Origin of the sequence: Bifidobacterium biavatii DSM 23969 (genome assembly GCF_000741165.1) — a bacterium.
In the GTDB taxonomy this organism is placed as follows: Bacteria; Actinomycetota; Actinomycetes; order Actinomycetales; family Bifidobacteriaceae; genus Bifidobacterium; species Bifidobacterium biavatii.
On record NZ_JGYN01000002.1, the window covers coordinates 57,672 to 140,478 of the forward strand.

The 82,807-nt window shown below is 63.5% G+C and carries 63 protein-coding genes and 1 pseudogene; 19 read left to right on the forward strand and 45 right to left on the reverse strand.

Annotation, left to right across the window (positions count from 1 at the left end):
- Positions 1–107: 107 nt before the first annotated feature.
- From BBIA_RS00555 to BBIA_RS00650, 20 genes are all read right to left on the reverse strand, one after another.
- On the reverse strand, positions 108–1,364 hold the full coding sequence (locus tag BBIA_RS00555; protein ID WP_033492463.1) for a trans-sulfuration enzyme family protein: 1,257 nt from the start codon (positions 1,362–1,364) through the stop codon (positions 108–110).
- Between the two features lie 515 nt (positions 1,365–1,879).
- Positions 1,880–2,782, reverse strand: coding sequence for a sulfite exporter TauE/SafE family protein (locus tag BBIA_RS00560; protein ID WP_033492461.1), 903 nt, complete (start codon positions 2,780–2,782; stop codon positions 1,880–1,882).
- Positions 2,783–3,153: 371 nt separating this feature from the next.
- The gene (locus BBIA_RS00565; RefSeq protein WP_033492459.1) at positions 3,154–4,959 is read right to left on the reverse strand and encodes an ABC transporter ATP-binding protein; all 1,806 of its coding nucleotides are present in this window, start codon (positions 4,957–4,959) and stop codon (positions 3,154–3,156) included.
- A gap of 1 nt (position 4,960) precedes the next feature.
- Positions 4,961–6,814, reverse strand: coding sequence for an ABC transporter ATP-binding protein (locus BBIA_RS00570; RefSeq protein ID WP_081891753.1), 1,854 nt, complete (start codon positions 6,812–6,814; stop codon positions 4,961–4,963).
- A 227-nt stretch (positions 6,815–7,041) separates the two neighbouring features.
- Entirely contained in the window at positions 7,042–7,446 is a 405-nt protein-coding gene (locus BBIA_RS00575; RefSeq protein ID WP_238548384.1) for a MarR family winged helix-turn-helix transcriptional regulator, read from the reverse strand.
- Positions 7,447–7,718: 272 nt separating this feature from the next.
- On the reverse strand, positions 7,719–8,567 hold the full coding sequence (locus tag BBIA_RS00580) for a sugar phosphate isomerase/epimerase family protein (protein WP_033492457.1): 849 nt from the start codon (positions 8,565–8,567) through the stop codon (positions 7,719–7,721).
- 93 nt (positions 8,568–8,660) lie between these two features.
- The gene (locus BBIA_RS00585) at positions 8,661–10,733 is read right to left on the reverse strand and encodes an FAD-binding protein (protein ID WP_033492455.1); all 2,073 of its coding nucleotides are present in this window, start codon (positions 10,731–10,733) and stop codon (positions 8,661–8,663) included.
- 77 nt (positions 10,734–10,810) lie between these two features.
- Positions 10,811–11,629, reverse strand: coding sequence for a 3-ketoacyl-ACP reductase (locus BBIA_RS00590; protein ID WP_033492453.1), 819 nt, complete (start codon positions 11,627–11,629; stop codon positions 10,811–10,813).
- 159 nt (positions 11,630–11,788) lie between these two features.
- The gene (locus BBIA_RS00595; protein WP_033492451.1) at positions 11,789–12,940 is read right to left on the reverse strand and encodes a Gfo/Idh/MocA family protein; all 1,152 of its coding nucleotides are present in this window, start codon (positions 12,938–12,940) and stop codon (positions 11,789–11,791) included.
- Positions 12,941–13,192: 252 nt separating this feature from the next.
- Positions 13,193–14,695, reverse strand: a complete 1,503-nt coding sequence (locus BBIA_RS00600) for a glycosyl hydrolase family 28 protein (protein WP_033492449.1) — start codon at positions 14,693–14,695, stop codon at positions 13,193–13,195.
- 576 nt (positions 14,696–15,271) lie between these two features.
- Positions 15,272–16,972 carry an ABC transporter substrate-binding protein gene (locus BBIA_RS00605; protein WP_033492447.1) on the reverse strand — a complete coding sequence of 567 codons (1,701 nt, stop codon included), beginning with the start codon at positions 16,970–16,972 and terminating at the stop codon, positions 15,272–15,274.
- 1,006 nt (positions 16,973–17,978) lie between these two features.
- Positions 17,979–19,061, reverse strand: a complete 1,083-nt coding sequence (locus BBIA_RS00610; protein ID WP_051923597.1) for a hydroxyacid dehydrogenase — start codon at positions 19,059–19,061, stop codon at positions 17,979–17,981.
- Positions 19,062–19,511: 450 nt separating this feature from the next.
- Positions 19,512–20,186 carry a YczE/YyaS/YitT family protein gene (locus BBIA_RS00615; RefSeq protein WP_033492445.1) on the reverse strand — a complete coding sequence of 225 codons (675 nt, stop codon included), beginning with the start codon at positions 20,184–20,186 and terminating at the stop codon, positions 19,512–19,514.
- 512 nt (positions 20,187–20,698) lie between these two features.
- Positions 20,699–24,733 carry a hypothetical protein gene (locus tag BBIA_RS13130; protein WP_051923598.1) on the reverse strand — a complete coding sequence of 1,345 codons (4,035 nt, stop codon included), beginning with the start codon at positions 24,731–24,733 and terminating at the stop codon, positions 20,699–20,701.
- A 312-nt stretch (positions 24,734–25,045) separates the two neighbouring features.
- Positions 25,046–26,179, reverse strand: a complete 1,134-nt coding sequence (locus BBIA_RS00625; protein ID WP_081891755.1) for a LacI family DNA-binding transcriptional regulator — start codon at positions 26,177–26,179, stop codon at positions 25,046–25,048.
- 118 nt (positions 26,180–26,297) lie between these two features.
- Positions 26,298–27,080 carry an alpha/beta fold hydrolase gene (locus BBIA_RS00630; protein ID WP_033492442.1) on the reverse strand — a complete coding sequence of 261 codons (783 nt, stop codon included), beginning with the start codon at positions 27,078–27,080 and terminating at the stop codon, positions 26,298–26,300.
- A 159-nt stretch (positions 27,081–27,239) separates the two neighbouring features.
- A complete protein-coding gene (locus tag BBIA_RS00635) occupies positions 27,240–27,968 on the reverse strand; it encodes a YesL family protein (RefSeq protein ID WP_033492441.1) in 729 nt (242 codons plus the stop codon).
- A gap of 285 nt (positions 27,969–28,253) precedes the next feature.
- Complete coding sequence (locus BBIA_RS00640) at positions 28,254–29,939, reverse strand: extracellular solute-binding protein (RefSeq protein ID WP_033492438.1); 1,686 nt, start codon at positions 29,937–29,939, stop codon at positions 28,254–28,256.
- A gap of 234 nt (positions 29,940–30,173) precedes the next feature.
- On the reverse strand, positions 30,174–31,157 hold the full coding sequence (locus BBIA_RS00645) for a carbohydrate ABC transporter permease (protein WP_236023804.1): 984 nt from the start codon (positions 31,155–31,157) through the stop codon (positions 30,174–30,176).
- A gap of 43 nt (positions 31,158–31,200) precedes the next feature.
- Entirely contained in the window at positions 31,201–32,130 is a 930-nt protein-coding gene (locus BBIA_RS00650; protein ID WP_033492436.1) for an ABC transporter permease, read from the reverse strand.
- Between the two features lie 909 nt (positions 32,131–33,039).
- Here BBIA_RS00650 and BBIA_RS00655 point away from each other — a divergent pair.
- Together BBIA_RS00655 and BBIA_RS00660 are read left to right on the forward strand one after the other, a co-directional pair.
- Entirely contained in the window at positions 33,040–33,324 is a 285-nt protein-coding gene (locus BBIA_RS00655; protein WP_033492434.1) for a type II toxin-antitoxin system Phd/YefM family antitoxin, read from the forward strand.
- A complete protein-coding gene (locus BBIA_RS00660; RefSeq protein WP_033492432.1) occupies positions 33,317–33,628 on the forward strand; it encodes a type II toxin-antitoxin system RelE/ParE family toxin in 312 nt (103 codons plus the stop codon). The genes BBIA_RS00655 and BBIA_RS00660 overlap by 8 nt, the downstream gene beginning before the upstream one ends.
- Positions 33,629–33,728: 100 nt before the next feature.
- On the opposite strand, the gene BBIA_RS00665 is transcribed toward BBIA_RS00660, so the two are convergent.
- The gene (locus BBIA_RS00665; RefSeq protein ID WP_033492430.1) at positions 33,729–35,126 is read right to left on the reverse strand and encodes a glycoside hydrolase family 28 protein; all 1,398 of its coding nucleotides are present in this window, start codon (positions 35,124–35,126) and stop codon (positions 33,729–33,731) included.
- Between the two features lie 445 nt (positions 35,127–35,571).
- Between BBIA_RS00665 and BBIA_RS00670 the strand changes: the two genes are divergently transcribed.
- The 4 genes from BBIA_RS00670 (at position 35,572) to BBIA_RS00685 (ending at position 39,559) form a co-directional block, all read left to right on the forward strand.
- Positions 35,572–35,868 carry a hypothetical protein gene (locus tag BBIA_RS00670; RefSeq protein ID WP_033492428.1) on the forward strand — a complete coding sequence of 99 codons (297 nt, stop codon included), beginning with the start codon at positions 35,572–35,574 and terminating at the stop codon, positions 35,866–35,868.
- Between the two features lie 92 nt (positions 35,869–35,960).
- Positions 35,961–36,791 carry a YdcF family protein gene (locus BBIA_RS00675; protein WP_081891757.1) on the forward strand — a complete coding sequence of 277 codons (831 nt, stop codon included), beginning with the start codon at positions 35,961–35,963 and terminating at the stop codon, positions 36,789–36,791.
- Positions 36,792–37,004: 213 nt separating this feature from the next.
- Positions 37,005–38,093, forward strand: coding sequence for a VanZ family protein (locus BBIA_RS00680; protein WP_033492426.1), 1,089 nt, complete (start codon positions 37,005–37,007; stop codon positions 38,091–38,093).
- Positions 38,094–38,200: 107 nt separating this feature from the next.
- On the forward strand, positions 38,201–39,559 hold the full coding sequence (locus tag BBIA_RS00685; RefSeq protein ID WP_033492424.1) for an ATP-binding protein: 1,359 nt from the start codon (positions 38,201–38,203) through the stop codon (positions 39,557–39,559).
- Between the two features lie 87 nt (positions 39,560–39,646).
- On the opposite strand, the gene BBIA_RS00690 is transcribed toward BBIA_RS00685, so the two are convergent.
- The 4 genes from BBIA_RS00690 to BBIA_RS00705 form a co-directional block, all read right to left on the reverse strand.
- On the reverse strand, positions 39,647–40,534 hold the full coding sequence (locus tag BBIA_RS00690) for a sugar phosphate isomerase/epimerase family protein (RefSeq protein ID WP_051923599.1): 888 nt from the start codon (positions 40,532–40,534) through the stop codon (positions 39,647–39,649).
- 161 nt (positions 40,535–40,695) lie between these two features.
- Entirely contained in the window at positions 40,696–42,363 is a 1,668-nt protein-coding gene (locus BBIA_RS00695) for a glycoside hydrolase family 43 protein (RefSeq protein ID WP_033492422.1), read from the reverse strand.
- Positions 42,364–42,496: 133 nt separating this feature from the next.
- Complete coding sequence (locus tag BBIA_RS00700) at positions 42,497–44,995, reverse strand: alginate lyase family protein (RefSeq protein WP_033492420.1); 2,499 nt, start codon at positions 44,993–44,995, stop codon at positions 42,497–42,499.
- A gap of 84 nt (positions 44,996–45,079) precedes the next feature.
- Positions 45,080–47,275, reverse strand: coding sequence for a glycoside hydrolase family 36 protein (locus BBIA_RS00705; RefSeq protein WP_033492419.1), 2,196 nt, complete (start codon positions 47,273–47,275; stop codon positions 45,080–45,082).
- Between the two features lie 269 nt (positions 47,276–47,544).
- Between BBIA_RS00705 and BBIA_RS00710 the strand changes: the two genes are divergently transcribed.
- On the forward strand, positions 47,545–48,606 hold the full coding sequence (locus BBIA_RS00710; protein ID WP_033492562.1) for a substrate-binding domain-containing protein: 1,062 nt from the start codon (positions 47,545–47,547) through the stop codon (positions 48,604–48,606).
- Positions 48,607–49,115: 509 nt separating this feature from the next.
- Here the strand turns inward: BBIA_RS00710 and eda are convergent.
- From eda to BBIA_RS00725, 3 genes are all read right to left on the reverse strand, one after another.
- A complete protein-coding gene (eda, locus tag BBIA_RS00715) occupies positions 49,116–49,781 on the reverse strand; it encodes a bifunctional 4-hydroxy-2-oxoglutarate aldolase/2-dehydro-3-deoxy-phosphogluconate aldolase (protein ID WP_033492417.1) in 666 nt (221 codons plus the stop codon).
- Positions 49,782–49,836: 55 nt separating this feature from the next.
- A complete protein-coding gene (locus BBIA_RS00720; RefSeq protein WP_051923600.1) occupies positions 49,837–50,838 on the reverse strand; it encodes a sugar kinase in 1,002 nt (333 codons plus the stop codon).
- Positions 50,839–51,071: 233 nt separating this feature from the next.
- Positions 51,072–52,082, reverse strand: a complete 1,011-nt coding sequence (locus tag BBIA_RS00725) for a hydroxyacid dehydrogenase (protein WP_033492415.1) — start codon at positions 52,080–52,082, stop codon at positions 51,072–51,074.
- A gap of 525 nt (positions 52,083–52,607) precedes the next feature.
- Here BBIA_RS00725 and BBIA_RS14035 point away from each other — a divergent pair.
- Positions 52,608–52,763: a hypothetical protein gene (locus tag BBIA_RS14035; RefSeq protein ID WP_156103653.1), complete on the forward strand. Its 156-nt coding sequence runs from the start codon at positions 52,608–52,610 to the stop codon at positions 52,761–52,763.
- A 144-nt stretch (positions 52,764–52,907) separates the two neighbouring features.
- On the opposite strand, the gene BBIA_RS00730 is transcribed toward BBIA_RS14035, so the two are convergent.
- The gene (locus BBIA_RS00730) at positions 52,908–54,038 is read right to left on the reverse strand and encodes an AEC family transporter (protein WP_033492559.1); all 1,131 of its coding nucleotides are present in this window, start codon (positions 54,036–54,038) and stop codon (positions 52,908–52,910) included.
- Between the two features lie 391 nt (positions 54,039–54,429).
- On the opposite strand from BBIA_RS00730, the gene BBIA_RS00735 reads away from it, so the two are divergent.
- Both BBIA_RS00735 and BBIA_RS00740 read left to right on the forward strand, forming a co-directional pair.
- Positions 54,430–55,437, forward strand: coding sequence for an aldo/keto reductase (locus tag BBIA_RS00735; protein WP_033492413.1), 1,008 nt, complete (start codon positions 54,430–54,432; stop codon positions 55,435–55,437).
- Positions 55,438–55,801: 364 nt separating this feature from the next.
- A complete protein-coding gene (locus BBIA_RS00740; protein WP_238548386.1) occupies positions 55,802–56,779 on the forward strand; it encodes a DUF3737 family protein in 978 nt (325 codons plus the stop codon).
- A gap of 159 nt (positions 56,780–56,938) precedes the next feature.
- Here the strand turns inward: BBIA_RS00740 and BBIA_RS00745 are convergent, their stop codons facing one another.
- From BBIA_RS00745 to BBIA_RS00755, 3 genes are all read right to left on the reverse strand, one after another.
- Positions 56,939–57,514: a TetR/AcrR family transcriptional regulator gene (locus BBIA_RS00745; RefSeq protein ID WP_033492411.1), complete on the reverse strand. Its 576-nt coding sequence runs from the start codon at positions 57,512–57,514 to the stop codon at positions 56,939–56,941.
- 68 nt (positions 57,515–57,582) lie between these two features.
- On the reverse strand, positions 57,583–60,546 hold the full coding sequence (locus tag BBIA_RS00750) for an ABC transporter permease (RefSeq protein WP_160268205.1): 2,964 nt from the start codon (positions 60,544–60,546) through the stop codon (positions 57,583–57,585).
- 14 nt (positions 60,547–60,560) lie between these two features.
- Positions 60,561–61,262, reverse strand: a complete 702-nt coding sequence (locus tag BBIA_RS00755; protein ID WP_033492407.1) for an ABC transporter ATP-binding protein — start codon at positions 61,260–61,262, stop codon at positions 60,561–60,563.
- A gap of 247 nt (positions 61,263–61,509) precedes the next feature.
- On the opposite strand from BBIA_RS00755, the gene BBIA_RS00760 reads away from it, so the two are divergent.
- The gene (locus tag BBIA_RS00760) at positions 61,510–62,115 is read left to right on the forward strand and encodes a TetR/AcrR family transcriptional regulator (protein WP_160268204.1); all 606 of its coding nucleotides are present in this window, start codon (positions 61,510–61,512) and stop codon (positions 62,113–62,115) included.
- 47 nt (positions 62,116–62,162) lie between these two features.
- Here BBIA_RS00760 and BBIA_RS00765 read toward each other — a convergent pair whose 3' ends face one another.
- From BBIA_RS00765 to BBIA_RS00780, 4 genes are all read right to left on the reverse strand, one after another.
- Positions 62,163–62,696 carry a hypothetical protein gene (locus BBIA_RS00765; RefSeq protein WP_051923601.1) on the reverse strand — a complete coding sequence of 178 codons (534 nt, stop codon included), beginning with the start codon at positions 62,694–62,696 and terminating at the stop codon, positions 62,163–62,165.
- Positions 62,697–62,809: 113 nt separating this feature from the next.
- On the reverse strand, positions 62,810–63,895 hold the full coding sequence (locus BBIA_RS00770; RefSeq protein ID WP_033492403.1) for a sensor histidine kinase: 1,086 nt from the start codon (positions 63,893–63,895) through the stop codon (positions 62,810–62,812).
- Positions 63,892–64,563 carry a response regulator transcription factor gene (locus BBIA_RS00775; protein ID WP_033492402.1) on the reverse strand — a complete coding sequence of 224 codons (672 nt, stop codon included), beginning with the start codon at positions 64,561–64,563 and terminating at the stop codon, positions 63,892–63,894. The genes BBIA_RS00770 and BBIA_RS00775 overlap by 4 nt, the downstream gene beginning before the upstream one ends.
- 86 nt (positions 64,564–64,649) lie before the next feature.
- Complete coding sequence (locus BBIA_RS00780) at positions 64,650–65,744, reverse strand: aldose 1-epimerase family protein (protein WP_051923602.1); 1,095 nt, start codon at positions 65,742–65,744, stop codon at positions 64,650–64,652.
- Positions 65,745–66,181: 437 nt separating this feature from the next.
- Between BBIA_RS00780 and BBIA_RS00785 the strand changes: the two genes are divergently transcribed.
- The gene (locus BBIA_RS00785; RefSeq protein WP_081891763.1) at positions 66,182–67,678 is read left to right on the forward strand and encodes an MDR family MFS transporter; all 1,497 of its coding nucleotides are present in this window, start codon (positions 66,182–66,184) and stop codon (positions 67,676–67,678) included.
- A 105-nt stretch (positions 67,679–67,783) separates the two neighbouring features.
- On the opposite strand, the gene BBIA_RS00790 is transcribed toward BBIA_RS00785, so the two are convergent.
- Together BBIA_RS00790 and BBIA_RS00795 are read right to left on the reverse strand one after the other, a co-directional pair.
- On the reverse strand, positions 67,784–69,370 hold the full coding sequence (locus BBIA_RS00790; protein WP_238548387.1) for a DHA2 family efflux MFS transporter permease subunit: 1,587 nt from the start codon (positions 69,368–69,370) through the stop codon (positions 67,784–67,786).
- 77 nt (positions 69,371–69,447) lie between these two features.
- Positions 69,448–69,972: a PadR family transcriptional regulator gene (locus BBIA_RS00795; protein ID WP_238548388.1), complete on the reverse strand. Its 525-nt coding sequence runs from the start codon at positions 69,970–69,972 to the stop codon at positions 69,448–69,450.
- 295 nt (positions 69,973–70,267) lie between these two features.
- On the opposite strand from BBIA_RS00795, the gene BBIA_RS00800 reads away from it, so the two are divergent.
- Positions 70,268–70,915, forward strand: a complete 648-nt coding sequence (locus tag BBIA_RS00800) for an NADPH-dependent F420 reductase (RefSeq protein ID WP_081891765.1) — start codon at positions 70,268–70,270, stop codon at positions 70,913–70,915.
- A gap of 234 nt (positions 70,916–71,149) precedes the next feature.
- Positions 71,150–71,677: an NAD(P)H-dependent oxidoreductase gene (locus BBIA_RS00805; RefSeq protein WP_033492400.1), complete on the forward strand. Its 528-nt coding sequence runs from the start codon at positions 71,150–71,152 to the stop codon at positions 71,675–71,677.
- A 228-nt stretch (positions 71,678–71,905) separates the two neighbouring features.
- Here BBIA_RS00805 and BBIA_RS00810 read toward each other — a convergent pair whose 3' ends face one another.
- Positions 71,906–73,324: an MFS transporter gene (locus BBIA_RS00810; RefSeq protein ID WP_081891767.1), complete on the reverse strand. Its 1,419-nt coding sequence runs from the start codon at positions 73,322–73,324 to the stop codon at positions 71,906–71,908.
- Between the two features lie 195 nt (positions 73,325–73,519).
- Here BBIA_RS00810 and BBIA_RS00815 point away from each other — a divergent pair, with 195 nt between their 5' ends.
- Positions 73,520–74,422, forward strand: coding sequence for a LysR family transcriptional regulator (locus BBIA_RS00815; protein WP_033492398.1), 903 nt, complete (start codon positions 73,520–73,522; stop codon positions 74,420–74,422).
- A gap of 82 nt (positions 74,423–74,504) precedes the next feature.
- Here the strand turns inward: BBIA_RS00815 and BBIA_RS14040 are convergent, their stop codons facing one another.
- The gene (locus BBIA_RS14040) at positions 74,505–75,095 is read right to left on the reverse strand and encodes a hypothetical protein (RefSeq protein WP_152600475.1); all 591 of its coding nucleotides are present in this window, start codon (positions 75,093–75,095) and stop codon (positions 74,505–74,507) included.
- Positions 75,085–75,570: a zinc metalloprotease gene (locus BBIA_RS14045; protein WP_152600474.1), complete on the reverse strand. Its 486-nt coding sequence runs from the start codon at positions 75,568–75,570 to the stop codon at positions 75,085–75,087. The genes BBIA_RS14040 and BBIA_RS14045 overlap by 11 nt, the downstream gene beginning before the upstream one ends.
- Positions 75,571–76,098: 528 nt before the next feature.
- On the opposite strand from BBIA_RS14045, the gene BBIA_RS14050 reads away from it, so the two are divergent.
- Together BBIA_RS14050 and BBIA_RS00825 are read left to right on the forward strand one after the other, a co-directional pair.
- Positions 76,099–76,323, forward strand: coding sequence for a hypothetical protein (locus BBIA_RS14050; protein WP_152600473.1), 225 nt, complete (start codon positions 76,099–76,101; stop codon positions 76,321–76,323).
- A 257-nt stretch (positions 76,324–76,580) separates the two neighbouring features.
- Positions 76,581–78,107 (forward strand): hypothetical protein, encoded by a 1,527-nt coding sequence (locus BBIA_RS00825; protein ID WP_051923611.1) that lies wholly within the window; start codon positions 76,581–76,583, stop codon positions 78,105–78,107.
- Positions 78,108–78,133: 26 nt separating this feature from the next.
- On the opposite strand, the gene BBIA_RS00830 is transcribed toward BBIA_RS00825, so the two are convergent.
- The 3 genes from BBIA_RS00830 to BBIA_RS00840 all read right to left on the reverse strand — a co-directional run bounded on the left by BBIA_RS00830 (position 78,134) and on the right by BBIA_RS00840 (position 80,848).
- Positions 78,134–78,814 (reverse strand): DedA family protein, encoded by a 681-nt coding sequence (locus BBIA_RS00830; RefSeq protein WP_051923603.1) that lies wholly within the window; start codon positions 78,812–78,814, stop codon positions 78,134–78,136.
- A gap of 105 nt (positions 78,815–78,919) precedes the next feature.
- Complete coding sequence (locus BBIA_RS00835; protein WP_051923604.1) at positions 78,920–80,032, reverse strand: sensor histidine kinase; 1,113 nt, start codon at positions 80,030–80,032, stop codon at positions 78,920–78,922.
- Positions 80,033–80,128: 96 nt separating this feature from the next.
- On the reverse strand, positions 80,129–80,848 hold the full coding sequence (locus tag BBIA_RS00840; RefSeq protein ID WP_081891769.1) for a response regulator transcription factor: 720 nt from the start codon (positions 80,846–80,848) through the stop codon (positions 80,129–80,131).
- Between the two features lie 240 nt (positions 80,849–81,088).
- On the opposite strand from BBIA_RS00840, the gene BBIA_RS00845 reads away from it, so the two are divergent.
- Positions 81,089–81,877, forward strand: a complete 789-nt coding sequence (locus BBIA_RS00845; protein ID WP_081891778.1) for an ABC transporter ATP-binding protein — start codon at positions 81,089–81,091, stop codon at positions 81,875–81,877.
- Positions 81,874–82,674, forward strand: a complete 801-nt coding sequence (locus BBIA_RS00850) for an ABC transporter permease (protein ID WP_033492394.1) — start codon at positions 81,874–81,876, stop codon at positions 82,672–82,674. Before BBIA_RS00845 ends, BBIA_RS00850 begins: the two co-directional genes overlap by 4 nt.
- A gap of 15 nt (positions 82,675–82,689) precedes the next feature.
- On the opposite strand, the pseudogene BBIA_RS14055 reads toward BBIA_RS00850, so the two are convergent.
- A pseudogene (locus BBIA_RS14055) lies at positions 82,690–82,807 on the reverse strand (6-phosphogluconate dehydrogenase); the annotation flags it as partial.

The following is an 82,807-nucleotide window of genomic DNA, read 5'->3' on the forward strand; positions in this document are numbered from 1 at the left end:
CGCGATCATCGATCACATCCATCGGTCGCGATCACCGGCCACGGCCGCAACGGTCCCCCAACCGTCACGGCCGCAACGTGGCAAACGGCAATATCATGCGGCATCGCTCACGCGAACACGCCGGACGCAAGCTGGCTGAGCGACTCGGCCTCCGCATGGTCGCGCACGTACACCTCGTACGCCTTGTCGAGCGCCTGGCCGAGATCCTCGATCAGGTCGGTCGCATCCTCAATGCCGATGGCAAGACGGATCAGCTCGTCAGTGATGCCGACCTTGAGACGCTCCTCCTTCGGCAGTTCGAAATGCGTCATGCGCGCCGGGAACTCGGCAAGGCTCTCCACCGCGCCAAGGCTGACGGCAAGACGGAAAATGCGCAGATTGTTGAGCACCACGCCCGGGTCGACGCCCGGCACGACCTCGAACGAGAGCACGCCGCCGAAACCGCGCAGACCGTTCTCGGCGAGCACCTTGGCATGATCGCGCTGCACGCCCGGATAGTGCACAGTCTTGACCAGCGGATGCGCGAGCAGGTATTCGGCGATCGCCTGCGCGTTCGCCTGCTGGCGGTCCATGCGCAGGGCGAGCGTTTGGATGCCGCGGCGCACGTCGTTGCATTCGGTCGGCTGCAGCACGCCGCCGAAACGGTTCTGTGCGAAGTAGATCTTGCGGCCAATCTCCTCGTCGAGCACGACGACCAGTCCAGCAGTCACTTCGGAATGACCAGCCAGATACTTGGTGGCCGAATGAATGACCACGTCCGCGCCCAAGTCAAGCGGCTGCTGCAGGTACGGGGTAACGAACGTGTTGTCGACGATCGCGATCGCGCCGTGGCGGTGCGCGACCGCGGCAATGCGGTTCACGTTGTTGACCTGGATGAGCGGGTTGGTGAGGACTTCGAAATACACGGCCTTGGCCGGGATCGTCGCCTCAAGCTCGCGACCGTCGAACGTGACGCGCTTGCGGCCGGCGACCGCGTCGTCGAGCGCCTCGTAGTCGGCGGTGTCCACCGGCTCGAACGTGATGCCGCGTTCGGCGAAGTACTCGTTGAACAGCGAATACGTGCCGCCGTAGATGTTCTTGCCGACGACGATGCGGTCGCCCGGCTTGAAGATGCTCAGCACCGCGTGGATCGCGGCGAGGCCGGATGCGAACGCGAAACCGCGCGTGCCGTGTTCGAGCTGCGCGATCTGGCGCTCGAGGAACTCACGGGTCGGATTGCCGCTGCGCGAATAGTCCCAGCGGGGCATCGTCTCGACCGATTCAAAAGCATACGTGGATGAGTTGTAGATGGGCGGGTTCACGGCACCGGTGTTGTTGTCGTTGACCGGCAGTCCGTGGACCAGCTGAGTGTTGAACCTCGTCATGGCGCACCTCCTTGGGATGTTGTCCGTTGTTCGTTCGTTGCGGAATGACCTGCTTTCGGATGCCTGTCCGGCGCGTGTCCGCGCGTTTCCGCTTGTTTCCCGCAACCGAGCACGACTATACCGGGCGATTCCCGCGCCCTCCCCGGCGTGGTTATACGCGTTGCTTATGGGACGCTACAGCCGCGCTTATGACTCAGTCTTCCAATCCCGCCTTCCAACCCCGCCTTCCGGCCCAGCGAAGCAGATCAGCTAGACCTCCGGCAATCTGCCCCGCTCACACCGCTCCCAGCGCAGCAAAACTTCGAAGATCTAACCATTCCGCCCCGTCAAGCACCCTCAACGCGGCAAAAAAGCTAGACCTTCGACGATTCACCCCGCCAAGGCCACTCCCAGCGCAGCAAAACTTCGAAGGTCTATCCGATATGCCCCGCGCAATGGACCGCCCACAACAAACCGCGGGGGCTGCCTCCTCGTCAAGTGCGACGCAGCGGCGGCCTTCGGAACTCCGATACCGGTCAGAAGTAGGTTTTGGCGGCGAGATCGATGGTGAGCACGATGCCGGCGATGACCGCCGCGGCACGCATCACGTTGGCCGGGATCTTGCGCGTGATCGGCGGGGCGATGTAGCCGCCGATGAAGCAGCCAATGCACAGCATGATCGCGGCCGGCCAGTCGACCACGCCGCGCACGATGAACACGACGGACGCGGTGATGTTCGCGCCCGTGCCGATGAGCGTCTTGAGCGCGTTGATCTTGTGGAACGGGCCGATGTTGGCCGCGTCGAGCACGGCGAGCGCAACCGTGCCGGCTCCCGCGCCGAAGTAGCCGCTGTAGATGGCCACGGCGACCACGCCGAGCCACACCCACCACGAGTCCTGCCGCATGGGCTGCACGAGCCGGTCTTCCGGGCTGATCGTCTTCGCAGCGACCGACGGCTTGCCGTGCGCGCCCGGCTTACCAGCTGTAGCTGGATCCTGCCCAGCCTCCTGCATCAAGGCGAGCTGGGCCTGCGCGTCGGCCGCGGCCTGCTTGGCCTGCATGCGGCCGCGCGGGTTGAATGCGATCATGAGCGCGCTGAACAGGATGAGTGCGGGCGCAAGGAATTCGAACACGCTCGGGTCGAGGCCGAGGAGCAGGAGCGCGCCGAGAATGCCGCCTACCGCGCCGATCGCGATGTAGGTGACGGAGCGCAGCGTTTGTCCGGCGAGTTCCTTCCGCGCGCCCATCAGACCGCCGACGCCGGTGCCGACCACGCCGACCGTGTTGCTGGCATTGGCCAATACCGGCGGAATACCGAGCGCGAGCAGCGCCGGATACGAGACGAGCGACGACGCGCCCACCGCGTATCCGACGAATCCGGCGCCGATGCCGGCCAGCAGAATCAGAAACAGCGTCAGCACCGAAAATCCGGCAATCATGCGCGCATCCTCCCTCGCATTTTCGCGCCCGCATGTCCGCGGCGCGCAACCTCAGCGAGGATACGCCGCCGTCCTCTTCCCCGCCTTCTCCCGCTGCGGTATGTGGACACCTCCGCAGGAGTCATACAAGATATGTGGGGACAAGATGACAGTTAACGGCCCATTTTTGGCCCATTTTCGAGCTCATTTTCAAGCTCATTTTCGAGCCCTTCGCGGTACGGATTTCCCCACATACGGATTTCCCTACATTCCCATCCCTACATTCCCATCAAGAAATGGTACGGATTTCCCCACATTCCCATCAAGAACAGGAATGTGGGCCCGTCGACGACCTTTCTCTCCGACAACCGATAAGAAATTAAGAGGCAGGGTTACGCGAACTGGGAGTTGTACAGCGCGGCGTAGCGGCCGCCGGCGGCAAGGAGGCTGTGGTGGTCGCCCATTTCGACGATGTCGCCGTGCTCCATGTACAGGATCAGGTCCGCGTCGCGAATGGTCGAAAGGCGGTGCGCGATCACGAAGCTCGTGCGTCCGGCCATGAGCCGGGCCATCGCCTTGCCGATCTCCGCCTCGGTGCGCGTGTCGACCGAACTGGTCGCCTCGTCCAGAATCAGGATCGGCGGGTCGACGAGGAACACGCGCGCGATGGTGAGCAGCTGGCGCTGTCCGACGGACAGGTTGCCTGCCTCGTTGTCGAGCATCGTGTCGTAGCCGTGCGGCAACGTGCGGATGAAATAGTCCGCGCGCGCGGCCTTCGCGGCGGCCACGATCTGCTCGCGCGTCGCGTCCGGCCGTCCGTAGGCGAGATTCTCCGCAACCGTGCCGCCGAACAGCCACGTGTCCTGCAGGACCATGCCGAATTCGCGGCGCAGTTCGCCGCGCGTCATGTCCGCCGTATTGACGCCGTCGAGCGTGATCCGTCCGCCGTCGATCTCGTAGAAGCGCATGAGCAGGTTGATGAGCGTGGTCTTGCCCGCGCCCGTCGTGCCGACGATCGCGATCTTGCGTCCGGGTTCGGCGACGAAGCTTACATCCTTCATCAGCGGCTTGTCCGGCTCGTATCCGAAGCGCACGTGGTCGAACACGACGCGGCCGCGCACCGGCTCGGGCACGTGCGCCGCAAGCTCCGGCGCAGGATCGGGCCATTCCTCGTCCTCGTCGAGCAGTGCGAACGTGCGTTCCGCGGAGGCGAGCGCCGACTGCAGCGAGTTGATCATGTAGCTCGCCTCGGTCATCGGCTCGGACACCTGGATCACGTACTGGAAGAACGCCTGCGCGACGCCGACGCTCATGCGCCCGCCGATCACCATCCATCCGGCGAGCACCATCACGAACATCTGCGAGAAACGCGAGATCATGCGGATGAGCGGGTTCACGGACATGGTGATGAAGTCGGCGATCTGCGCGACGCGACGCGTGCGCTCGGCGGCGTCCTCCATCGCGGCGACGCTGTCGGCCTCGCGATTGTATGCCTTGATGATGTTGCGGCCCTTGTAATACTCCTCCGCGAGTCCCGTCAACTCGCCCACCGTCTCCTGGCGCGCGGACGCGACCTCGAGGTTCTTGCGCGCCACGAGCTTGGTGACCCACAGGCTGAACGCCATGAAGCACAGGAACACGAGCGTGAGCAGCCACGAGTACCAGATCATGATCACCAGCGAGCCGGTGATGGTGGTGATCGCGGTGATCAGGCGCAGCAGGCCGGTCTGCATAACCTCGCTGATGCGGTCAAGGTCGTTGGTGACCTTGCTGAGCACTTCGCCCGGCTTGTTGCGGTCGAAGAAGCGCAGCGGCAGGCGCTGGATCTTCGCGCTGATCTGCTTGCGCAGTGACAGGTTGAGGTTTTCCGCCACCGACGCCATCAGATACGACTGCAGGTAGTAGAACGCGGCCTCGCCGGCGTACAGGACGGCGAGCGTCACGATCGGCCAGCCGACGCCGCCCGCGTTCCAGTCGAGCGCGTACGGCGTGCCGGCCTTCCATGCGGCCTGCACGGCGTTCCAGATCGCGTCGACCACGATCGCGCTGTACATGGGCGCGGCGATGTGGAAGAACGTGAACAGTAGGATCGACGCGGCCACGATCGCAAGCCGCACGCGCTGCTCCTTGAGCTGCGCGAAGAGGCGCTTGGCGGTGCCCATCGCGTCCTTGGGCGCTTCGAGTTCGTTCTCTTCCATGTCACGCCTCCTTTCCCAGCGTTGCGTCCGGCGTTGTGTCGGTCGGTTCCGCAATGGCTCGCGCGAGCTCGGCCACGTCCTGCCGTGTCGCCTGTGTCACCTCACCGCCCGTTTCGGCGGCCTCCTTGGTCTGCGATTCGACGATTTCCCGGTACACCGCGCACGTGCGCATCAGCTCGTCGTGCTTGCCCACGCCCGCAACCTCGCCGTCCGACAGGACGACGATCTGGTCCGCGTGCTGGATCGTGCTCACGCGCTGCGCGATGATCAGCACCGCGCGATCGTCGGTCTCTTCGGCAAGTGCGTGCCTGAGCGCCGCGTCCGTGCGGAAGTCGAGCGCGGAGAAGCTGTCGTCGAAGATCACCAGCTGTGCGTCGCCGACCAACGCGCGTGCGATCGACAGTCGCTGCTTCTGTCCGCCGGAAAAGTTCGTGCCGCCCTGCGCGACGCGCGAATCCAGCCCGTCGGGCAGTGAGTCGACGAATTCGCGCGCCTGCGCCACGTCGATTGCATGATCGAGCCGTTCGCGGCTCGCGTTGCGGTCGCCGTAACGCAGATTGTCGGCGATCGTGCCGGAGAACAGCCACGCCTGCTGCTGCACGTACGAGACGCGCGTGCGCAGATCATGCTGCCGCATCCGGCGCACGTCGACGCCGTCGAGCGTGACTTCGCCCCACGTCGCGTCGTGGAAGCGCATCGCGAGCATCGCGATCGTCGACTTGCCCGAACCGGTGCCGCCGATGATCGCCGTCGTCTGGCCGCGCCTGCACGAGAAGCTCACGTGGCGCAGCGCATCCTCCTGCGCGTCGGCGAAGCGGAACGTCACGTCGCGGAACGCGAGCACTTCGCCGTCCGCAAGCGGTCCGCGACCGTTCATGTCGACCGCGTCGGCCGGTGCCGGGTCGAGGATCTGCGGGCTGTGGTCGAGTACGAGGCGCACGCGTTCGCAGCATTCGAGGGCGCGCGGCAGGGTGATGATGACCATCTGGCCCATCATCAGGTAGAACAGCGCCATGACCGAGTATTCGACGATGGCCGTGATGTCGCCGATCTGGAATCCGCCGGCGTCGATGCGCGGGCCGGCCATGAAGTATACGATGACGACGAACACGTTGATGCCCGAGTACGCGAGGCCGTCGAGGTTCGCGAACAGGCGGTTCGCCTTGATGGACGTGACCGCGTAGTCGGTGAACGTGTCGTCCATGCGGTTCCGCTCGTGCCGTTCCTTGCCGAACGCGCGGATGACGCGCACGCCGGTCAGGTTTTCAAGCAGCACAGCGCCGATGCGGTCGAGCAGTTTCTGCAAACGGCGGAACAGCGGGGACGCGCTGCGCATGATGAAGAACGCGACGACGCACACGAACGCGATCACGGCGAGCAGGCCGAACGACATGCCCACGTCGAGGCGGAACGACAGGGTGAGCGCCATGACGAAGATGATCGGCACGGGCAGCAGCATGCCCATGACGTTGGTCATGGCCAGCTGGATGTTGACGATGTCGTTGATGGTGCGTGTGGTGATGGATGCGGTGCCGAAGTTGCGGAAGTCGTAGATCGACAGGTCGAGCGACTTCTTGTACAGGGCCATGCGCATGTCCTTGCCGACCTTGCTGGTCAGCTGCGAGCAGCACCAGCCGCCGGCCACGGCCGCGGATCCGGAGATGAGCGCGGCGGCGCCCATCTGCACGCCGGTCGCGATCATGGTGTCGAGCGTGGCGCCGGACGCGCTTTCGTTGAGCAGTTCGGCCACGAAGGTGGGGATGACGAGCGCGCCAATCACGTCGAAGAACAGCAGTACGAGCGTCAGCGCGAACAGCCCCCAGTATGGTCTCATGAAACGTGCGACCAGCCGCATGTGGTATCCAACTCCCTGTCAGTGTCTCTGTGTCGTTGTCTTCGGCGGCCGACGCCCATCGCCATCCAACCCGTCCGATGGTTCGGCCCGCCATATTCTGTTTGTCTTGTTCATTGCGCCCGCAATCATCCTTGCCACGAGCACACCACCCCATATTGTCCCACTTTGGGACAAAAGTCAACCACGGCGAGTCCCAGGAACCCGAATCGCACCGCGCGCAACGTCGGTCAGACGCGCGCCTCGCGCAGGCGGCGGCGGAATTCGCGGCCGAATATCTCCATGCTCCGCACAAGAGCGTCGCGTTCGGCCGGGTCAAGTTGACTCATCGCCTGGTATTCGACAGCACGTTCGGGGGCGATGAGCGCGTTGCAGTAGCGGCGGCCCGCTTCGGTGAACCGCACCGACTTAACCCGCCTGTCGCCCGCTCCCCCGGCGCCCTCCCCTGCTTCGCCGAGCGTCACGTACCCCTGTTCCACGAACGAGGAGATCACGTTGTTGACGGTCTGCCGCGGCAGCATCGTGTACTCGCGGATGTCCTTCTGCGAGGCGCCGTCGTGGTCGTTGAGATAGTCGAGAACGCACATCACGCTGGTCGCCACGCCCAGCCGCCGGCCGTAATCGGCGAACGCCACGTCGATGCGGCGCAGCTCCTCGAAGAACCGGTCGAGCTGTCGGGAATCGACTCCGCCGCACGCCCGTCGTCGTCACGCAAGTCGTCGCGCGGAACGTCGGCCCGCACATCATCATTCGTCGCGCTCATCCCAGCCTCCGTATCCACGCAAACCCATGCAAACTCGCAACAGTCCCATTGTAGGACAAAAAAGCGATCCCCCGCACGCATCCACGTGCAGGGGACCGCTTATGCAGCTACACAAAAAGAAACTTCAGGCAAGCACCGGCCGCGTCACGCCTGAACCGGCCAGTAAGGCGCGACCTCCTTGTCGAAGGCGTCGGAGACGCGGGCCGCGACCTGGTCGAACGGGGTGTCCCAAACGGCCTGGTTGAAGATCTCGCATTCGATGTCGCCGCGCCAGCCGGTGGCGGCCACGGCCTCGGTGAGGGACTTGAAATCGATCACGCCCTCGCCCATGTAGTGGCGGCTCAGCAGCACGTCCTTCTCGAACGGGGTGCGGTAGTCGCACACCTGATACGTGGCGATGCGGCCCTCTCGTCCGGCGCGCGCGATCGAGTCGAGCACCTGCGGATCCCAGAAGATGTGGAACGTATCGACGGTCACGCCCACGGCCTTCGGGTCGAACGGCGCGGCGATGTCGAGCGCTTGGCCGAGCGTCGAAACGCACGCGCGGTCGGTGCAGTACATCGGGTGCAGCGGTTCAATGGCGAGCGTCACGCCGGCCGCAAGCGCGTCGGATTCCAGTTCGGCGAGCGCGTCGGAGATGCGCGCGCGGGCGCCGATCAGATCCTTGGAACCCGCCGGCAGGCCGCCGACGACGAGCACGAGCACCTTGCAGCCGAATGCGGCGGTTTCCTCGATCAGCTTGCGGTTGTCGTCGATGGAGGCGCGGCGGTCGTCGCCCTCCGGCATGGTGAAGAAGCCGCCGCGGCACATGGTGGACACGCGCAGGCCGGAGTCGGCGACCATCTTCACGGCCTCCTTGACGCCCACGGCCTCGACCGGCTCGCGCCACAGGCCGACGCTCTGGTAGCCGGCGGCGGTCAGCGTGTCGAGGGTCTGGCGCAGGTCGGCGTACTTGATGGTCGCCTGGTTCATCGACAGAATCGGATTGGTCATAATGCATAGCTCCTTTGCAACAAGCCATTGTTCTACGTACATGCGATGCGCGCAGCCCATACGCGAGCTGCGTACGGGTTGGGCGCGAGCCGGTCAATCGACGTTGCCGGTTTCCCGGTAGTCGCGCCACACGTTCTCGAAGAAGTCGTCGTCCTCCGGGATCGGCCGCACGGGCCGCCACGCGCACGTCACCGAACCGCCTTCGCCGGCAACGTCGGCAGCTGCACCGTCAGCGCCGGCCGCGACGAACGTCGTCTCCTGCGTTTCCCCGTCCAGTCGCCCGCCGTCGAGCGTGAACCGGAACCGATCGTCAAGGTCGATCGGCGCGTCCGCGTCCGGGCCGAATCCCTTGACCGGCAGCGTGCCGTTCGGATCGGTCCACAGCACGGATCCGCGCGACGTGTTGTGCGCATGCTCGGCGTACTCGGCCATCGCGCCGAGGTACGTGTACGCGCTGGTGAGAATGTCGCGCACGAGGAACACGCGGTCGATGCTGCGGCGCGACTTGGCCGTGGCACTGACCGCGCGATCGTAGTCGGCGAGCCAGCCGCCGACCGTGTCGCGTGCGGCGCGAACGTCGTCGACGTTGCGCACGGGACCGGCCTTCGCGCTCATCAGCCGGCGCACGTCGTCGAGATAGTCGCCGACGTTGTCGGTCCCGCCCACGGCCTCGGCGCGAGCGCACGCCGAGTCGAGCAGATCGAACGCATGCCCGACCGTCGGCGCGGCGTATTCGGCGAACGCGACGTCGTCCGTCAGCGGCAAATCGGCACGGTAAGCGGCAATCCAGGTCGCCGCGCGCAACGCCGCGACCTGACCCTCGTTCAGCGCCGAACCGCCCGGACGATACACGCCGTGCCCGCCGTCGACTTCGCCGCACGGGAACAGGCCGTCGATGTTGGACCGCCACCAACGGTCGATCGTCAGTCCACCGTTGTTGTGCTGGGCGCACACGTCGACGCGCAGCATCTCCTTCTCGAGGTCGACGCCCGGATTCTTGTCGAGATAGAACTGGTACGCGGGCTCATTCATGTGGCGCAGGCGTTCGATCGGCGTGCCGAACAGCGCGCCGGCCTTGTCGAGGTACTCGCGCGCCTCCGGGGCGAGCGCGTCGGCGTCGAGCTCCGGTCGCATCGGGTTGGAACGGAAGTCGAGATAAACATAGCGGCCGCGCAGCACGGTCTCGCGGTAGACGAGCAGGTCGATGAGCGACGAGCCGTCGCGCGCCTTGCGGATGTCGAACGGCCACTGGTAGCCCTTGAGGAACACGAGCGAGAGCTGCCGACCATAGTCGGGGATCGCCTCGGTCAGGAACTCGCGCTCGTCCGAACCGTCCGGGTTCGTGGAGACGAATCGCGGCAGCACCTGCATGTATGTGCCGGAAACGTTCCAGCGCGGGGTGAGCGAGGCGAGGCCGAATTGCCATTCGGTCAGGTTCTTGCCCTTCGCGCCGGCGCGTAGTGGAGCGCCGGATGCGCCCCACTGGCCGTTCGGGTACACGCTGTTCGCGTACATGCCGGCCGGACCGCCGGTCGCGTACACGATGTTCGGTGTGCGGAACACGGTGAAGCGCGGCTGGTCGGTGCCCGGTTCGGCGCGGCGGTTGAGCACGAGCAGGCCGATCACTTGACCGTCGTGGACGAGCACGTCGACAACGCGGCAGAATTCGAACGTTTCGATGCCCTTCGCCTCGACGGCCTTCTGCAGGTGCTCGACCATCGACTTGGACGTGTACGGGCCGACGGACGTGGCGCGGCGGCGCGGATCATGGTCGGTTTTGTAGCCGATGTATTCGCCGTAGCGGTTGCGCGGGAACGGCACGCCGAGCTCGCACAGGTGCAGGAACGCCTGCGTGGAGCAGGCCGCCTCGGCGAGCGCCACGTCGCCGTCGACCGCGCCGCCGGCGAACAGCGTTTCGGCCATGTCGCGCACGGAGTCGGGGTCGCCGCCGGACAGTGTGAGCTTGTAGTAGGTCTGCTTGTCGGAGCCTGCGTTGCGCGACGTGCCGGCGTCGATGCGGTCGGTGACGATCGCGATGTCGGTGACGCCCATGTCGTACAGCCGTTCGGCCGCGCAATATCCGGCCGATCCAGTGCCGACGACGACGGCCTGACGGTCGACGACTGGGACGTCGTGTCCGGCGATGGTCATGGTGTGCTGTGTCATTGGTGGTCCTTGGTGGTCCTTGTGTTGCGATCCTGCGCGACTCGGCGTTGTTGCGGGATTCCGCGCGTTTTCGCCGGTCAGAGCACCGGAATGTGCATGCCGCCGTCGACGTTGATGATGTCGCCGGTAGCGTACGGCGTGTTGCCGGAGGCGAGGATGGAGACCGCGCCAGCCACGTCGGCGGGCTTGCCCCAGCGGGCGATCGGCGCGCCGCCGTTGGCGAAGAACGCGTCGTACTTGTCCTTGACGCCGGCGGTCATATGCGTGGCGATGATGCCCGGGCGCACTTCGTACACGACGATGCCTTCGGGGGCGAGGCGCACAGCCCACAGTTCGGTGGCCATATGCACGCCGGCCTTGGAGATGCAGTATTCGCCGCGGTTGATCGAGACGGTTTCGGCCGAGGTGGACGACACGTTGACAATGGTGGCGACCGGGCCTTCCGGCGGTTCGGGAAGGTTTTCGATCGGCCCGCGTAGCGCGATGACCTTGTTGGCGAACGCCTGGGTCAGGAAGTACGGTCCACGCAGGTTGATGCCGAGCACGCGGTCGAAGCTTTCCGGCGTGGCCTCGAGCAGGTCCTTGCGTTCGGTGGGCGCGACACCGGCGTTGTTGACGAGCACGTCGAGACGACCCCATGCCTCGACAGCGTCGTTGAGGAAGCGCTGGTGGTCCTCGGCACTGGTGACGTCGCCGCGCACGTAGCGCACACGGGACGGGTCGCCGGCGATCTCGCGCAGTTCGGCCATCACGTCGGCCGGTTCCTCGCGGCGGGCGAGAATGTCGACGGCGAAACCGTCGGCGACGAGCCGCTTGGAGATGCCCAGGCCGATGCCCTGGTTGCCGCCGGTGACGAGCGCAACCTTGACACCGCCGTTGATGTTGTTGTCAGTCATGATTCGCATTCCTTTCCGCCTCCTGGCTCTCCCAGCCGTTTGTCTGTTTCGGGGGAGCCGCCGGCCGTGCCGGCCGAGGGAGTCAAGCGTTTCGTCGCGTCGCGCGGTGCGTTCGCCGCGCGACGCGTCTGCCGGTCGAACGGGCTCAGCAAAACGGGCTCAGTAGCGGCCTTCCGGCACGAGCACCTTGACGCCCTTGGCGGCGGACTCGTAGCCGAGCTCGGCGAGCCTCACGCCGCGCGCGCCGGAGGCGAAGTCGTACGGGTACGGGGTGCCTTCGACGAGCGAGCGGATGTATTCCTCCCACTGGGCCTTGAAGCCGTTTTCGAAGGTTTCGTCGGTGGCGATCTCCTGCCAGTTGTCCATGTAGTGGTGCGGATCCGGGACATCCGGGTTCCAGAACGCCTTCGGGGTGGCGTCGCGCACCTGGATTTCGGCGCCAAACAGGCCGACGACCGCGGAGCCCTTGGTGCCGTCGATCTGGAATTCGAGCAGCTCGTTGCGGTAGACGCGGGTGTTCCACGAGGAGTTCATCTGCACGGTGATGCCGTTTTCGAGCTCGAAGATCGCGTAGGCGGCGTCCTCGGCGGTGGCCTGGTACGTGTTGCCCTGCTCGTCGACGCGCTCGGGGATTTCGGTCTTCGCCTCGGCGTACACGGACTTGACCTTGCCGAACAGACCTTCGATCACGTAGTTCCAGTGCGGGAACATGTCGGAGATCATGCCGCCGCCGAGCTCCTTCTTGTAGTTCCAGCTCGGGCGCTGCGATTCGCGCCAGTCGCCTTCGAACACCCAGTAGCCAAATTCGCCGTGGACCGAGAGGATGCGACCAAAGAAGCCGGACTTGATGAGGCGCTTGAGCTTGAGGAGGCCCGGCAGGAACAGCTTGTCGTGCACGACGCCGGTCTTGACGCCCTTGGCCTCGGCGAGGCGCACGAGCTCGCACGCGTCCTCGTAGGTTTCGGCGAGCGGCTTTTCGGTGTAGATGTCCTTGCCAGCGGCGATGGCCTTCTTGAGGGAGTTGAGGCGGGCGGAGGTGACGAGGAAGTCGGCGTACAGCGGGTAGGCCGGGTCGGCGAGCACCGAGTCAAGGTCGGTGGTGTACTTGAGGCCGCCGTGCTTTTCGGAGGCTTCCTTGAGCTTGGACTCGTGGCGTCCGACGAGGATCGGGTCGAGCTGGACGCGCGATCCGTCGCTCAGCTCCACGCCGCCCTGCTCGATGATCGGCAGGATGGAGCGGCACAGGTGCTGGCGGTAGCCCATGCGGCCGGTTGCGCCGTTGAGAATGACTCCGATGGTCTTGTCTGCCATGATGATGGTTCCTTTCGCTGATTGCGGCTTTGCAGTCACGTTCTTGACTTTTCGTCTTCGTTCGGCACTTGCCGCGTTGCCGCACTGCTTTATCCGGCTTTATTTGGTAAGCGCTTTCCGTTGGTTTTCAATATACACCACTCCCCCAATCAACGCAAATCACAAGAAACGCCGAAAACATGGCCACCCAAAACAAAACAACCGTTTACCAAATTGGTAAACGGTTGCCTATATATGCTCCAAACGCAGCGACTATTCGATCGTCACGTCGGCGGCGTTCGCAAGCACCTGCACGTTCGCATCGGCGAGCGAAACGCAACGCACCCCGTCGCGGCGCATGTTGCGGATATGCACGCCACGCACCGGATGCTCCGCGTCGTAGCCGCCGATCAGTGACGGCTCCTCGTCGCCGGCCGTCACCGCGCCGGTGGTCACATCCACGTCCTCGACGCGCACGTTCTCGATGAGCCGACCCGGCGCCGGATTGTAGTCCTTGTTCCACTTGGTCTCGATGTCAAGCACACGACCGTGGCTGATGCGTTCGATGCGCACGTTCTTCCACAGCACGTCGCGCACCGTGTTCTTGTCGCCCGCGTTGATCGCCATCACGCCCAGATAGTTCGGCTGGTACTCGTTGTGTTCGAGCACGTCCATGTCCTCGAAGCTGATGCGCTCGATCACGTCGCCGTCGTGCTCGTGGTCGCCGTGCGTGCCGATCATCATCGGATGCGCCACGTCGGCCCACAGCGTGCAGCCGTGTGCATGCACGTTGCGCGAGCCGCCGCGGTACTCCCAGCGCGAACCGTACACGGCGATGCAGTCGTCGGACGTGCGCAGGAAGCAGTCGGCGATCTCCACGTCCTCGCACGCCATCATGTCGATGCCGTCCGACCAGCCCTCGCAGCTGAACGACTTGAGGCAACGGATCGTCACGTCCTGCGACTTGCCCATGAACACCGAATAGTGCGGCGGGTTGATGAGGATCAGGTTCTCGAGCGTGACGTGCTTCGAGAACGTGACCATCACGCCGTTCGTGCCGGCCAAGCGCTTGAAGTCGGCCAGATACAGCACGCCGCGGCCGCGCACGCGCACGTCCTCGGCATGGTCGATGATGAGCGATCCCTCGATCACGGCGCCGCCTTCGAGGATCACGTCGACGTGCGACGGCAGCCGCCACTCGCCGTCGAACAGGTAGTAGTAGCCCGGCTTGATGCGCACGACGACGCGCTCGTCGCCGCTGCCGTGCTTGCCGACACGCGCGCGCTCGATCTGGTCGTTGAGTTCGGGGCCGATGGTGAGCACGTGCTCGACGGTCACATCGGCTTGATCGTAGTCGTCGAGCAGACGGCCGGCGAGAACGTGCAGGTTGTGGTGACGTTCGCGGTTGAGCTCGACGCTCAGGTTGGCGGGATGGTCGAGCGTGAACGTGACGCGGTTGGGCTGCACGTGCGGCTCGACACCGACGGACAGCGGGCGCACGTCGGCGCGATATGTGTAGAACCAGCCGTTGACCTTGACTTCGACCTCGACGCGGCCGGAGAAGTCGAAGTAGCACATCGACGACTCTTGCACGTAGTGCGAGTCGATTTTGACGCGGTAGACCGGGACGGACTGCCAGCCTTCAGCGGTCGCGTCGTCGTCGGTCGGGACTTCGCCGGCGGCCAGTGGGCGGACTCGGACGCTGTATTCCTTGCGCAGCGTTGCGCCGGCCGGGGCCGGGTAGACGCGGATGGCGCCGGCGTTGGATGTATTCATGATCGTCACCTTTCGTTGTGATGTCGCCGTTGCGCGCGGTCATCGCCGCGCAACGTGCGTAACTAGTTACCCTTACTGCTGATGTCCAGCATAGTGCATTGCGGCCGATGCCACGACGACACGACAGCATCGTCTGTCCGGCGAGTCCGCGCCGCAGCGCATCGGTCGGCATGTCCGAACACCTGTCCGCCGAACGGATCGTCGGACAGGCGAAGGGGCGGGCGGCGCTTTGCGCGTCGCTCGCCCCTTCCCTGGCTGTTCCCGCTGACACCCCCGTCAGAAGGAAGAATCGATGCCGTTCGGACGATGCGTCAGCCGATACTCGTCGAACGGAAAACAGGTCGTGAAAACGGGTCGTTACGGAATTATCCCGGAATCATTCTTGAATCATCCTCGAATGAGGACTCAACCCTTCGAATCCCGATCCCGATTCCGACCGAGACCTCGGCCGGAATGCCGGTCAGAATCCCGGACGAAACCCGCCCTCCAACGCCGATCGAACCGGTGCCGACGGAACCGGAATGGTCGATATGGCGGGTTCCGCATCCGCGATCAGAGCATCAGAGCATCAGAGCATCAGAGCATCTGGACCTTGTCGAAGAACTTGTCGGCATAACCGGTCTCGAACTTGACGAGCTTGTCGTAGCCGAGCGACTTGGCCTTCTCGACCATGTCCTTCTCGAGGCTGTTGAACTCGGAGTCGGAGTTGGCGTAGATCATCTTCCACGAGTACTGCTTGATCACGTCGCCGACCTGACTCTTGATAACCTTGTCCTGATCGCTGTATTCGATGGACGGCAAGTCCGGGGTCTTGAAGCCCTTGACCTGGCCCTTCTTGATCAGGTATTCCTGCACGTTGAGCGCACCGTCGTGGTCGGCGGTCCACTCCTTGTCGAGGGAGCTGGCGTTGCCCTTGAGGTAGGAGTCCCACTGGTTGTAGACCACCGGGAAGTCGTAGTCCTTGCCGGTCGGGGTGCCAGTGGAGGTGTTCACGCGGGCCTTGAAGGTGTCCTGCACCTTGCCACCGCCGTCCTTCGCGGGCACTTCGGCGCTCCAGTCGCCCTTGCCGAGGTCGGTCAGCTCCGGCTGACCCTGCGCGTTGCGCTTCCACAGCACGCCCTCCGGGCCGTTCTCGAAGCCGAAGGAGCCCTCGTCTCCGTACATGAAGTTGAGGAACTTCACGGCGTTGTCCTTGTTCTTGGAGTTCTTGGCGAGGCCCCAGAACCAGTTGGAGCCGAGCGTGGAGGTGGCCTGATAGCTCATGGCGTCGTCGCTGGGGACGCGCTCGTAGCCCTTGTTCTGCGCGGTCATGTCCTTGTTGACCGGGTTGTAGTTGAGGTTGCCGAGGTAGCCGTACACCCACATCGCGGACTGGCCCTTCTCGGCCTTCTTCATGTAGTCGTCCCACGTCTGGGTGGCGGAATCCGGATCGAGTAGGCCGTCCTGATGGATGGAGTTAGCCCACTTGAGCGCGGTCAGATAGGTGCCTCCGTCGGCGAGGATGTCCTCGACCTTCTTCTCCGCAGGGTTAAGGTTGATGAAGTCGTAGGAGTTCACACCATCGTTGGTAATCCAGCCCAGTTCGGTGGCAATGGAGCGCAGCTGGCCGGCGGAGGTGGTGTCCCAGCCGCCGAACAGGCTCAGCGCGTACATGTTGTCGCCCTTCTCGGTCTTGGAGTGAGCCTTGGCCATCTTTTCGGCGATGTCCTTGTAATCCCAGTAGGTCTTGACTTCCGGGGAGCCGAGCTCCTTGTAGTAGTCGTAGCGGAAGCTCGGCACGTTGACCGGGTCGCCCTTGCCGAGTTCGGCCTTCTGCGCGGCGCCGGCCGGGATGGCGTACACCTTGCCGGAGTCCATCTTGGTCATGCGGTTGATCGCGTCAGTGAAGCGGAACGCGTTCGGCAGCTTGCTCTTGTACGCGCTCAGGTCCTCGACCGCGCCGGCGTCAATGGCCTGCTTGAGCGAGTCGCGGCTGTTGAACGCGATCAGGTCGCCGAGCTGGCCGGTGGTCAGCTTGGTCTGGAAGCGGTCGGTGCCGCCGACGGTGGACGGGGTGACCTTGACGGTCAGGCCGGTCTTGTCCTTGAGCCACTTGCCGACGTAGCCGTCGAGCTGGCCTTCGTACGTGGCGTTCTGCGTGAAGATGGAGATCTCGTTGGAGCTGCTCGCAGTGTTGGTGCCGCCGCATGCGGCCAGCGGGACGATCATGGCGATGCCGGCCACGGCCGCGATGCCGGTAACCGCTTTCTTGCCATTCCAACGTGAAGACTTGGTCATTGTTGCTTCCCTTGCTCGAAACTTCTTCGGTTCAGCACCGCTTTCAAACCATTTCGATATTTCTTTGAATCCATTCAAAAGCGGAACTGGTTACATTAAAGCGCTTTCCTTGAATCGTGTCAAGATATATTCAACTTCGGCGTTTCGGGCCATTTTTCAACAAAAACAGTCATGCAAACAACCGCAACAGTGTGCCTCAAGTTTACGTAACAGGTTACGTAACCATCGCGATGCAGCAATACTCACGATTGCAAATGCACGGCACCCCCGCACGCGCACGCGTGCACATACACCCGCACATCCGCACACGCGCACCCGCACCCGCACATCCACGCCCGCACACACGCACACCCAAATGACAAAACGGATCCAGCTACCTGATGTTCTGAATCCAAATGTCCGATGAGAGTACTCCATAGTCACGCGATGGCAAAATACAACCCGATTCCATCGAGTGACATCAGCTCCAGTCACGCGACGGAATTGACACGCTCCAATCCATCCCGTGACCCCGATGTCAGAGGTTTCGAAGCGATTCCACAGTCACGCGATGGCAAAATGCGCCCAGATTCCATCGCATGACACCAGCTCCAGTCACGCGATGGAATTGACACGCTCCAATCCATCCCGTGACCTCGGCATCAGGGATTTCGAAGCGATTACACGGTCACTCGATGGAAATTGACTCCTCCATGCCATCCCATGATTATCCGTACAATCACGGAATGGAACAACATCCTGATTTTCCATCCTGTGACCTCCATTGCACGGAATTTCGAAGGATTTCGAGGTCACGGGACAGCATTGGACCGTTTCAATCCATCGCGTGAACAGTCGGCCGGTCATGCGATGGAACAATCCCCCGTTTTTCCATCGCATGTCCCTCCCCTGCAATGCAAGCTCCCCCTGCAATGCGGTCTACCCCGCAATGCGCCCTTCGCAACGCTCTTGAAACTTGCCATCCCCACATGTCCCAGCAGCGAAGCGAAGCACTCGGTCACCCCGCTCAGTACTCCTCGCGGTACTTCAGCGGCTTGCCGGCGACGGCGCGGGCGAGCTCCTCGGTCACATTCAGGCCCATCGCATGCAGTTCGGAACCGGTCGAGCCGGCGATGTGCGGCGTGAGGATCACGTTCGGCATGTCCCACAGCGGCGAGTCGCTCGGCAGCGGCTCGGGCCAAGTCACGTCGAGGATCGCGTTGATGCGGCCCGTCTTGAGCTCCGCGATCAGCGCATCGTGGTCGACCACGCGGCCGCGCGCCGAATTGAGCAGCGTTGCGCCGTCCTTCATCAGCGCAAGCTCACGCGCGCCGATCATGCCACGCAGGGGCGGAATGTCGGGAGCGTGCAGCGAGACGATGTCCGACTGCCGCAGCAGCGTGTCGAGATCGGCCTTGGTCGCGCCGTACGACGCGGTCTCGTCGGCGGACATGTCGATCGCGTACGCGAGCACGTCCAGCCGCGTCATCTGCAGCATGGTCATGAGCCGACGGCCGATGCGTGACGACGCACACACCAGTCCGACGGTCTTCTCGTAGTTGCCGACGTTCGCGAACACGCTTTGTACGTCCACCCACGCGCCCCAGCCACGCTGTTCGTGGTACATGCGTTCGGCGCGGAAGAACTGCTTGTTGGCGAGCAGGATGTTCGCGAAGCAGTATTCGGCGACCGGCAGGCCGTTGATGTAGCCGGAGTTCGACAGTTCGATGCCGCGCTTTTTGGCAACGTTTGCAGCCGTGTCGTCCGTAAAGATGCGCGCCGCGGCGCCGCTTGCGGCGAAGATGCCCTTCAGGCGCGGCATGGAGGCGAGCACGGCCTCGTCGATCAGATTTTCGCCGCCCCAGCCGGTGATGATGTAGTCGGCGCGGGCGATGCGTTCGGCGTTCGCCGGGTCGCGGAAGTCCTCGACGACGACCGGGCGACCGTTTTCGTCGCGGTCCCAGTCGGCCACGGACTCGAGCTCACGCCACGCGTCGCGGCCCATGATCTTGTCGACCAGATCGGCCGGACGGAACGAGAATATGACGAACGGCCTGTTTTCGCACTGCGTTTCGACATTGTCCAATGATTGCAATGATTCCTGCGTCATAGGGCGCTCCTTCGATGCTGCTCAAGTTCGGCACAATCTCTTGCCTGATTGATTGTACGGCAGTTGAAAACGCTTTCCGACGATTTGCCATGTCTTGTATGAGGAGCAACCATCAACACCGGCGATCACAACATGTGCCGACGCCACGCATATCCAAGTCAACCCCGACGGCCCCTGACCGGACAGCCACCGGCCCCAATTGGTCTTCACCGACAGCAACCACCGGTCCTCGCACGCAGTCGCATTGCTGGTTCCCGGGATTTTCCGGCAATAATCCCGGGAACCAGCCCATGTTCGTGTGAACATGCTTTTGCCTGAAATTTCAACGATCCACAGCTATGCCGATGTGCGTTATTGTGCGGTTCCTGGTTCCCGGGATTTTGGCGGCCAATCCCGGGAACTGGCTCAGCGCTCTCACCCCATACAAGCCATGCCGGGCATGCCCAAGCATCAGGACCGCACGCCCGCCACGGCAGGGCGGACGCTCACACGCGGCTTTGCCGGAACGAACCGGCAAAAGCGGTTGATCAGGTTGACGATCTGGCCGGTGATAACCGCGGCGACGACCGTGCCGACCCCAAGCCCGTCGACGCGGCCGAAGAAGACAAACGACATGATGCCAGCGATGATGACCAGCGACACGTCGAAGCAGACCTTGACCGTGCCGAAACGCACCTTGGTCACGATCGCGAAGGCGTTCACGACGCCCTCGCCCGGCACCATGATGAGCCCGGGCGCGACCTCCATGCAAATGCCGAGCGCCAGGATCGCACAGCCGAGCAGCAGTCCGGCACCTTGGCTCCACCACGCGTCCGGCACGAACCACGTCAGCAGGCGCATGCTCACGTCAAGCGTGGCCGCGAACCAGAACGTGGCCGCCAACTGCAAGTACTGAACGGGGTGAAAGTCGCGCCGCAGCAGGGCGATCTCGATGAGGAGGAACGCGACGTTGACCGCGAAGGTCGTGACGCCGAAGCTGATCTGGGGGAATCGCAGCGTCGTCACCCATGCGATGCTCGAGATCGGCGAGGTGCCAAGATCGCTTTTCGTGATGAGCGCGATGCCGAACGATTCGACGGCAAGTCCGGCCAGAAAGCAGATGATTCGTTTGACGATGTATGGCATATTTCATTCCTCCCCTTACGTGCGTCCCGCTGCTCCGCCGGCTCGTCGACAACGACCGGGGAGGAACACGGACTCGTTGTGCAACCTGACCCTCACTATACCACATCTCGGTAAGCGCTTACCATAATAAGGACACGCTTAACCAACGATTTACTACACATGCAATGAACTTAACGGCAAACGCTTACCCATGAAAAGCACACAATAGGCCCACAGGAGCCCCTCAACCACACCCGCACCCGGAACCCAAGAGCCGTATTTCGCGCCTGCAAAGAACAATCCGCAAAGAGAGAGGCAGTTTCCACGAATTACAAAGGTCTATCCGCAAACTGAGAGGCAGCCATACATGATATGACCAGCGAACAACGCCATCGTCCAAGCGGACTGCAGCCGTTTTTCGGCCGGCCGCCCGAAGCGATTGCCTCTCAGTTTGCAGATAGACCCGTGCAGAACGCGAAAACTGCCTCTCAAATCGCAGATAGACCCGTCACGATCGATTCATGACCGTCCGGCTACTCCTCACTCAGCGTGATGTTGGCGTTGGCGAGGGTCATGTCGGAAACGGTGATGCGCTGGGTGCGCCCGTCGGCCAGACCGACCTCGATCACGCCGCCGCGACCGTCCGCCGTCGGGGTTTCGCGCACGGAACGCACCTGCGGGGTGCCATCGTGCTGTTCGACGACGGTGACGAAGCTGCCTGTGCGCCCGTGCGCGCGGATGTCGAGCGTGCGACGGCGGTCGCGCTCATCGCCGATCGGATAGTCCGCACCGACCGTCGCCATGAACCGCACCGCACCACCATGCGCCGCAACAAGATCCGCAGTCAGATCAACGCGCACCACGGCCGGAGCACCCGCGTCCGCCGGAGAGGCGGGGATGCTCGTCGCCATGCGCTTCGAGTCGATCTTGACCGGACCGCCCTCGTAGTCGAGGTCATCGGCCGGCACGGGCACCGTGTTCTCCACCGTGTACAGCAGGGAACGGATCGGCACCTTCATCCCGTCCGCGCACTCGACCATGCCATTGCCCCAGAACAGGCTCGGGACCGGCGGCCAATGCTCGTTCTCCTCCGCCACGAACGACTCATCGCTCACCGCCTGCAACGTCAACGACTTCGCATCCTCCGGAACCGCCACGTCCACGTCGCCCGCACCGAAGATCCACGCGCCGAACTTGCCCGATGCGAGCGGCTGCGCGCCCACGTACCGGTCCGGCGTGAACGCGTCATCAGCCAGCACCAGCGCCGACGCGCCTGCCGCAACGGTCTCGGAAGCGCCCGCGGCCGCCACGCTCAGCTCGGCCACGGACGCCGGCTTGACGAACGAACCCGCCACGGGACCCGCGAACACCGCGTAGTGCAGTTTCTGCTGGATCTGGTAGTACTCCGGGTCGCAGCCGACGACGATCTGACGCGAAGCCGGCGCGACCGACCACACGTCCATGTGCATGATGCCGGGCGCGTTGTGGTTGGAGCGCGTGTTCGTCATCCACTTGCCGCCGTTGAACTGGCTCATGTCCACGTCGAACGACGTCTTGACCGTGCCGCGCGCATCGAACACATGGCAGTCGGTGATGAACTGTCCGCTGGACAGCGGCGACGGGTCAAGCTTCGGTTCGACGCCGCGATACGTCAGATCAGGCGTCAGATCAGGCATCAGATCAGGCGTCACGTCGACCGTCATGCCGGCGGCTGCCGTGTCGGCAGCCACACCGTCATCCGACCCGTGTTCGCCGGCGTTCGCCGACACGACACCCGCGACGACCGAATCGACGATCGTCCCGTCCGACGCAACACCGCCGGTTGAATACGCGAAGTGGTCACGGTCCGCGGGATCGTCGCACGGATACGCCAACGCTCCCCCGTGCTCGCCGACGATCGAACGCAAACCATTCACGTGCATCAACACGTCATACTGATGTTCCGCAGAACCGGACAGGTAGTCGACGAGCACGATGTAGTCGTCGGTCACGAGCGTGGCGCGACGCTGCGTGATCGGCTCGGTGTAGCCGCTGCGCGACGCGTACTTCGGCGCGTCTCCCGACTCGGGCAGCGCAACAAACCGTCCCTCGATCCACGCCTGTTCGGCGAAATCCGCACCGGAAGTCACGACCCAGCCGCCGTACGGCGGGTTGCACCAGCGCGTGACGATCTCCTGCACCACCACCTGCAAATCGGGATCGGAGCGGAACTGCAACGTCTTCGCACCCGTCGGATCCTGTTGCTTCAGGTCCACGAGCGCCATGTTGTGCGTGACCGAGTTCTGCACGTAGAACTTGTACATGAACGTGTGGTACGAGTACCAGACGTTCTCCGGATTGTAGAAGTTCTTGCCGAACCGGCGGATCGAGTTCAAAGCCAGACGATCATAATGCCCGTGCGCACCGCCGAGCACGCCGGTCTTGACCGTCACCTGATACTGCTCGCCCAGATCACGGCCCGGCTTCTGCGAACGCAGCATCGTGATGCCGCCCACGGGCGAGGTCACGGAGCGGCCGAACGCCGACAGCGCAGCCGCGTCGACCGCCGGCAGCTCGTCCACGCCGTACCACAGGTCGCGCTTCTCCGGCGGCACGGTGGCGAGCAGCGGCAGCAGCGACGGCTCACGGTAAATGCGGTATGCGAGATCGTAGCGCGGGTCCATGAGCTGGTAGGCGGGGGCACGGTCCTCGCTCGAATCGTTCATGCCGAAGATCACGCCGTCGTGGCTGAAGAACGGGGTTAAAGAATCCACGAGCTGCTTGACGGAACGCGTGTTGTGTTCGAACTTGCCCCAGATTTCGGTGGTGAGTCCGTCGATGCGGTCGGCGGCGGGCAGCATCGGGTCGTCGTACGCGCTGAATCGGCCGTAGCTGGCGGGCACTTGGATGTCGCGCAGGTTGAAACCCCACTTGTCGACCGTGGTGATGAGCTGCAGGAACGTGCCCATGGCGAGATAGTTGTAGCCGATCGCGGACTCGTACCACCAGCCGTCGTCGAGCACGCCGCGCGACAGGTGGTCGAGGATGCCGCCGTCGCAGTGCATGAAGTAGTCCATCTCCTCGATGTCCTGCATTTCGGCCGCGCATTCGATGCAGCCCTGCAGTTCGCACAGCTGCCAGTTGGACAGCTTGCCCTTCATCATCTCGCAGCGGATGATCTCCATAAACGTGCGGAAACACTCGTGCACGCGCGCCACCTCGGCGTCCGTCAGCAGGTCGAGTCCGCGCATGTGGTCGACGGTGAACGCGATGAACTTGAAGAACTCGCCTTCGTGCACGAGCTCCTGGCTGCCGCCCTTGATGGTGCGGAAGTAGCCGTCAGGCGCGATCATTTCGCGCAGGAATCGCGCGGATTTTTCGGCAAACCGGCGCTCGCCGCTCAGGAGCGTGATGAGCACGCAGTTGTACGCTTCGTCCGAATTGCGCGTCTGGAAGAGGTGGTCGGCGGCCGGGTCGACGGCGGGCACCTGCCAGCGTTCGGCCTGCTCGTAGCGCTGCCGATAGGCGGCCTTGGCCCAGTCCTGCGTCGCGATCTTGTGCTTGATGCCGTCGATGTCCGCTTTGGTGAGCGTGGTGCGGTAGTCGTCGGAGTGGTTGACGGTGACGAACCGCATGGTCTGCGACGCGCCGCTTGCGGACGTGACGACGAGCAGCTGGTCCTCGTGCCCGTACGGCGCGAGACGTTCGGACGAGTGCACGGTCAGACGCACGACGCGGCGTTCGCGCGGCTGGAGCGTGACGACGAGCGGGCCGGACGCCGACTGTTGCGACGACGATTGTCCGGCCGACGACTTCGATGCGACGACCGACGCCGTCGTGGCCGCGGCCGTTGCCGAAGCCGGTTCGTCGGCCGCAGCAGCCGACGCGTCCGATTCGACGGTATATTGCGACCCGCCGCTGACGGACGGCAGCACGGACCGGTCGTTTTCGCCGATCGTCGTCGCATCGGTCACGTCGGCGAGTTCGGTCGCGAGGACTTCCTTGCCGTGACGCCTAACGCTTGCGGTGACGGTCTGTGGCGCGTCGAGCATGTTCACCAGCGTCACGTCATACGAGGCCGTCGACGCGGGATCGGCCGCGACGAGCGCGCGACCGCGCACCGCGCAGCCGAGCAGCAGCTCGCGCGCGGCGATGAAGCGCACGACGGTCGGCTCGACCTCGTTCTCGGCGTCACCGTCATCGGCCGCGACGGTCACGGCGACCACGCCCTTGGGCAGCACGCCCATGCCCTCGTCGAACGAGAACTGCGCGAACGGCACGAACGTGGGCGCGCCCGGCACCAGCACCGCCGCGGCCGTCACCTCCGGCAACGCCTCCTCGCGCGGATTGCGGCACAGCGAACAGGTGAGCGTCACCGTCACCCGCGTCGGAACCGTCACGTCCGCGGCCAGCTCGAGACCGTACCAGTCAAGCACGTCGGCCGCGTGATCGTTCGACTCCCAGAACCCGTGCACATCCCACAGTTTCTTGTCATTCGGATTCGGATGCGTGAACCGCACCCCGCCGGGCACGCCTGCGCGCTCCCACCGCGTCACGTCGACCACGGTCTGTTCCGGAAGATATCGCATGAGACTACTCCTTGGATTGCGGACGGCCATCGCGGCCGACCATGAATAACCATGATTTAAGGGAATGGTGAAGGTTCGAAGAGCCGAGCGTTGCCCGATCACGCGCCGGCTGCGTGACGGCCGCGTGACATTCACGCCACCACGGCACCGTTACCAGCATGAATGTCACGCGCATCACGCCATGAGCGTGACATTCACGCTGGTAACCGATCCACACCCTCACCGATGTCACGCCAACAGCGCCCGTTCCGTGACATCGGCGAGAGCAACCGCCCGCAGCCCACGCCAACGCCACGAACATCACGACGAACATCACGCCCGCGGCGGCATGACCGACTCGCGCACCACCAGCTGGGTCGGCAGGATGATGTCCCGCTCCCCCGCCAACGGCAGCTTCACCGCCATCTCGCCCATTTCGGCGAACGGCGCGCGCACCGTGGTCAATGGCACGATCAAACCCTCCGCATACGGCATGTCGTCGAACCCGGCGACCGAATAGTCGTACGGCACGCGCTTGCCCATCTTCTTGAGCGTGAGGATCACGTCGAGCGCGACCTCATCGGTCACGCCCACGATCGCCGTGCAATCCAACCCCGCACGACAAGCCGTACGGAAATTGCCCGCCGACTCCACACGGTTGCGACTGTACGCCACGTCACGCGACGGATCGTGTGGAATACCCGCATCCGCGAGTGCGCCCAAGAACCCTTGATAGCGCGCGGTGAACACCGGCTCGCCCTCACGCACGCCCACGAACAGGAACCTGCGATGACCGAGCGAGATCATGTAGTTGGTCAGCTCGCGCATGCCGGCCTCGTTGTCATAGTCGACCACGGCGACGGACTCGGGCAAGTCAAGCCGCGGCCGCGCAAGCGCGACGAGCGACGTGTCCGGCTGTTGGTCGAACTGGTCGATGATGCCGGAGAACGTGTCGTCCGACATGGATCCTTCCATCACGACGACGATGCGCGAGCGCTGCGCGAGCAGCTGGCTGGCCATCTCGTCGCCGCTCATGCCCTTGAACCGGGTGGAGAACAGGCGGAAGTTCAGATGCTGGCGGTACGCTTCCTCGTCCACGGCGGCCATCATGTCGGCGTAGGTGCCGCCGGAGATGCCGGAGGCGACGAGTGTGACCGCGTTGGGCGGCGTGGTCAGCGCCTTGGCATGAACGTTCGGTACATAGCCGAGTTCTTTGGCCACAGCCTGCACGCGTTCGCGGGTCGCTTCGGAGATGCCCGGCTGCCCGTTGAGCGCGCGCGACACGGACGCGACGGACACGCCCGCCGCCTTCGCGATGTCGCGGATGTTGAGATTGCCGGTTTTCGCCGGACCGGACTTGGATTTGCCGTTGTCGATGGTCTGATGTTGGCTGCTTCCGCCTTGGATCTGATCGGCCACGATTCGTCTCCCATTGCCTCGCGTGGTGTGCGTAACTGGTTTCGACATGGTAATCGCCTCGTTGGTCAATCAGGTGAACGGTTTGGGGATGGGGAACGCGCGCAAGGCGCGTCTGCGGGCCGCGTCCGATCGGGACTTCGGGCGACGGCTCCCCCGCCGGGCCGTCCTATGCCGCGATCGCAGTCAGATGCGCGGGACTCGGCACGTACAGCTTGCGCGAGAGCGCCCAGCCGACGACCTCGTCGCGGAAACGGCGCGGATCCTCGAGGAAGAGGAAATGGCGGTGGCCGCCGCTCCACACGGTCACGTCGAACGTGCCGCAGGACTGTTCGAACCGCGCGCGTTCGACGCCCGGGTAGATGCCGAACGTCGGCTTGGTGCGCCGACGCGCGACCGGGACTGTCTTGTCGCAGATGCCGAACGCGCCGGGCGCGAGGTATTCGGACACGTAGTAGTCGACGAGCGCCTGCGGGTTGGTACGTCTGATGTCGTCGAGCACGCCGTTCCACACATCGTCGGGAATGCTCGGCGAGTGGGCGCCTTCGATGAAGTCGAGCACGGCCTTGGTCGGATCGTTGCCCATGCGCTCGAGGAAGCGCTCGTGGAATGCGCAGGTCGCCTCCTCGCCCATTGCGCCGTACGCGGGGTCGATGACGACTTCGCCGGCGACGAGTTCGGGATGGTTCGCGTGCACGGCGAGCGAGAGCTGTCCGCCCATCGAATGCGCGATGAGCAGCGCCTGCTTGCCAGCCGGAACCGTGTTGCGAATATAGTCGGCGAGGTCTTCGGCGGCGGACGGGATCGTCCACGGGCCGTCGTCGCGGCGTTCGCCGTGGCCGGGCAGCGTGTAGGCGTGCACGTTCCAGTCGTCGGGCCAGTCGACGCTGTCCCAGACGCGCGGAGAGCCTGCCCAGCCGTGCACGAGCACCGCGTATGTGGTGTCAGTCATGGTCCTCTCTTCTTTCGGTTGCGTGAATGATTGCGTACGTATCGTGCGAAATATGGTTGAAGCGCGGTTTGCGATGATCGCCGTCGCATGGTGCGTGCGATCGTCGCGGCCGTGGCGATGCTGTCGCTGCGATCATTGCGGCCGTCTCGCGTTCGCCGGTCAGATCGTCGGCGTCGCGACCGCGGTCATCGACGCGCGTCCGTCGCCGGGCTGATTTGCCGCATCGGACTGTCCGGACGCGCCGGCCGGACGCTGTTCGTCGGCGATCGGCAGCTCATCCTTGCCGAGCAGTCGCAGCTGCTTGTTCCAGCGCGCGGTGATGAGCGCGGAGACGACGAACAGCGGCACGCTCGCGCACATGACCGGGATCAGGCCGGGCAGCAGCGCGCACAGCACGACGGTGATCGCCTCCACGGCAAGGATCTTGATCGACGTGAGCGTCCACATGGCCGGCAGCAGCAGCGAGTTCTTGACCAGCGCCGGGATCGTCAGCTCGAAGTTCGCCTCGTTCGCGGCCAGATACGGCAGCGCGAGCGCGACGACGTAGACGAGCACGACCAGCGGCACAAGCCACGGGCCGTTCTGGTACTTGAGCACCCACAGGCTGAGCGTGAGGCTGGCGCAGACGGCGACGAACAGGAACGAGACGAACCAAAAGCGACGGAACGCGGCCTTGTACAGCTGCCATGCACGGGCGGACCAGCGGAATGCGTCGCCTTCGCGCTCGTAGGAGCGGAAGACGCCGACAATGGCGACGGTGGCCGGCACGAGGCCGAACACGCCAAGGCCCATGATTGTGAACGCGATCCACATGAGGTTCATCAGGGCGAGACGCGAGATCAGCAGCGTGATCTCGTAGACCTTCTGGGCGACTGCCTGCTTGTTCATGATGATGCTCCTTGGTGTGCTGCCTGCCGTCGGCGGTGCTTGTGATGTCCGTGCGTGTTGTCCGTATTGTCCGTGCGATACGGGGAAGGCTCCCCTTCCCCGTGAAGCGGGAACGGGGAGCCGTTCTGTGATGCGGGCGAAGTGCCGTGTTGCATTTCCGTGTGGTCCTTCCAATCCACCTCGGCTCCCCTTGTCAGGGGAGCTGTCACGCAGTGACTGAGGGGTAGTCAGAACCTCCACATTGCATCCCGTAAAGCGCTCGCCCAGTTGTTTAATCAGTCAAGATCACTCGGCGTCGAAGTATTCCTGCGCGAACTTGGTTTCGAACTTGACAAGCTTGTCGTAGCCGAGGGCCTTGGCCTTCTTGACCATGTCCTTCTCGAGGCTGTTGAACTCGGCGTTGTCCTTGGTGTAGATCATCTTCCAGGAGTACTGCTTGATGACGTCGCCGACCTGGCTGACGACCACCTGGTCCTCCTTGCTCCACTCCATCTGGGAAACGTCCTTGGCCGGGAAGGCGGTGACCGTCTTGTCCTTGACCATGGCGGCCTTCATGTTCAGGGCGCCGTCGTGGTCGGCGGACCATTCCTTGTCAAGCTCGCTGGCGTTGTCGGTCAGGTAGGTGTCCCACTGGTTGTAGACGGACACGGAGTTGTACTTCGGGTTGACGGCGTTGACGTTCACGGTCGGGCCGTTGACGCGGGCCTTGAAGGTCTCGTTGACGTGGCCGCCGCCGAGCTTCTCCGGCACGTTGGCGGACCAGTCGCCCTTGCCGAGGTCGGTGAGCTCCGGCTTGCCGTCGGCGTTCATCTTCCACAGCACGCCCTCCGGGCCGTTCTCGAAGGTGAAGGAGCCCTCGTCGCCGTACATGTAGTTGAGGAACTTGAGCGCGCCGGCCTGGTTCTTGGCGTTCTTGGCCACGCCCCAGAACCAGCCCTCGGTGCCGCCGATGGTGGACACGTTCTCGACGACGTTCATGGAGTCGTTGGAAATGCGCTCATAGCCCTTCTTCTGGGCGGTGAGGTCCTTGTTGACCGGGTTGAAGTTCAGGTTGCCCATGTAGCCGTAGATCCACATGGCGGACTGGCCCTTCTCAGCTTTCTTCAGGTAGTCGTCCCAGGTCTGCGTGGCGGAATCCGGGTCGAGCATGCCGTCCTGGTAGATGGAGTTGGCCCACTTGAGGCCCTGCAGGTAGAGGCTGTCGTCCTCGAGCAGGTCCTGGACCTTCTTGTTGATCGGGTCCATGTTGATGAACGTGTAGCCGTTGATGCCGTCGTTGTTGGTCCAGCCGTTCGCGTAGGCGATGGAGCGGATCTGCTCGGCGGAGGTGCCGTCCCAACCGCCGAAGAGGCTCAGCGCGTAGAAGTTGTCGCCCTTCTCGGTCTTGGGGTGGGCCTTGACCATGGCCTCGGCCACGTCCTTGTAGGACCAGTAGTCCTTGATCTCCGGGGAGCCGAGTTCCTTGTAGTAGTCGTAGCGCATGGCCGGCACGTTGACCGGGTCGCCCTTGGACAGCTCGGCCTTCTCGGCCACGCCGGACGGGATGGCGTACACCTTGCCGGAGTCGAGCTTCTCCATGCGCTTCACGCCGTCCTTGAAGCGGAACACGTTGGGCAGCTTATCCTTGACGGTGTTCAGGTCGAGCACTTGGCCGGCGTCGATGGCCTGCTTCAAGGCGTCTCGGCTGCCGAACAGGACGAGGTCGCCGAGGTTGCCGGTGGTCAGCTTGGTCTGGAAACGGTCGGTGCCGCCAACGGAGGACGGGGTGACCTTGACGGTGAGTCCGGTCGCGTCCTTGATGCCCTTGCCGACGTAGCCGTCGAGGGTGCCTTCGTAGGTGGCGCCCTGCGAGAAGATCGAGATCTCGTTCGGGTTGCCGGCCGCGGTGGATCCGCCGCAGGCCGCCAGCGGGACGACCATGGCCGCGGCCGCAGCAGCGGCGCTCATGCGGGCGATGTACTTCTTGTTCATGGGTTTCTCCTTCTTTGGGGGTGTCAGGCGCGGGACCTGCCGTGGTCTCGCGACGTGTGATGTTGTTCGGGGTTGCGGTAGCCGGCCGTGTCCCCCCGGGGAACCAGTTGCTCGGCAATGAGCGATTGAGTAACTAGTTACGATTTTGGGTGCGCAGGATTGCTACGGATTGTTTGGTTATGGGGGTATCAACTTCGCCGGCCGGGCGTAAAGCCGGCGAAGTCAAGACTCATATCAGCCTTTGACGGCGCCGATCGTGATGCCCTTGACAAAGTACTTCTGCATGAACGGGTAGACGATGAAGATCGGCAGGACGGTGACCATCGTGACGGTCAGCTTGATCGACTGCGTGGTCACGCCGGTCGCGGCCATGTCGGCGCCACCGCCGTTCTGCGCCATGATGTTCGCCATGGCCTGCGCCTGCGACAGGTAGCGGTACAGCACGTACTGCAGGGTCTGCAGCTTGTCGTTGGTGATGTACAGGACGGTGTCCATGAAGCTGTTCCACTGGCCAACGGCGGAGAAGATCGCCAGCGTGGCCAGGATCGGGCCCATCAGCGGCAGTGCGATCTTGAAGAACACGGTCCACGTGCCGGCGCCGTCGATCTCAGCGGCCTCCTGCAGCGACTGCGGGATGGACGATTCGACGTACGTCTTGACAAGCACGATGTTGAACGCGGAGACCGCACCCGGAATCACGTACACGAGGAAGTTGTCCAGGAGGCCAAGGTAGTTGAACAGGATGTAGCCCGGGATCAGGCCGGCGTTCACGTACATCGTGGCCACGAAGAAGCGGTAGATGAACTGGCGGTGGGCCATCTTCGTCTGCGTCATCATGAAGCCGAGGAACGCGGAGACCGCCACGCACAGCACAGTGCCGATCACGGTGCGCAGCACGGACACGACGGTCGCATTCGCGATGCCGGGCAGCTCGAAAATCGTCTTATAGTTGTCGAAGTGGATGCCCTGCGGCCAGAACAGGACCTTGCCGTCGGCACTGAGCTTGTTGTTCGAGATGGTGTTAATGAAGATATACCAGAACGGGTAGAAGCAGATGAACGCCATGAACACCATGAAGATGGTGTTGCACACGTTGAACACCTTCTCGCCGGTCGACAGCTGGTCCATCGGGTTGCGCGAATCCTTCTTGGCCTTCACGGCCTTGGCCGGCTTGGCGGCCCTGGCGGGCTTGACGGCCGAAATCGCCTGTGCGGACATGATCAATGCTCCTTTGCTTATCGAATGAGGCTATGCGGCCGGACTAGAAGATCGAGTTGCCGCGGACCTTCTTGGAGATGCCGTTCACGGAGAACAGCAGCGCCAGGGAGACGACGGTCTTGAGGATGGAGATCACGGTGGCGAACGAGAAGTTGCCCTGCGAAATACCGATGTTGTACGTGTACAGGTCAAGCACTTCCAAGGAATCCTTGTTCATCGCGTTGGAGAACACGAAGTACTGGTCCATGCCCGTGTTGATGATGTTCGCCACGCTCATCAGCAGCAGCACGAAGAACGTCGGCAACAGGCCCGGCACGGTGATGTGGATCGCGCGCTGGAAGCGGTTCGCGCCGTCGATCGACGCGGCTTCGTACAGCTCCTGGTCGATGCCGTTGATCGCGGCCAGATACATGATCGCGGACCAGCCGATGGACTTCCAGATGCCCAAGGCGGTCATCTTGAGCCACATGTGGTCGGAGCTCAGCAGGAAGTTGATCGGCTGCTTGATGACGCCCCAGTCGACGAGCAGGTTGTTGACCACGCCGTTGTCGACGGACAGGAACGCAAACACGAGCGCGTACACCAGCACCCAGCTGACAAAGTTCGGCGCGGTGGTCAGGGTCTGCACCACGCGGCGCAGCTTGCTGGAGCGCAGCTCATACAGCAGGATCGCGAAGATCAGCGGCAGGACGCTGCAGGCAAGTCCCAGGAAGCTCATGCCGAGCGTGTTCACCAGCACACGGCCGATGGTGTGCATCTGCTCGGGCGAGGAGACGATCGACTGGAACCACTTGAGTCCCACGAACGGCATCTCCCACGGGGCCACGCCCGGCTGGTAGTCCACGAACGCGAAATACCAACCCAGCAGCGGCAGATAGTTGAAGACCAGCACGAACGCCGCGAACGGCAGCACCATGTACAGCAGGCGCCAGCTATGCGACAAAAGCCTTGGGGTCTTTTTGACCTGTTCCATCAATCCTCCTCACCGAGAACCCCGATCCGCGCGGACATCGCGCCAACCGGCCGGAATGCGGGAACGTCACAGACCTCGTGTCCATTTCCGCTCTGTTGTTCTGTTGGTTATCACCATATCACGTAACCAGTTACGCAACAAATCATCTCTTGCGCGACACGCCGGTAAGCGCTTACCGCGTTTGCGTCACCATCGTTGAAAAAACTGGCAAATCAGCATCATTCCGACATTTTCAAAAACTTTAATTGTGTCATTTCACCGTGTGTCGCACGCGCAGCAACATCATCGACACCAACCGATTCCCCGCCATCACCTCGCCAAAACGTAACCTATTACGCAACAATCCACGTAACATCACGCACAATTTCCCCCCGTCGTATCACAACTCGCTTCGTCCAAACGGACTTCTCGATGCACGCTCGACACGCATCTCATCGAATGATGGGCGCCAACCATCCTCAAGCCATGCGGCGGACCATCCATTCGACCATCCACTCGGACCGGATGTTCGAATGCCTGCATCATCCTTCCAGTGTCATGGCATTGTGGGCATAGACGGGTACGTCGCCACGGGATCGTGGGCATGAACGGTACGCAAACAGGCCCATTCCCGCCCATTCATATACCGTTCATACCCACGTTTTCGCACATAGTCAGTTCATGCCCACGACCGTGGACAAAAAGGACCGGGTTATACCCACGATTGGAATTCCTCCATCACCACGGCAAGCACAAAACACGGTATTGTCCCGGTTATACCCACAACCCATGCCCCACAGCCGGCATAGCGACAACATCGCGTGCCCCCGTTTCTCGCAGGCGCTTCCATCATCAGACGGACGCATTACGCCGCTCACCGAAGCAGATTTTAGCATAATTATGCTAAAATCCACCGTGGAGGTGATTCCAATGACCGATCAGATGATCCGCCCGGTATCGGACCTGCGCAATAATTTCGCGGACGTCTCCCGCATCGTACATGAGACCGGACAACCCGTGTTCCTTACCAAAAACGGATTCGGAGACATGGTGGTGCTCAGCATGGAGGCATACGAGCAGCTGCAGTTCGACAGTCAGGTATATAACATGCTGGTCGAAGGCGAACGCGAAGCCGAAACCACCGGCAAACGATTCAGCCCGAAAGAGGCACTGGCTTCCATGCGCGCCGCGATTGACGGAGCCGCGCGTGTATAAGGTGGAGATTCTGCCGAAAGCCGTTTCGGACATGAACGAGGCCGTCTCTTATATCGTGCGCGAATTAGAAAGCCCGCAAGCGGCGGAAACCCTCGCCGTCAATCTGAACGCGGCGATCGAGGAACTCGCCGAATATCCGTATGCGCGTCCCGCATACATTCCGATACGGCCGCTGCGGCACGAGTATCGGCGCGTGATCGTAGGCAATCACGCCGTGTTCTACTGGGTCGACGAGGCGACGTCCACAGTCACCGTCGCCCGAGTCATCTACGCCAGACGCGATCTGATTCGGCACCTGCGATAGCCGAACGTATGGCAATGGGCTCTCCACCGTGCAGAGGAGAGCCCATTGCCATGTCACAGCGCCGTATCGCGCAATCATATCGTGACTTTAATCACGCCGCTCAGTCCATTCGCTTGCCGTCGACGGTGACGTCGGGATCGGCGACCATGGCGCAGCCGTCGAGCAGGACGGCGGGGCGTTCGTCGGGGCGGATCGAACGCAGGCGGATGCGGTTGAGCTCAAGGCCGTGCACGTTGCGCAGGTCCATGAACGCGGTGCGAGACCAGTCCGGCCAGTAGTTTTCGCTGGACTTGACGTCCGGCTCGGCGAGCTTGTCGACAAGCCGCGGATACTCGTCCAGCGGCGGGATGTCGGCGAGCTTCACGCCCCCGATAAACGTGTAGCGCACGTTGTCGAGCGTCACGTCTTCGATCGGGTGCCCGTCGGCCGCATCGAAGCGGATGCCGGCGAAGCGCGGCTCGCCCATCACGTCGTCGGTGAAGCGGCGGTGCACGTGCTCCATTTCCCCGTCGTCGGTCGCGATCAGGTTGCTGATCGAGATGCGCGCCATTGTGCCGATTTCGGGCATGCGGTCGAGTTCGACGGACGTGCCGTAGTCGTCGAGTTCGAAGCGGTTGTTGAGTACGGCGAAGATCGGACGGGTCACGTCGCGCATGACGATGTTGCTGATGGAAATGTCGCTGATCGAGCCGCCTTCGGTGCATTCGAGCTTGATGCCCTCGCGCCAGACGCGGTTGAGCGTGCAGTTCGAGATGCTCACGTTGTAGATGTCGCCGATGGATTTCAGGCCGATGCGGATGCCCGCGCACACGCCGGAGAATTCGCAGTTGGTGACGTGCACGTCGTGCACCGGATAGTCCTTGCTGCTGGACTGCAGGCAGAAGTTGTCGTCGGTGCCGCGCACGTAGCAGTCGGAGATGAAGACGTGCGCGCTGCCGTCGAAGTCGAGGCCGTCGCCGTTGTAGCGCTTGTCGTTCTTGATGTCGAGGCCGTGGATCCACAGGTATTCGCTGTCAAGGAACGCGGTCGTCCACGCGGCGGCCTCGTACAGGCGCAGGTTTTCGACGTGCACGTTGCGGCAGCGCAGCATGCGGATCATCATCGGGCGATAGATCGAGCCCTCGTTCGGGAACGCGGACGCGTTGCCGTCGATCATGCCGCGGCCGACGAGCGCGAAGTCGTGCTGGTCCTCGGCGTAGATGAAGCAACGGTCGAGCGCCTTTTCGTTGCGATAGCGGTTGTGGTGCACGTCGGCCGCGTAGTCGTTGATGTCGGGGCTCGCGAGCAGGGTCGCCGACTCGCTGACTTCCAGCGTGACGTTCGACTTGAGCTTGATCGTGCCGGCGAGGAACGTGCCGCCGGCGAGCACGACGCGGCCGCCGCCGTTCGCCGTGGCCTCGTCGATCGCGGTTTGGATGGCCGGGCCGTCGTTGGTCGTGCCGTCAGCGACGGCGCCGTAATCGCGCACGTCGTAGGTGAGTTTGGTGTTGATCGTCATTGTTCAGTCCTTTGCGAATATGAATGCTTGTCGTCTGTCATGCAGGAGGATCGCCAGCGTATTTGTTTCCGTCGATTCCGCTTATCCCGCATCATTTCGGTAAACGCTTTCCATTATATACGCCGACACGACCATATGCGAACCGTCGCAAAAAACTCGGCGCAGCCTCGGACCATACCGACGAACGAAGGATAAAAGTTTCAATATTCCAGATACTTCGCCTAATCAAAGGCACCACCGACCAAGACAACGCACATCGCCCCGCCCTGGTCGGCGCCAGACAGAACCATATGATCACGATACACCAAAAATGGAAAGCGCTTGCAAATGGGGTGCTTTGACGTTACGTTATGACATCGGTTACACCGCAACGGCGGCATAGCGCCGCCGCGCCACGACGGCAAAGACGGCCCAACACCGCCAACGCATCCGGCAAAGGAGCAGCATGAGCATGAGTATTTCTGCCGAAGGCCCTGCGGTCTTCGCGCCCAAGGACACCGGCAGATTCCCCTGGCGCGCGTCCATTGGACAGTTTTTCGGCACCATCGGCTGGTATGCGCCGTTCTTCGGCATAAGCGCGATCCTGCTTCCCGCCAAGATCGAGATGATCGACCCGGCACAGAAGGTGAGTTTGGTCGCCAGCGCCACGACGGTCACCATGATCATCGCGATCTTCGCGGGCGTCATCTTCGGCGCCCTGTCCGACATGACCCGCTCCCGCCGCCATATCGTCAACACCTGACCGCGATCTCGGCAGGCACCTTGTGCCGCGAGCGAGATCAACGAAGTCCAACAGGCCCGCCGTCCGCCACCCGACGCGTAGAATGGTCGAATATGCACGACGACATCACCGGCATGGCAGCCGGCCCAACGGAGCACGCGACAACCACCGCCGCCGACATCAACCGACTGGCGGCGTTCTGCGGACCGCGCGACATCACGCGACTGAATCGACCCAGCCTGATCAAGGCGACCGGACTTGAACGTGCCGACGTCATGGTCCTGTTCGGCGGCAGCATCATCGCCGGCGGCGACGTGCTGGCCGAAGGCATTCGCAACAACGTCGCGCGACGGACCATGATCGTCGGCGGAGCCGGCCACACCACGCAGACGCTGCGCGACATGATGCACGAACGCTTCCCCGACATCGTCACCGACGGCCGCTGCGAGGCGGACATCTTCGCCGACTATCTGCGCACACGGCACGGACTGGAACCGGACTATCTCGAACGCGAGTCGACGAACTGCGGCAACAACATCACCAACATGCTCGACCTGCTGCGCGCGCACGGCGAACCGTGCCGCAGTGTCATCCTCATCCAGGACGCCACGATGCAGCGGCGCATGGCCGCCGGACTGCGCAAGCACGCGCCCGACACGCGCATCGTCAACTACGCGGCATACCGCACGACCGTCATTCCCCATGCCGCCGCGCTGCGATATCTCGATCCGCCCGTCGGCATGTGGAACATGGACCGGTACGTCACGCTGCTCATGGGCGAGATTCCGCGGCTGCGCGACGACGCGAACGGATACGGCCCGGCCGGGCGCGGCTACATCGCGCACGAGGACATCCCCGACGACGTCGAACGGGCGTACGGACAGCTGAGTCGCGTTTTTGGGCTGTCCACGCGCGAGGCCAATCCGGCGTTCGCCTCGCGCTGACCCCGAGCGCGCCGGCCGTACCCGCACTCACTCCTCGGAACGATGCGGTCGCATCCGCCACCCCCGTCATTTCATCCCCGCGCATGAACACGACTGCGCGGACAGTCAACTACAGTGAGTGGCAGAGAGACGACGCATCGTGCACGTCGCGGCATCACACGCGCGGTGACATCGCGTGCCGCTCGCGAAAGACGAGAGAGACGAGGGAACATCATGGGATACATCGCTTATTTCAGCCGTCCGTTCATGCTGGCGGTCGCGCTGTGGCCGTTCGTGTCGGCCGTGCTCACGGTGCCGGTGCTGGCGCTGCTGTACCACCGCTACAATCGCATCCGGTTTTCGCAGGCGCTCGTCGCGTACGGCACGGTGCTGTACGCGATCGGCCTGCTGTGCTTCACGCTCTACCCGATGCCCGAGGACCCGGTCGCCTACTGCGCGGCGCATCATCTGACTCCGCAGCTCAACCCGCTGCAGTTCATCGGCGACATCCGCACCGACGGCCTGTCCGCGATCATGCAGCTCGCACTGAACGTCGTGTTCTTCCTGCCGCTCGGCTTCATCATGGGCCGCGTCTTCCGCTGGCCGCTTGCCGCGGCGCTGCCAGTCGGCTTCGCAACGAGCCTGATGATCGAAACGCTGCAGCTGACCGGATTCCTTGGCTTCTACCCGTGCTCGTACCGGCTGTTCGACGTGGACGATCTCATCACGAACACGCTGGGCGCGCTGCTTGGTTTTGCCGGCGCTCGGCTGTTCGACCGGCTCGTGCCGCCGCGCGCGCACGATCTGACGACGGTGACGCAGCCGGGATTCCTGCGCCGCTGCATCGCGTACATCATCGATCTGACGGTGATCACGGCCGTGGCGATGCCGACGACCATGCTCGTCACGGTGCTGTACGACATGTTCGCACTGCGCGACATCGCGACATGGCAGTCGATCCCGGTCATCGGCCACGTGTTCGGCAACGACGTCACGTTCTCCGATATGGTGACGCTGATCACGCTGCTCGTCTTCGAGCTGCTGGTGCCGTGGCTGCGCGGCGGGCGCACGCTCGGCGGCGGGTTCACGCACATGACCTGCGAGACGCGACCACGGTCCGGTTGGCGGCGCGTGCTGTTCTACACGGCACGCACGGCCGTGTTCGTGATCGTCGTGTTCGCGCGGCTGATCCCGCGTTCTGGCCTGCTCGTGTTCGTACTGCTCGTCTTCTACTGGGCCAAGAAGCAGATGCCCTACGACCTGCTGCCGGCCGATGACGAAACAGCGCTGGCTCCTCCCACACCTGCCGTCGCAACCATGTGACATCACCACGTCAGGGCAAAACGTGACAATTCATCTATAAAAACTAAGAAAAACGTGATAAAGAAGCTGATAGAATTGAGAAAAATGTGACAAACTAAGGATTTGCAATGCTGGAACGCAAAGTATGGCATGTACTCGAAGCATGGAAGCGCGGTCAAAGGCACAAGGCGCTGATGCTGACCGGCGCACGACAGATCGGCAAAACCACCTTGGTCCGCGAGTTCGCCAAACAACACTACGCTCGATTTGCGGAACTCAACTTCCTCACCGACGAGCATGCAGCCGATATCTTCTCGGGACCATTGAACGCCGCAACAATCATCACCAATCTGACCGCCTATCTGCGTACGCCGTTGGAGCCCGGCAGCACGCTGATCCTGCTCGATGAAATACAGGAATGTCCCCGCGCACGCACCGCCATCAAATTCCTTGTCGAAGACGGACGCTTCGACTACATCGAAACCGGATCGCTACTCGGCGTACGCGTCCGCGATGTACCGTCCTATCCCGTCGGCTTTGAAGAGCAATGCCGGATGTATCCGATGGACTTCGAGGAATTCTGCCGTGCAAACGGCGTACAGGACAGCACGTTTGACATGCTGCGGGAGCATTTCACTGCGCGACGTCCGGTCAGCGACTCCGTACATCGCACCATGCTCCAGCTTTTTCAGGTGTACATGATCGTAGGAGGCATGCCCGAAGTCGTGCAGCGCTACGTGGACACGCACGATGTCGCCCAAGTCGTCGCATTGCAGAACGACATCCTCGACCTGTATCGTCTGGACATCGCCAAATATGCGGAACGGTCGGACCGTACGAAAATTCGTGCGATATTCGACGCGATTCCGTCGCAGTTGGACGACCACAATCGCCGGTTCATCCTGACCAGCATCAATGCGAACGCACGGCAGAACAGGTACGCCAATAGTTTCATGTGGTTGGCCGATGCCGGCGTGGCGTTGCCGTGCTACAACGTGCAGTCGCCGGCCACTCCGCTTACCGCCAACGAGAAAAGAAGCCTGTTTAAACTCTTCATGGGAGACACCGGGCTGTTGTGCGCGGAGACGATGGACAACGCGCAATTCGCGCTGCTGCAAGGCAACCTCGAAACGAACATGGGCAGCATCACCGAAAACGTCATATCCCAGGAACTGACCGCGCAAGGATTCACACCCCACTATTTCGACTCGAAGCAGTACGGCGAAGTCGATTTCCTCGTGCAGTCGGGCACACGGGTCATCCCCGTGGAGGTCAAATCAGGCAACGACTGGACCAAACACAAGGCGCTCGACAACGTGCTTCACGTACAGGAATGGGGACTCAACGAAGCGTATGTCCTGTGCAAGGGCAACATCGTCCAAGACGGCTCGATTATCTATCTGCCGTTATACATGACCATGTTCCTGCAACCGGAGCGACTGCCCGATTCCATGCCGTTCACTGTGGATTTGAGCGCTTTGGAATAACAAGCGATGATGGGCGTGACCGGCTTGGGTTCCGGTCACGCCCATCATCGTCACATAGGTCACCTAGTCAGAACAATGCGATCCTGCTCACAGCTGGGATTCGGCGGGCAGGGCCTCGATGGCCTTGCGGGCAGCGACGAGGGCCTCCTCGAGCGGCTCGACCTGCGGGTACCAGCGGCGCTCCCATTCAAGCGACAGCGGGCCGGTGTAGCCACCGTCCTTGAGCAGCTTGCAGCATTCGGCCAGCGGCACGCGGCCGGTGCCCTGCAATACCGGGGTCTGGTCGCCCGGGAACGCGCAGTCCTTGATCTGCACGACGCCGCGGCCGTTCACCAGATACGGCTTCAGGTACTCGAACGTAGTGGCCGGCGCCTCGCCGACGCGCCACGGGTGGGCGAGATCCCAGATGGAACCGGCCTGGTTGCCCGGCGCGATCTTATCGAGATAGTAGTGGATGATCGCGTTGCGCTCGCCGTTGGTGTGGCTGTCGTGCGTTTCGATGAGCGGCTGCACGCCGAGCTTGTCGGCGGTCGGCAGGGCGCGGGCGATGATCTCGGCGCCGCGCTTGGACACGCCAGCGAGGTTCATGCCCTTGGGCAGCACCATGCCGGGCAGACGGTCCGGATCCCAGCTCGGCTCGAGCGGCGCGGTCGGGAAGACGCGCACGTACTTGGCGCCCAGCACGGACGCCATGTGCAGGCAGTGTTCGAGGCTTTCGACCAGTTCGTCGTCCTCGCGGTCGGTGTTGCATACCTGCACGCGCGAGTCGACACCGAAGATCGAGACGCCGGCCTTGTCGGCGAGTTCGTCGCGCATGGCCTTGAGCTCGTCGTCGGTGGAAGCCATCGTGAACTTCATCTCGTCGCCGACGGCGACCTCGATCTGCTTGACGCCGGTGTTCCTGAACGTGCGGGCGAGTTCGTCCATCGTGTCGTACGGTGCGCCGAGGGTCGACGCGGCCAGTTCCCATGTCATGATTGTTTCCTTTCGATTGTGTCGTTGCTCGGCTTCTCTTGCTCAACGAGCTGTCAAGTGCAGCGGACAAGTGGGCGTCACAAGCTCTGAAATGTTGTGGCTTCTACGCTCCCCCAGTCAGCTTCGCTGACAGCCCCCTCAGCCGAGGGAGCCGAGAAAAACTACTGTTCCTGATAGTCGAAGTACTTGAAGTCGGCGTGCGACTGCTTGGCGTCCATATCCTGCGCGCAGATGCCGACCATGCCGCCGGTGAACGCGCAGCCCTTGATGGTGCGTTCCACGTAGTCGTCACTGATGTGGTCGGCGGGCTGGTCGCCGCCGAGCGGCTTCCAACCCGGTTCGGCGGAGCCGGACGCATCCGCCACGCCGTCACCCTGCGCGTAATAGAAGTTCGCCACGGCGTGACGCACCTCGACCTTGACGCGCACCGGACCGTCATCCAGCGCCACCGCGTCGGAGCCGTACGTCAGCTCCTCGTGATCGCAGCGCAGCACCTGCAGGATGCGCCGGTCCGTACCTTCCGAATCAAACGACACGTACGCATAGATCCAGTTCTGCGTGTCGTAGTAGAGGATCAGTCCGGCCACCTGCTGGTAGTTCGCGGGGTCGAAGTCGATCACCGTGTCCGCATCGAAATCGTACGCCTCCCAGCGCCGCGCGAACAGCACCTGATGATGCTGCGAGCGCAGCGACTGGTCGCCGTACAGGCGCAGCCAGCCCGGGCGCGCGGTGAGCGAATAGTCCTTCTCGGCCGAAAGCGCGCAGCGCAGCGTCTTAAAGCTCGGCGGAATGGCTGGGTCGGTCACGGACGTGAGCGGCGCGCACGCCTGCGCGGCCGCGTCCGGCGCGAAGTCGATGCGTTCGGAACGGTCGGTCTTCTGCACGACGCCCTGCGACACGGCCGGCGCGGGCACGAGCAGGTCCGGGCTGATCGTGTCGTTGATGAGCCGCGGCCAGCCGTCTTCGGTCCAGTAGATCTTCTGGATGGCGGTTTCGCGGCCGAGCGTGCAGTTGCCGCGTTCGGTCAAGGGACGCCCGCAGATCTGCGTGACGTACCATTCGTCGCCGATTTGCAGGAAGCAGCAGTGTCCGGACTTCTGCAGCGGGTTGGTCGGCTCGTCGCGCGTGGTCATCAATGGCGTGTACGGCGAATCCTCGAACGGTCCTTCGAGCGAACGGGCGCGGGCCACGGTGGCGGCGTGCATGTAGCCTGTGCCGCCGGCCGCGCACAGCAGGTAGTACCAGCCGTTGCGCTTGAGGATTTGCGGACCTTCGCATACGCCGAGCTTGGTGCCCTTGTAGAAGTGCTTGCGTTCGCCGATGAGCTTCATGGTCGTCGGGTCGAATTCCTGGATGACGGTGCCGGCGAACATCTGATGGCCCGGACGGTAGTCGTAGAGCATGTTGAGGAACCATTTGCGACCGTCGTCGTGGAAGATGGCCGGGTCGAAGCCGGAGGCGGTCAGGAAGTGCGGTTCGCTCCACGGTCCGGTGATGCTCGGCGCGGTGATGACGTAGTTGAGCGTGTCCTTGAACGGTGCGTACGTTTTCACGTCGGTGTAGACGAGCCAGAACTTGCCGTCCGCGTAGCTCAGGTGCGGCGCCCACAGGGAGCCGGAATCGTAGTTGCCGCGCAGGTCGACCTGCGATTCGCGGTTGACGGGCGAGGCGACCCACTCCCAGTTGACGAGGTCGCGCGAATGGTAGATATCGATGCCCGGCCACCATTCGAATGTGGATGTTGCGATGTAGTAGTCGTCGCCGACGCGCAGCGCGCTCGAGTCGGGGTGGAAGCCCGGCAGGATCGGGTTGGTGATCATCGTAGTCATTGGTGTCAGCTCCTTTGGTGTGACGTGGGGTGCTTTTCATTTCGAGCGGAGCGAAGCGGGGTCGAGAAATCTTTCCAGAGGGTTGCTCTCCGAAAGATTTCTCCGCTCGCTGACGCTCGGTCGAAATGACACATCAGTCGGATTCGTAGATGAAGGTGAGCCAGTTGGCGGGGGTGGTGTCGATGTTGCGGCCGTCCAGCTTGGTGCCGAGTCGCAGCCGCAGCGTGCGATGCGCGGGGTCGTGCGGGTCGTCACCGTCGCCTTCAGAGACGATCTCGACGAGTCGTCCGTCCCATGCGAGGTACATCGGCCCGATGCCCCAGCTGCGCAGCGCGAACCGTGCGGCCCGTGGCATGTCATCATCCGCCGGCGGCGAGGTCATGTGCAGTTCGCGTCCGCCGTCCGGCAGCTCGTCGCCGACGGTCAGCGCACGACCGTCGGCCGCATCGATCAGCGACACCGCGCCGGCGCCGTGATCGACGACGCGTAGCACGGCCGCATCGAGTCTCTTGGCCGTCACGGCGAGCGTGCCGTCCGGCTGCACGGCGAAGTACGACGGCATCGTTTCGGTCGTCAGTCCGCTCGGCACCACGCCGCCGATCAGCGCGTTGGACGGCACCGCGCCGGCGCCGCGGATCGCGTCCCACGTCCGCTGGTACCACGGTTCGATCATTGTGCGCAGGCGGACGCGCGGCGTTGTATCAGTCGTCTCGGCCGGCCCGTTGTAGCAGGTGAGCGTGGAGAAGTTGAGATTGTCGAAGTGGACGAGTCCCTCCGGCCGCATCACACGGGCCGCGCGCTCCGTCCACACGGTCGAAACGCCGGGCACGCCGCGGTAGTGCGCGAGCGCGGTCTCGTAGATCGGCCGCAGCTGGCCGCGGTAGACGCCCTGCTCCTCCATGTGGTCCCAGTAGGAGATGTCGTCGAAGTAGCCGAAGATACCGGCGAGCGGCACGGCGCGAAGCTCGCCGTCGCCGGAGTACAGGTTGTACTGCGCGCACCATTCGACGGCTTTGGCGAGCCGGTTGCCGTACAGGCTCCACAGGTCGACGCCCTGATGTTCGGCGATCGCGCACGTGTCGATCATCGCACCGATGCCGAGCTGGCCGTGCGCCTGGTCGCGCGCGGATTCGACGCTCTGCCCCCAGTCGGTCAGATAGTTGACGATCGAGCCGTTGCAGTAGGGGCTCACGTACATGGCCGCGCCGCGCGCGAAGATGCGCGGGTCGTCGGTGGCGACGCCGATGGCGAGCAGCGTGGTCATGGGGGCCACGTCCCAGTTGCCGTTGGCGTTCATGGGCGCGCCGCCGTCGCGCACGACCGGGTAGACGACGTTGCGCAGCATGGTCTGGTATGCCGCGAAGATGTCGTCGGTCATGCTCGGGTGGCCGCCGTCGAAGTAGCGGACGATTTCGGCCGCGTTGATGAGTTTGATCGTGGCGAGCGACGCGCCGAGGATGCGGTCGCGTCCGTCGATCACGTGCAGCGTGCGCGCCCAGCCGTCGACGATGCGCGTGACGGTTTCCGCGTACTTGCCGTCGCCGGTGACCGCCCAGCGCAGCGCGTTGAAGTAGGCGGCCGCGCACGACATCTCCCAGTCGCCGATGTGCCCGGAGCCGGTCGGGTTGCCGCGGCCGACGCCTTCGCGGAAGGTCGGCTGGTAGCGTTCGCAGGCCATGTCGTTCGGCACGGTGGTCGTGAGCCGCAGCCAGTCGGCGTACCACGGCTGCTCGTGCCGGCGCACGTGGTCGCGCATGGCCTCAAGCTGCGCGGCGGACAGGTTCACGCCGGGATGCGCGAACGTTCGCGGCACGGCGATCGTCGTCCCGTCGCCGGCGTTGATCTCGGAAACAGACTCACTGTCATCTCGAACAGCCACGAGCTCCTCACTGTCATCTCGAACAGCAGCGAGCTCCTCACTGTCATCTCGACCGAGCGAAGCGAGTGGAGAGATCTTATCCCCCGTATTGTCGTGAGCGGAAGAGATTTCTCCGCTCCGCTGCGCTCCGGTCGAAATGACAGGGAAAGAACATGACGGGCAGTCGTCGGCGTCCTCAAGATACAGCCGCTGCACGGCGACGTTGCCGTAGTCGACATACGCGCCGGACAGCGTGACGCGCATGGGGAACGCAGCGCAGTCCGGCTCGTCGCGCAGGTCGTCGGCGTGGCTGCCGATGATGACGGAGCCGTCCGGCTGCGGCATGAGCGTGAACCGTTCGTTCCAGTACGCGTCCGGCGCGGTCACGGTGACGACGAACGTGAGCCCGCGCTTGACGTAGTATGGCGGCTGCTTGTCGAAGTCCGCGGCGACGATCGCGCCCGTGCGCGCGAGCGGCTTGCCCGACTCGGCGTAGTAGTTCTGGATCGTCAGATACTTGCCGTTTGTGACGCTCCGGATCGCAACCCACGTCGCCTGCGCGCCGTCGAGCGCAAGGGTCGGGTCGTGCGGTCGGGGCAGGTACGCGGAGCAGTAAAGCGCGAACCGTTCGGCGAGCGCGCGGTCGGCGGTGACGGTCAGCGTGCCGTCGGCGTTGAGCGCGACCCAGTCGCCCTCCCCGGTGCGGATGCGCACGATGCGCTCGACGGCCCGCTCCCGTGTCGGATAGTCGTTCTCGGCTGTGCGATCGGCCATGTCAGATCCTTTCCTTGGCGTCCGGCCACCGCGGGCGGCGGCGGGGCGTTGCGATGCGTCCCCTTGCGGGGAACGGTCGCGCGATTAGCGTTCGAGCAGTACGGCGACGCCGTCGAAGTCGGCGAGGCCGGAGACGGTGAGCATGTCGTCGTCCAACGTGACGGTGACGCCGTCGCGGTGGAACGTGCGGGCGATGCGCGCGGTGGCCGGTTCGTCCGTCGCCGTTGCGATGCGGGTCGCGTTCGTGCCGGACGCGCCCGCCTCGACGTCGCCGGACGGGCCGTCGACCGGCACGGTGATCGTCGCCGGCGCGTCGTGGAACGTGTGCAGCACGACGAGCGTGCGACCGTCGGCCGTGGTGCCGGTTTCGCCGTCGCGCACGATGCCCTGCCAGCCGGTCGGTCGGTTGTAGCTGCCGAGTCGCGGCCCGTACCAGTGCGTCTCGCCATGGTCGATGACGGGTGCGGCCTCGTGGTAAAACGCGACGCCGTCGCGGATGATCTCGTTCTTGCGCCCGGCGAACGCGGTCGCGTCGCCGCTGAAGCACAAGCGGCCGAGCAGGCCGGAGTTGATCTGGTAGTAGAGCTTGTCGTCCGGCTCCTCGTCGCGCACGACGGCCCAGATCTGCGACTGGCGCGGCAGGATCATGCGGTGCATGTTCGCGGCGACGACGGGGATGTAGTCGCATTCGTGCGCGTCGGAGAAGCTGGCCATCGCGCCGATCGTCATGAAACTCTGGACGAGACGGTGGCCGCCGGACGCGCAGATTTCGATCATCAGGTCGGGCAGTTCCTCACGGATGCGGCGGAAGAACGTCTGCGACGCTTGGATCTGGTCGTAGAGTCCCTCCCCCAGCGACGCAGCAGCGTTATCCGGCGTTTCGCATCCGATGCCGATGGTGTCGTTGTAGTCGACCTTCATGTAGTCGAAGCCGTTGTCCTTGAGGAAGTCAATGACCTTGTGTGCAAGGTACCCCTGCACATCGGGGTTGCGCATGTCCCACCAGCGGCGGTTGCCGGAGGTGATCGGCAGGCCGTCGCGCGTGAGCAGCCATTCGGTCTTGTTGAAGCAGTCGGGTTCTTCGCGGCCGGCGATTTCGAATTCGAACCAGATGCCGGCCTTGAGACCGGCCTCGTGGATTTTGTCGACGACCGGCTTCATGCCGTTGGGGAACGCCTTCTTGCTGACCTCCCACTTGCCGAACCGGCTGGCCGACTCGAACGCCTGATCGTCGAACCAGCCGGCGTCGATCACGAAGTACTCCACGCCGAGCGCCTTGACCGCGTCGAGCTGTTCGGTCACGCTCCGCTCGCTCGGGCAGCCCCACGTCGAGCAGAATTCGTTGAAGATCACCGGCAGGTGATTCTCGCATGCGGGCACGCGCAGATCCTTGCGCACGTTGCCGGCCACGGCCTGCGCGGCCTCATCCACGCCGCCCGCAACGGCCGCGACAACCGAGTACGGCGCGTCGAACCGTTCGCCGGGGCGCACGACGTGCGTCCACTGTCCGAATTCGCGATCGGCGATGCCGCCGGACAGGCTGAGACCCTCGTCGCGACGGTACGCTTCGATCTGCCAGCTGGAAGCGTGCGTAGTCGCCGCCGTCCACGTCACGTTGGCGCGACGGTCGGTCACGGCGACGAACGGCGCCCATTCGCGCACAGGGAAGCTGCCGATCGAGCCGAAGCGCACGGAGTTCGCGCTGTACTTCTGCCAGCTCGGTTCGAGTTCGAGGTCTTCGAGCGGCTGGGAGAGCACGCGTCCCTCGGCGCTCCAAGTGCTGCGCAGGCGGTGCAGGGTCAGGTTTTCCGGGTCGAGTCCGGTCTGGTACGGCGAGATGGAGCCGAGCGTGAAGCTGGAGAGCATTTCGAACGTGACGGCACGCGCGGAGTCGTTGACGACGGACGTACGGATTTCCGCGGCGCGGCTCGCCGGCGTCATCGTGAGCACGTGCTCGTAGTACCAGCCGCGATCGTCGTCGACGATCGTCGTGACGCGCACGGTGCCGTCCGGCATGGAGTCGACGTGCGGCTCGCCGTACGTCATGTGCTGCGTGACGGTCGTCGCGTTCCGCATCGTGCGTCCTTGGCTGAAGCCGAACGGATAGTCGTCGCCGACGATCTTGGCCTGCACGAGCGGCTCGGCCGCGCAGTCGTCGCGCACGATCGCGTCCGCACGATCGGTCGGCGTCAGCACGAGCTCGACGACGCCACTGTCCGCGTCGCGGCGGTAGACGGCGGTCAGATCACCGCAGCTTACGCTGTTCAGTACGGTTCGCATGATGTCCTTTCCGCTCCCGTCGTCGGGGGCTCCCGGTCGCGGCCGCGGGCGTTCCGTGCCTGCCGGCTGTGTTCCACTGCGATACAGCTTACCGCGCGACACGCCGGATTGGAAAGCGCTTACCGATAACTTTTCCGCGCAACTCGCGCAACAACATACAACAGAAAGCCGCTATACTGGTAAGCGTTTCATGCTGTTTTCCAGATGTGCGAAGAAGGACGGCAACTACGATGGCTGAGAACGACAAGAATCCCTCCCCCGCGACGCTGATGGACGTCGCCAATCAGGCCGGCGTGTCCATCGCGACCGCGTCCCGCGTGCTCAACGGCAGCGCGCGCAAGGTGCGCAACGAATCGTACGTGAAAGTCATGGAGGCCGCCACCAAGCTCAACTATCGGCCAAACGCCTACGCGCAGGCCGTCGCCAAGGGCACCGCGCCGAACATCGTGCTGCTCGTCTCCGACATCTCCGATCCGTACTTCGCGGCCGTCTCGCAAGGCGTTGTCAAGGCCGCCGGCGAGCAGGGCGTGTCCGTGACCATCGGCGTCGCGCCGGACGCCAAATCCGAGCTCGAGGCCGTGCGCAAGGCGACAGCAACCCGGCCGCGCGGCATCATCATCTCCGAGAGCGAACGCATCGACTCGCCCGAACGCGCCCAGCTCGAAGCCGAACTCAAGCGCTACGAGGCGGCCGGAGGACGGGCCGTGTTCATTCTCAACCGCAACCTGCCGTTCCCCGCGGTCGATGTGGCGAACGAAGTCGGCGCGCGCGCCATCGCCAAGCTCATCGTCGACTCGGGCTACCGACGCCCCGCCATTTTGAAGGGCGACGACAACTACCGCTCGTCCAAGGAGCGCCTCGCCGGCGTGATGGCCGTGTTTGACAAGGCCGGCATCACGGTCGACCCGAAGGCCGTGGCGAACGGCCGGTTCAGCCGCACCGAAGGCTACGCGGCGATCATGCAGCTGGCACGGCTCGGCCGACTCACAGCGGCAGGCGGCGCGAACGCAGCCTATGACGGCACCGGCGTGGACTGCGTGGTCGCGCTCAACGACGTGATGGCAATCGGCGCGATGAGCGCGCTGCGCGCCAACGGCATCGAACCAGGCGCGGACATGGGCGTCACCGGCTTCGGCGACATCCCCTATTCGGCCGACGTGCACCCGTCGCTGACCACTGTGCACCTGCCGCTGACCGAAATGGGCCAGGCCGCCGTCGACCGCGTGCTGTCCCCTGCCGAGGGCGATTCCTCGTCCGACGACAACAACCGCCTCATCTTCGTGCAGAGTGCGCCCGACATCGTCCTGCGTGAATCCCTCCCCCGCCGATAGGATGCCGACTCCGACGGTCACGCGATGGCAAAATGACCGGATTTGCCATCGCGTTTTTCGCGCGGCATCTTGATTTCACGATTTCTCCATGCTTTTCGCGCTTTTCACGGTCACGGGATGGCTCCTGATGCGATAACTGCCATTGCGTGACCTCGCAGCCAGTCACGCAATGGAAATAACGGGGATTATGCCATCGCGTGACCAGGCATCACCCGGTGCTGATTCGACGCGCGGCATAACACGCGCCTGCAGCCATGTCGCACGCACTTGCAGCACGCACTTGCCGGTCATGCGTCATAAAACCGGTCATGCATCATAAAAAAAAAAATGAGGGGGCTGCCCGCTATTGGCGAACGGGCAGCCCCCTCATGCAGGAGGAAGGAGTTCAGGGGTAAGTATTGTTTGGGCCGATGAGCCAATCACCCGCGCATTAGTGCCGGGCAATCCGCAGGATCAGCCGTATCAGTGGCCGGTCATTGACAGTCGGCCACCGGGATCCGCCTGTGGAATCAGGCGTTGGCCTTGGCGGCGATGATCGGCTCGACGATGGCGCGCGCGTCCTTGCAGGCCTGCGCGACGGCATCCCAGTCGTGCGCCTTCTGCGCGGCGGACGGCACCGGGAACGAGCCGCCGATGGCGAACACGTTCTTGAGCGCGATGTAGTCGGCCGCGTTCTTCAGGCTCACGCCGCCGGTCGGCAGGAACTTCATCTCGGCGAACGGTCCGTTGAGCGCCTTGAGGGTCTTCACGCCGCCGTAGGCCTCGGCCGGGAAGAACTTCACGTAGCGCAGGCCCTTCTGATACGCCTTGTCCACGTCGGACGGGACGGCGGTGCCGGGCAGGATGAGGATGTCGTTCTCGAGCGCGTAGTCGACGATCGCCTCGGTGAACGCCGGGGTGACCAGGCCCTTGCAGCCGGCCTCGATCGACGCCTTGGCCTGCTCGACCGTGTGCACGGTGCCGGCCACGAGCGTGACACCCGGAACCTCGTCGCGGATGCGCTTCATGCCTTCGATCGCGTACGGGGAACGGAAGGTGACCTCGGCAACCGGCACGCCGCCGCGCTCGAGGGCCTGTGCCAGCGGCACGGCCTCCTCGACGGAGTGCAGGGTGACCAGCGGGACGACGCCCAGCTGCTCGAGGTAGTGAAGCTCCTGATCGTTCTTGTCGCTCATAATCATGGTTCCTTTCTGAAAGTCTTCAATCGGTTTTCCGCAGCGATCTCGCGGGTCACTCGGCGCGCTTGTGCGACGCGGTGAACTCGGCCAGTTCGGCCGGCGTCGGCAGGCCTTCGTTGTCGGACACGAACTGCGTCTGGATCGCGCCGAGCGCGCAGCCGCGTTCGCACGCTTCAGCCACGTTCTTGCCCTCCAGCAACGCGGAGAGCACGCCGGCGGCAAATCCGTCGCCAGCGCCGACCGTATCGACCACGTGGTCGACGACGAATCCAGGCACGCGCGCCGCATTGCCGTTGCAGTCGGCCGCATACGCACCGCGCGGGCCGTCCTTGACGACCACGGCCTTCGCGCCGTTGTCGAGGAACGCCTTGGCGATGTCCTCGACTTTCTCCACGCCGAACAGTTCGCGGCCCTCGCCGATGCCGGGCAGCACGAGGTCGGACTGGGCGGCCAGGCGGCGCAGCGTGTCGCGCATCACGTCGGCGCTCTTCCACAGCGCCGGGCGCAGGTTCGGATCGAAGCTGACGAACATGCCGTGGCGGCGGGCCAGCTTGACGAGCTCGTGGCTGGCTTCCAGCGTGGCCTCGGACAACGGCGGCAGGATGCCGGTTAGGTGCAGCACGGTCACGTCGGCGAGCTTGCCGCTCGATTCGAGCGATTTGATGTCGTCGGCGCTGATCGTGGACGCGGCGGAATCCTTGCGGAAATAGTAGGTTTTCGGATCGCCGTGCGATTCCTTCGACTTGAACATGAAGCCGGTGTGATGGTCGGTGTCGTACGAGACCAGCGATTCGTCAAGCTGGTTGTCGTCCATGAAGTACTTGATGCGCTCGCCGAGCACGTCGTCGCCCAACTTGGTCAGGTAAAGCGGCTCGACGCCGAGACGCTTGAGACCGATCGCCACGTTCAGTTCGGCGCCGGCCACGGACGCCTGGAACACGCCCACGCGGCTGCACGGACCCTCCGTGCCGGCGGTGAACAGGCCCATCGCCTCGCCGGAAAGCAGCACCTTGCCCGGGCGAATGCCGGGAACCTTGAAATCGTCATTGGTCATACTCGTGAACCTATCCCATTTGCACGCGGGCGGACAGTTTTTTGCCGTTTGTTGCATCGGATTGCGGAAACCGCTTAACGTCGGTGCACGACGCAAACCGCGCCGCCGCCCGTCCGACCGCGATACGGCGGCATGTCGATACGAAGTCGATATGAATGAAGATAACGACGTGGCGACTCCCCTCCCCCTTCTCGCGGGGAACCGCCACGCGATTATTTGGCGGACGAGCGGACTCAGCGCTCGCCGTAGTCGAGCGGCTCGCCCTTGATCATGTGGGTGAGCTCGTTGACGACGTTCTCACCCATGGCCTGCAGCTCGCCGCCTTCGGAGCCGGCGATGTGCGGGGTGAGGATCACGTTCGGCATGTCCCACAGCGGCGAGTCCGGGCTGAGCGGCTCGTCCGGGTCTGTCACGTCGAGGATCGCGTTGATGCGGCCGGTCTTGAGCTCAGCAATCATGTCGTCGGCGTTCACCACGCCGCCTCGGGCCGAGTTGAGGAACCACGCGCCGTCCTTCATCATCTTGAAGTACTTCGCGTCGATCATGCCGTGCGTGGCGGGCAGGTTCGGCGTATGCAGCGAAACGATGTCGGACTCGCGGAACACGGTTTCCAGATCGGCCTTGATCGCACCGTAGGAGGCGGTTTCAGCCTCGTCCATCGAACGGGATTCGGCGAGCACGCGCAGACGGTAGCTCTTGAGCAGGCCCATGAGGTGGCGGCCGATGCGCGAGGACGCGGTGACGAGGCCCACGGTCTTGTGGTAGTTGCCGGCGGTCGGGAATTCGACCTCGCGGTTGATGTATTCGCGGCGATCGCGGTAGATGCGCTCGGCACGGAAGAAGTCCTTGTCGGCCATGAGGATCATAGCCATGCAGAATTCGGCGACCGGGATGCCGTTGACGTAGCCGGAGTTGGCGCGCAGGATGCCGCGCTTCTTGGCCTCTTCGAGCGCGTCGGGGGTGAACAGCGGCCACACGTTGCCGGCCGCGGCGGCCACGCCCTTGAGGTTGGGCATCGCGGCGAGCACTTCGGCATCGATGCGGCCGTTGGGGCCCCAGCCGGAGAACACGTAGTCGGCGTCCTTGATGCGCTCGGCCACGCCCTCGGCGTGGAAGTCGGGGATGACCTCGCGGTCGACGTCGGCGACGGCTTCGAGGCGGGCCCACTGCTCGTCGTTCATGAGCTTGTTCACGAGCTCCGGGGGCTGCATGGTGAGAATGACCTTCGGCTTTGATTCGGCCATGATATTCGTTCCTTCCTTTGGAAAACGCTTACCGCTGGTTTCAGTATATTACCACGCCAGCATGCGACACACGAGAACTCTTGCAAAAATAGGAATCTTCCCCAACTTACCCCGCGCAGACATGCTCGGCCATTGCAACTAATCCCGCAAATACAGCAAACCCTTACCGCAAGCAATCAGCGTTTACTACACCAGCTTGCCCGTTTCTTCGTATTTTGGCGCATGCGCAGAGAATGATGCCCCTCTCCGCACCGCAGCCCGCATTGGTGGTCACGCGATGGCAAATCACTCGATTTTTCCATCGCGTTATGGACACATCAATAGCAGAATCGCATTCCTCGCATATGAACGGTCACACGATGGTATTCGTGTGGCGATTTTCCGTCACGTGCCCGCGCGCGGAGGTCACGCGATGGAAAATCGATTGGTCGTGCCATCGCGTGACCGGGCGCACGCTCACGCGATGGCAAAGAAGATCGTTTTGCCATCTCGTGCCCTGTGAATAGGCGAAAACAGGGTCACGCGATGGAAAACAACACGATTACGCCATCGCATGACCAGTCAGATTCGGCACGCGTGGTCACGCAATGGAAACGCCTGCAGCCATGCCATCACGTGACCGGCAAACCAGCAAAAACAGGGTCACGCGATGGAAAACAGCACGATTATGCCATCGCATGAACAGCACGACCCGAAACGCATGGGCACGCGATGGAGAAAACCCGTATTTTGCCATCCTGTGACCGAATTATGGATGGGAAAACGCCCATGACCACACAGTCGGTTTCACTCCCTATGGGGCACGGACTCGAGCGAATGCCTCGATCAGAAGATGATCGCGGAGACGACGGCCAGCGAGACGAGCGAGAACAGGGTGCTGACCAGCACGAATCCGACCGCGTATTCGGGCATGTTGTTGCGCCGCGCGGTGAACATGGCGATCGTGGTCATGGTCGGCAGACCGGCGATCACGCTGATCGTCAGGATCATGTCGTGCGTGAACGGCAGCGGCGCGACACCAGCAAGCGCACCGGACGCGGCGTTCAGCAGCGCGTACAGGGCCAGCGGGAACGCGATCATCTTCGCGAACAGGCCGACGTACAGTTCGTAGCGTCGCAGCACGGTCCACCAGCGGGTGAGCGCGAACAGGCCGCCGAGATAGATGAGCGACATCGGCGTGGCCATGTTGCCGATCGTATGCAGCGGCTTGAGGATGATGCCGGGCACGCGCACGCCGGCGAGAATGAGCGCGAGCGCGATCATCACGCCGATGAACGCGGGGTTGACGAACCGGCGCAGCAGGCCGAGCGCATGTTCTCCGAACGTGCGCGTCGCGGGTGAGCCGGCCGCGCGACGACCGTCTGCGGACGGTGAGCGTCGCGGCGATGTGCCGGACTGATCGGAAGTAGTGGATGGCACTGCCGTCGATTCGCCGTACGAGCCGGACGCGTCAACAGAACCGGCCGCACCAGCCCCGGCGACCGCTGCGGCAACGTTGACCGGCTCGCACAGCCAGACGCCGTACGTCCACAGCAGTGTTTGGTCGACGATCGACATGAGCGCCACGTAGATCGCGCCCTCCTTGGGGAAGAGCGCCATGATGAGCGGAATGCCGATGAATCCGGCGTTGCCGAACACGAGCGAGGCCTGGAAGACGCGCGAACGCGAGCCGGTGAGCCGCAACGCCCATGCGAGCAGACGGAAGACGACGACCAGCAGCACGTACATGACGGCAGTCAGGAGCATCACGCCCCAGTTGGCGGCGAGCTGCGCGCGGGTGGCGCCGTCGACGGCGTTGGCGAACACGAGCACAGGGATGAGCACGTTGAGCAGCAGCGCGCACATGCCGTCGAGCGCGGTTTTGCCGTAGAACCGCAGCCGCACGCATCCGTAGCCGACCAGCAGCATGATCAGGAATCCGACCAGCTGGCCCACCATCACTCCGAACTGTCCCAACATCCGCTCCTTTCCGTCCGCCGCGAACCATCGCAGGCCCTGCGGTATATCCGTTCCGCACATACCCGCGTACACACGCATCGCACGCACCAGCATGCGGCGACACGCACCGCCCATCGACACGCATCATGCGCAGCTCACGCCAATCCAACCGACCATGATATGCCCGCCGCGACACGCGGACGCGACACGCCGGCTTGCGCTCAAGTGCGCTTGAGGAACGATGATGGAATCGACAACGGATGATAACGAAAACATCCGCGTGGGCCAGCACATCGGCCACCGATATCGGCGGAGTGCGGAACCCGCACGGAAGCCCGCCCCGACGCCCGCGAACGATCCGGGCTGACGGACGGCAACGCATACGCGACCAACAGACAAAGGAGCACCCATGTTCGAACCCACCAACGACTACGCGCCGGCCACCACGCGCTACAACGAGATGCGCTACAACCACTGCGGCACGAGCGGCCTCAAGCTGCCAGCGATCTCGCTCGGCTTCTGGCACAACTTCGGCGACATCACGCCGTACGAGCAGATGAAGTCGCTCGTCTTCACCGCGTTCGACCACGGCATCACGCACTTCGACCTGGCCAACAACTACGGCCCGGAGCCGGGCGCTGCCGAGAAGAGCGCCGGCCGCCTCATCCACCAGTACTTCGCCAAGCACCGCGACGAGCTGATCGTCTCCACCAAGGCCGGCTACGAGATGTGGGCCGGACCGTACGGCGACGGCGGCAGCCGCAAGTACCTGATCTCCAGCCTCGACCAGAGCCTCGAACGGCTCGGCCTCGACTACGTGGATATCTTCTACCATCACCGCCCCGACAACGAGACCCCGCTCGAGGAGACCATGGGCGCGCTCGCGCAGATCGTCGCCAGCGGCAAGGCGCTGTACGTCGGCCTGTCCAACTACGACGGCGAGCGTCTCGCCAAGGCGTCCGCGATCCTCGACGAGCTGCACGTGCCGTTCGTCATCAACCAGAACAAGTACAACATCCTCGACCGTACGGTCGAGCGCAACGGCCTCAAGGACACGGCCAAGAAGCTCGGCAAGGGCTTGATCACGTTCTGCCCGCTCGAGCAGGGCCTGCTCACCGACCGCTATCTCAACGGCATCCCGGCCGACTCGCGCGTGGCGCACGATCCTCGCTTCCTACACGAGGACAGCGTCGAACGCGTGCACAACAAGATCGTCGCGCTCAACGACATCGCGTACCAGCGCGGCCAGACGCTCGCCGAGATGTCGCTCGCATGGCTGCTGCGCGACGACACGGTGACCAGCGTGCTCGCCGGCGCGTCCAAGCCGCAGCAGATCCTCGACAACATCGGCGCGCTCAAGAACACGACATTCAGCGACGACGAGCTGGCCGCGATCGACAAGATCGCGCTCGGCTGAGACCGATACGCAACGATGGCAATGACGAGACGGCGGCACGGCATGATTCGCATGTGCCGCCGTCTCGTCGTCGTGTCGCCGCGCGGACCGCGCATGTCGGACGACATGACGTGGCGATGCCGCAATCGTCGTCCCGCCAGCAGCGAGTTGACGATGACCGCCGTTGTGTGGCCACGTCACCGCCGTGCGCATGGTCCAGTCCCGAACCGTGCGCCGAGAGCGGAACGGCGGCCTATCGTTTTGACTTCAAGTGCTCGAAGTTCCTATCGTCGTTCCCGTACGGCAACCACGGCAGCGCGGCCGGCCCGAAAAACGGTCGGCCCCGTATGGTCGCAGAGAGATTCCACGAGGAGATCAGATCACAGTGAACGCTTTTGCAGAGGAAACGCACGCCGAACCGTCCGGCATGAACGGCACGACCGCCACGACCGATACGCCCGGCCTGCCCCGCACTGAGGCCGAATCCGGCAGTCTGACCCAGCCGACCGGCCATGACGCCGACGGCATGGCGGAGGTGCGCCAGCGGCGGCTGGTCGGCGAGCGCGCGGAGTTCTTCGCGCACGACCGTCGCTATGTGGACTGCCTGTTCGCGGAGGGCGAGTCGCCGCTCAAGCACGCGCACGACGTGGAGGTCGTCTCGAGCTCGTTCCAGTGGAAGTATCCGCTGTGGTACGCGAACAACGTGACCGTGCGCGATTCGACGTGGTTCGAGATGGCGCGCGCGGGCGTGTGGTACACGCATCACCTGCTCGTGGAGGACTGCACGGTCGAAGGACCGAAGAACTTCCGCCGAGCCTCGGACGTGACGCTGCGCAACGTTGATCTGACGCACGCGGAGGAGACGCTGTGGAACTGCACCGGCGTCACGCTGGAGAACGTCGTCGCGCGCGGCGACTATCTGGCGATGAACTGCGAGGACGTGACGGCGACCAACCTGCGTCTGGTCGGCAACTATCCGTTCGACGGCGCGCGCAACGTCACCGTGCGCGATTCGCGTCTGATTTCCAAGGACGCGTTCTGGAACTGCGAAAACGTGACGATCGAGCACTCGTACATCTCCGGCGAGTATCTCGGCTGGAACTCGCGCAACGTCACGCTCGTCGACTGCACGATCGAAAGCCTGCAGGGACTGTGCTATATCGACAACCTTGTCATGAAGAACTGCCGGTTCGTCAACACGACGCTCGCGTTCGAGTATTCGACAGTGGACGTGGACGCGACCGGCACGATCGACAGCGTGATCAACCCGACGTCCGGCGTGATCCGCGCCGACCACATCGGCGAACTCACGCTTGACGCGGACCGCATCGATCCGGCGAAGACGACGATCATCACGCGCTGACGCGACAAGACAGCCGACCAGTCACCGCATAACCGCAGCCGGTCCGATCGGCATGTCTGTCAACCGACCTACGACCATGCAAGTCGCCATTGTCAGCCGTCACCCGGCTCACCGTTCGCACACCGCAGCGGCTGATTCCAGTCACCCCGCCGCGCCGCGTCACAGTCCGGCCACGCGGCGGATCCCCTCTCGGATGACCTGCGGGTCGTGCGCTTCGGCGTGCGTGCCGAGCGCGCGGTGCAGCGTGAGTCCTTCGATCATCGCGTCGAGCAGCGCGGCCGTCGGCTTGTCGAAGAAACGCTCGAGCTGCGCGCGGCTTGCGGCCATCCACCGTTCGGCGATGTCGCGGTAGGCGGTGTCGCGCGCGGCGAGCGTGTAGAACTCGAGATTGATGTCCAGGTCGCGTTGCGTGCCGAGCAGATCGCCTTCGACGTGGCGGGCGATCGCCTCGCACGCGGCCGCCCTGTCGCCGGCGGGCACGGCGGCCATGCGTTCGGCGAACAGGTCGATGCAATGCTGCGCGTACCGGTCGAACGCCTGATGCAGCAGGTCGGCCATGCCGCGGAAATGGTAGGTCATCGAGCCGAGCGGCACGCCGGCCTTGGCGGCGACCACGCGGTGCGACGTGCCGGCGACGCCGCGTTCGGCGATCACGTCGAGGCATGCGTCGACGATGCGGCTTTTGCGGTCCGGGTCAGCACGGCGGGCGGCGGCCTGCGATTGCGTTTCGTTCATGGTTCACGACCATACCCGTCGCGACGTACGAACGTACATCGAACGCCGCGACGAGCACCATCCTCGCGTCACTCGGGGCTCTTGAGCGCGCCGACCATGTCGATGCGATCAAGCGACCGGTTCGTCGCCGCCTCGACCAGCACCGTGAACGCGAGTGCGAGCAGGGCGGCGGCCGCATAGCAGAACCACGCCACGTTCGGCACAATGGTCATGCCCGGCAGATCGAGCTTGCCGAGCAGAAAGCCCAGCAAACCGCGCCCGCACGGCAGGCCGAGCGCGATGCCGAAGCAGGCCAGCAGCAGCATTTCCTTGTTCACGTAACCGTGCACCTCGCGCTTGCGGAAGCCCAACACCTTGATGGTGGCCAGTTCGCGCTCGCGTTCGGAAATGTTCGTGGAGGCGAGCGTGTAGAGCACCACGATCGCGAGCACCGCCGCCATGACGACAATGAACCCGATCATCACGAAGAAGGTGAGGAAGCTCTTCGCGAAGTCGCGTTCCTGCTTGGCGGTGCTCGTCACGGACAGGTACGCGTCGTTTTCGGCAAGATCGTCGGCGAACGCGATCTTCGCATCCGCGTCGTCGGCCTTCACGTTGATCAGGTCGGCGTTCGCGGCGAAGTCCGTGTCGAACGTGCGCTCGTACGCGGATTGTGTCATAACGACGACGTTGCCGGTGTAGTACTGCGCGACCGCGAGGACCGTGACGGTCGCGCTGTTGGCCATCGCGTCGGTCAGGTCGACCGTGTCGCCGTCGGCAAGCGTGAGCTTGTTCGCCGCATTGGTCGTGACGATCACGTCGGCGGACGGATCGTCGCCATTTTTGTCGCGGCTTGAGCCGTTGCCCGACTCGTCGTTTGACCCGTCGTTTCCGGAGCGGGACGAACCGTCGTCGGACGCGTCCGACAGCGCGATCGTCGTGCCGGCCGCGGCATGCAGGTCGAGGTAACCGTCGAGCGATTTGCCGTCGGGCACGACGAGCAGCTGCGCGGTGATCTGTTCGTCGTCGGCCCGATCGTGCGTCGATGTCGCATTCGTCGACGCGTCGGACGAATCGGCGCCGGTGTTCGCATCGTCATGCGCCGCACTCAGTGTCACGCTGCCGACCTGCAGCGGCAGCGTCGATCTGACGCGCGCGTCGTCGTCCAGCGAGCGCTGCGCGTCGGCGTGATCGGCGGCGGACGTGACGGCCATGACGTCGTACGTCGCGATCTCGCGATGCTGACGCGGCATGAGCATCATCGCGGACGATCCCATGCCGAAGCCGGCGGTCATGAGCGCGGTGCAGCCGAGCACGCCGACGATGACCATGAGCGCGCGCGACTTGTAGCGGAACAGGTTGCGCGCGGTCACCTTGCCGAGGAAGCTCAGATGATTCCAAATGAAACCGACGCGCTGCAGGAAGATCACACGACCGGCTTTCGGGGCTTTCGGGCGCATGAGTTCGGCGGGCGTGAGTCTCAATGATCCGACGGTTGCCGCCGCGGCCGCACCGGTGATCGCGACCACAAACAGCAGCACGCCGCCGACCGCAATCCGCCAGTCAACGATCAGCGGATAGCCGGGCAGCACGTAGATGCGCGAAATCAGGCGACGCGTGAACACGAACGGCAGGCCGATCAGGCCAAGCACGTCACCGAGCAGCCCGCCGAACAGGCAGGCTGCGCCGGCGTAGACGAGGTACTTGAGCATCGTCTCGCCGCGCGCGTATCCGAGCGCCTTGTACGTGCCGATGAGCTGGCGGTCCTCCTCCACCATGCGTGTGACGGCGGTCAGGCTCACGAGCAGTGCGATGACGAGGAACAGCACGGGGAACAGCGTGCCGAGGCGCGTGACCATGTCGCTTTGGGTCTTCACGTCCTCGTAGCTGGTGACCGAGCTGCGGTCGCGGATGATCCACTTGGCGCTCGGCAAGGCGGCGATCTTGTCCTGGATGGCTTGTTCGGCGGCGGCGATCTTCTGCTCGGCGGCCGTTTTGGCCGGCAGTCCGTCCGGCAGCGCGTCGATCTTGGCCTTTTGCGCGTTGAGTTGGCTCATGGCCTTGTCGAGCGCGGCCTGATGCACGGCGTCGGTGCGCGCCTGCTCGCGGGTCTGTTGTATGGCCTCGATCGCGGCGCGTGCGTCGGCGACCGTGTTCAGATAATTGTCGTCGTACGTGTTCATCGCGGCCGCGCCGGCAACGGCGATCACGGCGGACGTGTACGGCGGATCGGTTGCGGTTCCGTCGCCATCATCATTGCCGCCGCCGGCGAGCGAGTCAGACGAGACGACCATCGGATACACGGTTTTGCCACCGGAGACGAGCGCGAGCGGACCAGTCGGGTTCACAATGTCGTTCGGGTCGATGATCGTGCCGACGATCGCGTACTTGCCGTCCGCGAACGTGCCGGTCGAGTCGTCGGCGTCGGTCGTGTCGTCGCCTTTTCCGTTTGCGGTTTCGTCAGACGAATCGGATGCGCCGTCCGGCGAATCCGCGCCGGCACTGTCAGCAGTCGTCGCAGCAACGGACGCAACATTTGTCATGACCGAGTCGTCCGGCCTGAACTCAAGCGTGTCGCCGATCGACTTGCCGGCGTCGTCCAAATACTGTTGCGTGACGGCGATTTCGCGTGCCGCGTTCGGCAACCGACCGTCGGTCACATACGGGCTGTCGATGCCGCGGTCGTTGAGTTCGGTGACGGTGGCGGACGCCTGCTTGCCGTCGACCGTCGTGGTGACGGATGCGACGCGTTCGCCGGCCGCGTCCTTGACGCCGCTCACCTTGCGCAAAGCGGCGATGTCGTCGTCATCGAGGCCGAGCGTGGAGACGATCGCGATGTCGTGCATATTCGTGTCATCGAAAAACGTGTCGAGTCCGGCGCGGATGTCGCGGCCGACCGAGTTGAGCCCGCCGAGCATCATCACGCCGACCGCGACGATCACGAGCATCGCGGCGAAACGTTTGCCGTTGCCACGGATCGCACGCCACGCGTCCTTCCACATCGCGGTGCGCCGACGCGCTCTCGTCGCGCGGTGCTGTCTGGTTCGTTCCATCGCAGTCCCCTCCCCTACCATTCGATGTCCGCGATCGGCGTCGGGTTCGGGTTCTCGGTGATCTCGGTGACTTTGCCGGAACGGAAGCGGATCAGGCGATCGCCCATCGGCGCGAGCGCCGAGTTGTGCGTGACGAGCGCGACGGTGATGCCGCGCTGACGGCAGGAATCCTGCAACAGCTGGAGCACTTCCTTGCCGGTGTTGTAGTCGAGCGCGCCGGTTGGCTCGTCGCACAGCAGCAGTTTCGGGTTCTTGGCGAGCGCGCGGGCGATCGAGACGCGCTGCTGCTCGCCGCCGCTCAGCTGCGCGGGGAAGTTGTCGAGACGGTTGCCGAGACCGACTTTCTCGAGCATCTCGCGCGCGTCAAGGGCGTCGGGGCAGATCTGGCTGGCGAGTTCGACGTTTTCGAGGGCGGTCAGGTTGGGGACGAGGTTGTAGAACTGGAACACGAAGCCGACGTCGAAACGGCGGTAGTCGGTCAGCTGCGCCTCGTTGAACGCGGTGATGTCCCTGCCGTCAAGCTTTACGGAGCCGGACGTGGCGCGGTCCATGCCCCCGAGGATGTTCAGCGTGGTGGATTTACCGGCGCCGGACGCGCCGAGGATGACGGCGAGCTCGCCCCGTTCGATGTCGAAAGTGGCGTGGTCGAGCGCGCGCACGGCGGATTCGCCGGTGCCGTACTGGCGAACCACGTCGTGGAATTCAAGGAATGGCATGTCGATCGTTCCTCTCTTGCGATGACTCTTCCATACGTCTTGTGCAATGGTTGCTTGCGGTTCTTGCACAAGGCTTGGTTTGTGGTTCCAAGAAATACATCAGCATGTCGGGTAAATAAATCCACGTAATCCGACATTGTGTGGGGTTATCGTGCGGGAATTGCATCATTGCAGCGATCGCCGCACCGAAAACACGATACGCTGTTGAGTTATTCCATCAATGTATTCCAAACGCAGGGAGCGAACCATGGCACGACCGCGAGCCGAGGAACCAAGCGCACCGCAAAAAATGCAGGATGCGTTCTGGCGACTGCTAGAGGACAAGCCGTACGCGCAGATCACCATCAGCGACATCACACGCGCAAGCGGGCTCAACCGCAGCGCGTTCTACTATCATTACGCCAACATTCCAGAACTCGCCGACGACGCGATCGCGGCGATCTACGAGGAGCCGGGCGTGACCGCGTTCATCGCGCACGTCATTCGGCAGGACAATGACATCAATGCGCTGCGCGACTTCGCGCTCGAATTCATCGGCACGCCGGAGCATCTGACAAGCATCCACCGGCTGTCGCTGATCGCCGGCCCGCACGGGTCGTCGGGGTTGTCCGCGCAGCTGAAGACCTATGTCGCCGGCATCTGGCTCGCGGCGATCGGCGTCGACGAGGCCCAGCTCAACCCCGGTCAACGCATCGTATTGGAATATGCAGCCAGCGGCATGCTCGGCGTCCTCGGCAAGGCGCAGACCCTGTTCACGCCCGAAGCCGTCGAATGGCTCGCCCACTCCCCGCTGCCGAACATCGTCTCCCAGCTCATCAACTCGCTCAAAGACGATGCCGGCATGTCATCGTGACGCACCGTCTCCCCGCCAAAACGCTCCTCCGGCAGCGGCAACGACCGCTAGCGGAGCAGGGCGTGGGCCTTGCGGCACACGTCGTCGTTGAGATCGTACAGGCGCTCGATGGTCGGAGCCGCGCGGCGGCCGGTGGCGGCGACGACCGCACGACATGCGGGATATGCGGCGATCCAGCAGGCAAAACCCGGAACGGCGAGGATGATCATGAGCGCGATCATGGAGGCGAGGTAGGCGAACGTGGCACCGGCGAGGAACGCGCAGCCGACAAGCCCCAGGCTCAGCGCGGCGATGCGCCCGTTGCGCGCCGGAGCGGCGTCCAGATTGGCGATCTGCGCGGACTGCGCCTCGAAACGGCGCTGCAGGCGAACGAGTTCGGTTTTGTTGTCGATGGCCCGCGCACGGCGGAGGCGCAGCGTGCGGGAATCAGCGTCCTGCAACTCCCACCCGAAGGCGCGGTAGCCGTCGGCGAGCACAGCGTTGCGGTCGGGGGCGGCGGTGACAGTCAGGTATTCGTAGCTCACGTAGTCGTCGGCGGCCTGTTGTGCGTTCTGTGCGATCTGATTGGCGGCGGTCATCATCTGGCTCCTTGGTCCGCATTCGTATGAATGATGACGTCTACCATACGGGTGTTGTGTTGGCCGACTGTTGAAGAATTGTTGGTCTTGCATTAAAAAGGCGCCGCATGCCACCGTCAGCATACGGCGGGAAGCGTGACCGTGACGGTAGTTCCGACGCCCCGACGGCTGCGCGCCGATATCGCGCCATGGCTCAGTTCGACGGCGCGCTTGGCCATCGCCATGCCGAGGCCGTTGCCCTCGGCGGCGCGCGCGGTGTCGCCCTGATAGAACTTGTCGAACATGTGCGCGACTTCGTCGGCGCTCATGCCGCAGCCGTCGTCGCTGACTTCGACGATGACCGCGCCCGCATCCGAAGTCTGACGCAGCGTCACGTGCCCTCCGGGTTCCGTGTATTTGAGCGCGTTGCCGAGTATGTTCGACCAGACGATATCGAGAAGGCCCGGGTCGGCATGGATGGTAGCCCGTTCCTCCACGTCGCAGTCGAACGCGATGCCTTTGCGGTCGAACATATCAACGAGCATCGCCGCCGTATCGGTGAGCTGGCGCGGCAGGTCGTAGTCGACTGCCTCGGCCACGATGGTCTGGCTTTCGAGTTTGTTGAGTTTGAGCGTGTTGGTGACGAGGCGGTTGAGCCGAGCCGACGCGTCGGCGATGACTCCCGCGTAGGCGATGCGCCGTTCGTCGCTTACGGTCTTGCGCCGCAGCGCCTTGGCGTGGGTTTCGATGATGGCGAGCGGGTTCTTGATCTCATGGCTCACGTTTGCCACGAAATCGCTTTTCATGGTTTCGATGCCGCCCAGTTCGGCCACCATCGTGTTGAAGTCGGCGAACATCTGGTCGGTCGCATCCCATGCGCTACTTCCTTCGACGTGCCGCGGCGCCACGTATACGGAGAAATCGCCGCGGGCGACGCTGCCGGCGGCCTCGCTCAGCTCGCGCATGGGCCGCTCCAGCCGTTCGCGGATCTGCCGGCCGATGAGCGCGGAAAACACGACGGCCAGCACCAGCCAGTACGCAAGAATCACCACGGCCAAATACCATCGGTTTCCCTCTGGCCACAGTCGCGGCAGCCAGACGATCAGGCTCGTCTGGCCTGCAGCCGCCAGCACGAACACTACGAACGACCGCAGCACCACACGGCCGGACACGTCCGGCGTCCATCGTGGTTCCTCCCCGCGCCCGCGCGATTCCCCATTCACCGCGGCACCGCCTTGTACCCGATGCCGCGTATGGTGACGATCTCGAAATCCGTGCAACGGGCAAGTTTTTGCCGCAGTTTGGTGATGTACACGTCCACGGCCCTGAGATTGCCGTCGGCGGCGGAATCCCAGAACTCGTCCATGAGCTGTGCACGGGAAAACACCTGTCTCGGATAGCTCAGCAGCCGGTAGAGGATGCTGAATTCGCGCGTCGCGAGCGCGATCTCCTCGCCGTTCAGCGTCGCGGTCATCTGGTCGGCGTCCATCATGAACGCGCCGACAGCGAGACGTCGGCTTTCGGCGATGCGCGAGCGCCGCAACAGCGCCTCGACGCGCAGCACAAGTTCGTCCAAGTCGACCGGTTTGACCATGTAGTCGTCGATGCCGGCGCGGAAACCGCGACGTTTCGACATGATGTCGTCGCGCCCGGTCGTAAAAATGATCGGGATGTTCTCGTCGACCGCGCGGATGCGGCTCGTCAGTTCGTAGCCGTCGATGCCGGGCATCATGATGTCGCAGATCACGAGATCGTAGAGCGTGCCGCGCATCGCGTCGAACGCGCGGTTCGCGTTGAGGCAGCCGGTCACGTCGTATCCGGCGTCGCGCAGCGTGTCGCAGGTGATGTCGTTGAGCGCCTTCTCGTCCTCGACGACCAGCAGTCTCGTCATCCGCTCCCCTTTCGCCGCGCGTCACCGATCAGTATACGGTGACGCGCGGCCGGCGGGATCCGTCGAGCCCCGGCGATTCAGGCGACTCAGGCAGCGAGCAGCGCGTCGCGGCGGGCGACGAGGGCGTCGATCGCGGCGTCGCCTTCGATGACGGCGAACGTGACGACCTTGCGCTCGGTGGCCTGCGGTGCGATCGTGTGCAGATCGCCGCGCCGCTCGTGCCAGCCGCGGCCGTGCACGCTGGAGTTGGACGGTTCGAGACCGACGACGTAGTCGCCGGAACCCATCGACTTCCATTCCATGAAGTACGGGAAGTCGGCCGCGTCGAATTCGATCACGACGCCGAGGCCGAGCCTGCGGTTGACGACTGCGGCGAAGCTGCGACCGTTCGCGTCGGCGGCCAAGTCGTGCAGGTACACGCTTTCCGGCTTGTTGTCGACCGGCGCGCCGATCTCGTTCCACGGGGTCGCGTCGGCGGCGGTGGTTTCGTCGCGCGGCGTGGCCTTGCGGCTCGGAATCACGACTTCGGCGCCCTCGTCGAGCAGCGGCCAGCCGAAGTTGCAGTGGTACATCCACATGAGCGGCTCTTCGCGGAAGGATTCGTTGGTCACCTCGTCCTCGACCGTGATCGTGGACGTGCCGTACACCGACGAAATGCGGCGGCGCAGCACCATGTTCTCGCCAAACAGCTCCGCCTCGCGCATTTCGCCGGACACCTCGAGCACGTACTGGCCGTCCTCGTTCCAGTAGGCGTCGGAGCCGACGTGTTCGGCGGGCGTGGTGCGGATGCGGCCGTGCATCGGATAGCTGCCGGCCGGATACTTGGAGCCTTCGGGCGTCACGTACGGGGCACAGATGTTTTCGAAGCCGCAGGTGAAGAACAGGCCGCCCATGATGGAGCGCTGCGCCTCGGCGCCGTTGGTGTCGAACTGGTTGCGGCCGTTGAGGCCCGGCTTCGACAGGAACGTGAGGTTTTCGCCGCGGTATTCGATCTGCGCGATGTCGAGGGCACGGTCGGCCATCGACATGAAGCGCAGCGGGCCGTTCTTGACCTCGATGCCGCGCAGACCGTGGGAACGGCCCTCCTGGTATTCGATCGGGCGCGTGTAGGCGGCCTGCTGCAGGCTGCCCATGTGGGCGAGCATGTTGGAGCGGGCGGGGTTGTCGCGATTGACGAGCATATGTACCTCCTTGTATCGGGCTGTGTCGGCCTCATTGGCCGCTTTGGCCGCATTCAGCCGTGTCGGCGTAAGCCGTGGCGTATTTCCGCCTCCCCACTGTACTCGATCACATACGGTTGGCAAGCGCTTTCCGCAAGCGTGCCGCGCTGAATTCCACAAACTCCGTCAGCGTCCGAGCCCCGGTCGTCCGACCCCCGTTTCCGGCCATCGCACCGGCGTCTCCAGCGTCGCCGACATCATCCGCCGTCAGACTCATCATCGATGTCCCTGCCCGCTGTAGACTGGCCGTGACATCGACCGGCAGGGGCTACGGCGTCACGAGACAGCGATCATCGGCGAGTTTCGGCGAAAGGCCGCAAATCGCACGTCCGCGCATCGTGGCGTTGACCGAAATCAGCTGGGAACCATCATTCGCATCGCAGCTGAAAGGGGCAATCATGCCTGATTCGCGCACACCGCACGCAACGTCACAGTCCGCATCACCAACCAAGTCGCCGCTCACGCCGCACAGCGCGCAACCGCACGCAACCGCCGAACCCGCATCCGCACGGCCGGCGACGCCCGATCACCCGATCCTGCCAATCGTCATCATGATGATCGGTTCGTTCACCGCCATCCTCAACCAGACGCTCATGACGAGCGCGCTGCCGCATCTCATGCTCGACTTCGGCGTCACCAGCAACACCGCGCAGTGGCTGAGCACCGGGTTCATGCTCACCAACGGCATCATGATCCCGATCACCGCGTTTCTCATCCAAAAATTCACCACGCGCCAGCTGTTCTTCTACGCGATCGGCATGTTCCTGTTCGGCACGCTCGTGTGCCTGTGCGCACCCGGGTTCTGGGTGCTGCTGGTCGGCCGCGTCTTGCAGGCCACCGGCGCGGGCATCCTCATGCCGCTGTTGCAGACCGTGCTGTTCCTCACGTTCCCGCCGAGCCAGCGCGGCACGGCGATGGGCTGGTTCGGCATGGTCATCGCGTTCGCGCCGGCGATCGGCCCGACCTTGTCCGGCCTGATCATCGACATGCTGCCGTGGCGTTTCCTGTTCGTGCCGCTCGTGGTGATCGCCGTGGCCGTGCTCGCCGCCGCGATACCGACGGTGCGCAACGTCACGCCGCAGACCGATCCGACGATCGACGTCCCGTCAGTCGTGCTGTCGACGCTCGGTTTCGGCGGTCTGCTGCTCGGGTTCTCGTTGGCCGGACAGTCCGGCTGGACGTCCGTCGACACGCTCGTCTCGCTGGCGGTCGGCGCGGTGTCGCTAGTCGCGTTCGTCGCTCGTCAGCTGCGTCTGCCGCGCCCGCTGCTCAATTTCCGTGTGTTCGCGCGGCCGATGTTCACGCTGCCGATGATCGTGGTCGTGCTGGTGTTCGTCACGTTCATCTCGACGATGAACATCCTGCCGATGTTCATTCAGAACGTGCTGGGGATGACCGCACTGCAGTCCGGTCTGCTGCTGGCGGGCGGCGGCATCGCCGAAGGCGTGGTCAATCCGGTCGCCGGCCGCCTGTTCGACCGGGTCGGCATCCGTCGCATCGCTCCCCCGGCGATCGCCGTCGTCGCGGCGGCGTCGTTCGCCTTGTCGCGGATGGATGCGAATACGCCGGCGTGGTATCCGGCCGTGTTCTTCACGCTGATGATGGCGGGCGTCGCGTTCTGTCTGATGCCGTTGACGACGACCGCGCTCAACCAGCTCACCGGTCCGCTCATTCCGCATGGCACGGCGATGAACAACACGTTGCGGCAGACGTGCGCGGCGATCGGCATCGCGATCTGCTTCACGGTCATGACGACGAACACGCGGCCCGCGTCGGTTGCCGGTTCGGCCGCGGCGGGGCTTGCGCATGGTGTGGATGCGGTGTTCGTCGTCTCGACCGTCGTGTCGGTCGTCGCGTTTGCGTTGTCGCTGATGATTCGCGACGAGCGACGCTGACGGTTACGGTTACGGACGCGCGGCTGCCGTTCGTCGGTCGCGTGGCAGCCTTCCCTCGCTCATCGGGTGAGTATCCTACGGAAATCCACGCCGGACACCCACCCGCTACGCTTCCTTCAGTTCCGGAGCGCGGCGCGTCGAGAAGCGGAACATGAGCGCGGCGAGCACGACGCCGACCACGGCCATGCCGGCAAGCACCCACATGCTGGAGGAGAAGCCTCGCACATAAGACGCGGCCTCGCCCGCGCCGTTCCGGGCCGCGGCGGCGGAGAATTCGGACAGCAGCGCGCTGGCCACGGCCGTGCCGATCGCGCCGGCCAGCTGCTGCACGGTGTTCATCACCGCGGAACCGTCGGCGTTGAGCCGTGCGGGCAGCTGGTTCAGCGCGTGGGTCTGGTCGGGCACGAGCACGAATCCGGAGAACGCCATGAACACCGCGTAGGCGACGGCCACCGCCGCCACGTTGCCGGATGCGACGACAAGCGCCCCATCCATCACGGTCACGACCACGAACCCGGTCATGATGAACTTCGGCGGGAAATGGTTTTTGAGCGCCCCGCCGATCATCGGCGCCGCAATCGCGCCGACTACAGCGCCGGGCAGCAGCGTCAGCGCCGCGGGCAGACTGCCCAATCCGAAGCCGCGCTGCAGCAGGATCGGCAGCATGAAGTTCAGTCCGAGCACGCCGCCGGACGCCATGAGCAGAATCATCATGCCGAGCGAAAAACCAGGGTATGCGAACACGCGCACTTCGACCAGCGGCCGCGTCATGCACAACTGCGCGGCCACGAACACGGCCAGTACCGCCACGCTCGCGGCCAACGTCAGCCAGAATCGCCAGTCGCCGTTCCAGCTGGCGAAGAAGCTCACCGCGACGATCAGGCCGGCCAGTCCGACCGCGACCAGCAGCAGCGATGGTACGCTGATCGTCGCCTGTTCGGCGTCGCCGGGGTGACGGATCTCCGGCACGGTGGCCATGCCGAGCAAGAACGCGACGGCGAGGAACGGCAGCATCGTGTAGAAGATCCAATGCCAATCGAGCCATTCCATGACCATGCCACCGAACACCGGGCCGATGGCCGGCGCGGCGCAGGTCACCAAACTGACGATGCCGAGCATCGCGCCGCGCTGTTCAAGCGGCGCCTTTTCGAGGATGATGTTGGTGATGAGCGGCAGCGATATGCCGGTGCCGAGCGCCATGACAAGTCGCGCGGCGAGCAACATCGGAAAGTTCACGGCGAACGCGCCGATGATCGTGCCGGCGGTGAAGATCACGACCGCCGCGACAAACAGGGTTTTCGTGGCGAAGCGGCGCACCATGAACGGCGAGCTGGGGATCGCGACCGACAGGAGCAGCAGGTAGCCGGTGGTGAGCCACTGCACTGTGGATGCGTCGACCGCGAACTCCTGCATGAGTGTGGAGTAGGCGATGTTGAGCGACGTTTCCGACAGGATGCCAAGGAACGTGAGGATCGCGAGCGCCACCACGCAGACGACGATGGCCGCGGGCACGGGTCGTTTGCCGTCGGCGGACTGGAAGTCCGGGCCAACGGTTGAGCCGGCAGCCGGGCGTGCGGACGTTTTCGGCGATCGGCTGTCGTCGGCCGGTGTCAATCGATCGGACTGCCCTGACCCGGACTGTCCCGGCCGCCGTGCCGGCATGTCACCGTTTCCTGTTGTGCGTTCGTTCATGGGCGCATCCTCCGTTGCGACGACGATTGTTGCATATCAAACAATGTGCCATCGTACCGGCGAATGTTACGCGAAACTCACTCGGCGAGCTCACGTTCGAGCCACTGACGTTCGGCGTCGATTTCGGCGTCGTGGACCGCGATGATCGCGCGACGATACTTGTCGGTGACCTTGTCGTTGTCGATCGGGCCTTCGCCATCACTGTAGAGACGGCGCACGTCGGATTCGAGCAGGTCGAGTCGACGGCGCAGCACGGCACGTCGGTCGGCCTCGTCGGGGATGACTGACAGGAACGACATGACAACGGCCCATTTGGTGATGTTGGTGAGGTTGTAGCCGCTCGTGTTCTTGAGCTCGTCGACGAGCGCGGCGCGGCCGGCCGGCTCGAGGTGGAATTCGCGCAGGCGGCGGCCGTTGACCACGTTGAAGGTTTCTCCAATGTAGCCGGCCTTGACGAATTTGTTCGTCACCGAGTGGAGCGTGCCGTCGGAGACGGCCTGCATATAGCCCTGTAGCTGCTCCATTTTTTTGCGCAGACGGTAACCGCACAGCGGTTCCTCGCTCAGGAAGCCCAGGGTCATGAGTTCTATCGTGTTCATCATGCCAACCATGATATCTCAGTTCGAGATATCTCGGAACGACACGCCGCTGGCAAACAAACAGCAGCATTCCACAATCGGCGGAACCAAGCCGTTCTAGCACCCTCCATAAATCTTCCCGATATATCTCAGTTTGAAATATCTCTCTTCGAGGTGCATACTGGCATCAACGCGAACGCAACGGCACCACGAACCTCCGCCGGCGCGATCGCGAGACAAATAACCAAACCAACCACCCAACAATCGTCACCAACCAGCAACCGCCGCGCACCAACCGCACGCGTTATCAGCGCACGGCATGCGGCGCAACCGAAAGGACATCACCATGAGCACCATCACCATCTTCGGCGCAGGCAACATCGGTTCCGCGGTCGCGGGCATCGCCGTCAAGTCCGGCGCGAGCGTGCAGGTCATCGACCGCAACCCGGACAAGGCCGCCGCCGCGGCTGAGGGCGTCACCGGCGCAAAGTTCGACGAGGCAGCCGTCTCCGGCGACATTGTCGTGCTCGCTCTGCCGTTCCCGGCCTACGACGAGGTGCTCGCCGCCTACGCCGACCAGCTGGCCGGCAAGACCGTGGTCGACGTGGCCAACCCGATCGACTTCACCACCTTCGACCTCGCCCTGCCGGCCGGCTTCAAGTCCGCCGCCGAGTACGTGGCCGCGAAGCTGCCGAACAGCACCGTGGTCAAGGGCTTTAACACCACGTTCGCCGCGACACTGGCCACCGGAGTCAACGACGGCGCGCCGACCGTCGTGCAGATCGCTTCCGACAGCGAGGACGCCAAGAAGGCCGTCGCCGCGTTCATCGAGGGCGCGGGTCTCAAGACCGTGGACGCCGGAGCGCTCAAGCGCGCGCAGTACCTCGAGGGCTACGGTGCGCTGCAGATCATCCTGGGCGTGACCGAGCAGACCCCGTGGACCGGTGGCTTCAAGGTTGTCAAGTAAGCCCTGAGACATCGTCTCGGCGCGGCAGTCCGCTACGTTCGCTCTGAACGTACCGGACTGTCGCGTCGGCGTGTCGTCTGCGAAAGTAATACGTGATATTGCATGGCTCGTTTCGCGATATTCCGATGCGAGATATTGCGCAATGCGGCCGACCCGCCAGATTGGCCGACACGTTCGGTCGAGCGGCCGATACATGCAACCAAATAACTGAGAACCAATCGACAAGGAGATTCCATGGCAAAGAAGACGCTGGTGCTCGTATTCCACCCGGGCCTGAACGATCAGTCCCACGTCAACAAGACGCTGGCCGACGCGGCCGCCGAGCTGGACAACGTGACCGTGCGCGACGAGTACGCGCTCTATCCGGACGGCAAGATCGACGTGGCCGCCGAGCAGGCCGCCGTCGAGGCCGCGGACCGCATCGTGTTCCAGTTCCCGCTGTGGTGGTTCTCCTCCCCCGCGCTGCTCAAAACGTGGGAGGACGAGGTCCTGCAGCACGGCTGGGCGTACGGCTCCGAGGGCCACGTGTTTGAGGGCAAGGAGTTCCAGGTGGCCGTCTCCACCGGCTCGCCGGAGGCGAACTACCAGCCGGACGGCGCGAACAAGTTCGTGATCGATCAGGTGCTGGTGCCGTTCCAGGGCACGGCAAACTACATCAGCGCGACGTGGGTCAAACCGTTCGTGACCTTCGGCGCCTTCGGCATCACCGACGAGGCGCTGGCCGAGGCGGCCAAGAACTATCAGGAGCAGCTGGCCAAGTAAGGGATTGAGAGGGCCGCTTCCCACGTGGCACGGGAGGCCCCTTGCCCCCTGTACATGGGCATGGCCGGTTCCCGGGATTTCGCAAGAAGAATCCCGGGAACCGGCCATGTTCGTTTTTTCCGCACAAACCGCGGTATTGCAGCACAGGGGCATGTGCGTTTGTTTGATAATGTCGTTTTTCCGGTTCCCGGGATGTTCGGAGCAAATCCCGGGAGCCGGCGCACCGGATTATCCGCGCCAGCGGGTCAGCTCAAAGACGAGCACATAGACCAGCAGCAGCGCGGAGGCGAGGAACACCGACCGCAACGCAAGGGTAAGCGACGGCAGGAACGTGGCAATGACACCGAACACTGCCACGCCGATCGCGCCGCCGACCTGACGGAACGTATTGAACATGGCCGACGCGATACCGGCCTGCGCCGGGTCGACGGAGCGCAGCACAACCCCGGCCGCGGCGGGCGTGGTGATGGCCGCGCCGAAGCCGACGACACTCAGCCCGGTCGCAATCACCCAGACAGGAATCGGCGCGGGAGTCAGGAATTCAAACAGGAACCCGGCGATCATGATCGCCAGTCCCAGCGTGATCGAGAATTTCGCGCCGCGCGCGGTGATGATGCGCCCGCCGATCAGGTTGCCGGCGATCGTGACAAACGCGGACGGCACGAACACGAGTCCGGCCGCAAACGGACCCATATGCCGCTCGTTCTGCAGGAACATGGTGCAGATGAACACCATGCCGTACCAGTTGAAGATCATGATGAAACCGATCTGCAGCGCGACCTGCATGCCGCGCACGCGGAACAGCCCGAGCGGCATCATCGGGGCGGCGACCTTGGTTTGGGAGAATACGAACAGTCCCAGCGAAACCACTCCGACGCCTAGCAGTGCCAGCGTCGCGGGAGCGGCAAAGCCGATAGCGCCGACTTCAATAATGCCAGCGACCAGCGCGCTCAGTCCGATCAGCGAGAGCGCCTGACCGGTCCAGTCGAAGCGGATGGGCCGGCGCGGCGAGGGCGCGATGCGCGGGGCGAGCGCGAGGATGAACAGGCAGAACGGCACGTTGATCGCGAACACGAGGCTCCAGTGGATCGGCGTGAGCAGGCCGCCGAGCAGGGGTCCGACCGCGGAGGCCGACGCGCCGCCCGCTCCCCACAACGCGAGCGCCCACGCGCGACGGCGCGGGTCGGGGTTCGCCTCGTTGATAAGCGACATGGACGCCGGCAGAATCAGCGCCGAGGCGACGCCAAGCACGCAGCGGCCGAACACGAGCGCCGCCATCGACCACGCAAATGAACAGAACAGCGACGCGAGGCCGAACAGTCCCGCGCCGATCAGAAAGAGCCGTTTCGCGCCGAATCGGTCGGCGAGACTGCCGGCGAGCAGGAGCAGGGCTGCGAACAGCAGCGTGTAGCCGTCCACGACCCACTGCTGGACGGCCATGTCGCCGCCGAGGTCGGCCGCGATGGTAGGCAAGGCAACATTGACGATGAGCACGTCCATGCCGGCGAGGAACGATGCGACGGATGCGGCGATGGTCGATGCCGTCGACGACGCGTCGGACGCGTCCGACGCCCGCGACCCGATGTCCAATGATGTTGCGTCGGGACGGGACTCGGTGATGTCGCGGGAAGTCGATGAGGATGTCATGCTTGGGTGCGTCTCCATGTGACCGTATACGATTCGTGTATATAACAGTTTCTATGATAGAAATGTAAATGACTGCAATACCGCGGTTTATAGATGATTCTGATTTACACTGTATAAACTGTTGGTTTATATATAACGCGTAGGCGAGCGCCGGCGTCGGCAGACGGCGTGGGAGCGCCAGAGAGGCGGAAGGACATGTACGATCGCAGACTCAACGCGGTGATCGCCGCGGCGGACACCGGCAGTTTCGCGCAGGCCGCGCGTCGCCTGTGCATCTCCACGCCGGCGGTCGCCAAGCAAATCAACACGTTCGAAAAAGAATACGATCTGACGATTTTCGACCGTTCACGCGCGGGCGTCATCCCAACCCCGGCCGGCGCAGAGTTCATCGCCGACGCACGGTCGCTGGTCCGCGAGGCAAACGACATCGTCCGCAGAGCCCGCCAACGCATGCATCAGCAGGCAGCCCCGGTCCGTCTGGGCATCTCCATCCTGCGACCGGCCCGCCGCATCCTCGACCTGTGGCAGCGCTCCGCCCAAACGGACATCCGGCTGGAACTCGTGTCGATGCCGGACAGCAGCACGTCGATCAACGACATCATCGCGCATCTCGGCGAGGACATCGACGTGATCGCCACCGCATTCGTGCCGGATCACTGGACCGACATCTGCGGCACGCTCGCACTGTCGTACGAGCCGCTGTGTCTTGCCGTGCCGCGCGGCAATCCGCTCGCAAGGCGGGCGAGACTGACCATCGACGATCTGACCGGCGAGCGCATCCGCATCCTGCCGCGCGGCAACGGCACCGACGACATCGCACGCAACCTGCTCGAACGCAATCCCGGCATCACGCTGATCGACATCGGCCATTACGATCTCGATCTGTTCAACGATTGCGCCGAGTCCGGCGACCTGCTCATCTCCAAGCCGATGTGGGGCGACGTGCACCCACAGCTCGTCAACGTGCCTGTTGACTGGCCCGAGCCGGTCGGCATGCAGTACGGGCTGATGTATCCGCTCTCCCCCGCCCCGCAGATCGCCGCGTTCGTCGCGCAGCTCGCCGCGCTCAATCAGCACTATCCCATGCAGCACCGGTGACGCAACTGAGCATATGTCTCCGAGACACGATTTGATTTCACAAAAACCTAGCGCCACGTTGCTAGAGCAACGCAGTGCCGTATTAATTGGTTGATTGCAAGTATTCCAAAACCGTAGATAAAGTAATTCCCTCGTTTTTCTGATCGTTGGTTAGGATGTCTGGGTGGTTCATATCGAATGAAGCTTGCGTTGCGTTGAGCAGGCTGGGATAAGAATTCTCATATGTTTTGGTGATAAATAGATACGTTCCTCCAACGCCAATTGTTGAATCACCTTGTACGGCAACAACTTGATCTCCTACTTTTCCGCCGGGACGTTTTATTGCAATCGTATTCGCGTCTGTATTTCCTTTATAAACCTTGTCAATGGTAATGCTGAAAATCGTATACGGAATCTCCGAAGACTTATCTAGTCCGGTTTCTAAATCAGGCCCTTTCTCCGATTTGACATTTAATGATTTATAACTAATTTTCTTAACCGTTCCACTGAACACTAAATCTGAAGAATCGATAATTTCCTTAGCGGTATCATAAATCGGATATTCCGCCTGAATGGTAGTGATTTCATTGTTAGTTGCTGTGGGGTTTGCATTTGATCCACAAGCACTCATAGCAATGAGACCAACCAGCATAAGCGATAATATAACTACTCTCTTTTTCATTTCATCCCCCATATTTTGCATTAACATTGTTAATGTCAAATGTTTGTGGCGTTGTCATGATATTTCTATTTCTACTGTATTTCATAATGGATGATTGCGCCGTACTTGGGTTATCAACTAACCAGAAAACATGACCAAACTCATGCGTTACAGTGCTTTTGGCAAAATTGGCGAAGTCTGATGCGTCTGCGCTTATTGTTTTAGCATTGACTTGTACGACAAACTTTGATGTATATCCAGTACTGGTGTTATATGTTTGTGTAGTTAGCCCGTACCATGTAGCATCATATCGCGCCGCTTCAATAGAATTATTACTAAATAATTTCGTTGAAATTGCTACATTTGCCCGCGAATTATTCCATGCGGATATTCCATTATCGATAATGGAAATCCACTGATCATTATATTTATCAGAATAATTTTTTACATTTATAGTTCCTGTTTTCGATCCGTAGGGTAGGTAAGGATCAGCCGCATAGGCAACCATAGGCGAAAAAATAAATATAAAGCCATCATTGGCGACAGACAGTATCGCAATCTCTTCATTTTGATTCAGCCACCTTCTTGAAATCAGAATATAATTATGCCAGTCACTTTCGTTTGCTAACGAAAATTAGCTAAATAATAATTCTCAACAGTGAGAATCATTACTCTAACTTTCATAGAAAATATATATTAAATTATTCTTATAAGTATAACAGAAAAATATTCTTAGGTCAATACTGATCATACAGTGTGTTAGCGTCATAGTACTATCACGGCACAAGTGCTCGCCATATATATCCGAATATGCCTCAAGCGCCTTGTTGACGATCTTGGAAGCGAAACGATCACGCACTGAGAACATGTGGTTGTCAAGACACTCATACAGATCATTGCGCATGCCGAACGACCTGTTGGCAGTCTTTAGCAAAGGAAGCCGATTCCCAGTGAAGGAAAACAATACAACAAGCTTCATCCGATTCCATAAGGTAGTGTCGCAGCCCGATGATCGTGACCTGACGGCACGGTATCCTTGGCGCACAACAAGGGCGGACTGTCATCCAAGGACATCCGACGGCTCCAATTTTTCCTGACCGCAAACTATGAGGACATCCTGCTCGCGTGGAGCATGTTCTTCGGCAAGGATTATCACTTCGACCGCTGCACGGCACGAACATCTTCGAAACGCAGAGACGGTATCACTTCCCCCTCGCTGCTTCGATTGAATGCGCGGCTTGTCGACACCCATCGGCTGTGAGCGTTACCATGGAAGGCGTGGGGAATAACTTCATGACGATGAATGATGTGGACGATATAAGCGATATAAGCGATATGAACGATATGAACGACAGCATGAGCAGCGAATCAACAGAAAACGACAACCAACAGAACCATCAGAACGTCACCGCCACCGCGCCCGACAACCGCGCGGCCGCCAACGACGCCCCCGCCCGCACGCCCGATCTCGCGTGGCTGAACGCAGCCAAGGAAACCATCACCCAGTGGGCGTACATCATGCTGCGCGACGCCGACGACCACGACATCGACTGGGATTGGGTGCGTTCGCTCGACCTCGTGCACGGCATCGGCGTGGCCGAACCGGCCGATCTCGAACCGGGCGCGGCGAGCAGCGCGCACGACCTGCTCAAGGCCGATCTGGCGATCCGCGACCGGCTCGAAGCGATCATCGCGAAGATGAGCATGGTGTTCATGCGCGATTTCGACCGTCATATCAAGACGTACGAGTTGCCGCGAGCGCTCGCGTACGCCGATCGCCGCCTGACCGACCAGATCGACCTGCTGCGCGACCGCGGCGTCGCCGAAGGCCTGTGGACGGTGACGGACGAGGACCGCGAGCGCGTGACCGTGCCCGTGCTGCACGCAACGGAAGCCGGCCCGCTGACCGACGACGATCTGGCCGACGTGCAGGATCGCACGGCCGAGATCGTCAACGCGCGCGCCGAGAAGCGCAAAGCCGATCGCGAGAAGCGCGAGGCGTCCCGTCACGAACGCCAGATGGCGCTGTTCGAGGCGGACGAGAAGCATTATGGTTCAATCGAAGCCGGTCCGGACGAGTCGGCGCCGGCCGATTCAAGTTCGGACGCGGGCAGCCCGGACTATCTGATCGAGGGCCAGCCGGTCATCAACGACGACAATCCGGCCGTGCCGGATGTCGAACAGCTGCACGCGAACGAAACGGCCGTGCCGGAGATGCGCTATGAAAAGTCGCGTCACGCGGCAGCCGAGCATGTGGCCGCGCGGGCCGCCGCCGCGCCGAAGGACTATTGGCGTGCCGTGTATCTGCCCGGCCGCGACGTGGACAACGTGATGGGCATCGACTTGGAAACGAACGGCACCGAACCGTACCGCGCGTACATCATCGACGTCGGCTTCGAATACATGAACATGAAGTCGCCGCGTCCGACCCAGCTGCCCGGCGACTACCGCTACGACAAGGACTACTACGAGTCGGGCGACGCGTACGACCAGCACCGCTTCTCGTTCGGTGTGACTCCCGAGGCCGCGCGGCACGGCAACGCGTTCATCATTCAGCTGACCGGCATCGACATCAGCCAGCGCACGGGAGCCGAGTTCCCGCTGTTCGACGAGGATCCGGCCGCGCAGGCCGACCTGCTCAAGAGGCTGACCACGCAGCCGTTCGTGGCGCACATGGCCACGTTCGAGCACAGCTTCTTCATGCTCAACGTGGCCGGCTATGCGGAGGCGTACCGCAACGGGCATGTGACGATCATCGACACGCTGCCGATGAGCCGTCTGTGGGATGAGGGGTCGATTCCGTGCGAGGGTCACCCGGACGGCGACAACACGCTGGACGCGTATGCGAAGCGTCAGGGCGCGCTGCGCGAGGACGACGCCGAACGCCACTTGGGCCTTGAGGACACGCATATCATGCTGCTCGCAATGAAGCATCATCTCACGCAGCTCAAGGCCGAGGCGCGCGGCCCGTGGGGCCCGGGCGGCAAGGCGGGCGTCGGCGGCAAGCGCATTGTCAACTATCGTCGCCGCAGCTGGCGGCGGTAGCGGCGGCGCGCTTAACGCACAGCCGTTCAACGTGCCGCGGCCATCCGCGCACGCACCTTGACGGCCACATACCAGGCGAACAGCACGACGATCACCGCCGCCACCGCGTACTGGAACCGGTCGAGTACGCCCAGAATGCCGCACCACTGCGAGCCCAGCAGATAACCGGCCATCACGAGAATCGTGTTCCACACGAGCGAGCCGAACGCGGTGAGCAGCGTGAACCGCAGCAGGTTGGTGCGCGCGATGCCTGCCGGAATGGAGATCAGCGAGCGCACGATCGGGATGACACGGCCGATCAGCACCGACCATAATCCGTAGCGGGAGAACCAGTCGTTCGCCTTGTCGATGTCGGTCGCGTCGGTGAGCGGCATAAGGTCGAACAGACGGCGCATGCGGTTCGCGCCGATCGCGTAGGCGATGCCGTACAGCACAAGCGCTCCGACGACGGAGCCGAGTGTGGCGCCGCCGATCGCCTCGAACAGGGTCATGCGTCCCTGCGCGGCGGTGAATCCGGCCAGCGGCAGGATGACTTCGCTAGGAATGGGCGGGAACAGGTTTTCGAGGAACACGGCGACGCCGGTGCCGAGCCAGCCCATGGTGGACATAAGACCGACGAGCCAATCGGTGATCGCGCCGATGAAGCCGCCGGTGGAGACCGGGCAGGACGTGATCGGCGCGGCGAGGGCAAATGTTGGAGTGATCATGGCGTTCACGCTACGGCACGCCCGCTTAGGCGGGGCTAAGGTCGCGCGCGCGTCCGCCGCATCGTGTCCGCGATGTGCCCGCCCCGCCCTGCACCCCGCGCCCGTTCAGTCGTCCAACGGCAGCGTGATGAGCATGGTCGTGCCGGTCGCGGACGTGGATTCCACGTCGAGTGTGCCGCCGTATCGGCTGGCCACGTCGCGTGCGAGCGCGAGTCCCAGCCCGTAGCCTTGGTGCGCGGTCCCGTCGTCGTCGCGCGCGAATCGGCGGAACAGCCGTTCGGGATCGTCGCCGATGCCGTCGCCGTGGTCGGTGATGCGTATGGCCGCGGCGTTGCCGTGATGCAGGTATCCGAGCGAGACCAGCACGTCGCTGCCGTCAGGCGCGTGCGCGATCGCATTGTCGAGCACGGCGACGACGCAGCGCGACAGGCCGACCGCGTTGCCCTGCACGACGAATCGTGCCGGATCGCCGTCAATGTGCGTGCGTATGGCAACGCGACGTTCGTCGGCGAGCGGGCGCACGGAGTCCACAGATTGCCGGATCGTCGATTCCAGCAGGACGGGTTCGGTGTTGACCGCGCCGCGCGCCGCGACAAGCAGGTCGGTGACGATCGCGTTCATGCGGTCCACGTCGCCGCGCAGGTCGGCGACCACGCCGTCGATCGGCTGGCCGTGCGCCCGTCGAAAGTCGATGAGGTCGATGCGTGTGGAGATGACCGCGAGCGGCGTTTTCAGCTCGTGGCTGGCGTCGGCGACGAAGTTCTTCTGCAATTCGAGCGCGTGTTCGAGCGGCGCAACCTCCTTGCGCGAGTAGTGCCGGCCGATCAGCGCGACGGACGCGACCACGCCCGCGACGAACAGAATGGTGAACGCGATGGCCTTGCGCGTGTCGATGACCATCATGCCGGAGCCGAACTGTTCGGTCACGGACATGCTGTTCGGGTCGAGGCCGCGTTCGGCGAATTCGTGCCGGGATCCGAGCAGCACGCCCGCCGCGAACAGGATGCCGCCGATCACGGTGACGGCGGCCATCGCGACGGTCATGCGCAGGCTGATCAGGCCGGCGACGGTGCGATCGTGTGCGTTACGGCTGCGCGCATTACGGCCGGGCTTGCGGTCCGGCTCTCGACGCGGCTTGCGCCCCGACTCACGTTCCGGCCCGCGTCCCGACTCGGTATGGGCCGTTCCGATGCGCCCCAGCGCGGCACGAATGGACATGCTTCCCTCCCCTGCGTTGCGTACGGTCTACGTTGCGTACGGTCTGTGTTGCACACGTCCTGCGTTGCGCACGATCCGCGCCGCGCGCGTTCCCGGTCATTCTTGCGGACTACCAATGCGGTAGCCGCGCCCGCGCACCGTGTCGATGATCGCGCGGTCGGTTTTGCCGCGCACATAGGAGACGTACACGTCGACGGTACCCGCGTCGGCGCCGTCGGAGAACACCTGGCTGAGCAGTTCGTCGCGTGAGAACACGTGGTCGGGCGATGCGGCGAGCGTGGCGAGCAGCTTCGTCTCGGAGTCGGTGAGCGAGACGGCGTGCCCGTCCGGATCCTCGATGAGGTTCGCCCCGGGTTTGAGCAGCCAGTCGCCGATCTCGACGCCGGCGGCCTGCGCGTGGAATCCGCGCAGCAACGCGCGCATGCGTGCTTCGAGTTCGACGAAGTGGAATGGTTTGGTCAGGTAGTCGTTTGCGCCGGAGTCGAGTCCTTCGACGATGTCGTCCACGCCAGACAGGGCGGTGAGCACGAGCGCCGGCACGGCGATGCCGCTGCCGCGCAGGGTGCGGATCAGGTCGAGTCCGTCGCCGTCGGGCAAGCGACGGTCGACCACGAGCACGTCATAGCGGCCGGATCGCAGCTGCTTACGGGCAGCGGCCGCCGATTCGACCCAGTCCACGCGGTAGTCGGGTGCGAGCATTTCGCTGGTCATCGAGCCGAGGTTCGGATCGTCTTCGATCAGCAGCACCGCAGGCAGCAGCAGACGCAGCGGGTCGGTCGCGCGCCGCCCGTCGCCGCCGGTTGTCGTCTCACTCATCGTTCATCACGTCCCTCATTCTAATGATCGCCGGCCTCGCCGCCACATCCGTTGCAGCGCATGGTTTTTGCGACCGTCCGCGCGACCTTCCTGATATCGCATCGTCCACTCAACGCCAAGCCGTCTAAGAAAACGCTTAGAATCGCCGCGAACGGCCGGATCGTCGCGTTCCTTCGTAGCATTGCGAGCATGGAGACAAGTATTCAGCCATTGTTCACGGCCGAGCATGCGACATGCCGGATGCCGAAGACAACGACGGCCGCGACGGATGATGCGGTGCGGCTGCCGTCGTTGTTCCGCGGCTTTGAACGCCAGCACGACGATGTCGGGTTCAAGACCATCTTCTCCGACGTAGCGTTCGAGCTGCGGCGCGGGGACATCGTCGATCTGGTCGGCCCGTCCGGCACCGGCAAGAGCACGCTGCTGACGACCGTCGCGCAGCTCAACCCGTATGCGAGCGCCGATCTGACGCTGGAGGGTACGCCGAGCACGGCGATGACGCCGGAACGCTGGCGGCGCGAGGTGGCGTATCTGCCGCAGCGGCCGACACTGACCGGTGCGAGCGTGCGCGAGGCGATCCTTATGCCGTTCACGCTGCGCGTGCACCGGTTCTCCGATGACGGTTCGTCTCTGGACGAGCGCCGACCGGACGAGGCGACGCTGCGGCGCACGCTGAACACGGTGGGATGTTCGGACATCGAGCTGGAGCGGCCGCCGCAAGATCTGTCGGTGGGACAGCAGGCGCGCGTGTGCCTGCTGCGCACGCTGCTCACGTTGCCGAAGGTGATGCTGGCCGACGAGGTCGACGCCGGGCTGGACGAGGAGAACGCGGACAAGGTGGGCGAGATCCTCGCGTATGCGGCGCGGGAGAAGGGCATGGCGATCGTGCGCGTGCGGCACCGTGCGGCGGACGGCCGTGCGACGCGCACGCTGCATCTCGAGGCGGGCGTGCTGACGGAGATCACGGGGGATGTCGCGGTCGTGCCGGCGCACGACGGCGAACGTATGGAAGGCGAGGCAACGCGATGAGCACCGGGAATGCGGGGGCCTATCCCATCGACGTATGGGGTCTGATCATCACGATCGTGCTGGTGGCCGTGGCCGCCGGCCTGTCGTATGCGATGCGGCTCGGCGTGCACCGGCAGATGCTGTGGGCAACGATCCGCTCGCTCATCCAGCTGCTGGCGATGGGCTACATCCTCAAGTTCGTCATCGAACAGAACAACCCGTGGCTGGTGTTCGCGCTGATCGCAGTGATGATCCTTGCGGCCGTGCAGATCACGATGTCGCGTGCGGCGAACATCCCTCGTTCGGTGATGCCGTCGGTGTTCCTCACGTTGACGGCGAGCGTGATCTTGCAGGTGTGCGTGGTCACGGAGATGGTGATCCGCCCGCATCCGTGGTATGCGCCGACCGTGCTGGCGACGATGAGCGGCATGCTGCTGGGCAATGTGGTCTCGGCGATCGCCGTGGCGATGAGCCGCTTCTTCTCCGACATGGACTCGCGGCGCTATGAGATCGAGATGATGCTCAGCCTTGGCGCGACACCGTTCGAGGCGGCCAAGCCCTCGATCATCTCGTCGGTCAAGCTCGGCATGATTCCGACGATCTCGCAACTCGCGTCGAGCGGCATCGTGCTTATCCCGGGTATGATGGCCGGCCAGGTGATCGCGGGAGCCGACCCGCTGACGGCCGCGAAATACCAATTCGTGGTGCTGGCGGTGATCAGCGCGCTCACGCTGATGGCCGATTCGCTGATCATGATCCTGATCTACAAGACCTCGTTCACCGCCCTGCACCAGTACAAGCCTCCGAGCGAGCGGTAGCGCGATTTCGCGCGCTCAGTGCGTGGCGATTTCGTCGACCTTGGTGACGTGCCCGCCGAACTGGGCGCGCAGCGCGGTCACGACGCGCAGGATGTCGTCGGCGCCGCCGCGCGAGGTCTGGCGCTGCCACAGC

Excerpts from the sequence above, each read along its gene's own strand:
- BBIA_RS00805 (WP_033492400.1), top strand. The coding sequence starts at position 71,150 with ATGGCAAAGAAGACGCTGGTGCTCGTATTCCACCCGGGCCTGAACGAT.
- BBIA_RS14035 (WP_156103653.1), top strand. The coding sequence starts at position 52,608 with ATGGAAAACAACACGATTACGCCATCGCATGACCAGTCAGATTCGGCA.
- BBIA_RS00695 (WP_033492422.1), bottom strand. The coding sequence starts at position 42,363 with ATGACTACGATGATCACCAACCCGATCCTGCCGGGCTTCCACCCCGAC.
- BBIA_RS00635 (WP_033492441.1), bottom strand. The coding sequence starts at position 27,968 with ATGAACAAGCAGGCAGTCGCCCAGAAGGTCTACGAGATCACGCTGCTG.
- BBIA_RS00790 (WP_238548387.1), bottom strand. The coding sequence starts at position 69,370 with ATGAACGAACGCACAACAGGAAACGGTGACATGCCGGCACGGCGGCCG.
- BBIA_RS00720 (WP_051923600.1), bottom strand. The coding sequence starts at position 50,838 with ATGACCAATGACGATTTCAAGGTTCCCGGCATTCGCCCGGGCAAGGTG.
- BBIA_RS00735 (WP_033492413.1), top strand. The coding sequence starts at position 54,430 with ATGTTCGAACCCACCAACGACTACGCGCCGGCCACCACGCGCTACAAC.
- BBIA_RS00705 (WP_033492419.1), bottom strand. The coding sequence starts at position 47,275 with ATGCGAACCGTACTGAACAGCGTAAGCTGCGGTGATCTGACCGCCGTC.
- BBIA_RS00750 (WP_160268205.1), bottom strand. The coding sequence starts at position 60,546 with ATGGAACGAACCAGACAGCACCGCGCGACGAGAGCGCGTCGGCGCACC.
- BBIA_RS00555 (WP_033492463.1), bottom strand. The coding sequence starts at position 1,364 with ATGACGAGGTTCAACACTCAGCTGGTCCACGGACTGCCGGTCAACGAC.
- BBIA_RS00645 (WP_236023804.1), bottom strand. The coding sequence starts at position 31,157 with ATGTCCGCACAGGCGATTTCGGCCGTCAAGCCCGCCAGGGCCGCCAAG.
- BBIA_RS00690 (WP_051923599.1), bottom strand. The coding sequence starts at position 40,534 with ATGACATGGGAACTGGCCGCGTCGACCCTCGGCGCACCGTACGACACG.
- BBIA_RS13130 (WP_051923598.1), bottom strand. The coding sequence starts at position 24,733 with ATGCGATATCTTCCGGAACAGACCGTGGTCGACGTGACGCGGTGGGAG.
- BBIA_RS00725 (WP_033492415.1), bottom strand. The coding sequence starts at position 52,082 with ATGGCCGAATCAAAGCCGAAGGTCATTCTCACCATGCAGCCCCCGGAG.
- BBIA_RS00665 (WP_033492430.1), bottom strand. The coding sequence starts at position 35,126 with ATGACGATCAACACCAAACTCACCTACGACGTGCGCGATTACGGCGCC.
- BBIA_RS00745 (WP_033492411.1), bottom strand. The coding sequence starts at position 57,514 with ATGAACGAAACGCAATCGCAGGCCGCCGCCCGCCGTGCTGACCCGGAC.
- BBIA_RS00710 (WP_033492562.1), top strand. The coding sequence starts at position 47,545 with ATGGACGTCGCCAATCAGGCCGGCGTGTCCATCGCGACCGCGTCCCGC.
- BBIA_RS00775 (WP_033492402.1), bottom strand. The coding sequence starts at position 64,563 with ATGACGAGACTGCTGGTCGTCGAGGACGAGAAGGCGCTCAACGACATC.
- BBIA_RS00700 (WP_033492420.1), bottom strand. The coding sequence starts at position 44,995 with ATGGCCGATCGCACAGCCGAGAACGACTATCCGACACGGGAGCGGGCC.
- BBIA_RS00765 (WP_051923601.1), bottom strand. The coding sequence starts at position 62,696 with ATGATGACCGCCGCCAATCAGATCGCACAGAACGCACAACAGGCCGCC.
- BBIA_RS00610 (WP_051923597.1), bottom strand. The coding sequence starts at position 19,061 with ATGACGCAGGAATCATTGCAATCATTGGACAATGTCGAAACGCAGTGC.
- eda (WP_033492417.1), bottom strand. The coding sequence starts at position 49,781 with ATGAGCGACAAGAACGATCAGGAGCTTCACTACCTCGAGCAGCTGGGC.
- BBIA_RS00565 (WP_033492459.1), bottom strand. The coding sequence starts at position 4,959 with ATGGAAGAGAACGAACTCGAAGCGCCCAAGGACGCGATGGGCACCGCC.
- BBIA_RS00780 (WP_051923602.1), bottom strand. The coding sequence starts at position 65,744 with ATGCTCGTCAATCGCGACAACCCCGCCCGCTCCAACATGCTCGCCCAC.
- BBIA_RS00815 (WP_033492398.1), top strand. The coding sequence starts at position 73,520 with ATGTACGATCGCAGACTCAACGCGGTGATCGCCGCGGCGGACACCGGC.
- BBIA_RS00670 (WP_033492428.1), top strand. The coding sequence starts at position 35,572 with ATGAGCATGAGTATTTCTGCCGAAGGCCCTGCGGTCTTCGCGCCCAAG.
- BBIA_RS00585 (WP_033492455.1), bottom strand. The coding sequence starts at position 10,733 with ATGACACAGCACACCATGACCATCGCCGGACACGACGTCCCAGTCGTC.
- BBIA_RS00650 (WP_033492436.1), bottom strand. The coding sequence starts at position 32,130 with ATGGAACAGGTCAAAAAGACCCCAAGGCTTTTGTCGCATAGCTGGCGC.
- BBIA_RS00615 (WP_033492445.1), bottom strand. The coding sequence starts at position 20,186 with ATGCCATACATCGTCAAACGAATCATCTGCTTTCTGGCCGGACTTGCC.
- BBIA_RS00580 (WP_033492457.1), bottom strand. The coding sequence starts at position 8,567 with ATGACCAATCCGATTCTGTCGATGAACCAGGCGACCATCAAGTACGCC.
- BBIA_RS00835 (WP_051923604.1), bottom strand. The coding sequence starts at position 80,032 with ATGTCCATTCGTGCCGCGCTGGGGCGCATCGGAACGGCCCATACCGAG.
- BBIA_RS00600 (WP_033492449.1), bottom strand. The coding sequence starts at position 14,695 with ATGAATACATCCAACGCCGGCGCCATCCGCGTCTACCCGGCCCCGGCC.
- BBIA_RS00840 (WP_081891769.1), bottom strand. The coding sequence starts at position 80,848 with ATGAGTGAGACGACAACCGGCGGCGACGGGCGGCGCGCGACCGACCCG.
- BBIA_RS14045 (WP_152600474.1), bottom strand. The coding sequence starts at position 75,570 with ATGGTTGCCTATGCGGCTGATCCTTACCTACCCTACGGATCGAAAACA.
- BBIA_RS00800 (WP_081891765.1), top strand. The coding sequence starts at position 70,268 with ATGCGGCGCAACCGAAAGGACATCACCATGAGCACCATCACCATCTTC.
- BBIA_RS00830 (WP_051923603.1), bottom strand. The coding sequence starts at position 78,814 with ATGATCACTCCAACATTTGCCCTCGCCGCGCCGATCACGTCCTGCCCG.
- BBIA_RS14040 (WP_152600475.1), bottom strand. The coding sequence starts at position 75,095 with ATGGGGGATGAAATGAAAAAGAGAGTAGTTATATTATCGCTTATGCTG.
- BBIA_RS00570 (WP_081891753.1), bottom strand. The coding sequence starts at position 6,814 with ATGCGGCTGGTCGCACGTTTCATGAGACCATACTGGGGGCTGTTCGCG.
- BBIA_RS00795 (WP_238548388.1), bottom strand. The coding sequence starts at position 69,972 with ATGATGAACACGATAGAACTCATGACCCTGGGCTTCCTGAGCGAGGAA.
- BBIA_RS00825 (WP_051923611.1), top strand. The coding sequence starts at position 76,581 with ATGCTGCGCGACGCCGACGACCACGACATCGACTGGGATTGGGTGCGT.
- BBIA_RS00625 (WP_081891755.1), bottom strand. The coding sequence starts at position 26,179 with ATGTCGAAACCAGTTACGCACACCACGCGAGGCAATGGGAGACGAATC.
- BBIA_RS00680 (WP_033492426.1), top strand. The coding sequence starts at position 37,005 with ATGGGATACATCGCTTATTTCAGCCGTCCGTTCATGCTGGCGGTCGCG.
- BBIA_RS00595 (WP_033492451.1), bottom strand. The coding sequence starts at position 12,940 with ATGGCAGACAAGACCATCGGAGTCATTCTCAACGGCGCAACCGGCCGC.
- BBIA_RS00630 (WP_033492442.1), bottom strand. The coding sequence starts at position 27,080 with ATGACTGACACCACATACGCGGTGCTCGTGCACGGCTGGGCAGGCTCT.
- BBIA_RS00785 (WP_081891763.1), top strand. The coding sequence starts at position 66,182 with ATGCCTGATTCGCGCACACCGCACGCAACGTCACAGTCCGCATCACCA.
- BBIA_RS00605 (WP_033492447.1), bottom strand. The coding sequence starts at position 16,972 with ATGACCAAGTCTTCACGTTGGAATGGCAAGAAAGCGGTTACCGGCATC.
- BBIA_RS00655 (WP_033492434.1), top strand. The coding sequence starts at position 33,040 with ATGACCGATCAGATGATCCGCCCGGTATCGGACCTGCGCAATAATTTC.
- BBIA_RS00845 (WP_081891778.1), top strand. The coding sequence starts at position 81,089 with ATGCCGAAGACAACGACGGCCGCGACGGATGATGCGGTGCGGCTGCCG.
- BBIA_RS00760 (WP_160268204.1), top strand. The coding sequence starts at position 61,510 with ATGGCACGACCGCGAGCCGAGGAACCAAGCGCACCGCAAAAAATGCAG.
- BBIA_RS00590 (WP_033492453.1), bottom strand. The coding sequence starts at position 11,629 with ATGACTGACAACAACATCAACGGCGGTGTCAAGGTTGCGCTCGTCACC.
- BBIA_RS00810 (WP_081891767.1), bottom strand. The coding sequence starts at position 73,324 with ATGACATCCTCATCGACTTCCCGCGACATCACCGAGTCCCGTCCCGAC.
- BBIA_RS00685 (WP_033492424.1), top strand. The coding sequence starts at position 38,201 with ATGCTGGAACGCAAAGTATGGCATGTACTCGAAGCATGGAAGCGCGGT.
- BBIA_RS00755 (WP_033492407.1), bottom strand. The coding sequence starts at position 61,262 with ATGCCATTCCTTGAATTCCACGACGTGGTTCGCCAGTACGGCACCGGC.
- BBIA_RS00640 (WP_033492438.1), bottom strand. The coding sequence starts at position 29,939 with ATGAACAAGAAGTACATCGCCCGCATGAGCGCCGCTGCTGCGGCCGCG.
- BBIA_RS00560 (WP_033492461.1), bottom strand. The coding sequence starts at position 2,782 with ATGATTGCCGGATTTTCGGTGCTGACGCTGTTTCTGATTCTGCTGGCC.
- BBIA_RS00675 (WP_081891757.1), top strand. The coding sequence starts at position 35,961 with ATGCACGACGACATCACCGGCATGGCAGCCGGCCCAACGGAGCACGCG.
- BBIA_RS00850 (WP_033492394.1), top strand. The coding sequence starts at position 81,874 with ATGAGCACCGGGAATGCGGGGGCCTATCCCATCGACGTATGGGGTCTG.